The organism is Kitasatospora sp. NPDC051164 (assembly GCF_044455625.1).
Lineage (GTDB): Bacteria > Actinomycetota > Actinomycetes > Streptomycetales > Streptomycetaceae > Kitasatospora.
Window position 1 is genome coordinate 226,654 of the sequence record NZ_JBITFB010000001.1, and the last position, 113,344, is coordinate 339,997.

Annotated in this window: 99 protein-coding genes (2 of these 99 running past the window's edge); 41 read left to right on the top strand and 58 right to left on the bottom strand. The window is 73.5% G+C overall.

Annotation, left to right across the window (positions count from 1 at the left end; translation table 11 throughout):
• From ACIBEC_RS00980 to ACIBEC_RS01000, 5 genes are all read right to left on the bottom strand, one after another.
• Positions 1 to 10, bottom strand: the 5' end (the start) of a protein-coding gene (locus tag ACIBEC_RS00980) for a hypothetical protein (RefSeq protein ID WP_360490057.1). It extends 137 nt beyond the left edge of the window; 10 of the gene's 147 nt are visible here — the first part of the coding sequence; it begins with the start codon at positions 8 to 10; its stop codon lies beyond the left edge, outside the window.
• Between the two features lie 285 nt (positions 11 to 295).
• Positions 296 to 946 carry a GTP-binding protein gene (locus tag ACIBEC_RS00985; RefSeq protein WP_396287654.1) on the bottom strand — a complete coding sequence of 217 codons (651 nt, stop codon included), beginning with the start codon at positions 944 to 946 and terminating at the stop codon, positions 296 to 298.
• Positions 927 to 1,358 (bottom strand): DUF742 domain-containing protein, encoded by a 432-nt coding sequence (locus tag ACIBEC_RS00990; RefSeq protein ID WP_396287675.1) that lies wholly within the window; start codon positions 1,356 to 1,358, stop codon positions 927 to 929. Before ACIBEC_RS00990 ends, ACIBEC_RS00985 begins: the two co-directional genes overlap by 20 nt.
• A gap of 194 nt (positions 1,359 to 1,552) precedes the next feature.
• Positions 1,553 to 1,972, bottom strand: a complete 420-nt coding sequence (locus ACIBEC_RS00995) for a roadblock/LC7 domain-containing protein (protein WP_360490059.1) — start codon at positions 1,970 to 1,972, stop codon at positions 1,553 to 1,555.
• On the bottom strand, positions 1,969 to 5,079 hold the full coding sequence (locus tag ACIBEC_RS01000) for a nitrate- and nitrite sensing domain-containing protein (RefSeq protein ID WP_360490061.1): 3,111 nt from the start codon (positions 5,077 to 5,079) through the stop codon (positions 1,969 to 1,971). Before ACIBEC_RS01000 ends, ACIBEC_RS00995 begins: the two co-directional genes overlap by 4 nt.
• Positions 5,080 to 5,598: 519 nt before the next feature.
• Between ACIBEC_RS01000 and ACIBEC_RS01005 the strand changes: the two genes are divergently transcribed.
• The 3 genes from ACIBEC_RS01005 (at position 5,599) to ACIBEC_RS01015 (ending at position 10,105) form a co-directional block, all read left to right on the top strand.
• Positions 5,599 to 7,425 carry an AMP-dependent synthetase/ligase gene (locus tag ACIBEC_RS01005; RefSeq protein WP_360490063.1) on the top strand — a complete coding sequence of 609 codons (1,827 nt, stop codon included), beginning with the start codon at positions 5,599 to 5,601 and terminating at the stop codon, positions 7,423 to 7,425.
• A gap of 207 nt (positions 7,426 to 7,632) precedes the next feature.
• Positions 7,633 to 8,787: a polysaccharide deacetylase family protein gene (locus tag ACIBEC_RS01010; protein ID WP_360490685.1), complete on the top strand. Its 1,155-nt coding sequence runs from the start codon at positions 7,633 to 7,635 to the stop codon at positions 8,785 to 8,787.
• Positions 8,788 to 9,202: 415 nt separating this feature from the next.
• Positions 9,203 to 10,105, top strand: coding sequence for a nitroreductase/quinone reductase family protein (locus ACIBEC_RS01015; RefSeq protein ID WP_360490065.1), 903 nt, complete (start codon positions 9,203 to 9,205; stop codon positions 10,103 to 10,105).
• A 177-nt stretch (positions 10,106 to 10,282) separates the two neighbouring features.
• On the opposite strand, the gene ACIBEC_RS01020 is transcribed toward ACIBEC_RS01015, so the two are convergent.
• The 3 genes from ACIBEC_RS01020 to ACIBEC_RS01030 form a co-directional block, all read right to left on the bottom strand.
• Positions 10,283 to 11,086, bottom strand: coding sequence for an SGNH/GDSL hydrolase family protein (locus ACIBEC_RS01020; protein WP_360490067.1), 804 nt, complete (start codon positions 11,084 to 11,086; stop codon positions 10,283 to 10,285).
• A gap of 535 nt (positions 11,087 to 11,621) precedes the next feature.
• Complete coding sequence (locus ACIBEC_RS01025) at positions 11,622 to 12,263, bottom strand: hypothetical protein (RefSeq protein WP_360490069.1); 642 nt, start codon at positions 12,261 to 12,263, stop codon at positions 11,622 to 11,624.
• 339 nt (positions 12,264 to 12,602) lie between these two features.
• The gene (locus ACIBEC_RS01030) at positions 12,603 to 13,781 is read right to left on the bottom strand and encodes a hypothetical protein (RefSeq protein ID WP_360490071.1); all 1,179 of its coding nucleotides are present in this window, start codon (positions 13,779 to 13,781) and stop codon (positions 12,603 to 12,605) included.
• Positions 13,782 to 14,079: 298 nt separating this feature from the next.
• Here ACIBEC_RS01030 and ACIBEC_RS01035 point away from each other — a divergent pair, with 298 nt between their 5' ends.
• Complete coding sequence (locus ACIBEC_RS01035) at positions 14,080 to 15,249, top strand: exonuclease SbcCD subunit D (protein WP_360490073.1); 1,170 nt, start codon at positions 14,080 to 14,082, stop codon at positions 15,247 to 15,249.
• Positions 15,246 to 18,287, top strand: coding sequence for an SMC family ATPase (locus ACIBEC_RS01040; protein ID WP_360490075.1), 3,042 nt, complete (start codon positions 15,246 to 15,248; stop codon positions 18,285 to 18,287). Before ACIBEC_RS01035 ends, ACIBEC_RS01040 begins: the two co-directional genes overlap by 4 nt.
• A 27-nt stretch (positions 18,288 to 18,314) precedes the next feature.
• On the opposite strand, the gene ACIBEC_RS01045 is transcribed toward ACIBEC_RS01040, so the two are convergent.
• A complete protein-coding gene (locus ACIBEC_RS01045; protein ID WP_360490077.1) occupies positions 18,315 to 18,551 on the bottom strand; it encodes a hypothetical protein in 237 nt (78 codons plus the stop codon).
• Positions 18,552 to 18,560: 9 nt separating this feature from the next.
• Positions 18,561 to 19,694 (bottom strand): TetR/AcrR family transcriptional regulator C-terminal domain-containing protein, encoded by a 1,134-nt coding sequence (locus ACIBEC_RS01050; RefSeq protein ID WP_360490079.1) that lies wholly within the window; start codon positions 19,692 to 19,694, stop codon positions 18,561 to 18,563.
• A gap of 222 nt (positions 19,695 to 19,916) precedes the next feature.
• On the opposite strand from ACIBEC_RS01050, the gene ACIBEC_RS01055 reads away from it, so the two are divergent.
• Positions 19,917 to 21,032, top strand: coding sequence for an FAD-dependent monooxygenase (locus ACIBEC_RS01055; protein WP_360490081.1), 1,116 nt, complete (start codon positions 19,917 to 19,919; stop codon positions 21,030 to 21,032).
• Positions 21,033 to 21,267: 235 nt separating this feature from the next.
• Entirely contained in the window at positions 21,268 to 21,819 is a 552-nt protein-coding gene (locus ACIBEC_RS01060; RefSeq protein ID WP_360490083.1) for a DUF1990 domain-containing protein, read from the top strand.
• Between the two features lie 50 nt (positions 21,820 to 21,869).
• On the opposite strand, the gene ACIBEC_RS01065 is transcribed toward ACIBEC_RS01060, so the two are convergent.
• Both ACIBEC_RS01065 and ACIBEC_RS01070 read right to left on the bottom strand, forming a co-directional pair.
• A complete protein-coding gene (locus tag ACIBEC_RS01065; protein WP_360490085.1) occupies positions 21,870 to 22,316 on the bottom strand; it encodes a YjbQ family protein in 447 nt (148 codons plus the stop codon).
• A 284-nt stretch (positions 22,317 to 22,600) separates the two neighbouring features.
• Positions 22,601 to 22,867: a hypothetical protein gene (locus ACIBEC_RS01070; RefSeq protein ID WP_360490087.1), complete on the bottom strand. Its 267-nt coding sequence runs from the start codon at positions 22,865 to 22,867 to the stop codon at positions 22,601 to 22,603.
• Positions 22,868 to 23,750: 883 nt separating this feature from the next.
• Here ACIBEC_RS01070 and ACIBEC_RS01075 point away from each other — a divergent pair.
• Positions 23,751 to 25,952, top strand: a complete 2,202-nt coding sequence (locus ACIBEC_RS01075) for a bifunctional glycosyltransferase family 2 protein/CDP-glycerol:glycerophosphate glycerophosphotransferase (protein WP_360490089.1) — start codon at positions 23,751 to 23,753, stop codon at positions 25,950 to 25,952.
• Positions 25,953 to 26,085: 133 nt separating this feature from the next.
• Here the strand turns inward: ACIBEC_RS01075 and ACIBEC_RS01080 are convergent, their stop codons facing one another.
• A complete protein-coding gene (locus tag ACIBEC_RS01080; RefSeq protein WP_360490091.1) occupies positions 26,086 to 26,298 on the bottom strand; it encodes an EF-hand domain-containing protein in 213 nt (70 codons plus the stop codon).
• A 173-nt stretch (positions 26,299 to 26,471) separates the two neighbouring features.
• Between ACIBEC_RS01080 and ACIBEC_RS01085 the strand changes: the two genes are divergently transcribed.
• On the top strand, positions 26,472 to 27,140 hold the full coding sequence (locus tag ACIBEC_RS01085) for a lysophospholipid acyltransferase family protein (protein WP_360490092.1): 669 nt from the start codon (positions 26,472 to 26,474) through the stop codon (positions 27,138 to 27,140).
• A gap of 192 nt (positions 27,141 to 27,332) precedes the next feature.
• Here ACIBEC_RS01085 and ACIBEC_RS01090 read toward each other — a convergent pair whose 3' ends face one another.
• From ACIBEC_RS01090 to ACIBEC_RS01100, 3 genes are all read right to left on the bottom strand, one after another.
• Entirely contained in the window at positions 27,333 to 29,168 is a 1,836-nt protein-coding gene (locus tag ACIBEC_RS01090) for an ABC transporter ATP-binding protein (protein WP_360490094.1), read from the bottom strand.
• 187 nt (positions 29,169 to 29,355) lie between these two features.
• Positions 29,356 to 30,129, bottom strand: coding sequence for an SDR family oxidoreductase (locus tag ACIBEC_RS01095; protein WP_360490096.1), 774 nt, complete (start codon positions 30,127 to 30,129; stop codon positions 29,356 to 29,358).
• A 218-nt stretch (positions 30,130 to 30,347) separates the two neighbouring features.
• Positions 30,348 to 31,037: a LysE family translocator gene (locus ACIBEC_RS01100; protein WP_396287655.1), complete on the bottom strand. Its 690-nt coding sequence runs from the start codon at positions 31,035 to 31,037 to the stop codon at positions 30,348 to 30,350.
• A gap of 90 nt (positions 31,038 to 31,127) precedes the next feature.
• Between ACIBEC_RS01100 and ACIBEC_RS01105 the strand changes: the two genes are divergently transcribed.
• Complete coding sequence (locus ACIBEC_RS01105) at positions 31,128 to 32,447, top strand: PLP-dependent aminotransferase family protein (RefSeq protein WP_360490691.1); 1,320 nt, start codon at positions 31,128 to 31,130, stop codon at positions 32,445 to 32,447.
• An 86-nt stretch (positions 32,448 to 32,533) separates the two neighbouring features.
• On the opposite strand, the gene ACIBEC_RS01110 is transcribed toward ACIBEC_RS01105, so the two are convergent.
• Genes ACIBEC_RS01110 through ACIBEC_RS01120 form a run of 3 tightly spaced genes read right to left on the bottom strand, consistent with a single transcriptional unit; the run spans position 32,534 to position 36,065 of the window.
• On the bottom strand, positions 32,534 to 33,439 hold the full coding sequence (locus tag ACIBEC_RS01110; RefSeq protein WP_360490098.1) for an SDR family oxidoreductase: 906 nt from the start codon (positions 33,437 to 33,439) through the stop codon (positions 32,534 to 32,536).
• Positions 33,436 to 34,503 (bottom strand): alpha/beta hydrolase, encoded by a 1,068-nt coding sequence (locus tag ACIBEC_RS01115; protein ID WP_360490100.1) that lies wholly within the window; start codon positions 34,501 to 34,503, stop codon positions 33,436 to 33,438. Before ACIBEC_RS01115 ends, ACIBEC_RS01110 begins: the two co-directional genes overlap by 4 nt.
• Positions 34,500 to 36,065 carry an NAD(P)/FAD-dependent oxidoreductase gene (locus tag ACIBEC_RS01120; RefSeq protein ID WP_360490102.1) on the bottom strand — a complete coding sequence of 522 codons (1,566 nt, stop codon included), beginning with the start codon at positions 36,063 to 36,065 and terminating at the stop codon, positions 34,500 to 34,502. The genes ACIBEC_RS01115 and ACIBEC_RS01120 overlap by 4 nt, the downstream gene beginning before the upstream one ends.
• Positions 36,066 to 36,280: 215 nt before the next feature.
• Here ACIBEC_RS01120 and ACIBEC_RS01125 point away from each other — a divergent pair, with 215 nt between their 5' ends.
• The gene (locus ACIBEC_RS01125; protein WP_396287656.1) at positions 36,281 to 37,069 is read left to right on the top strand and encodes a MerR family transcriptional regulator; all 789 of its coding nucleotides are present in this window, start codon (positions 36,281 to 36,283) and stop codon (positions 37,067 to 37,069) included.
• A gap of 76 nt (positions 37,070 to 37,145) precedes the next feature.
• The gene (locus tag ACIBEC_RS01130; protein WP_360490106.1) at positions 37,146 to 38,138 is read left to right on the top strand and encodes an iron-siderophore ABC transporter substrate-binding protein; all 993 of its coding nucleotides are present in this window, start codon (positions 37,146 to 37,148) and stop codon (positions 38,136 to 38,138) included.
• Positions 38,139 to 38,294: 156 nt separating this feature from the next.
• On the opposite strand, the gene ACIBEC_RS01135 is transcribed toward ACIBEC_RS01130, so the two are convergent.
• The gene (locus ACIBEC_RS01135; protein WP_360490108.1) at positions 38,295 to 38,963 is read right to left on the bottom strand and encodes an NAD(P)-binding domain-containing protein; all 669 of its coding nucleotides are present in this window, start codon (positions 38,961 to 38,963) and stop codon (positions 38,295 to 38,297) included.
• Between the two features lie 114 nt (positions 38,964 to 39,077).
• Here ACIBEC_RS01135 and ACIBEC_RS01140 point away from each other — a divergent pair, with 114 nt between their 5' ends.
• Entirely contained in the window at positions 39,078 to 39,500 is a 423-nt protein-coding gene (locus ACIBEC_RS01140; RefSeq protein WP_360490110.1) for a helix-turn-helix domain-containing protein, read from the top strand.
• 162 nt (positions 39,501 to 39,662) lie between these two features.
• Here the strand turns inward: ACIBEC_RS01140 and ACIBEC_RS01145 are convergent, their stop codons facing one another.
• From ACIBEC_RS01145 to ACIBEC_RS01160, 4 genes are all read right to left on the bottom strand, one after another.
• Complete coding sequence (locus ACIBEC_RS01145) at positions 39,663 to 41,306, bottom strand: M4 family metallopeptidase (RefSeq protein WP_360490112.1); 1,644 nt, start codon at positions 41,304 to 41,306, stop codon at positions 39,663 to 39,665.
• A gap of 494 nt (positions 41,307 to 41,800) precedes the next feature.
• Positions 41,801 to 43,930 (bottom strand): protein kinase, encoded by a 2,130-nt coding sequence (locus ACIBEC_RS01150; RefSeq protein WP_360490114.1) that lies wholly within the window; start codon positions 43,928 to 43,930, stop codon positions 41,801 to 41,803.
• A gap of 124 nt (positions 43,931 to 44,054) precedes the next feature.
• Entirely contained in the window at positions 44,055 to 45,044 is a 990-nt protein-coding gene (locus ACIBEC_RS01155) for an alpha/beta hydrolase (RefSeq protein WP_360490694.1), read from the bottom strand.
• Positions 45,045 to 45,328: 284 nt separating this feature from the next.
• On the bottom strand, positions 45,329 to 46,087 hold the full coding sequence (locus ACIBEC_RS01160; RefSeq protein WP_360490116.1) for a dienelactone hydrolase family protein: 759 nt from the start codon (positions 46,085 to 46,087) through the stop codon (positions 45,329 to 45,331).
• A 108-nt stretch (positions 46,088 to 46,195) separates the two neighbouring features.
• Between ACIBEC_RS01160 and ACIBEC_RS01165 the strand changes: the two genes are divergently transcribed.
• A complete protein-coding gene (locus ACIBEC_RS01165) occupies positions 46,196 to 46,531 on the top strand; it encodes a DUF6191 domain-containing protein (protein ID WP_360490118.1) in 336 nt (111 codons plus the stop codon).
• A 14-nt stretch (positions 46,532 to 46,545) separates the two neighbouring features.
• Here ACIBEC_RS01165 and ACIBEC_RS01170 read toward each other — a convergent pair whose 3' ends face one another.
• Both ACIBEC_RS01170 and ACIBEC_RS01175 read right to left on the bottom strand, forming a co-directional pair.
• Positions 46,546 to 46,947, bottom strand: a complete 402-nt coding sequence (locus ACIBEC_RS01170) for a VOC family protein (protein WP_360490120.1) — start codon at positions 46,945 to 46,947, stop codon at positions 46,546 to 46,548.
• A gap of 95 nt (positions 46,948 to 47,042) precedes the next feature.
• Positions 47,043 to 47,915 carry a (2Fe-2S)-binding protein gene (locus ACIBEC_RS01175; protein WP_360490122.1) on the bottom strand — a complete coding sequence of 291 codons (873 nt, stop codon included), beginning with the start codon at positions 47,913 to 47,915 and terminating at the stop codon, positions 47,043 to 47,045.
• A gap of 299 nt (positions 47,916 to 48,214) precedes the next feature.
• Between ACIBEC_RS01175 and ACIBEC_RS01180 the strand changes: the two genes are divergently transcribed.
• From ACIBEC_RS01180 to ACIBEC_RS01225, 10 genes are all read left to right on the top strand, one after another.
• Complete coding sequence (locus ACIBEC_RS01180; protein WP_360490697.1) at positions 48,215 to 49,180, top strand: iron ABC transporter permease; 966 nt, start codon at positions 48,215 to 48,217, stop codon at positions 49,178 to 49,180.
• Positions 49,177 to 50,211: a FecCD family ABC transporter permease gene (locus ACIBEC_RS01185; RefSeq protein WP_396287657.1), complete on the top strand. Its 1,035-nt coding sequence runs from the start codon at positions 49,177 to 49,179 to the stop codon at positions 50,209 to 50,211. The genes ACIBEC_RS01180 and ACIBEC_RS01185 overlap by 4 nt, the downstream gene beginning before the upstream one ends.
• A complete protein-coding gene (locus ACIBEC_RS01190) occupies positions 50,211 to 51,254 on the top strand; it encodes an ABC transporter ATP-binding protein (RefSeq protein ID WP_396287658.1) in 1,044 nt (347 codons plus the stop codon). Before ACIBEC_RS01185 ends, ACIBEC_RS01190 begins: the two co-directional genes overlap by 1 nt.
• A gap of 45 nt (positions 51,255 to 51,299) precedes the next feature.
• Positions 51,300 to 52,295 carry an iron-siderophore ABC transporter substrate-binding protein gene (locus ACIBEC_RS01195; RefSeq protein WP_360490124.1) on the top strand — a complete coding sequence of 332 codons (996 nt, stop codon included), beginning with the start codon at positions 51,300 to 51,302 and terminating at the stop codon, positions 52,293 to 52,295.
• Between the two features lie 147 nt (positions 52,296 to 52,442).
• Positions 52,443 to 53,669, top strand: coding sequence for an ATP-grasp domain-containing protein (locus ACIBEC_RS01200; protein WP_360490126.1), 1,227 nt, complete (start codon positions 52,443 to 52,445; stop codon positions 53,667 to 53,669).
• A 92-nt stretch (positions 53,670 to 53,761) separates the two neighbouring features.
• Positions 53,762 to 55,609 carry an IucA/IucC family protein gene (locus ACIBEC_RS01205; RefSeq protein WP_360490706.1) on the top strand — a complete coding sequence of 616 codons (1,848 nt, stop codon included), beginning with the start codon at positions 53,762 to 53,764 and terminating at the stop codon, positions 55,607 to 55,609.
• Positions 55,606 to 56,829: an MFS transporter gene (locus ACIBEC_RS01210; RefSeq protein ID WP_360490128.1), complete on the top strand. Its 1,224-nt coding sequence runs from the start codon at positions 55,606 to 55,608 to the stop codon at positions 56,827 to 56,829. The genes ACIBEC_RS01205 and ACIBEC_RS01210 overlap by 4 nt, the downstream gene beginning before the upstream one ends.
• 11 nt (positions 56,830 to 56,840) lie before the next feature.
• A complete protein-coding gene (locus ACIBEC_RS01215) occupies positions 56,841 to 58,670 on the top strand; it encodes an IucA/IucC family protein (RefSeq protein ID WP_396287676.1) in 1,830 nt (609 codons plus the stop codon).
• Complete coding sequence (locus tag ACIBEC_RS01220; protein WP_360490132.1) at positions 58,667 to 59,923, top strand: type III PLP-dependent enzyme; 1,257 nt, start codon at positions 58,667 to 58,669, stop codon at positions 59,921 to 59,923. The genes ACIBEC_RS01215 and ACIBEC_RS01220 overlap by 4 nt, the downstream gene beginning before the upstream one ends.
• A 152-nt stretch (positions 59,924 to 60,075) precedes the next feature.
• Positions 60,076 to 60,873 (top strand): inositol monophosphatase family protein, encoded by a 798-nt coding sequence (locus ACIBEC_RS01225; RefSeq protein ID WP_360490708.1) that lies wholly within the window; start codon positions 60,076 to 60,078, stop codon positions 60,871 to 60,873.
• Between the two features lie 27 nt (positions 60,874 to 60,900).
• Here ACIBEC_RS01225 and ACIBEC_RS01230 read toward each other — a convergent pair whose 3' ends face one another.
• From ACIBEC_RS01230 to ACIBEC_RS01255, 6 genes are all read right to left on the bottom strand, one after another.
• Entirely contained in the window at positions 60,901 to 62,103 is a 1,203-nt protein-coding gene (locus tag ACIBEC_RS01230; protein ID WP_360490134.1) for a cytochrome P450, read from the bottom strand.
• A gap of 53 nt (positions 62,104 to 62,156) precedes the next feature.
• A complete protein-coding gene (locus ACIBEC_RS01235; protein WP_360490136.1) occupies positions 62,157 to 62,978 on the bottom strand; it encodes a tRNA-dependent cyclodipeptide synthase in 822 nt (273 codons plus the stop codon).
• Between the two features lie 517 nt (positions 62,979 to 63,495).
• Positions 63,496 to 65,010, bottom strand: coding sequence for a pyridoxal-dependent decarboxylase (locus ACIBEC_RS01240; RefSeq protein ID WP_360490138.1), 1,515 nt, complete (start codon positions 65,008 to 65,010; stop codon positions 63,496 to 63,498).
• A complete protein-coding gene (locus tag ACIBEC_RS01245) occupies positions 65,007 to 66,485 on the bottom strand; it encodes a diaminobutyrate--2-oxoglutarate transaminase (RefSeq protein WP_396287659.1) in 1,479 nt (492 codons plus the stop codon). The genes ACIBEC_RS01240 and ACIBEC_RS01245 overlap by 4 nt, the downstream gene beginning before the upstream one ends.
• Positions 66,486 to 66,689: 204 nt before the next feature.
• A complete protein-coding gene (locus ACIBEC_RS01250; RefSeq protein WP_360490140.1) occupies positions 66,690 to 67,415 on the bottom strand; it encodes a response regulator in 726 nt (241 codons plus the stop codon).
• Positions 67,412 to 69,355, bottom strand: a complete 1,944-nt coding sequence (locus ACIBEC_RS01255) for a sensor histidine kinase (protein ID WP_360490142.1) — start codon at positions 69,353 to 69,355, stop codon at positions 67,412 to 67,414. Before ACIBEC_RS01255 ends, ACIBEC_RS01250 begins: the two co-directional genes overlap by 4 nt.
• 174 nt (positions 69,356 to 69,529) lie before the next feature.
• Here ACIBEC_RS01255 and ACIBEC_RS01260 point away from each other — a divergent pair, with 174 nt between their 5' ends.
• On the top strand, positions 69,530 to 70,939 hold the full coding sequence (locus ACIBEC_RS01260) for a cation:dicarboxylate symporter family transporter (RefSeq protein WP_360490144.1): 1,410 nt from the start codon (positions 69,530 to 69,532) through the stop codon (positions 70,937 to 70,939).
• Positions 70,940 to 71,051: 112 nt separating this feature from the next.
• On the opposite strand, the gene ACIBEC_RS01265 is transcribed toward ACIBEC_RS01260, so the two are convergent.
• Both ACIBEC_RS01265 and ACIBEC_RS01270 read right to left on the bottom strand, forming a co-directional pair.
• Entirely contained in the window at positions 71,052 to 72,029 is a 978-nt protein-coding gene (locus ACIBEC_RS01265; RefSeq protein ID WP_360490146.1) for a hypothetical protein, read from the bottom strand.
• Between the two features lie 44 nt (positions 72,030 to 72,073).
• Complete coding sequence (locus ACIBEC_RS01270; RefSeq protein WP_360490148.1) at positions 72,074 to 72,790, bottom strand: RNA polymerase sigma factor; 717 nt, start codon at positions 72,788 to 72,790, stop codon at positions 72,074 to 72,076.
• Positions 72,791 to 73,018: 228 nt separating this feature from the next.
• Between ACIBEC_RS01270 and ACIBEC_RS01275 the strand changes: the two genes are divergently transcribed.
• On the top strand, positions 73,019 to 73,390 hold the full coding sequence (locus ACIBEC_RS01275; protein WP_360490150.1) for a hypothetical protein: 372 nt from the start codon (positions 73,019 to 73,021) through the stop codon (positions 73,388 to 73,390).
• Between the two features lie 203 nt (positions 73,391 to 73,593).
• On the opposite strand, the gene ACIBEC_RS01280 is transcribed toward ACIBEC_RS01275, so the two are convergent.
• The 7 genes from ACIBEC_RS01280 to ACIBEC_RS01310 form a co-directional block, all read right to left on the bottom strand.
• Positions 73,594 to 74,196: an ATP/GTP-binding protein gene (locus tag ACIBEC_RS01280; RefSeq protein ID WP_360490152.1), complete on the bottom strand. Its 603-nt coding sequence runs from the start codon at positions 74,194 to 74,196 to the stop codon at positions 73,594 to 73,596.
• 91 nt (positions 74,197 to 74,287) lie between these two features.
• A complete protein-coding gene (locus ACIBEC_RS01285) occupies positions 74,288 to 74,635 on the bottom strand; it encodes a DUF742 domain-containing protein (protein ID WP_360490714.1) in 348 nt (115 codons plus the stop codon).
• 155 nt (positions 74,636 to 74,790) lie between these two features.
• Positions 74,791 to 75,201: a roadblock/LC7 domain-containing protein gene (locus tag ACIBEC_RS01290; protein WP_360490154.1), complete on the bottom strand. Its 411-nt coding sequence runs from the start codon at positions 75,199 to 75,201 to the stop codon at positions 74,791 to 74,793.
• Positions 75,198 to 78,020 (bottom strand): nitrate- and nitrite sensing domain-containing protein, encoded by a 2,823-nt coding sequence (locus ACIBEC_RS01295; RefSeq protein ID WP_360490156.1) that lies wholly within the window; start codon positions 78,018 to 78,020, stop codon positions 75,198 to 75,200. The genes ACIBEC_RS01290 and ACIBEC_RS01295 overlap by 4 nt, the downstream gene beginning before the upstream one ends.
• 130 nt (positions 78,021 to 78,150) lie before the next feature.
• Complete coding sequence (locus ACIBEC_RS01300) at positions 78,151 to 79,014, bottom strand: MHYT domain-containing protein (protein ID WP_360490157.1); 864 nt, start codon at positions 79,012 to 79,014, stop codon at positions 78,151 to 78,153.
• 361 nt (positions 79,015 to 79,375) lie between these two features.
• On the bottom strand, positions 79,376 to 80,737 hold the full coding sequence (locus ACIBEC_RS01305; RefSeq protein ID WP_360490159.1) for a cytochrome P450: 1,362 nt from the start codon (positions 80,735 to 80,737) through the stop codon (positions 79,376 to 79,378).
• A gap of 153 nt (positions 80,738 to 80,890) precedes the next feature.
• Positions 80,891 to 81,958 (bottom strand): RNA ligase (ATP), encoded by a 1,068-nt coding sequence (locus tag ACIBEC_RS01310; protein WP_360490161.1) that lies wholly within the window; start codon positions 81,956 to 81,958, stop codon positions 80,891 to 80,893.
• Between the two features lie 451 nt (positions 81,959 to 82,409).
• Here ACIBEC_RS01310 and modA point away from each other — a divergent pair, with 451 nt between their 5' ends.
• From modA to ACIBEC_RS01325, 3 genes are all read left to right on the top strand, one after another.
• Entirely contained in the window at positions 82,410 to 83,264 is an 855-nt protein-coding gene (modA, locus tag ACIBEC_RS01315) for a molybdate ABC transporter substrate-binding protein (RefSeq protein ID WP_360490163.1), read from the top strand.
• Positions 83,265 to 83,362: 98 nt separating this feature from the next.
• Positions 83,363 to 84,169: an ABC transporter permease gene (locus ACIBEC_RS01320; RefSeq protein ID WP_360490717.1), complete on the top strand. Its 807-nt coding sequence runs from the start codon at positions 83,363 to 83,365 to the stop codon at positions 84,167 to 84,169.
• 109 nt (positions 84,170 to 84,278) lie between these two features.
• A complete protein-coding gene (locus ACIBEC_RS01325) occupies positions 84,279 to 85,373 on the top strand; it encodes an ABC transporter ATP-binding protein (protein ID WP_360490165.1) in 1,095 nt (364 codons plus the stop codon).
• A 97-nt stretch (positions 85,374 to 85,470) separates the two neighbouring features.
• On the opposite strand, the gene ACIBEC_RS01330 is transcribed toward ACIBEC_RS01325, so the two are convergent.
• Both ACIBEC_RS01330 and ACIBEC_RS01335 read right to left on the bottom strand, forming a co-directional pair.
• The gene (locus tag ACIBEC_RS01330; protein WP_360490167.1) at positions 85,471 to 86,151 is read right to left on the bottom strand and encodes a response regulator transcription factor; all 681 of its coding nucleotides are present in this window, start codon (positions 86,149 to 86,151) and stop codon (positions 85,471 to 85,473) included.
• A gap of 85 nt (positions 86,152 to 86,236) precedes the next feature.
• Positions 86,237 to 87,508: a histidine kinase gene (locus ACIBEC_RS01335; RefSeq protein WP_360490169.1), complete on the bottom strand. Its 1,272-nt coding sequence runs from the start codon at positions 87,506 to 87,508 to the stop codon at positions 86,237 to 86,239.
• A 209-nt stretch (positions 87,509 to 87,717) separates the two neighbouring features.
• On the opposite strand from ACIBEC_RS01335, the gene ACIBEC_RS01340 reads away from it, so the two are divergent.
• From ACIBEC_RS01340 to ACIBEC_RS01350, 3 genes are read left to right on the top strand one after another with little or no spacing between them, the layout of a single operon-like run.
• Complete coding sequence (locus ACIBEC_RS01340) at positions 87,718 to 88,635, top strand: ABC transporter ATP-binding protein (protein WP_360490171.1); 918 nt, start codon at positions 87,718 to 87,720, stop codon at positions 88,633 to 88,635.
• On the top strand, positions 88,632 to 89,378 hold the full coding sequence (locus tag ACIBEC_RS01345) for a hypothetical protein (protein WP_360490173.1): 747 nt from the start codon (positions 88,632 to 88,634) through the stop codon (positions 89,376 to 89,378). The genes ACIBEC_RS01340 and ACIBEC_RS01345 overlap by 4 nt, the downstream gene beginning before the upstream one ends.
• 29 nt (positions 89,379 to 89,407) lie before the next feature.
• On the top strand, positions 89,408 to 90,157 hold the full coding sequence (locus ACIBEC_RS01350) for a hypothetical protein (protein ID WP_360490175.1): 750 nt from the start codon (positions 89,408 to 89,410) through the stop codon (positions 90,155 to 90,157).
• 184 nt (positions 90,158 to 90,341) lie between these two features.
• On the opposite strand, the gene ACIBEC_RS01355 is transcribed toward ACIBEC_RS01350, so the two are convergent.
• Positions 90,342 to 91,481: a helix-turn-helix domain-containing protein gene (locus ACIBEC_RS01355; protein ID WP_360490177.1), complete on the bottom strand. Its 1,140-nt coding sequence runs from the start codon at positions 91,479 to 91,481 to the stop codon at positions 90,342 to 90,344.
• Positions 91,482 to 91,568: 87 nt separating this feature from the next.
• Between ACIBEC_RS01355 and ACIBEC_RS01360 the strand changes: the two genes are divergently transcribed.
• Complete coding sequence (locus ACIBEC_RS01360) at positions 91,569 to 92,624, top strand: ferredoxin reductase (RefSeq protein ID WP_360490179.1); 1,056 nt, start codon at positions 91,569 to 91,571, stop codon at positions 92,622 to 92,624.
• 7 nt (positions 92,625 to 92,631) lie between these two features.
• On the top strand, positions 92,632 to 93,750 hold the full coding sequence (locus ACIBEC_RS01365) for an acyl-CoA desaturase (protein WP_360490181.1): 1,119 nt from the start codon (positions 92,632 to 92,634) through the stop codon (positions 93,748 to 93,750).
• 33 nt (positions 93,751 to 93,783) lie between these two features.
• On the opposite strand, the gene ACIBEC_RS01370 is transcribed toward ACIBEC_RS01365, so the two are convergent.
• The 3 genes from ACIBEC_RS01370 to ACIBEC_RS01380 form a co-directional block, all read right to left on the bottom strand.
• Positions 93,784 to 94,593 (bottom strand): aminoacyl-tRNA hydrolase, encoded by an 810-nt coding sequence (locus tag ACIBEC_RS01370; RefSeq protein ID WP_360490183.1) that lies wholly within the window; start codon positions 94,591 to 94,593, stop codon positions 93,784 to 93,786.
• 90 nt (positions 94,594 to 94,683) lie between these two features.
• Entirely contained in the window at positions 94,684 to 95,208 is a 525-nt protein-coding gene (locus ACIBEC_RS01375) for a hypothetical protein (RefSeq protein WP_360490185.1), read from the bottom strand.
• 98 nt (positions 95,209 to 95,306) lie between these two features.
• Positions 95,307 to 96,236, bottom strand: coding sequence for a hypothetical protein (locus tag ACIBEC_RS01380; protein ID WP_360490188.1), 930 nt, complete (start codon positions 96,234 to 96,236; stop codon positions 95,307 to 95,309).
• A gap of 124 nt (positions 96,237 to 96,360) precedes the next feature.
• Here ACIBEC_RS01380 and ACIBEC_RS01385 point away from each other — a divergent pair, with 124 nt between their 5' ends.
• Positions 96,361 to 96,732, top strand: coding sequence for a YbjQ family protein (locus ACIBEC_RS01385; protein ID WP_360490190.1), 372 nt, complete (start codon positions 96,361 to 96,363; stop codon positions 96,730 to 96,732).
• Between the two features lie 109 nt (positions 96,733 to 96,841).
• Entirely contained in the window at positions 96,842 to 98,011 is a 1,170-nt protein-coding gene (locus ACIBEC_RS01390) for an NAD(P)-binding domain-containing protein (protein WP_360490192.1), read from the top strand.
• Positions 98,012 to 98,083: 72 nt separating this feature from the next.
• Here ACIBEC_RS01390 and paaE read toward each other — a convergent pair whose 3' ends face one another.
• From paaE to ACIBEC_RS01430, 8 genes are all read right to left on the bottom strand, one after another.
• The gene (paaE, locus tag ACIBEC_RS01395; protein ID WP_360490194.1) at positions 98,084 to 99,226 is read right to left on the bottom strand and encodes a 1,2-phenylacetyl-CoA epoxidase subunit PaaE; all 1,143 of its coding nucleotides are present in this window, start codon (positions 99,224 to 99,226) and stop codon (positions 98,084 to 98,086) included.
• A complete protein-coding gene (locus ACIBEC_RS01400; RefSeq protein WP_396287677.1) occupies positions 99,227 to 99,775 on the bottom strand; it encodes an iron-sulfur cluster assembly protein in 549 nt (182 codons plus the stop codon). It abuts the gene before it with no gap.
• Between the two features lie 176 nt (positions 99,776 to 99,951).
• Positions 99,952 to 100,878 (bottom strand): 1,2-phenylacetyl-CoA epoxidase subunit PaaC, encoded by a 927-nt coding sequence (paaC, locus tag ACIBEC_RS01405; RefSeq protein ID WP_360490196.1) that lies wholly within the window; start codon positions 100,876 to 100,878, stop codon positions 99,952 to 99,954.
• Between the two features lie 13 nt (positions 100,879 to 100,891).
• On the bottom strand, positions 100,892 to 101,221 hold the full coding sequence (gene paaB, locus ACIBEC_RS01410; protein WP_360490198.1) for a 1,2-phenylacetyl-CoA epoxidase subunit PaaB: 330 nt from the start codon (positions 101,219 to 101,221) through the stop codon (positions 100,892 to 100,894).
• A complete protein-coding gene (gene paaA, locus ACIBEC_RS01415; protein WP_360490200.1) occupies positions 101,218 to 102,234 on the bottom strand; it encodes a 1,2-phenylacetyl-CoA epoxidase subunit PaaA in 1,017 nt (338 codons plus the stop codon). Before paaA ends, paaB begins: the two co-directional genes overlap by 4 nt.
• A 298-nt stretch (positions 102,235 to 102,532) precedes the next feature.
• A complete protein-coding gene (locus ACIBEC_RS01420) occupies positions 102,533 to 103,957 on the bottom strand; it encodes a M20 family metallopeptidase (protein ID WP_360490202.1) in 1,425 nt (474 codons plus the stop codon).
• Between the two features lie 756 nt (positions 103,958 to 104,713).
• On the bottom strand, positions 104,714 to 105,373 hold the full coding sequence (locus tag ACIBEC_RS01425; protein WP_360490204.1) for a response regulator transcription factor: 660 nt from the start codon (positions 105,371 to 105,373) through the stop codon (positions 104,714 to 104,716).
• Complete coding sequence (locus ACIBEC_RS01430) at positions 105,370 to 106,692, bottom strand: histidine kinase (protein WP_360490206.1); 1,323 nt, start codon at positions 106,690 to 106,692, stop codon at positions 105,370 to 105,372. The genes ACIBEC_RS01425 and ACIBEC_RS01430 overlap by 4 nt, the downstream gene beginning before the upstream one ends.
• Positions 106,693 to 106,948: 256 nt before the next feature.
• Here ACIBEC_RS01430 and ACIBEC_RS01435 point away from each other — a divergent pair, with 256 nt between their 5' ends.
• The 4 genes from ACIBEC_RS01435 (at position 106,949) to ACIBEC_RS01450 (ending at position 110,624) form a co-directional block, all read left to right on the top strand.
• Positions 106,949 to 107,779 carry a hypothetical protein gene (locus ACIBEC_RS01435; RefSeq protein WP_360490208.1) on the top strand — a complete coding sequence of 277 codons (831 nt, stop codon included), beginning with the start codon at positions 106,949 to 106,951 and terminating at the stop codon, positions 107,777 to 107,779.
• 118 nt (positions 107,780 to 107,897) lie between these two features.
• A complete protein-coding gene (locus ACIBEC_RS01440) occupies positions 107,898 to 108,911 on the top strand; it encodes an aldo/keto reductase (RefSeq protein WP_360490210.1) in 1,014 nt (337 codons plus the stop codon).
• 93 nt (positions 108,912 to 109,004) lie between these two features.
• Positions 109,005 to 109,592: a TetR family transcriptional regulator gene (locus ACIBEC_RS01445; RefSeq protein WP_360490212.1), complete on the top strand. Its 588-nt coding sequence runs from the start codon at positions 109,005 to 109,007 to the stop codon at positions 109,590 to 109,592.
• Positions 109,593 to 109,703: 111 nt separating this feature from the next.
• Positions 109,704 to 110,624, top strand: coding sequence for an ADP-ribosylglycohydrolase family protein (locus ACIBEC_RS01450; RefSeq protein WP_360490214.1), 921 nt, complete (start codon positions 109,704 to 109,706; stop codon positions 110,622 to 110,624).
• 65 nt (positions 110,625 to 110,689) lie between these two features.
• On the opposite strand, the gene ACIBEC_RS01455 is transcribed toward ACIBEC_RS01450, so the two are convergent.
• Together ACIBEC_RS01455 and ACIBEC_RS01460 are read right to left on the bottom strand one after the other, a co-directional pair.
• Positions 110,690 to 110,956, bottom strand: a complete 267-nt coding sequence (locus ACIBEC_RS01455) for a GlsB/YeaQ/YmgE family stress response membrane protein (protein WP_360490216.1) — start codon at positions 110,954 to 110,956, stop codon at positions 110,690 to 110,692.
• Positions 110,957 to 111,134: 178 nt separating this feature from the next.
• On the bottom strand, positions 111,135 to 111,401 hold the full coding sequence (locus ACIBEC_RS01460; RefSeq protein WP_360490218.1) for a GlsB/YeaQ/YmgE family stress response membrane protein: 267 nt from the start codon (positions 111,399 to 111,401) through the stop codon (positions 111,135 to 111,137).
• Between the two features lie 199 nt (positions 111,402 to 111,600).
• Between ACIBEC_RS01460 and ACIBEC_RS01465 the strand changes: the two genes are divergently transcribed.
• The gene (locus tag ACIBEC_RS01465; protein ID WP_360490220.1) at positions 111,601 to 112,842 is read left to right on the top strand and encodes a glycosyltransferase; all 1,242 of its coding nucleotides are present in this window, start codon (positions 111,601 to 111,603) and stop codon (positions 112,840 to 112,842) included.
• A 146-nt stretch (positions 112,843 to 112,988) separates the two neighbouring features.
• On the opposite strand, the gene ACIBEC_RS01470 is transcribed toward ACIBEC_RS01465, so the two are convergent.
• On the bottom strand, positions 112,989 to 113,344 hold the 3' end of the coding sequence (locus tag ACIBEC_RS01470) for an NCS1 family nucleobase:cation symporter-1 (protein ID WP_360490222.1). It continues 1,192 nt past the right edge of the window; the window shows 356 of its 1,548 coding nt (coding positions 1,193–1,548); the start codon falls outside the window, past its right edge; it ends in the stop codon at positions 112,989 to 112,991.

Here is a 113,344-nt window from a genome sequence, read left to right on the forward strand (position 1 = left end):
CGGTCGTCATTCTGCTGCCCTCCCCCTCGTTCTGTGCGCGGCGGTGCACCGCTGCCGGTGCGCGCCGGCGGTGCCTCGCCGGATCGTCGAAGGCCGTCCGCCGGTCGGCAACGCCCGTGTGAACGGGGCGTTTCCGAGGCTCCCGACGGCATGGCCGGGCGGCCTTCGTCCACTGAGCCTTCCACGGCTTGGCCGGTCTAGGCAACCTTCCGCGCGCCGACCGTCCGGGATGCGGACATCCGAATGAGACGTCGGCCGGTAGGGGACGCCGGCGCCGCCGTCACCCGAGGTTCCCTCAGGCCCGGGCGGCAGCGCGGTGGCGGCGCGCTGCGGCGTGCTCGACCAGCGCGACGAGCAGGTCCTTCCCGTCCTCCCGCAGCCGGGCGTCGCAGAGCAACACCGGGATGTCCGGGTCGAGGTCGAGCGCGTCCCGCACCTCGTCCGGCGTGAACCGCTCGGTGCCCTCGAAGCAGTTCACCGCGACCACGAACGGGATGCCGCGCTGCTCGAAGAAGTCGACCGAGGGGAAGCAGTCGGCCAGCCGCCGGGTGTCGGCGAGCACCACGGCGCCGAGCGCGCCGCGCGCCAACTCGTCCCAGACGAACCAGAACCGGTCCTGCCCGGGCGTGCCGAACAGGTAGAGGGCGAGGCCGGGCCGCAGGTCGATCCGGCCGAAGTCCATCGCCACCGTGGTGGTGCGCTTCGCCTCGACGCCCGAGGTGTCGTCCAGTGGACGCCCCAGCTCGCTGAGTTCCTCCTCGGTGCGCAGCGGCCGGATCTCGCTGACCGAGCCGACCAGGGTGGTCTTCCCCGCGCCGAAGCCGCCCGCGACCAGGATCTTCACCGCGGCGGCCGGACCGCCGCGCCACCGCGGGTCGTTGGCGTTCGCCGGGTCGGACGCGGCACCGTCCGGGCGGAGGTGGTGGTCAGAGCGCACGGAGTCCATTGATCACGTCTCGCAGCAGGCGCTCGTCCGGCAGCTCGGCGAGCGGAACGGGTCGGGTGACGCTGATCAGGTCGGCGTCGTAGAGGTCGCCGAGCAGCACCCGCACCACGCTGACCGGCAGGTCGGTGAAGGAGCCGAGTTCGGCGACGGAGAGCGGCTCGCGGCGGCACAGCGCCAGCAGCGTCTGGTGTTCCGGGTCGAGGACGTGCGCGGGCACGGCCCCCGCGTCCGGCCCGGGCTCGACAGCGGTGACCAGCGAGATCAGGTCGAACAGGCCCTCCTCGACCGGCCGGGTGCGGCCGCGGGTCATCGAGTAGAGCCGCACGACCGGGCCGGCCTCGTCGTCGAACCAGCGGTCGTCGACCGGGGTGCGCGGACGGAACAGGTCGACCTCGGGTCCGTCCGGGTCGATCTGATCCGCGTCCGCCGGAGTGTCCACACCCTGAGATGCGGCCACACCGTCCGGCGCGTTCACGCCGGCCGGGGCGTCCACCTCCGCCGATGTGTCCGCACCAGGCGACGCCCCCGCACCGGTCGGCCCGTCCGTGCCCACCGGCACCTCCGGGCCGTCCGGCACGTCCGCCTTCGGATCCGCCATCGGCCCGCTCATCTCCCCGGCGGGGCGGTTTCGGTGCGCGGCTCGGCGGCCATGTGCTCGCCGACCCGCTTGACCAGCAGGGCCATCTCGTAGGCGATCTGGCCGATGTCGGCCTCGGCGTCACTCAGCACGGCCAGGCAGCTGCCGTCGCCGGCGGCCGTGATGAACAGGAACGCCTCGTCCAGCTCGACCATGGTCTGCCGGACGCCGCCGACCTTGAAGTGCCCGCCGGCCCCCTTGGCCAGGCTGTGGAACCCGGCCGCGACGGCGGCCAGGTGCTCGGCGTCCTCGCGGTCGAGGTCGCGGGAGGCGCCGGTGGCCAGGCCGTCGCTGGAAAGGATCACCGCGTGCCGGAGGGCCGCTACGCGCCCCACCAGGTCGTCCAGGAGCCAGTTGAGGTCCCCGGACGGCTGCGTCGAAGTGGTCATGAATCAGTTCCTTCCGCTGGAGCGGGTGGTGCAGGTGATGCCGATGATGCGGGTGATGTGGGCCGCACGGGTGGTGCGGGTCGTGCGAGTGGTGCCGGTCGTGCTGATGAATCAGGTACAACGGGTGACACCGGTGGTACGGGCGATCCCGGGCCCGGACTGCGACGGACCGGCGGTCCGGGCGGCAGCCGACGGGCGAGCGGGGCCCGCCCGGTGTCCGAGGGGGCGGGCAGCGCCGCCGGGGCGGGCGCCGGGCCGATCGCCCGGCGGGACGCGCCCGGCGGCTGCCAGACCGGTACGGCTGCGAAGCGATCGCGCGGCGATCCCTCGCGGGCCGTCGGGGCGCTCTCTGCGCCCTCTGGCGCGCCGTCGCGGTCCTTTGACGATCCGTCGCCGCTTCTTGACGATCCGTCACGGCCTGTCGGCGAACCGTCGCGATCCTTGGTGGCATCCGCACGGTCCACCGGGGCGGAGGCACCGCGTCCCCGGGTGAAGCCGCGCTGGAACGAGGCGAAGGTCGCCCGGGCCTCCTCGGGCGAGCGCTCCCGTGCCTCCCGAGCGTCGGGAGCGGACCCCGCGTCCCCGGTCGTGTGCCCCGACCCGCCCGCGCTGCGGAATCGTTCCTTCACTTGCTCCGTGAGCTGTTCCCTGAGCTGCGGCGCCAGGTTCGCCTGCCGGACCCGACGCGGCAGACCGCCCACCGTCCGGGGCGCGGCGTCCACCGGCGGAACCTCGGCAACCCCTGCAGCCCCAGCGATCACGGCAGCCTCGGCGACAGCGGCAGCCTCGGCGGTCGCAGCAGCCGCGAAGGCCTCCGCAGCCGCGGCCACCACCATGTCCTCCCGCCGGTGCCGACCCGTGCCCGACCCATCCCCGGTGTCCCCGGTGTCCGCTCCGGGCGCGGGGACCAGGACCGGTCCGCCCTTGGGCCGCGAGGCCCGACGCGGCAGACCGCCCGCCGTACGCCCCGCCTCGGGCACGGAGGGCCGCGGTCCGCCCGTCCCCCGGTGCCGACCGCCCTCACCGGCGCCGGACGAGGAGCCCGGCGACGCGCTGGACAGGGAACCGGACGAGGAGCCTGTCCCGGGGTCGGTTCCGCCCGCAGCCCCCGGCCCGGGGACCGGCCCCGGGACCGCGACCAGGTCCCGCTGCCCGCGCCGACCGGCGCCCACCGACCGCCGACCGGCCGCGGCCGGCTCCGCCAGCCCGTCCGGCGCCTCGGCGAGCAGCTCGCGCGGGATCAGCACCACCGCCGTCGTCCCGCCGTACGGGGACGGCCTCAGGTGCACCCGGATGCCGTGCCGCCGGGCCAGCCGGCTGACCACGAAGAGGCCGAGCCGGTCGGTGTCGGCCAGGTCGAACTCCTGCTCCACGGCGAGGCGTTCGTTGATCTCGGCGAGCAGCTGCTCGCTCAGCCCGAGCCCGCGGTCGTCGATCTCCAGCGCGAAGCCGTGCGCCACCACCTCGCCCTGGACGGTGACCTGGGTGCTCGGCGGGGAGAACACCGCGGCGTTCTCGACGAGTTCGGCGACCAGGTGGGTGATGTCCGCGACGGCGCTGCCGAGCAGGCCGGTGCCGGGGAACGGCCGGACGGTCACCCGGGCGTAGTCCTCGACCTCGCCGACCGCCGCCCGGACCACGTCGACCATCCGGACCGGCTTGCGCCAGGCACGCCCGGGCGAGCCGCCGGCCAGGATGATCAGGCCCTCGGCGTGCCGGCGCATGCGGGTGGTGAGGTGGTCGACCTTGAAGAGGTCCGCGAGCTCCGTCGGGTCCTCGGTGCGGCGTTCCATGGTATCGAGCAGGGTGAGCTGACGGTGCAGCAGCACCTGGCTGCGCCGGGCCAGGTTGACGAACACGGCCGAGACGCCGCGCCGCAGCTCGGCCTGTTCGACGGCGGCCTCGACGGCGGCCCGCTGCACCGCGTTGAAGGCCTGGCCGACCTGCCCGATCTCGGCGTCGCCGAAGTTCAGTCCGGGCGCCTCGGTGGCCACGTCGACCGGCTCGCCGCGGCGCAGCCGCAGCATGACGGAGGGCAGTCGGGTGCCGGCGAGTTCGTTGGCCGCGTTGCGCAGGCCGATCAGCTCGCGGGCCAGGCCGCGACCGATCCGGAACGAGATCATGATCGACAGCACGACCGCGACCAGGCCGATCGCACCGGCGATACCGCCGCGCCAGAGCATGCCGATCGCCGCGGACCGCGCGCGCTCGTCGAGCCCGGCGGCGATCCGGCTGTTGATCGAGTTGAGGTCGCCGAGTGCCCGGTCGGCGGTCTCCCGCCAGGAGTCGCTGTTGAGTGCCTGGACCACCCGGTCGGGGCCGCCGGCGCCGACGAAGTCCGCCTCGGCGCGGGCCAGCGCGCCCCAGGCCTCGCCGCCGCGCAGGGCGATGTAGTCGGACTGGTCGGCGGGTTCGAGCTCGGCGACGTAGACGGTGAACAGCGCCTGCTGGTTGTGCAGGGCGTCCAGCGCGACCTGGTACTGCTCGGCGGTGGGCTTGGCGGCGCCGGTGCGCAGGCCCTCCATCGCCGCGTCCTCCTGCGACAGGTACTCGCGGGCGCGCACCAGCTCGATCAGGATGGTTCCCTGGCGCGGGAGTTGGCCGGTCTGCCGGGCGACGTAGGCGGAGCGGAAGCCGAACACGGGCTTGACCAGGTCGCTGTACTGGTCCAGCGCGAACTCCCAGTTCAGCGCGGCCCGGCCGACCTGGGAGCGCAGCGGGCCGATCTGGTCGGCGGAGGCGATGATCTGTACGAAGCGGCCGCGCTGGGGGGTGGAGAGCTTGCTGCCCGCGCTGTCCTTCTTCTGCCGCAGCACGGCGAGGCTGCGGTCGGTGTTGGCCTTGGCGTGCTCGTAGGCGTCCCGGGCGACGGGCGAGCGGGGGTCGGCCAGGCTCTGGACGGCAGCGCGGCGCTCGTTCTGCAGGTCGGTGGCGTACTGGTCGACCGGGCCGGCGAACTCCTTGTACGTACGGCTGATCCTCAGCTGGTTCCAGACGTCACCGGTGGTGGCGAAGGTCGCGAAGACCCACAGGGCGGTGAGCGCCACGATGGGCACCAGGAGCAGCGCGATGATCTTCGCGCGGATCGAGCTGCGGCGCAGACGCATGGAGTCCTCGGTCGGGAAGTGCCAGGCGCGGACGGGGAGGGTGGGGGCCGTGGAAGCGGGGGGCGCGGCGGGAGGGGTGGGGCAGGGTGGGACAGGGGCAGGAACGGTGAGGAGGGATACGGAGGGGGCTCCCGGCCACGGGTCTGCGCGACTCTACTACGCCCTGACCACTCGTTCGAGGGCCGAACCAATCCGCCTCCCCACCTTGCCCCGCACACGTCAGAAACCGGTCTCCCAGGCCCTCGTTTCACGACGGAATCGTCCACCGATGCCCGGAATGCCCGACCTGCACGCCACCCTCACCCCTCTCCCGCATCCTCTCCTACGCCTTCACGGGTGCGGCACCATGCGGGCGGACCGGTGCCGATCTCGTCGCGTCACCGTCACAACCCTGGGAAGTGACGGGACGATCCGATAGTTTCGCTCCACCCGCGCAACCGGCGCCGGCGCCCCGGCGGCCGGAGGGCGCGCCGGGCCGGCCCGGCAACAGGCGCCGGGAGACGCGAACTGGGGAGGACTGTGCGCGAGTTCACCACCCCCGCCCCGGACGCTCCCGAGGCCGCCGGAGGACTCGCCGACTCCCTGTACGACACCGCCGAGCGCACCCCCGACCTGGTCCAGTTGTCCCGGCGGACCGGCGGCGGACGCTGGCAGGACGTCACCGCCCGGCAGTTCCGGGACCAGGTGCTCGCCCTGGCCAAAGGACTGCTGACACACGGCGTGCACTACGGCGACCGGGTCGCCCTGATGTCCCGCACCCGCTACGAGTGGACCCTCTTCGACTACGCGCTCTGGTCGATCGGCGCGATCACCGTCCCGGTCTACCCCACCGCCGCCCCCGAGCAGGTCCGCTGGATCCTCGCCGAGACCCAGGCCGTGGCCTGCCTGGTCGAGGACGAGGACGCCGCCATGACCGTCGGCGCGGTCTGCGACGCACTGCCCGACCTCACCGGCATCTGGCAACTGGACCGCGACTGCGTCGCCGCGATCACCGAGGACGGCCACGGCGTGCCCGACTCCCTGGTGCACCGCCAGCGCCTCGGCGTCGCCGCCGAGAACGTCGCCACCGTCGTCTACACCTCCGGCACCACCGGCCGGCCCAAGGGCTGCCTGCTCACCCACGCCAACCTGGCCGCCGAGGCTGACGCGCTGCTCGCCGGCTGGGGCGACGTCCTGCGTGACACCGGCGGCGGCCAACCCGGCACCCTGCTGTTCCTGCCACTCGCCCACGTCTACGGGCGGGCCGTGCAGATCGCGGCTATCCGCGGCGGCTTCCGGGTCGGCCACGTCCCCGAGGTCTCCACCGACGCGCTGCTGCCCGCGCTGGAGACCTTCCGGCCGACCTTCCTGCACGCCGTCCCGTACGTGTTCGAGAAGATCTTCCAGCAGGCCCGGCGCGCCGCCGAGAGCTCCGGACGCGGCGAACTCTTCGAGCAGGCCCGACAGGTGGCCGTCGACTGGGCCGCCGCCCGGGAGCAGAAGGCCTTCGGACGCGGCCCCGGACCAGGCGCCGCACTGCGACTGCGCCACCTCGCCTACGAGCGGACCGTCTACCCGAGACTGCGCGCGGCGCTCGGCGGCCGGGTGCGCAGCGTGATGTGCGGCGGCTCCTCGCTGCGGCGCGAACTGGGCCTGTTCTTCACCGGCGCCGGGCTGCAGCTGTACGAGGGGTACGGGCTGACCGAGACCTCCGCCGCGATCACCGCCAATCCGACCGGGCGGCAGAAGCTCGGCACCGTCGGGCAGCCGGTGCCGGGCGCCTCGGTGGCGATCGCCGACGACGGCGAGGTGTGGGTGCGCGGCGACTCGGTCTTCGGCGGCTACCTCAACCACCCGCGGTGCACCGCCGAGTCGCTGGTCGACGGCTGGTTCGCGACGGGCGACCTGGGCCGGCTGGACGAGGACGGCTACCTCACCATCACCGGCCGCAAGAAGGACCTGATCGTCACCAGCAGCGGCAAGAACCTCGCCCCGGCCGGCCTGGAGGAGCGGGTCGAGGCGCACCCCCTGGTCTCCCAGTGCCTGGTGGTCGGCGACGACCGCCCGTACGTGGCCGCACTGATCACGCTCGACCCGGCGGCGCTGGCGCACTGGCTGAAGACCCGCGGGCGGGAACAGCTCGACGCATGGGCGGTGCTCGCGGACGAGGACCTGCACGTCGAGGTCCAGCGCGCGGTGGCGGCGGCGAACACGGCGGTGTCGCGAGCCGAGTCGATCCGCGCGTTCCGGCTGCTCCCAAGGGAGTTCAGCGAGGAGCAAGGTCTGCTGACGCCCTCACTCAAGCTGCGGCGAGGGGCCATCGCGGAGTACTACGCGGAGGACATCGAGGAGCTGTACCTCCCCTGATCGGGATGTCCGGTAGGTGTTTTGACTGGCCGTCTTGTCCCTTGTGGCACAGGTCCGGTGGCCGCCCGGTTCATCTGCCGTTCCCTTGACGGACCGATTGGTCCAGTCCATTGTTTCTCTTCGGTCCGAGTGCGGCGCACCACCACCCCTTTCGTTCGCGCCCTCCCCACGGGCGTCTCCCCCACACGCTGGAGTCCTCACGTGTCGATGTCCACGCGGCTGTCCGCGCTGGCCGCCTCCGTCGCGCTGCTCACCGCCTTCGCCGTACCGGCGGCCTCCGCCGACGGCGCCCAGGCCGCCCCTGCCACCCCGGCCGCCGAGGCCGCCGAGGCCGCCCCGACCGTCAACCTGGCGACCAACCCCGGGTTCGAGCTGCCCGCCCCGAGCCTCGCCGACTGGGGCAGTATCCCCGGTTGGAACTGCACCGGCGGCCCGGCCGAGGCGGCCGTCACCCCCACCGCCCCGCACGCCGGCGCCTCCGCGCTGACCGTCACCCCGGCGAACGCCGACTCCACCGGCGAGTGCGCCCAGACCGTCGCCGTCCGCCCCGGCACCACCTACACCGCCTCCGCCTGGGTGCGCGGCAGCTTCGTCTACCTGGGCGCCACAGGCACCGGCAAGGACGTCCCGCCCGCCTGGACCGAAAGCACCGGCGGCAGCTGGCAGCGACTGACCACCCGGTTCACCACCGGCCCCGACGCGCACAGCGTCCGACTGTACGTGCACGGCTGGTACCAGCAGGGCCCGTTCTCGGTGGACGACGTCCGGGTGGACGGGCCCGCACCCGCTCCGGCGGTGGGGGCGAGCTCGATCCCGACCACCGACAGGGTCGTCTTCTTCACCGTGGACGACGGCTGGCAGCGCACCCCCGAGGCGGAACAGTTCATCGCCGACCACCGCCTGCCGATCACCGCCTTCCCGCTGCCGATGCCGGCCAGCACCGACCCGGCCTTCTTCCAGCGGGTCACCGCTGTGCCCGGCTCCTCGATCCAGGACCACACGGTCTCCCACTCCGACCTCAGCAAACTCCCGGCGGACCAGCAGCAGGTCGAGATCTGCGACGCCCGCGATGCCCTGACCCGCCTCTTCGGCACCGCGCCCGTGGTCTTCCGTCCGCCGTACTTCGCCTGGAACGCCGACACCCTGCAGGCCGCCGCCAACTGCGGCATCCGCACCGTGCTCACCGCCGACGCCGACTTCAGCTGGGGTGCCGCCAACATCTGGCACCCGGGCCTGCTGCAGCCGGGCGACGTCGTCCTCATGCACTGGACCGACACCCTGGCCACCGACCTGCAGCGTGCCCTGGCCGCCGCCGACGCAGCCGGCCTCAAGCCGACCGGCCTGGTCGACTACCTGCGCTGACGCACCGCGACACCGACCGTCGCTGACGTGCCGTCATATCGACCGTCGCAGAAGCACCGCCATACCGGCCGTCGCAGACCCGACGCGCCGCCGCCTCCAGGGGGAGCGGCGGCGCGTCGCCGTACCGCGCGGTGCTTCGCCGCCCCCGGTGGTGGGTGATCCCGCTCGTTGACAGTGCGACCGCGGCGCGGATCTAATGGGGGCGTGCAGCGCGGCGCCGGCCACAGAGCAGTGGGCCGGCCGGTGGCCGAGCGAGCACCCTTCCGAAGGGACGACGTGCGATGAGCACTCTCTCCGCTTCCCTGATCTGACGCCACGCGGTCACCCGCGGTGTCCGCATGCGCGATGCGCCACCCCTGACTGTCACCGCGTGTGGCCGCGACTCCCCTTTCCCTGGAGACCCCACCACACACGCATGCCTATGTCTTTCCAACTGAATGTCATCAAGGAGTTCCGCGCCAACGGCGGGCGGGTCGGCGGCCCGTTCGAGGGCGGCGACCTGCTGTTGCTGACCACCACCGGCGCCCGGTCCGGGCGGCCGCACACCGTGCCGCTCGGGTACGTCCGGGCGGAGGGTCTGCTGCTGGTCGTCGCCTCGGCCGCCGGGGCGCCGGAGCACCCACAGTGGTACCGCAACCTGCTGGTCCACCCGGTAGCCCGGGGCGAACTCGGCACCGACACCTTCGACGTGATCGCCGTACCCGCCGAAGGCGCCCGCCGGGAACGGCTGTTCGCGGCCGTCGCCCGGAAGGCGCCGGGGTACGGCGACTACCAGGCGCACACCGAACGCGAGTTGCCGGTCGTCGTACTGGAACGGGAGCGGCCCGGGGCCGGACCCGGCGGCGAGGAGCCGGTGGTACGCACCCTCGCCGACAAGCTGCTGGAGGCGCACACCTGGCTGCGCGCACAGCTGCGCCACGTCCGGGAGGAGGCGCACACCCACGTCCCCGGCCGCCCGGCCGGGCTCGGGCTGCAGCTACGGCAGCACTGCCTGGCGTTCTGCGACGGGCTGACCCATCACCACACCGGCGAGGCCGCCGCGATCTTCCCCGCGCTCGCGCGCAGCCACCCGGAGCTGGCCGACGTGCTCGCACGGCTCGACGAGCAGCACCGGGCGATCGGGCGGATCAAGGACGAACTGGTGGCGCTGCTGGCCGGGATCGAGGTCACCGAGCCGGAGCGGCTCCGCACCGAACTGGACCGGATGTCGGCCCAGCTGGAGGCGCACCTCGAGCACGAGGAGGCGGAGTTGTTGCCGGTCCTGTCCGGCATCCCCTTCCCGCCGACCGGGCCTGCGCCGACCGGGCCGGGGGCCTGACCCGCCCCGGTCGGGACCGCCCCGACCGGAGCCGTCCCGACCGAAGCCGTCTTGACCGAGGCTGCCCCTACCGGTAGCTGAAACGGCGTTGCCGCCGTCCCCTCCCCGTGCCTCGGGAAGGGGCGGCGGCAGCCGTGGTGCGACGGCCGCGGCGGTGTCGGAATCCGACCGGGTCCGTCAGGACTGCGAGAAGACCGGCAGGTAGCCACCGGCCTGGCCGGAGGCCTTCGGGTGGTAGCTCTCGTCGATCGGCAGGGTGGTGCTGTTCAGCCAGGTGGTCAGGCTGCCGCAGATCTCGTGCTCGGTGAAGATGCTGCGGACGTCGCCGAAGTTGAAGCCGGCGTTGGCGGCGCGCTTGGCGAGGACGCCGTCCAGGGTGTCGGCGGCACTGTTGATGGCGGCACGCTTGGTGTCGCCGATGCCGAAGACGCAGCCACCGCCCACCTTGTACATGTGCGGGTAGCCCATCACCACGACGTGGGCGTTCGGCGACTTGGACTTGATGGCGGAGTACACCTGGTCCAGCTGGGCGGGCAGGGTGTTGAGGGCGTAGTTCTTCGCCGTGCTGACAGCGCTGAGGCAGGCGCTGTCGGAGCCCAGGACACAGGTCTGCATGGTGTCGGCGAAGCCGGCGTCATTGCCGCCGACCGAGATGCTGACCAGCGTGGTGCCGGAGTCCAGGGCGGAGATCTGGTTGTTCAGGATGTCCCCGGTCCTCGCGCCCGAACAGGCGACGAACTTGAAGGAGGACGGCGAGTGCGCGTTCTTCCACAGGTAGGCGTACGCGTTGGTGCTGCGCTTGCAGCTGCCACTGTCGCTCAGGTAGCTGCCGGCGCCGACACCGGCGGAGTACGAGTCGCCGAGGGCCACGTAGTTGGCACCGGCCGCGTTGGCGGACGAGGCAGCGAAGAGCGTCGTCATGGCGAGGCCTGCCGCTATCGCGGCGATGGACAGGGCACGGGCGGGGCGGGGGTGGATCATGACACCTCCAGGGTGGGGGGTGGGGGCGTGGGGGCGTGGCGTGGGTCACAGAAGTGATACCAGGCGGTAGCCGAACCTGGAAGCGCTCATGCCAAAGATATTGACGGACCGTCTGATAGCAGAGAGGTGAACTGCCGCCCACAGCACGTGAGTTCACGCTGGTCAGCCCGGGTGCTTTTTGACGCGCGTAGCACTGCGCGCGTAGACCGGCAACTTGTGGATGTTCAGCGCGGGGTAAGTCTGGAGTCGACGTCCGACCATCGTTGAGTCAATTTCGACGCGGGTCAGCGGCCGGGGGGGGCAAGAGCGCGGCAGCGGGCGCGAGGGGACCGGGGCGGGTGCGACCCGGCGCGGGCGGGTGCCGGTGTGAACCACCTTCAGGACCGGACGCCGAAGCGCCGAGCGTCGACGCGCTCAATGTCGACGTGCTGAACGTCGAGACACCGAGCCTCGAGACACCGATCCCCGAGACACTGAACGTCAAGACAATGAGCGTCGCTCAGGCCCGGGGCGGGCCAGTCGACTCCCGACCGGGTCAGCCCCGCCCGCCCAGGTGGCCGCCACCCGGGTACGCGGCACCCGGGGAGACCGTGCAGCCTCCGACGGGCAGCTCCTCGATCGTCTCGTTCGCGGCTGCGGGCACGCCGAGCCAGCGGACGGCGGTGGCAACCGCCGCCCGCGCCTGGCGCAGCCCGGGCTCGCCCCAGCCCAGCAGCTCGACGGCGAGCCCGGGCGCGACCAGCAGCCGCCGGTAGTGCCGGCCCGAGGCCGGGTCGGCCGCGCTCGGCCCGACCGCCCGCAGCGACGCCGCCATCCGGACCCGCGCGCACTCGTGCCCGCCGTTCGCCGAGCCGACCCGGTCGTAGAGGTAGCCGAGGTAGTACGGCCGACCGATCACCGCCTGCGCCTCCTCGGCGGCCTCCCGGGCCAGGGCGGCCGCCGGGTCCCCGGCGTCCTCCGGCTCCAAGGAGCCGCCGGGCAGCGAGCAGATCCCGTCCCTGGGGTTCACCAGGGTCAGCACCCGCCCGTCCGGGGCGAACAGCCACCCCCAGGACTGCTTGACCGGCAGTCCGTCCGGCACCTGCTCGCCCGGCCGCCACGGCCAGCCCGCCGTGGGGCGACGCCGCACCTTGCCGAGCAGCTCGGCGATCTCCGCGCTGTACTCGATCGGGCTCATGCTCTCGCCTCGCGGCGCTCGGCCGGGGCACCGCACGGCCAAGCGGAGACATCGGCGAACGAACCGGTGGAGACCTCGGCCGTGGTGTCCGCCTGCGCGCACCCCCCGGCACCGAGCTCGCTCCGCGCGCTCATGCGTCCCCCTCTCGCTGTCGGGCTCGCCGGACCGGCGGTGCGCGGAAGGGACCTGCAGGGCGCGGTACGGAGCGGAGCGGCCGGAGCGGCGGCGTGGGGTACCGCGCGCTCCTGCTGTTGATCTTCTCCGAATCTTCCCCGAACAGGCGGTCGATGAACAGTCCCCAGCGCCGCATGGTGGATGCGGAGGCGGTGACCGCCCTGATCACCCCAGCGGCCCACCCCCGCCCCGGGGGCCGGGGAAACCGGGCGGCGGGAAGCCCGGCGCCGGGACGCCGAGCGACGGGAACCCGGGCAACGGGAACCCGGGCCGCGGGTCCACGCCCGGCGGGAACGGCAGCCCGCGGGCGGCGTCGTCGGCGAGCTCGTCGAACACCTCATGCGCGGTCATCGGTCGCAGCCGCCCGCCGGCCAGCGCCCAACCGCGCACCGGCGGCCGGGCCGGGCCGTCGCCGCCGGGGGGACCCCCCGAGCCACCGGGCGGCGGGTCTGCCCGGCCGCTCAGCGACGGATCGCCGTGCAGCAGCAGCGCCCCCTCACCTCCGGAGGCCACACCCGCCGCGAGCGTGACGCAGAACGCCTCGGTGTCCCGCCCGGCGGGGTACAGCCGCCCCTGCTCCACGCAGACGTCCACCGCCGAGGTGAGCTCCTCACCGTCCTCGGGTCCGTGGCAGCGCAGCGTCAGCAGGTGGCAGCCCTCCCCGGCGCCTTCGGCCAGCGCCAGGTACACCGACGTCACGTACCGCATCACCGCCGCCATCCGGCGCTGCCCGGCCGGGTCGTCGCCGACGGCGTCCAACAGGGCCGCGCAGGCCACGGACATCCGTACCCGCGCCCGGTGGTCGTCCATCAGCACCGGCAGCAGCTCGGCCAGCCGCTCCCCGGCGTAGACGAACGGCTCCCCGGCCAGCTCGGGATCGCCCGCGTAGGCGACCCGGGCCGCGGGCATCCGCGGATCGAGGCCGAGCGCCTCGCAGTAGTCCTCGAAGTCGTTCGCGTCCAGGACCCGCAGGTGCACCTCCAGGCCCTGCCGGTACAGGGCCGTCAGCTGCTCCTCGGCCCGCCGCAGGTAGTCCTGGTGGCCGAGCCCGCCGAACAGCCCGTACCGCGCGAGCCCGGCGAAGTCCCCGGCCTCGACGGCCAGGGCCACCGCGACCGGCTGCGGCGGCGCACCCCGGGCCCGTTCGCTCCGCCGCGCCCGCGCACCACCTCCTCCCGCACGCCCGCCCGGCGGCCGTCCACCCCCGGGCGGCACCGCCCCACCGGACCCACCGCCCGGCCCCCCACCGGCACCCCCTTGCTTCGACCCGGCCAGCACCAGCACCCGCCGGCGCCGCCCCGCGACACCCGCCACCTCGCGCACCAGCTCCCGCACAGCAGCCATGGCTCCTCCTGTTCCTCGATCCGTTCCTCGATCACCCGACACCCGACAGCGCCGGCCACCCCGAACGGCGGAGCTGCCGACATCGAGGAACATACACAGAGCCACTGACAATCCACTCCGAGTAATCGAACAGCGTGCCTCGGAAGGAAGGGGCGCGGGAGAGGCGAGAGAGATCGTGTCGACTTGACCGGCAATCCGATGGGGCGAAAGCACCCCGACCGACCCCCGGTACCCGTGAGACGCATGCCTCCACGGATCCGGGTGGGATTGTCAGTGGTGCGGGTTAGGGTCGGGGACCATGCGACTGCTGCATACCTCCGACTGGCATCTCGGGCGTTCGTTCCACCGGGAGAGCCTGCATGACGCCCAGCGGGCCTTCCTGGACCACCTGGTGGATGTGGTCCGGGCCGAGGGCGTGGACGCCGTGCTGGTCGCGGGGGACGTGTACGACCGGGCACTGCCGGGGCTGGAAGCGGTCTCGATGTTCGACGACGTGCTGCACCGGCTGGCGGATCTCGGCGTGCCGACGGTGTTCATCAGCGGCAACCACGACTCGGCCCGCCGACTGGGGGTCGGCGCGGGACTGATCGGGAGGGCCGGGATCCACCTGCGGACGGATCCCGGCCAGTGCGCCACTCCCGTGCTGCTCGCGGACGAGCACGGGCCGGTGGCCGTGTACGGGCTGCCGTACCTGGAGCCGACGCTGGTGCGCGAGCGGTTCGGCCTGGCGAGGGGCGGGCACGCGGCGGTGCTCGGGGCCGCGATGGACGAGGTGCGGGCCGATCTGGCAGCGCGCCCGGCCGGGACCCGGGCGGTGGTGCTGGCGCACGCCTTCGTCACCGGCGGCGCGCCGAGCGACAGCGAGCGGGACATCGCGGTCGGCGGCGTCGCCGCGGTGCCCGCCTCGGTGTTCGACGGGGTGCACTACGTCGCGCTCGGCCACCTGCACGGCTGCCAGACGCTCGCCCCGCACCTGCGCTACAGCGGCTCCCCGCTCGCCTACTCCTTCTCCGAGGCGAAGCAGCGCAAGAGCATGTGGCTGGTCGACCTCGCGGCCGACGGCTCGGTGGCCGCCGAGCGCGTCCCCTGCCCCGAGCCGCGCCGCCTCGCCACCCTGCGCGACAGCCTGGAGGCGCTGCTCACCGACGAGGAGTACGTCGAGCACGAGCAGTCCTGGGTGCAGGCCACGCTCACCGACGCGGCCCGGCCGAGCGAGCCGATGGAGAAGCTGCGCCGCCGCTTCCCGCACACCCTGCAACTGCTCTTCGAGCCCGAGGAGACCGAGGCCGAGTCCTCGTCCTCGTACGCGGCACGGGTGAGCGGCCGGGGCGACCTGGAGATCGCCGAGGGCTTCCTGCGGCACGTCCGTCCCGGAGCCGAGCCGGCGCCGGACGAGCTCGGCTGGCTGCGCGAGGGCTTCGAGCGCGTCCGGGAGACCACCGACCGGAAGGCGGACCTGCCCCGATGAGGCTGCACCGGCTCACCGTCACCGCCTTCGGCCCGTTCGCGGGCTCCGAGACGGTGGACTTCGACGCACTCGCCGCCGGCGGGCTGTTCCTGCTGCGCGGCGCGACGGGCGCGGGCAAGAGCAGTGTGCTGGACGCGGTCTGCTTCGCCCTGTACGGCGAGACGCCGGGCGCCCGCCGCGCCAACCGGCTGCGCAGCGACCACGCCGACCCCAAGCGGCTGACCGAGGTCCGGCTGGAGCTGACCCTCGGCGGGCGGCGGCTGCAGATCACCCGCCTGCCGGAGCAGCGCCGGCCGAAGAAGGTCGGCACCGGCACCACCGTCGAGCGGGCGCAGACCCTGCTGCGCGAGTGGGTCGCCGACACGGGCGACGGCACGGCGGGCTGGCGGGGGCTCAGCAAGTCGCACCAGGAGGTCGGGGAGGAGATCCTCCGGCTGATCGGCATGAACCGGGAGCAGTTCTGCCAGGTGGTGCTGCTGCCGCAGGGCGACTTCGCCCGCTTCCTCAAGGCCGATTCGGAGGAGCGGGGCAAGCTGCTGCGGCGGCTGTTCGACACCGAGCGGTACCGGTTCGTCGAGGACTGGCTGGCCGAGCAGCGGCGCGCCCAGGAGGCCGAGGTCCAGGCCGGCCGGCGCCGGCTGCGCGACCTCGCCAGCAAGGCCGAGCAGGCGGCCGGTCCCGGCGCCGAGCCCGTCGAGGGCTGGGCCCCGGCCGAGGACGGTGACGCCGGGCCGACCTCCGGGGTGCTCGGCTGGGCGGCGATCCTGCGCGGCGGCGCGGCCGAGCAACTCGCCGTCGCGGAGTCGGCGCTCGCGGGCGCCAGGGAGGCGCAGCGCGCGGCCCAGCGGCACCGAGAGGCCGCCGAGGAGCTGGCCGGGCGGCAGCGCCGACACCGGGAGGCGCTGGACCGGGCCGAGCGGCTGGCCGGGTTCGAGCCGGACGCGGCGCGGGACCGGCAGCGGCTGGCCGCCGCTCAGGAGGCCGTCGGGGTGGAGTCCGCGCTGCGGCTGCGGGAGAGCGCGGCCGAGGCGCTCCGGCGCGCCCAGGCGGCGGAGCGCCGACACCGCGAGACGCTGGCCGCCGCCCCCGGCGAGGGCGGCCGGTCGCTCGACGGGGCCGGCGCCGCCGAGCTGGCCGAGGCCGAGCTGCGGCTGCGGGCCGAGGTGGTCCGGCTGGAGGCGGCCCGGGCGGAGGAGCGGCACTGCGCCGAACTCGCCCGCGAACAGCGCTCCTTGACGGCGGAGCGAACTGCCGCCGAGGCACTGGCGGAGGAGGCCGAGGACTGGCTGGCCGAGTTCGAGGGCGAGCTGAACCGGCTGGAGGAGGAACACTCCGCGGCCCGGGCGGCAACCGCCAAGGTCGAGCAACTGGACGGGCAGCGCGCCGAGTCGGCCGCCCGCCTGGACGCGGCCCGGGAGCGCGACGGCCTGCGCACCGAGATCGCGGCGGCCGAACCGCGGGTCGCCGAGCTGCGCACCGCCGCGCTGGACGCCCGCGAGCACAGCCTGGACCTGCGGGACCGGCGCCTGACGGGCATGGCCGCCGAACTGGCCGAACAGCTGCGCTCGGGCGAGGCCTGCCGGGTCTGCGGCTCGCCCGATCACCCGGCACCCGCCGAAGCGGCGCCCGGCAGCCGGGTCGGCGCCCAGGACGAGGAGCGGGCCCGCCGCGCCCAGGCCCACGCCGAACAGGTGTGGACGGCGGCCGACCAGGCACTGACCGCCCTGCGGGTGCGCGAGGCCGCCGCCGCCGGGGCGGCCGGACCGGACGGTGCGGACGCTCTCGCGCGGGTCCTCGCCGCCTTGGAGCGCGAACACCGCGAGGCCCGGCACACGGCGGAGGCGCTCGGCCGCGTCGAGCAGGAGATCGCCCGGCTGTCCCGGGACCGCACCCGCCGTGGCGACGAGCTGCACGAGGCCAAGGAACGCGCCGCCGTCCTCACCGACCGGCTGCTGAAGCTCGACACCGAGCGGGAGGCGCTGACCGCCCGGGTGACGGCTGCCCGGGGTGAGGCGGCCTCGGTCGCCGACCGGGCCGCGGCCCTGACCCGGCTCACCGAACAGGTCGCCACCGTGGCGGCGGCGGCCCGGACCAGTGCGGAGGCGGCCGCCCGGCTCGACGAGGCCGAGGGCGAGCTGGGCAAGGCCGCCGCCGTGGCGGGCTTCCCGGACGCCGAGGCGGCACTGGCGGTGCTGCTGCCGCGCGAGGAGCGCGAGCGGCTGGAAGCCCGGCTGGAGCGGCACCGCGGGGAGACCGCCGCCGTCCGGCGTGAGCTCGACCTCCCGGAGCTGGCCGAGGCCGCGGCCCGTCCCCCGGTCGACCTGCCCGCCGCCGCAGCCGCCCTCCGCACCGCCACCGACCGGCTCGGACAGGCACACGCCGCTCAGGCGGCGGCCCGCGAGCGGTGCGAGGCACTGGCCACGATCGGACGGCAGCTGGCCGGGCTCGCCGCCGAACTGGCTCCGGCGCTGGACCGGTACGGGCGGATCAACCGGCTCGCCACCGTGGCCGCCGGCACCTCCGCCGAGAACCGGCTGCGGATGCGCCTGGAGTCGTACGTCCTGGCGGCCCGGCTGGAGCAGGTCGCGGCGGCCGCCAGCGACCGGTTGGTCCGGATGTCCGGCGGCCGCTACACCCTGGTGCACAGCGACGACCGGGGCAACGGCACCAGGCGCTCGGGCCTGGCCCTGCGGGTGGTGGATGCCTGGACGGGCACCGAGCGGGACACCGCGACCCTCTCCGGCGGCGAGAGCTTCTTCGCCTCGCTCTCACTCGCCCTGGGCCTGGCCGACGTGGTCACCGACGAGGCGGGCGGCATGCCGCTGGACACCCTGTTCATCGACGAGGGCTTCGGCACCCTCGACGAGCAGTCCCTGGAGGAGGTGATGGACGTCCTTGACGGCCTGCGCGAACGGGACCGGGCGGTCGGAATCGTCAGCCACGTCGCCGACCTGCGCAGCCGCATCCCGGCCCAGCTGATGGTCCGCAAGGGGCGGCGCGGCTCGACCCTGGCCCTGGCCGGGCGGGAGGACGCGTAACGCCGCCGACTCAACCGGGGACCGGCATCAGCCCGAGCAGGCGATCCGCTGCGCCTGCTGCCAGGCACACACCGGGCAGAGCGTGCTGCCCGGCTGATCGGCGGGCAGCTCGGTCGGCTCGCCGCACAGCACACAGTCGGCGCGCGGCACACAGTCGGCGCGCGGCCCGGTCGCCGCCGGGTCGTGCCGCAGCGCCGCCTCGGCGCCGCCCTCGGGGGCGAGCTCGCAGACCGCCGTGGACTCGTCCGTCACGCTGTCGCTCATGCCGCTTTCCTACTCCGCCACTTCGCCCCGCCGCAAGACGGCCCCGATCCCGGCCTCGCTTCCCTGCCGCTCCCGCGACCGGATTGCCTCACCGCTCCCACTCCCACTCCCACTCCCACTCCCACTCCCGGCCGACTCGATCATGGCGGCGACGCCGTCCAGCAGCGGCTTCAGCCCGAAGGCGAACAACGCGTCCAGGTCGAGGTCGTAGCCGTTGCCGAGGCTGCCGGTCGTACGCGCGAACACGGGATGGCGTTCGCCGGTGACGATCGCGGTCAGGGCCGGACCCTGATGGTCCATCCACTGGTCCTCGGTGAGGCCGGTGGTGGCCTCGGCCTGGGCCTCCCGTTCCAGGTGGACGGCGATCCCCTGGACGTAGCTGTAGAGCAGGACGTGCAGGTCGAGCATGGTCGTGGCGTCGAGCCCGTGACCGTCGAGCGCGGTGAGCGCCCATTCGGCGTGGTCCAGCAGGGCGGGCAGCATCAGCGGGCGGGTGAGCGCGCCGACCTGGGCGAGCCACGGGTGGCGCCGGTAGATCCGCCACAGTGTGTGCGCGCCGATCTCGAGCCGCACCCGCCACGCCGCCGGTGGTTCTGCCGGGTACGACTCCTCTCCGAACGCCGCGTCCGCCATCAGCAGCACCAGGTCGTCCTTGCTCGGGACGTAGCGGTAGGGGGACATCGCGGCGACGCCGAGCCGGGCCGCGATGCTGCGCATGGAGAGCGCCGCGAGCCCTTCACGGTCGGCGATCTCCATCGCGGCCCGGACGATCCGCTCCGTGGTCAGCTCGACGGACGGCCCCGAGGCCGACGGTGCGGCGGACATCGACGCGGGCGCGGCGGCAACGGGTCCGGCGGGCACGGAAGCAGCGGGCCTGGACGCACCGGGCACGGAAGCAGCGGGCCCGGGCGCAGCGGTGGCGGCCACCACGGTGCCCACCCTGGGCCGGGTCTCGACCAGCCCCTCCAGCCGCAGTGTGGTCAGCACCTTGGTGGCCGTGGCCAGCGCGACGTGCCACTCACGGGCGATCCGCCGCGTCGACGGCACCTGCTCGCCCGGCGCGAGCGTGCCGTCGGCGATCCGCCCCGCGATCTCGTCGGCGATGCGCCGGTACGGCGGGGTGGACTCGGATCCGGCGGTCATGCGGCCCACTCTCTCGTGTGACGCGGATCTCATTCCGCGACGGCCCGAACTGTACTAGTTCAGACGCTACCAGGAGCGTCGCTACGGATCAGCTCGCTGCACTAGATCAGAGGCGGTGAAACAGCACTTGGAAGGCCTACGCGTACGCCGTACATTCAACCCGCGTACAGCGTACGAGCCGACGCGCGACACCGCGCGCGGACGGACAGCGAGGAGCGACCAATGAAGACCGTGCTCATCTCCGGCAGTGGCATCGCCGGTACCGCGCTCGCCGCACTGCTGAGCCGCCGGGGCTTCGCCCCCACGGTGGTGGAGCGCGCTCCCGGGCCGCGCGGCGGCGGGCAGGCCGTGGACATCCGGGGTGTCGCGCTGGAGGTGGTCGAACGACTGGGCGTGCTGGAACAGGTCCGCGCCCGGCGCACCCGGATGCGGGGCATGTCCGTCCTGGACGGCGACGGCCGCGAGGTCCACCGCTCCACCGAGCACACGATCAGCAGCGGGCGGCTCGACAACGACGACCTCGAGCTGCTGCGAGACGACCTCGTCCGGATCCTGCACGAGCGTGCCACCGAGGAAGGGGCAAGCCGGTTCGTGTTCGGGGACAACGTGACCGCGCTCGACCAGGACGAGGAAGGCGTCCGGGTCTCCTTCGAGCACGGCGAGCCGCGCCGGTACGACCTGGTCGTGGGCGCCGACGGACTGCACTCGGCCGTGCGCCGACTGGCCTTCGGGCCCGAGGAGCGCTTCGCCCGCCACCTCGGGATGCACCTGGCGATCTTCAGCGCGGACAACTTCCTCGGTCTGGAGGACTGGCAGCTGTGGCTGCGCGACGGCGAGGCCGGGTACGGCGTCTACCCGGTGCGCGACAACACCGAGCTGCGGATCACCTTCGGCTTCGCCGGTGAGCCGTTTCCGGAGGGCCGGCGCAGTCCGGAGGCGCAGCGGGCGGTCGTCGCCGAGCGGATGTCGGCGCTGCGCTGGGAGAGCCCGAGGCTGCTGAAGGCGCTGGCCGAGGCGCCCGACCTCTACTGCGACACGATGACGCAGATCCGGATGGACCGCTGGTCGCACGGCCGGATCGCCCTGCTCGGGGACGCGGGCTACTGTGCCTCCCCGCTGTCGGGCCAGGGCACCAGCCTCGCCCTGGTCGGCGCCCACGTCCTCGCCGACGCACTCGCCCGATCCGCCGGCGACCACCGCACCGCCCTCGCCTCGTACGAGGAGCGGCTGCGCCCGTTCGTCGAACTCAACCAGGCTCTGGCGACGGAGAACCCGGGCGGAGCGGCCGCCGAGGAATCCGTGGAGCGGGCCAAGGACGCGATCTCGCTGGACGACTGACCGAAGCGGACGGGGCAAGGGCGACGGCGTTGAGGGAACAGATGACAGCAGACAGATGACAGCGAACAGATTTCAGAAGACGTTCGCTGATATCTGTTGACTGAAAGCTGTCCGCCGAACGCCGTCCGCCGCAGCCCGTTCGCAGCCCGCCCGTCCGCCATGGCCCGTCCGCCGTCCGTCGGCAGCCGTCGGCCCGCCGACCGGGCGGGCCTGGCCGACGGCTACCGTGACCGGCATGGCTACCGATCTCCACCAGCGCCTGCTCGCCGCCCGCGCCACCGCCCCGTCGTACGCCGAGGTGGGGGCCACCCGGGGCGGGCGGCTGCCGGACGGCTACGCACACCTGCGGCGGCGGGTGCACCTCGGGCACGGGCCGGAGGTACTGCAGCGGGCCGGGCGGTACGTCCTCGGCTGGGGCACCCAGTTGGGCACCGGCTTCGCGGTCCACCCCGGCGGGCCGGCCCGGGACGGGGACACGGTCCTGCTGCGGCTGAGCCTGCCGGGGAGTCGGTGGCCGCGTCTGGTGATCCCCTGCCGGGTGGTGTGGACCGTGGACGAGCCGGACCGGGTCGGGTTCGCGTACGGGACGCTCCCCGGGCACCCGGAGTGCGGCGAGGAGGCCTTCCTGGTGTCCATGGACGCCGACGGCGAGGTGTGGTTCGAGGTCACCGCGTTCTCCCGGCTCTCCGCCTGGTACGCGCGCCTCGGCCGCCCGGTCGCGCTGCTCTGCCAGCACCTGGCGATCGAGCGCTACCTCACGGCCGTGGCCGCGCACGTCGGCCGGTAGCCACCGGACATGGCAATCGGCCTGATCGGGGCGGGCCGGCCCGACGGGAGTCAGCCCAGGAAGGACAGCCGGACGGTACGGCGCGGATTGTCCCCGTTGGTGTCGACCAGCACCACCGACTGCCAGACGCCGAGCGCGAGTTGGCCACCGAGCACGGGCAGGGTGGCGTGCGGGGCGACCAGTCCGGGCACCACGTGGTCCCGGCCGTGGCCGGGGCTGCCGTGCCGGTGGCTCCAGCGGTCGTCGGCCGGGAGCAGTGCGCGCAGGGTGGCGAGGAAGTCGTCGTCGCTGCCGGAGCCGGTTTCCAGGACGGCGATCCCGGCGGTGGCATGCGGGACGAAGACGTTGAGCAGGCCGTCGCGCCCGGCGGCCCGCTCGTCGAGGAACGCGGCGCAGCGGTCGGTGATGTCGAGGGCGACCTCGTGGCTGCCCGTGGTGATCTCGAAGGTGGTGGTCTGGAACAGACCGGCCGGGGTGGAGTTCTTGTTGTCCGCCATGGCGCCATCCTGACCCAGGTCAGGGGGCTCGGCGTACTGCCTCGCCGACTCGGCTTGCCAGGGAGGCAAACTCGCATAGGGTGAAAGGTTCAGACCACAGCCCGGGCCTCGACCAGCCCCGCCCGGCTCGGGACAGCCCCCGCCCGGCTCGGGACAGCGGCCGCCCGCCCGGCTCCCCGACGGCAGCTGCCCGGATACGCCAATGACCCGGCGGACCGGATGGTCCACCGGGCCTGCTCCCGACCAGGACGGGACAACGACTGACGCCGACCGGGGACGAACCCCTAGCCGCGCCCGCCGAAGAGGCTCCGCCGCAGCCGACGCAGCGGTGTCAGCAGCGAGATCCTGGTGTGGCGACGACGGGTCGCCGGGGCTTCGCCGCCGCGCGGCGTCAGCTCCCTTATCAACCCGAGCGCCTCGGCGGTGTCCACCGCCGGGAGCGCGGGCGCGCCGAGCACGGCCAGGTGTCGTTCGATCCGGCGGCCGGTCGTGCCGACACCGCACTGGATCGCCGGCACACGGGGCCGAGTCCGCACTTGCATGTGTTCCATCAGTTTTCCCACCCCTACGAGGCGCCAGGGCCGTGAGGCGAAGACTATCCGTGACAGACGGCCTTCGCGCAACCGTCCTTGGTGTTGTGCCACCGTATCGTGTGGCGTCAACTGACGGTGCACCAGGGGCCACCCGGCCGATCACGACTAGGCATCAATGATGGTGCACGACCGGCCATCCGTCAGCAGGGCCAGGAGGTGCGGGCCCGGCGCCCGTGTGCGCGGTACGCGCCCGGCGCACGGGGGCGCTGTGGCGGGACGCGGCTCGGCACCGGGTGGGGCGCCCGCGCACACCCGCGGGGACTCCGCATGTGGACACCGCATATAGGGGACAGCCGCCAGATCGACAAAGTGATCTTCGGGGTCATCACTCACCGTTGCCCACCGTCGTCCGTCACCGCCCGCCACTACCCGTCTCCGCCCGTGTCCGCCCGTCTCCGCCGCCCGCCAGCTCCCACCCGCTCCCGGCTCCGCCGAATTCATGAAGTGAACACATTCGAGGGATTGACTCCCGCCGAACCTCCAAGCAATATCTGATGCACGCGCCGGTGCCCGCACCGCACCCAGGTGCGTGTTCGAGTGATGAAGAACTCCGGCTCCCGCGAGCCACTGCCCGGCCGCCTCGACGCTGCGGTGGCCAGGCTCGCGCGGTGCCCGGACCGGCGGTCGGCCGTAGAGGGTCGGCCGGGCCGCCACCTGACTGCCGGTGCCGCCCCGTGAGGGGCCCGGCACCGGCGGTTCCGGGTCACCCCCCGCGGATCACACCGACCGGCCGCCACGGCTGCCACCGGCTGCCACCGGCAAAACCCGCGGATCCCCGGCAGGACCTCCGCACCGGACGTCCACGCAGGTCGCGCCCGGTGGATCGGTAGACTCGGCCACCGTGTCCCTCCTCCTCAGCATCGTGCTCCCGGTCCACGGCGTGGAGCGGTACCTGCCGCGCTGCCTCGATTCGATCCTCGGCGACACCCCCGCCCTGGAGTCCCGCTTCGAGGTCATCGCGGTCGACGACCTCTCCCCCGACGGCTCCGGCGCGATCCTGGACGCCTACGCGGCCCGCGACCCCCGGCTGCGGGTGCTGCACCTCACCGAGAACCAGGGCCTCGGCGGGGCCCGCACCGCCGCCCTGCCGCACGCGCGCGGCGAGTACGTCTGGTTCCTGGACAGCGACGACTGGGTGCCCGAGCGGACCGTCAGCGTGATCCTCGACGAGCTGACGCAGGAGCGCCGCCGCGAGACCCCGGCCGACGTGCTGATCACCGACTTCACCCACGTCTACCCGGACGGCGGGACGGAGTCCAACCCCTGGCGCCACGTGCTGACCGGCTCCCCGCTGGTCGAGGGCTGCACCCTGGCCGAGCACCCGGCGCTGTTCCAGACCGTGATGTCGGTGTGGAACAAGGTGTTCCGGCGCGAGTTCCTCGACGGCCTCGGCGTCTCCTTCGGCCGTGGCTACTACGAGGACATCTCGGTCACCTACCCCGCGCTGCTGGCCGCCGAGCGGCTGCGCTACCTCGACCGCCCCTGCTACAACTACCGGCGCGGCCGGGACGGCGCGATCACCGCCACCGCCTCCCCCAAGCACGCCGACGTCTTCGCCCAGTACGACGCGATCTTCGCCTTCCTGGACCGCGCGGACCGCCCCGGCCCGACCGTCCCGGACTCGCTGCGCACCCTGGTCTTCGACCGGACCGTCCGCCAGGCGCTCAACGTCTACGACACCCCCGGGCTGGTCCCCGTCGGCCTGCGCAAGGAGTTCTTCCAGCGGATCGCCCGGCACTTCGATCGCCACCGCCCTGCGGGCTACCGCTTCCCCGGCGGGGTGCGCGGTGTGCAGTACCGGCTGGCCTCGCGCGGCGCCCGGATCGCGTACGCCGAGCTGCGCCGCACCGGCCGGCTGCCGCGCGAACTCAAGCGCGGGGCGCGGGCGATGGCGCCCGCGGTGAAGAAGGGGGTGCGCAGCGGCGCCCGGTTCACCGCGTACAACGCCTTCCGCCGGCTGCCGCTGGACGAGAACCTGGCGGTCTACGCCGCGTACTGGCACCGGGGTTACGCGTGCAGTCCGGCGGCGATCTACGAGAAGGCGAAGGAGCTCGCGCCGCGGATCCGGGGCGTGTGGGTGGTGGAGAACCGCCGGCAGGCCGCCACGCTGCCGCCCGGGGTACCGTACGTGATCGTCAACACCCCCGCCTACCTCAAGGTGATGGCGACCGCCAAGTACTTCGTCAACAACGTCAACTTCCCGCGCACGATGGTCAAGCGGCCGGACTCGGTGCACGTGCAGACCCAGCACGGCACCCCGCTCAAGGCCATGGGCATGGACCTGCGCGACCGCCCCTCCGCGGCGGAGGGGATGGACTTCGACCTGCTCCAGGAGGCCATCGACCGCTGGGACTTCCTGGTCTCCCCCAACCCGCACACCAGCGAGCACTTCGCCCGCGCCTTCCCCGGCCGGTACGAGATGCTGGAAACCGGCTACCCGCGCAACGACCGGCTGGCCGACGCCGCCCCGGACGAGGTGCGCGCGGTGCGCGAGCGGCTGGGGCTGCGGCCGGGCACCCGGGCCGTGCTGTACGCGCCGACCCACCGCGGCGGCAAGGGCGGCTACCTGCCGCTGCTGGACGTGGCCGAGCTGGCCCGGCGGCTGGGCCCGGACTTCACGCTGCTGGTGCGCACGCACTACTTCCACACCGGCGGGCCGGGCGACCTGACGGCCGAGGGGAAAGCGGCGGAGATCGTGGACGTCTCGGCGCACCCGGTCGTCGAGGACCTCTACCTCGCGGCGGACGTGCTGGTGACGGACTACTCGTCGATGATGTTCGACTATGCGGTGCTGGACCGGCCGATGGTGATCTTCGCCCCGGACTGGGAGGAGTACCAGCGGGAGCGCGGCGTCTACTTCGACCTGTTCACGGAGCCGCCGGGCGCGGTCACGGAGACCGCGGACGAGCTGACGTGGGCGCTGCTGGCGGGCGATCCGGCGCCGGGGGCACGGGCGCGGTTCCGCGCGAAGTTCTGCGTCTGGGACGACGGCGGGGCGGCGGAACGGGTGGTGCGCCGGGTGTTCCCGGTGGACAAGCGGTAGGACCAGGACCCCGGAGCGCGGGGGCGGTTGGGCCCGGAGCACAAGCGGTGGAGTCTCCGGACGAAGCCTCCTGACGGGACCTCCGGACGGGGCCGGCGCCGCCGGTACGGCGACCGGCCCCGTCGGCGCGGGCTCAGCGCCGGCGGGCAGCCAGGAACTCCTCGAAGGTCAGGACGCCGTCGTGGTTGGTGTCCATGCTGTGGATCAGCGCCTCGGCCATCGAGATGGTGACGTCGTGGTCGCCCATCTCGTTCGCGGCCAGGGCGTACTCGGCCGGAGTGATCTTGCCGTCGCCGTCCTGGTCGAAGCGGTCGAAAAAGGCCTTGATCGCCTCGGTGGTCTCCATCGTGCCCTCCTGGGTACTGCGGGGTCGTGCTCGGTACGGACGGCCGTACCCTACCCGGCCGTGGTGTTCGCCACGGCGGCCGGGAGTGGACGGGCGCGGGGGTGGGTGTCGTAGTCTGCGGATCTGATGCAGGCCCGGGACCTCCCGGGCGGTCGTTCGTCCAGGGAGGGAACATGCTCGATCTCGCCACCAGGCTGGTGCTGAAACCCGTTTCGCGGGGTATCTGGCGGCCGGTCATCGAGGGTGCCGAGAACGTGCCGCGCAAGGGCGGGGTGATCCTGGCCAGCAACCACCTGTCATTCATCGACAGCGTGGTGATCCCGCTGACCGCCCCGCGCCGGGTGCACTTCCTCGCCAAGGCCGAGTACTGGACCGCGCCCGGACTCAAGGGCAAGCTCTCCAAGGGCTTCTTCGAGGCGATCGGCGCGGTGCCGGTCGAGCGCGGCACCTACCGTTCCGCTCAGGCCTCACTGGAGTCGGCGCTGGAGATCCTGGAGGACGGCAAGGCCTTCGGCATCTACCCCGAGGGCACCCGCTCGCTGGACGGCCGCCTCTACCGGGGCAAGACGGGCGTCGCCTGGCTCGCGCTGACCGCGGGCGTGCCGGTGGTGCCGGTGGCGCTGGAGGGGCCGGAGGAGATCCTGCCGGTGGGCAAGCGCGTGCCGCGGCTCAAGAAGGTGACGGTCCGCTTCGGCGAGCCGCTGCACTTCGACGAGCTGCACGGGCAGGCCCGCTCGCTGAAGGCCCGTCGGCAGGTGACCGACGAGGTGATGGCCGCGATCCAGCGGCTCTCCGGCCAGGAGGTCGCAGAGAGCTACAACGAGGTACCGAAGGCCGCCTGACCGCCGACGGGTTCGCCCCAGGCTCCGAGCGGCGGGTCCGACTCCCGGGCCCAACCCCCGGGCCCAACCCCCGGGCCCGACTCCCGGGTCCGACTTCGGGTCCGACTTCGGGTCCGACTCCCGGACCCAACCCCCGGCTACGACTTGCGGGTCCGAACGGGCAGGCCCAACCCCTGGGTCCGACCGGCGGGTTCAGGCGTGATCGAGGACGGGTTCCGGCAGGGCGGCCGCCTCCGGCGCTTCCCGGCGCAGCAGGGCCGCGTACCGGCCATCCAGCTCCACCAGCTGGTCGTGGGTGCCGAGTTCGACCACCTGGCCGTGGTCCAGGACGGCGATCTGGTCGGCGGCGCGGACGGTGGAGAGCCGGTGCGCGATGGTGATGGTGGTGCGGCCGGCGGCCAGCGTGTCGACGGCCTGCTGGACGGCGCGCTCGGTCCGGTTGTCGAGCGCGCTGGTGGCCTCGTCGAGGATGAGCACCGGCGGGTTGCGCAGGATCGTCCGGGCGAGCGCGAGGCGCTGCTTCTCGCCGCCGGAGAAGCGGTAGCCGCGCTCGCCGACCAGGGTGTCGTAGCCGTCCGGCAGGGCAGCGATGGTGTCGTGGACCTGTGCGGCCCGGGCGGCCTCGACCAGTTCGGCGTCGGTGGCGTCGGGCTTGGCGAAGCGCAGGTTCTCGGCGACGGAGGCGTGGAAGAGGTAGGTCTCTTGGGAGACGACGCCGACCGCGCGGGCCAGGGTGTCGAAGGAGAGTTCGCGCACGTCGACGCCGTCCAGGGTGACCCGGCCACCGGTGACGTCGTACAGCCGCGGGACGAGGTAGCTGAGGGTGGTCTTGCCCGAGCCGGTCTCGCCGACCACGGCCAGTGAACTCCCGGCGGGGACCTTGAGGTCGAGGCCGGCGAGGGTCGGGCGCTCCTGCGCGGGGTCGTATCGGAAGTCGACGTACTCGAAGCGGACCTCGCCGCGGAGGTCGGTCAGCGTGACCGGGTCGGCCGGTTCGGCGATCTCCACCGGCAGGTCGAGGTACTCGAAGATGCGCTGGAAGAGCGCGAGCGAGGTCTGTACGTCCACGCCGGTGGACAGCAGGCTCACGGTGGGGCGGAAGAGGCCCTGCTGGAGGGTGACGAAGGCGATCAGGGTGCCGACCGAGACGATCGGCGCGCCGGCGGCGGAGGTCAGCCCGGCCGCCCAGTAGATCAGCGCGGGCATCGCGGCCATCACGATCTGGATGGTGTTCATCCGCCAGCGCCCGGCCATGCTGGCCCGGACCTCCAGGTCGGCGAGCTGGTCGGACTGCCCGGTGAACTCGCGGGCGAGCGAGTCGGAGCGGCCCATCGTGCGGCCGAGCAGGATGCCGCTGACCGAGAGCGACTCCTGGACCGCCGAGCTCATCGCGGCCAGCTGCTTCTGCCGCTCGGTGGTGATCTTCTTGCGTTCCTGGCCGACCCGGCGGCTGATCCAGACGAACAGCGGGAGCAGGACCAGGGAGACGACGGTGAGCCGCCAGTCGAGGGCGACCATGGCCACAACGGAGGCGACCACCGCGGTGAGGTTGGAGACCAGACTGGTCGCGGTGGAGGTCACCGTGGACTGCATGCCGCCGATGTCGTTGGCGATCCGGGACTGCACCTCGCCGGTGCGGGTGCGGGTGAAGAAGGCCAGCGACTGCCGCTGCAGGTGCCCGTAGACGGCGGTGCGCAGGTCGTGCATCACGCGCTGGCCGACGGTGGTGGAGATCAACGTCTGCAGGACGTTGAAGATGCTGTTCACCACGGCGGTGAGGATCATCCCGAGCGCGAGCAGGCTGAGCAGCCCGGTGCGGCCCTGCGGGATGGCGGTGTCCAGGACGGCCTTCAGCAGGAACGGCGAGACCACCGAGACCACGGCGGATGCGGCGACCAGCAGCCCGACGGTGGTCAGGCGGCCTCGGTACGGGCGGAAGAGCGCGAGGATGCGCCGCCACTGGGCCGGCGGGCGGGGCTCGCCCTCGGCGCGCTCGGGCGGGGTCCATCTGATGGTGGCTGGCCTCAAGGGCGGGCCTCTCTGGGTCGGCGGGTCGGACGGGGATCAATATAGGGAGGATAGCTCATAGTTAGACAAGCTAATAGTGAGATTCGCTCTATTCCCGCCCGACCGCTCCGGCAGTCTTGGCAGCCGACCGCCCCGCCCGACCGCCCCGCCTGACCCGACCGACCGACTCCTCGGACAGCTGCGGCCGTCAGTCGGTGCGGTAGGTGCGCGCCGCCTTCGAGGAGAGGCCGCCGAGCCCGCCGGACGGCAGCATCCGGGCGATCGCCACCGCGACCTTGTACCGCTTGCCCGGCACGGACAACGACCGGCCGCGGGCCAGGTCGCGCATAGCCTCGTCCACCACCCGCCCGGCGGAGAGCCAGGACCAGGACGGGATGTTGCCGGTGCCCATGCCGGCCCGGTCGTGGAACTCCGTCCGGGTGAAGCCCGGGCACAGCGCCATCATCCGCACGCCCGTGCCGCCCAGGTCACGCAGCACGCCCTGGGTGAAGCTGACCACCCAGGCCTTGCTGGCCCCGTACGTGCCGCGCGGCAGGAAGGCCGCCACCGAGGCGACGTTGACGATCGCGCCCCGCCGGCGCTCACGCATGCCGGGCAGCGCCGCCGTGGTCAGCCGCAGGATCGCCTCGATGTGCACCTTCAGCATGTCCAGCTCGTCCTGCAGCGGGACGGCCCCGAACGCGCCCTTGTTGCCGAAGCCGGCGTTGTTGATCAGAAGGTCCACCGGGCGGGCGGAGTCGGCGAGCCGGGCCTCGACGGCGCCGATGCCCGCGTCGGTCGCGAGGTCGGCGGTCAGCACCTCCGCCTCGACGCCGTACGTGCCGTGCAGGTCGGCGGCGGCGCGCTCCAGGCGCTCGGTGTCCCGCGCCACCAGGACGAGCTGGTAGCCGCTACGGGCGAGCCGGCGGGCGAACGCGGCTCCGATGCCGGCGGTCGCGCCGGTGATCATGGCTGTGGTCATACCCCCGACCGTACCGACTCGCCGCAACCGAGCCCACACCGAGCGCAACGCCCCTGCTCAGGGGGGTGCGGATGCAGACGATCGATCGTGCCCGGACGGTTCATCCAGGCCGGGTTCGAGATGCTGCGAACCGCCTGTCGCCAGTCCCCGCCGTAAGGCTTGACCGTAACTCCCGGCCGTGACTCCCGGCCGCGCCTGGCCGTACGGCCCCGCCAGTCCTAGGCCACGACTGCCGTGGCGCGGTCGGCGGCGATGTGCACGGCGAGGCCGGCGAGGACGGTGCCCATCACGTAGCGCTGGATGCGCAGCCAGGCCGGGCGGCGGTTGAGGAAGGCGGCGATGCTGCCCGCGCTCATCGCGATCAGGCCGTTGACAGTGATCGCGATCGCGATCTGGGTCAGGCCCAGCAGGAGGCTCTGCAGGGCGGCGTGGCCGCGCTCCGGTGCCACGAACTGGGGCAGCAGCGAGATGTACATGATCGCGATCTTGGGGTTGAGCAGGCAGGTCAGGAAGCCCATCGCGAAGAGGCGGCGCGGCGGGTCCGGCGGCAGCTCCTGCGGGGCGAAGACCGCCGTACCGCCCGGCTTGACCGCCTTCCAGGCCAGCCAGAGCAGGTAGCCGGCGCCGGCCAGCTTGATCGCGGTGTAGAGGGCGGGCACCACCGAGAACACCGCGGCCACCCCCGCCGTCACGGCGACGAGGTAGACCAGGAAGCCGGTCGCGACCCCGAGCAGCGAGATCAGCCCGGCGCGGCGGCCCTGCGCGATCGAGCGCGAGACCAGGTAGATCATGTTGGGTCCCGGCGACAGCACCATGCCCAGTGCCACGGCAGCGATGCCGAGCACGGCGTGGCCGTCCACGGCGGATGTCAACGCGTCCATGTGATCCAGGTGATCCAGGTGGTCCATGCGAGGAGGCTAGGACGGGTGGACAGCTCAATGCAATGATGACTTTGCACTCGGTGCAATGATGGTCAGGGCATGAGGGGATCGACGCCGATGGACGACTACCGCCTGATCGCCGACCTGGTCGCCGCCGACATTGCGGACGGACGGCTGCGGCCCGGCCAGCAGCTGCCCACCCAGCGCGCGTTCGCCCGCAGCCGGGGCATCGCCAACTCGACGGCGGGGCGGGTCTACCGGGAACTGGCCCGACGCGGCCTGACCGTCGGAGAGGTCGGGCGCGGGACCTTCGTCCGGGCCGGGCGCGGTGCGGACGGCGGCCTCGTCGCGCTCGCCGAGCCCACCGCCGCGCCCGTGGACCTGGAGCTCAACTACCCGGTCGTCCCCGGGCAGTCCGAACTGCTGGCGGGTGGACTGGCACCGCTGCTGCGCGCGGACGCGCTCGGGGAGGCGCTGCGGCCGATCGGCGCGGCCGGGACGGGTGCGGCGCGGCGGGCCTTCGCGGGTCTCCTGTCGACCGGTTCCCGGGAGTTCGACGCCGCGGACCTGCTGTTCGCGGGGAACGGGCGACAGGCGGTCGCGGGGGCGCTCTCCGCACTGGTGCCGCCCGGGCAGCGGCTCGGGGTGGAGGCGCTGACCTATCCGGTGGTCAAGGCGGTGGCGGAACGGCTGGGCATCAGGCTGGTGCCGCTGGCGGTGGACGAGGACGGGCTGCTGCCGGACGCCGTTGCGGCCGCCCACCGGGCGGCGCCGCTGCGTGCCGTGTACCTGCAGCCCCGGCTGCAGAACCCGCTCGGAGTGAGCCTGCCGCGCGAGCGGGCGGTGGCGCTCGCGGAGGAGCTGCGACGGCTCGACCTGCCGGTGGTCGAGGACGCCATCTGGTCCTTCCTGCGGCCCGAGCTGACACCCCTGGCCGCGCTGGCACCGGAGCGCACCGTCCTGGTGGACAGCCTCTCCAAGCGGCTGGCCCCCGGGCTGACCACCGGGTTCGCGGTCGTGCCGGCCGCGCTGCGCGATCCGGTGGCGGGCGCGCTGCGGTCGGCCGGGTGGACGCCGAGCGGGTTCGCGCTGGAGGCCGCGGTGCGCTGGATCGGGGACGGCACGCTGGCCGCGGTCGAGGCGGCGAAGCGGGCCGACGCGGCGGCCCGGCAGCTGCTGGCGCGCGAGGTGCTGGCGGGGCAGCGGCTGCGGGCCGACCCGTGCTCGTACTACCTGTGGTGGGAGCTGCCGGGGGCGTGGCGGGCGGAGACCTTCGTCGCGGCAGCCGCACGGGCCGGGGTCTCGGTCACGCCCGCGACGGCGTTCGCGGTGGATCCGCGGCGCTCGCCGTCCGCCGTCCGGGTCGGGCTCGCGTCGCCGCCGTTGCCGGTGCTGGCGCGGGCGCTGGAGACGCTGGCGCGGATTGCGAACAGCTGACAGATGACAGCTGACGGATTTCGAAATCTGTCAGCTGTCATCTGTCGACTGCCGTCCGCCGGCTGCCCTCTGTGACCCGTCCGGGGTCAGCTGCCCGAGCCGCTGTGGCTCCCCCGGGCTGCCGTGTCCGCCGCACCTCCGGCGCCGACGGCGCGCAGGCGGCTCGCGGCGGTGGCCGCGAGCTGGGGGGCGAGCCGGGCGACGTCCCGGGAGCCGACCACCGCGATCAGGCTCGGCAGCACCCAGCGGACCGGCTGCATGCCGCGCAGCCAGGCCTGGGCGTAGACGTGGGCGGACCGGCGGGCGATCCCCGCGACGATCCGGTCCACCGCGGGCTCCAGCGGGTACGTCTTGTTCGCCGGCCACGGCAGCCGGGACCGCATCTGCTTCAGCACGGTGTCCTCGTCGGCGCCGCGCACCATGTCGGTGTCGGTCCAGCTCAGGTATCCGACGCCGACCTTCACCCCCTGGTGGGCGACCTCGGCGCGGATCGAGTGGGCGAAGGCCTCCACCCCGGCCTTGCTGGCGCAGTACGCGCTCATCAGCGGCGCCGGCGTCAGCGCGGCGAGCGAGGCGATCTGCAGCAGGTAGCCGCGGCTCTCGGTGAGCGCCGGCAGGAAGGCCCGCGCGGTGGCGACGCTGCCGAGCAGGTTCACCTCGATGACCCGGCTGAAGGCCCGGTGGTCGCTGTCCGTCAGCGGTCCGCCGATGGCGATCCCGGCGTTGGCGACGACCGTGTCGATCCGCCCGTAGTGCTCCTTGATCCGGCGGGCGGTGTCGTCGAGCGCGTCGAGGTCGGTGACGTCCACCTCCCAGCTGGTCGCGTCGGGCCCGCACTGGGTGGCGACGGCCTTCAGCTCCTCCGGCTCGAGCCCCAGCAGGGCGACCTTGGCTCCACACCGGGCGAGCTTGCGGGCCAGCGACGCGCCGACCCCGCGGGCGGCCCCGGTGACGACGACGACCTGCGCGGACAACGGCGGGATGGCGTTCATGCGACGGCGGTCCTTTCGTCGGTGGAGTCGCTGGTGGACTCCACAGTGGAGTGGGCAAGGGCGGAGTGGGCGAGGGAGACGGCGGTGTCCCCGGCGGGTTCTGCAGTGGAGTCGGCGGCTGCGGCCGGGACGGGACCAGCGCCGGCGGGCGCACCGACCAGGTGCTCGGCGGCCATCCGGTGGATCTCGGCGGCGACCTCCGACGGCCGCTCCAGCGGCGACATGTGCCCGACCCCGGGCAGCAGCAACAGCCCCTGCGGATCCTGGAGTTCGGCGACCATCCGGTGTGCGTGCACCGGCGGGGTCAGCCGGTCGTTGGTGCCGACCACCACCGCCGTGGGCGCGGTGAGCCGGGCCAGCCCCGCGTGGACGTCCAGCCGGTCGAGCACCGCGGCCCAGTTGGCGCGGACGGCGGTCGGGCAGGCGTGCACGATCCGGGCCGTCGCCTCGACCTGACCGGCGGGCGAACTCGGCCCCATGGTCGCGTACTTGAGCGCCACGCGGCTGAGCGGCGAGACCGGTCCGAGCGGCATCCGGGAGCGCAGCAGCTGCCGGTGCAGGAAGCGGCGCAGGCCCGGGGAGCGAACGCCCGGGGGCAGGACGGTGAGCTCGGCCACCAACTCGCTCGGCCCGGTGGAGATCAGGACGGCGGCGGCGGTGCGCTCGGCGACGTCGGGGCGGCCACCGGCGGCCATGATGGTCATTCCGCCCATGCTGTGCCCGGCCAGGACTGCCCGCTCCCCCGCCGGGACGGTCCGGGCGAGCACGGCGGACAGGTCCTCGGCGAGCGCCCGGGTCGAGTAGCGGGCCCGGCTCGGCGGGATCTCGCTGTGTCCGTGGCCGCGCTGGTCGTAGACCACCACCCGGTAGCGGTCGGAGAGTTCGCGGATCACCGGGGCCCAGAAGGCGGTCGAACAGGTCCAGCCGTGCGCCAGCACCACGGTGGGAGCGCCGGGTTGGCCGTGCACCTCGACGTGCAGCCGGATGCCGTCCGCCGAGCGGACGCTCAACTCCTCGACGGGAACGGGCGGTTCGTACTCGGCAGGCAGATGGACGGAACTCACGCGGTGACCTCCTGGACGGTGCGGGCGGCGGTCGGCACCGCCCGCATGATCAGCTCGTACTCGCCGAGGTCCACCTTGCGGGTGGCGCGGCGGAACGAGGTGGTGGAGCCGGGCCAGAGCACCGTGTTCTTGCCGCTCGGGTCGAGGTACCAGCTGCGGCAGCCGCCGGTGGTCCAGACGGTGCGGTCCATCCGGTGCTGCAGTTCGAGGTTCCACTGCCGCTGGGCGCGCGCGGTCGGCTGCATGGCGGCGGCGCCGATCGAGCCGAGCGTGGTCAACGCGTCGATCATGTAGTTCAGTTGGGATTCGATCATGAGGATCATCGAGCTGTTGCCGAGGCCGGTGTTGGGCCCGATGACGAAGAAGAGGTTCGGGAAGCCGCGCACGGTCGAGCCGCGCAGCGCCTCCATGCCGTCCCTCCACTCCTCGGCCAGGCTGGTGCCGTCGACGCCGAACACCCGGTCCCCGATGGGCATGTCGGTGACGTGGAAGCCGGTGCCGAAGACGATGGCGTCCACCTCGTGCTCGCTGCCGTCGGCCGCGACCAGCGTGGAGCCGCGCAGTTCGCGCAGGCCGGAGGATACGACCTCGGTATTGGCCGCAGCGAGCGCCGGGTAGTAGGTGTTGCTGAGCAGGATCCGCTTGCAGCCGATCCGGTAGTCCGGGGTGAGCTTGGCGCGCAGCGCCGGGTCCTGGATGCCCTGGGCGATGTGGCGTTCGGCGAGCTGCTGGACCAGGCGCAGCATTCCGGGGCGGCGGACGAAGGCGTCGACCTGGAGCTCGCGGAGGGCGAACAGGGTGCCGCGGCGGATCGCCGCGGTGATCGGCAGGCGGCCGTGCAGCCACTTCTCCAGCTGGGTGATCTCGCGGTCGCGGCGCGGCAGGACCCAGGCCGGGGTGCGCTGGAAGACGGTCAGCTTGCCGACCTTGGGCTGGATCGACGGGATGATCTGGGCGGCGGAGGCGCCGGTGCCGACCATGGCGACGCGCTTGCCGGTCAGGTCGAAGTCGTGCTCCCAGCGCGAGGAGTGGAACACCTTGCCGGTGAAGCCGCTCAGCCCGGGCAGGTCGGGGATCTGCGGGTCGGCGAGCGGTCCGGCGGCGGAGACGACAGCGTCGGCGGTCCACTGACCGGCCGAGGTGGTGATCCGCCAGCGGGTCTCGTCGCTCTCCCAACGCGCCTCCAGCACCTCGGTGTTGAACCGCAGGTGGGGGCGGAGACCGAAGACGGTGGCGACCTTCTCCAGGTAGGCGCGGATGTCCGGCTGGCCGGAGAAGCTGCGCGGCCAGTCGGGGTTGGGAGCGAAGGAGAAGGAGTAGAGGTGCGAGGGCACGTCGCAGGCGCAGCCGGGGTAGCTGTTGTCGCGCCAGGTGCCGCCGACGGAGTCCGCGCGTTCCAGGACCACGAAGTCGGTGATCCCGGCGCGGCGCAGCCGGACCGCGGCGCCTAGGCCGCCGAAGCCGGAGCCGATCACCGCCACCCGGACGTGCGGTACGGCCTGGTCCGGCACCGCGGACGTCTCGGACGCGCCGGATCGGGGGCGCTTGCTGCTGGATGCCATGCGGCCTCCTCCTGAGGGTGGGGCGGTGATCGTCGCGCTCTCCGGGGGGCTTGCTCCGGAACCCTGCCAATCGCGCCAGTAATCACTGGCATGGTTGGCAGGGTAGCCCTTGCTGACACCGGATGGAAGAAGCGCGACAGCCCCGGTTCCGGGAGTCTTCCGGGTTCCGGGAGCTTCCCTTCCGCGTTCCGGGAGCCTTTCCGGCCGACGGACCTATGCTGATCGCCGTGGACAAGGTCAGAGCTGCTGCGGGCGACAGAAAACGCGAGTACCGGGTGGAGGAACTGGCCGAAGCGGCCGGCATCACCACCCGCACCCTGCGCTTCTACCGCGAGCGCAAACTGCTCCAACCGCCCCGCAAGGAGGGCCGGATCGCCTGGTACGGCGAGGAGCACCTGGCCCGGCTGCGGATGATCGGCGAGTTGCTGGAACGCGGCCACACCCTCGGCGGCATCGCCGAACTGATCGGCGCCGGCGAGAGCGGCCGGGACGTCGCGGACCTCATCGGACTGGAGGCGGCGATCGTCGCACCCTGGTCGGACGAGGCCCCGGTACGCCTGGACTGGGAGGAACTGAAGGCCGCCTTCGGAGACCAGCTCAGCGAGGAGAACACCGCCGAATCGATCGCCCAGGGCTACATCACCGTCGAGGAGGACGGGATCACCCACGTCAGCCGCCGCCTGATGGACGCCACCACGGAGCTGGTGGCGGAGGGCGTGCCGCTCTCGGCGGTGCTGGACGCCAGCCGGCGCACCCGGGAACACGTGGACGCCATCGCCGAGATCTTCATCGAGGTCGTCAGCGAGCACCTGCTCAGCGCACTGTCCGCCGACACCCCGCTGCCACCCGGCGAGGCGGCCCGGCTCACCGAACGCATCCTGCGGGTGCGGCCACTCGCCCGGACCGTTGCCGACGCCCAGTTCGCCCTCGCCATGGACCGCCGGGTGCACGCCGAGTACGACGAACTGCTGCGCCAGCGACGGGAGAACGGCTCCGAGGCGTAGCGGGCCGGCGCGGTTCCGAGGCGTACCCGGGCTGCAATGCGGGCAGGGATTCCCGCGCCCTGCCCGTACGTCGGAGGTGCCGTCGCTGCCCAGACCCCTCAGCCGCCGCACCGTACTCGGCCTCGTCGCCGGGCTCCCCCCGGGCCTGACGCTCGCCGCCTGCACCTCCGACTCACCTGCCCCGACAGCCGGTTCGTCCGGCAGCGGCGGCACCAGGACCGTCCGGCACGCACGCGGCGAGAGCACCGTACCGGCGCGGGCGGCTCGGGTGGTGGCGCTGGACACCGACGCCCTGGACTCGGTGGTCACCCTCGGTCTCGCCCCGGTCGGCGCCACCACTGTCAGCGCCGGCGCGCCCTTCCCGACCTACCTCCCCGCCGACCGGCTGACCGGGACGAAGGCCGTCGGCGCCATCGGCCAGCCCAGCCTGGAGGCGATCGCGGCGCTGCGGCCGGACCTGATCCTGAGCAACCAGGTCCGCGACGACAAGCGGTACGACGAGCTGTCCAAGATCGCACCGACCGTGCTCTCCAAGACCACCGGACCGACCTGGAAGGAGAACGTCCGGCTGCACGCGGAGGCGCTGGGCCGCCAAGTCGAGGCCGAGGCTGCGGACACCGCGTACCGGACGAAGCTGCGGGACCTGGTCACCGCACTCGGCGGACCGGCCAAGGCCGCCGCCACCCGGGTCGAGATGGCCCGCTTCCTGGCGGGCGCGCCGACCAGGCTGTACCTCAACGACACCTTCGTCGGCTCACTGTTCAAGGACCTCGGGCTCGGCCGGCCCGCCAACCAGGACAAGCCCGGCTTCTCGATCGAGATCAGCCCGGAGCAGGTCGACCAGGCGGCGGCCGACGTCATCTTCTACTCGGCGTACGGGGACGCGGACAAGTCCGACGTGGGCAGGGTCACCGCAGGCGCGCTGTGGAAGAACCTGGATGCCGTCCGGAACGGCCGGGTGTTTCAGGTGGTCGACAGCCTGTGGATGCTCGGCATCGGCTACACCGGCGTGGGGCTGATCCTGGACGGGATCCGCGCGGGCCTCACCCAGGGCTCGGCGAACAGGTGACGGCGGACAGACGACACATAACAGACAACAGCGGACAGCGGACAGCGGACAGCTATTGAAATCTGTCCGCTGTCAGCTGTCATCCCGCCGCCCTCCGCCCCCGGCCGTACCGCGACGGCCGCAGCTTCTGGGGGCCACGGCGGCCTGCCGACCCTGCTAGCCCTCGTCGTCGGTCGCTCCCGGTGCCAGGGCCGGCGACGGGAAGACCCGGCGCGCCTCGCCGCCCGACCACCAGACGCCGACCGCGAAGACGGCCGTCGCCTCCAGCAGTCCGGCCCGGTCGAGCCCGCCGCAGTGCACCGGCAGGCAGCCCATGGAAGCCACCAGGGCGGCGACCAGCACGGCGGCCACCGGGTCGTCCGCGCAGTACGGGACGCCGAGCGGAGTGCCGCCCTCGAAAGCGGGCCGCGGCAGGGTCCAGATGCTCTCGTGGCAGATGCCGAACACCTTGGCCACCCGGGCCGCCGGAGCCGTCGAGGCGAGCCGCGCGGCGATGGAGTCGGCGGTTCCCGTCGTGGTCAGGTGCGGGCCGTCCGCGCCCGGGGCCATCGGCACGGTGCAGTCCAGGAGGGTCCGCCCGGCCAGTTCGGCCGCCAGCGGGGCGACCACCGCCACCGCCACCGCGGCCGGTACCGCGACCAGTACGGCCTCCCCGAACCTCGCTGCCTGCGCCGGGTCGCCGCCGTCCACCGCGCCCATCGCTGCGGCCAGTTGCTTCGCCGCCTCCGGGTCGCGGCCGCCCACCAGTACCTCGTGCCCGGCCCGCACCCAGGCCCCGCCGAGGGCCGCCGCCATGGCACCCGTCCCCAGAATGCCGATCCGCATGTCCACTCCTCGCCATCGGTGCCCGACCGCAGTCGGTGCGAACTTCCGTACCCGGCATGCTAGGCGGGCCGATGCACACCGCCCGGTACGCATCGGTTCGGGCAGTATGGCCGCATGCACACCACGAGCCGCTGCGGCGAGATCGAGAAGGGGGACGGCGAGGAGGCCGACGACCTGGGCGGCGGCGCCTTCGCGGCCGACTGCCGCGCCCGGCTGGCCTTCGAGGTGATCGCCAACCGCTGGGACAGCGTTGTCGTCTACGTCCTCGGCGAGCGGGGACCGATGCGCCCGCGGGCGCTGCTCGACCGGATCGGCGGGATCAGCCCGAAGGTCCTCAACGAGGCGCTACGGCGACTGGAGTACAACGGCCTGGTGGAGCACCGCCGTTACGCCGAGGCCCCGCCACGGGTCGACTACGCCCTCACCGAAGCGGGCACGGCCCTGCTCGGCCCGATCCGCGCACTCGGCTCCTGGGCCGTCGAGCACGGCGACGCCGTGCTCGCCGCGCAGGAGCTGCACGACATCGGCCTGTCCTGACGTATCGTCAAACGACAAGAAGCGGCGGGGGCGACGGTGGTCCGCACCCCGTCGCCCCCGCCGCCCATGGCCCTTCCGGCCGGCACCCACGGCCCGGCAGGGCCTCGGTTTCGCCCGAGTCAGGTCAACCCGACTCGATCAGTCCGACCCGGTCGCCCCACCTCAGTTGACGTTGACCGCCGTCCAGGTGGCGGCGACGGCGTTGTACTCCGTGCTGCCCGAGCCGTACAGGTCGGTCGCCGCGCTGAGGGTGGCCGCACGGGCCGCCGCGTAGTCGGTGGTGGACGTGAAGTACGTGGTCAGCGCCTTGTACCAGATCTGCGCGGCCTTGTCCCGGCCGATGCCGGCGAGCGTCGAGTTGTCGTACGTCGGGCTGTTGTAGTTGAACCCGTTGATGCTCTTCGCGCCGCTGCCCTCGGACAGCAGGTAGAAGAAGTGGTTGGCCACGCCGGACGAGTAGTGGACGTCCAGGTTGCCGACGTTGGCGTCCCAGTAGTCGGCGGACTGGCCGTCCCTGCTCGGCTGGTCCATGTAGCGCAGCGGGCTGCCGTCGCCGTTCAGGTTGATCAGTTCGCCGACCCAGTAGTTCGGCGGGTTGGAGGGCAGGTTGGCGTAGAACTCGACCATCGTGCCCATGATGTCGGAGGTGGCCTCGTTGAGGCCGCCGGACTCGCCCGCGTAGTTGAGGTTGGCGGTCGCGGCGGTCACGCCGTGGGTCATCTCGTGGCCGGCCACGTCGAGTTCGGTGAGCGGGGCGGCGTCGCCGCTGCCGTCGCCGTACGACATGCAGAAGCAGTCGTCGCTCCAGAACGCGTTGACGTAGTTGGAGCCGTAGTGCACCCGGCTGAGGGCGCCGACGCCGTCGTTGCGGATGCCGTTGCGGCTGAAGGTGTTCTTGTAGAAGTCCCAGGTGGTGGCGGCGCCGAACTGGGCGTCCACGGCGGCGGATTCGCGGTTGGCGGCGGTGCCGTCACCGAAGGTGTCGGTGGTGTTGGCGAACAGCGAGCCGCTGCCCGAGGTGCCGTTGCTCATGTCGGTGGTGGACTGGCCGCCACGGGTGCCGTCCTTGAGCTGGTACTGCCCGCCGCTCTCCGCGGTGGTCAGCGCGACCTGGCCGACGAAGACGCCCTTGCCGGTGCCGGCGGCGGTCTGCACCTTCTCGTGGGTGGACAGCACCTGGCCGCTCGCCGCGTCGGTGACCAGGACCTGGCTGCTCGGGGTGCCGTCGGCGCGCACGCCTTCGACGGTGGTGCGGTAGGCGAGGCGGGGGTTGCCGTCGGTGGCCCAGACCACCAGTTGGGCCTTGCCGGTCTGGTGGACGTCGGCCAGCGGCGACTGGTCGGCGTCGAGGGTCGCCCCGACGGTGGCCTTGACCGCGCCGGTGGCCTGTGCGGCGGCCTGGTCGGCCGGGACCTTCGGGGTGACGCTCGGCAGGTCGATCCGCGCGGAGACCGCCTTGGAGACCGACTTCACGGCGCCATCGGCCTTCTGGTGGACGACCAGGTCGCCGCCGATCACCGGCAGGCCGGCGTAGGTGCGCTCGAAGCGCAGGTGCCGGGTGCCGTCCTTGTCCACCACGGCGTCCTTGGCGACCAGTTGCTCCTTGTCGCCGAGGCCGAGCGCCTTGGCGAGCGGGCCGGCCTGGCCGCTCGCCACCGCGAGTACGGTCGCGTGCTGCTGGGCGGCCTGGGCCTGCGGCGAGGGCGAGGAGGCGGGGGCGGCCTGGGCGGCGGTGCTCACCTGGATGACACCGGTCAGCAGGGCGGTGGCCGAGAGTACGGCGACAGCCGCGAGCTTTCGCTTCACGTGGGAGTCCTTCCGGGAAACCGCGTCTGGGCGCGGTCGCGCCACGTCCCGGGGGCCGGGTCGGCACCTGTGGGGCGGAACGGGCGCTGACGTGCTGAAATCCCGTGCAGTCGAGCGGCTCGCCACCAAGGGTGGGGGTGGGGGCTACCGCTGGGGATGACCACAAGCATGACAATCCAACAGATGAAATGACAGGTCTACCTCAAGGGTTGGCCAGGTCCCGCCACGGGGTAAAGGGTGTTCAAGTGGCAGGCGAATCGGGGCGATTCACCGCATCCTGCGATTCGTTTCCACTCGAACCATGTCCGACCGCCTGCGCGGCAGCCCTTCGCCCGCCGAACGACCGTCCGGCGGGCGGATTCGATCGACCTGCGATCGACTTTTACATCTGTGTAGAACTTTCCACACGGTCCCTTGACACCCGGGTGGCGAGGGTCCGCCACCCCGCACCCTTGTCCGCGCGCCTGACGACTGCTAGGACTCCTCGGAGGCCTTCACTGGAGCCGCCACTCCTGGGCCGTATTGCCGGGGGTACAGGTCACCATGGTGACCGCGTTGCCCGGACCGTTGTTGGTCATGCAGACCGAGTTCATGTAGTCGGCCAGCGTGTACGAGCCCGCGGTGGAGCCGTTGCGGACGGTCCAGTTGGTGAGGTAGCTGAACCCGTTGCTCAACGCGACCTTCCCGTCCGTGGTCTGGACGAGCTGCGGGCCGCCGTTGTTGCAGGCGTTGAAGAGGATCCACGAGCCGGGGTTGGTCGACCGCACCCAGCCGTACTGCGCGGCGCCGCCGAGCACGATCGGGTTGTCGCCGTTCAGGTTGTCGTCGCGCATCCCGATCGAACGGCCGTCCTTGACGCTGACGATGGTGCTCCAGCTGTTGCCGCCGCAGGACGGGGGCCGGCTCGGGCTCTGCGGGGCCGCGGTGGTGCCGCCGCCCGTGGTCTGGGCCGGCGGCTGCGGGTTCTGGTTGGCAGGCGGGGCGGGCGGGTTGGCACCGCCGCCGGGCTGGTTCGCCTGGCCGCCACCGGACCCGTTGCCGGACGTGCCACCGGACCCGTTGCCACCGGACCCGTTGCCGGAGGTACCACCGCCGGAGGCCGTGCCCGCACCGCCGGTCCGGCTCCCGCCCGAGGCGCCGCCGGCGTTTCCGGCCTGGCCCGGAACCGGGACGGGGGCCTGCTGCTGGTTCGGGGTGCCGGGCGCCGGCTGGTCGGGGGTCGGGGTGGCTGCCGGGGTGTCGGTCGGCGGCAGGGTGGCGGGCCCGGTGGTGGTCGCGGCGGCCGGGCTGCCGGTGACCGGGTTCGCGGAGACGGTGACCACGACCGTCGGCTGGGCGGCGGGCGGCACGGCCGCACCGGAGTCGCCGGGGCTGCGGTCGACCAACAGGGCAGTGGCGGTGCCCATCGAGATGACGACGGGGATGATCACGGGCACCAGCAGGGCGCGCCGGGACCGGCGCTTGCCGGGCTCGGTCTGCGCCTGCGACTGCACCTTCGCGACCTCGTCCGGCGAAGGGGTGGCACGCATGGCGGGAGCGACCACGGCGGCGCCGGCCTTCGCCGACCCGCCCTTGGCCGGGTCGCCCTTGTCCTGCTCGCCCTTGTCCGACGCGCCCTCGGCCGGCTCACCCTTGTCCGACCCGCCCTTGTCCGGCTCGCCCGCGGGCGTCTCTCGCTCGGCTCCTTCCTTGGCTGCCGCCTCGGCTTCTCGCTTGGCCTCCCCCTCGGCCGCCGAGCCGGTGCCGGGCCGGAGGGCGATCGTCCGGCTATTGCCCGTGGCGCTCCCGGATCCGACGCCGCCGAGCGCCGCGCGGGCCGCGGCCGCCATCGCGGCGGCGTCCGCGAACCGCTCCTCGGGCTTCTTGGCCAACGCCCTGGCGACCAGCACCCGGACCGCCGCAGGGAAGGCCTCCGGCAGCTCCGGCACCGGCTGGTTGACGTGCTTGAGCGCGATCTGCAGCGGCCCGTCACCGGAGTACGGCGGCTTGCCCACCAGCAGTTCGTAGCAGACCACGCCGATCGAGTAGAGGTCGGTGGCCGGCCCGAGGGACAATCCCTCGGCCTGCTCCGGGGACATGTAGAGCGCGGTGCCGATGATCGCGAACGGGGCGGTGAGCTTGGTGCTGGCGATCGCCCGGGCGATGCCGAAGTCGGTGACGGCCACCCGGCCGTCGGTGCGCACCATCAGGTTGGACGGCTTGATGTCCCGGTGCACGATGTCCCGCCTGTGCGCGGCGTGCAGCGCGTCCAGGGCGCCGGCCACCAGGCCGAGGGCGCGCTTCACGGTCATCGGGCCGGTGTCCTCGAGCACCTGGTCCAGCGGACGGCCGTCGATCAGCTCCATGACGATGTAGGCGCAGCGCTCGTCGCCGTCCGCACCGCTCTCGCCGTAGTCGTGGACGTGCACGACGCCCGGGTGGTCGATCGCGGCGACCAGCTGGGCCTCCCGGCGGAAGCGCTGGGCGGCGGTGCCGTCCTCGAACAGCTCCGAGCGGAGGATCTTGACCGCCACCTGTCGCGCCAGCACGGTGTCCTCGGCCCGCCAGACCGAGCCCATCGCGCCGCCGCCGATCTTCTCGACCAGCCTGTACCGCCCGCCGAGCACGGTGCCCGCCCCGCTCATGCCCCTGTCCCCCCGTGTGTCGTGACCCTCCCCGACGGGTCGTCGGCACACAGTGTGCCAGAGCGTGTCGTGTCCTCAGCCGCTCGGATGTGCAAAGGAATTGAGCACAACTGCCAGAGCCTTGTCAGACCTTCCGGATGTATCGGGCGTGGTCGGACACCTCCAGCGCGGCCGCGATGACCGCCCTGGGCCGGTCGGCGTGGACGGCATGACCGGCGCCGCGCACCACGATGTGCGTTCCCCTGATGGCACCGGACGCGATCTGCGACTGCAGGGCGGTCCACCGGGAGCGCAGCACCCCGGGCAGCCCCTCGGTCGCGCTGAGCACGGCCACCGGCACCTCGGGCAGCCGCGCCGTGGAGCGGCGGCGCCGGATCTCGGGGGCGGCGACGGTCGTCAGCCGGTTCTCGGCGAGGACGGTCCACCGCTGGTGGTGGTGCGCGACCACGGCCGCTTCGGCCCGGGCGATCGGATCCGCCGCTCCGGGCGAGGAGGGCGCCAGCGCCGCACGGAGCAGCCACATCCGGTTCAGCGCGGCTTCGGCGACGCGGATGGCCGGCGGCTGGAACTCCTCGTGCGCCGGGTCCACCAGGACCAGGCCGGCCACCAGCTCCGGCCGCTGCCAGGCGAGGAGTTGGGCCAGTTGGCCGCCCCAGCTGTGGCCGACCAGGACCGCCGGCCCTGCGTCCAGGTGCCGCACCAGGGCGGCGAGGTCCTCGAGCTGACCGTCCAGGGTCGGAGCTGCGGCCCGGGCCACGGCCAGGCCGGTGGCGCGCCCTGTGGCGCCACCTGTCGCACCGCCTGTCGCGCGGCCTGTCGCACGGCGGGGCTCGCTGGCGCCGAGTCCGGCCCGGTCGTACGCCACCACCCGCCCGTGCCGGGCGAGTTCGGGCAGGACGGGCGTCCAGGTGAGCGACGGGGTGCCGCAGCCTGCGATCAGGACCACCGGCGCGCCGCCGCCCTGCCCGGCCTCGACCCAGCGCAACGCCCTTCCGTCGCGGTCGAGTTCGCCCGACCGCACCCCGCCGGGAGTGCACTCGGCGAATGCCCGCGCGATGGTGTCCTGGACACTCCGCAGGCCCGGCCCGCTCCGCGTCCCCCGCTTGCCTTGCATGATGTGCACGTACGGCCCCCTGGATCCGTCGCTCGGTCCCGTTCCCCCGATGCCCGCGGTCGTTACCCCGATGCCCAGCGCGACGCGACCCGACTCCTCGTCAGGCACCCGACGTTGCCCGCCGGTCCGCTCCGACGCCCGAACTCCGTCGGTCCGGGCAATGAACCGGAGGCCAACAGATCGGGCGCGGACCGTGCCGGCGGGGCCGGACGCGGCCGGGGCGGGCAGGCGAGCCGGCGGGCAGGTCGGCGGAAACCGGACGTGGGCGGACCCGCGGACGGGCCTCAGGCCGGCAGGACGCGCTTCAGCAGGCCGAGCAGCGCCTCCCAGTGCCGTTCGTCGGCGGCCGCGTCGTAGCGGATGGTGTCGGCCTGGGTGTATCCGTGCAGGGCGCCGGTGTACACCTCGGCCCGGTACCGGACGCCGGCGGCGGTGAGGGCCTCGGCGAGCCGGTCGATCTGCTCGGGCGGCAGCGACTCGTCCTGGTCGGCGTGGCCGAAGTACAGCTCGGCGGTGATCCGGTGGGCGCCCAGGTGCGGGCTGTCAGGGCGCTCAGTGGCGAGGTTGCCGCCGTGGAAGCCGGCCGCCACAGCGATCCGGTCCGGGTGGCTGGCGGCGGTGCGCAGGGCGAGGAGGGCGCCGCGGCAGTAGCCGGTGAGGCCGACCGGGCCGTCCTGGACCAGCGGGGACTCGGCGAACCAGCGCAGGTAGGCGTCCGCGTCGCGCTCGGTCACGTCGGGGGTGAGGGTGGCGAGCAGCGGGATGAGCCGGCCGAAGAGCCTGTCGTCGCGCTCCGGGTCGATGAACTCGGGCAGTTCGACGACCGGCGCGCGGCCGTTCCGGTAGTAGGCGTTGGGGACGAGCACGGTGTACCCGGCCGCGGCCAGGCGGTCGGCCGTGCTCTTCAGATGCGGCCGGAGCCCGAAGGCGTCCATGTAGAGGAGGACGCCCGGGTGGGCCCGATCGTCGTCGGGGTGGGCGAGGTAGGCGTCGGCAGTGCCGTCCGCCGTCCGGATGTTCACGAGGGTTCCACGCACGGTCATGGTGAGGGCGCTCCTTCCGTTCGTGCGGCAGCGTAACCGGTCGGCGCGGCACCCGATCCGAACGGGCCTTCGGGGAACGCCCCTGCCCCGGTGCGGCGTTGAGCGGACATGGGGTTGATCGTGGGTGTGGTGGCGGCAGTGGCGGCAGTGCTGGGACTGGCCGTGCTGGCGGCGTGGCAGATCCGGGACGAGGCGTCACCGCGTCAACGGCAGCGCGGGCCCGGGGTGGGCTTCGGCATCGGCGGGATGGACGAGTTGCACGCGCTGTTCAGCCCGGGAAAGCGGATACAGGTCGAGCAGAAGAAGGAGCAACTGGCGCTGCGGGACGACGCGCAGGCCGGATCACCGCCGCACTTCGGCGTGGACCTGGACCGGGGCGTGGCGGTGCTGCCCGGCGGGACCGGAGACCCTGCGCCCGGCCCGGCGCCGCGCGACGGGAGCTGAACGGGCCCGACCGGTCAACTCCCCCAGGTGCGGGAGCAGAGCACCAGCCGGTAGCCGTCCGGGTCGGCTATCGTCACGCCGAACTCGTCCCAGTACGGGTTGTGGGCCTTGACCCGGGTGCCGCCGGCCGCCTCCAGCCGGGCGACCAGGGCCTCGTCCACCGGCGTGCCGAGGTAGACGACGAACAGGTCGTCCGGCGTCGGGGTGGGCTCCAGCGGCCGCTCCGGGTCGTGGGTGAGTTCGAAGTGCCAGGAGCCGCCGGGCGGGCCGACCATGAGCAGGTCGTGCTCGCCGGACACCCGCTCGGTGGTGCGCCACAGCACGTCGAGACCGAGGCCGCCGACATGGAACCGCTCGGCCGCCGCGAGGTCGCGCGAGGGGCGGGCGATCCGGACCCGCATGGTGGAATCGATCATGCCGGTGACCATAGCCGATGCCACTGACAACGAACCCCGGTGCGCAGCACGGTTACGGACGGGCCGTCAGGGCCGCCATGGATACGGCCGGGCCGTCAGAGCCGTTGCAGCCGTTCCTCGTCGGTCGTGCGCGGGCAGGTCAGGCAGGCGACGGCCTCGGGCTTGACCGCGTAGTAGAGGCAGCAGCCGAGCCGGGTGCGGGTGTGGTGGGCCCGCCCGTCGGGGGTGCGCAGGCGGCGGAAGTCGGCGGCGCCCGGGAGCGGCTGGGTGCCGCCGGGCAGGACGGCCTCGGCGGCGGCGACGGCGGCGTCCTCCGCGGCAGCTTCCTTCGAGGCAGTGTCCTTCGAGGCGGCGCTGTCCGCCTCGCCGAGCATCCGGCCGAGGTACCAGATGGCGGAGGCGAGATCGTCCGTCACCATGCCCCAGAGCGCCCGGTCGCGGCGCCGGGTGGGCCCGGCGAGCGCCGCGAGCACCGGCTCGACGTGCGCGACCACGGCGGCCCGCAGTTCGGCACGGAGCTCGTCGTCGCCGGGGAGGGTCACGTGACCGCGTGGACGCAGCGCGAGCGTGCCGGTGGGGGCGTGCAGCCAGAGGTCGGCGGGGTCGACGACGGGGACCCGCCGGGCGAGGTGCCAGGGGCCGGCGACGATCAGGCAGGTCGACCAGACGTAGTGGTGCAGCAGCCGGGAGGCGGTGACATGCGGTCGCGGGGCGCGGCCGTGCTCGGCGGCGATGCGGGCCTCCTCGCCGGCCAGGACGGCGGCCAGCGCCCGTTCTTCGGTGGCGAGTTCGGCTCCGGAGTACCAGCCGTCGGCGGCGCGCGGGGCGGGCTCGGCGGCATCGAGCAGGCGCAGCTCCAGCACCGGGCACAGCTCCAGCAGCCGCCGGTAGTCGCCGACGAGCGCGGTGGACGCCGCGAGCGGCAGGGCGCCGCGAGGCACGACGGGCAGGGGTGTTCCGGGAACCATCGACACTCCCGAGATCGATTCCGCGTGATCGATTAAGGTGAGGCTCACCTTACAATGCCTCATGTCGCTCGGCGACCACGCAGGACCTCGCCGATCGACACATTGATCCGGCACGCCGGACCCGTCGGGGATCGGTCCGGGGGGCAGTCGGGGGGTCAATCGGGACCGGTCGGGGGCAAACCAACCCCGCCTTGACGAACTTAGGTAACCCTAACCTAAGATATCGCCTCGTGCTGAGAACCGAACCGTCGGCCTCCACAGCCCCGGCGACGCCTCGTGCCTCGGCGGTCCGGCAGCCCTTGCTGCTGGCCGCCGGCGTGTGCGCGCTCGTGCTGTGTGCGGCCCTGAGCCTGGCCCTGGGCTCCCGATCCATTCCGCTGTCCGCCGTTGTCGACGCCCTCACCGGCGCCGCCCACGGCGGTGACGCCGATGTGGTGACGGGCCTTCGGGTCCCGCGCACGCTCATCGGGCTGGCCGTCGGGGCCGCGCTCGGCGTCGCCGGGGCGGTCGCCCAGGGCGTCACCCGCAACCCGCTGGCCTCCCCGGTCACCCTCGGCATCAACGCGGGCGCGAGCCTCGCCGTGGTCGCCGCGATCTACGTGCTGGACCTCTCCCGCCCGGTCGAGTACGTCTGGTTCGCCTTCGCCGGAGCGGCTGTCGCCGCCGTCGCCGCGTACGCGATGTCCCGGCGCGGCGGGGACCTGGACCCGGTCCGGCTCGCGCTCGGCGGCACCGTACTCACCGTGGTGCTCACCTCCTGGACCTCGGCGCTGATGCTGGCCAGTCACCGCACCCTGGACGAGGCCCGGTTCTGGCTGGTCGGCTCGATCGCCGGGCGGCACCTGGACACCCTCACCCCCGTCCTGCCCTTCCTCGCGCTCGGACTGGTCGGCGCCCTCGCCATCTCGCCCGCGCTCAACGCGCTGGCCCTCGGCGACGAGACCGCGCAGTCGCTGGGCGTGCCGGTGGCCCGGATCCGGGTGGCCGGGGGGCTCGCCGTCGTTTTGCTCGCGGGCAGTGCGGTGGCCGTCGCCGGGCCGGTGGCGTTCATCGGACTGGCCGCCCCGCACCTGGTCCGCCCGCTGCTCGGCAACGACCACCGCTGGCTACTGCCCGGCTGTCTGATCGCCGGTCCGCTGCTGCTGCTCACCGCCGACGTGCTCGGCCGACTGGTGGTCCGCCCGTCCGAGATCGAGGTCGGCATCGTCACCGCCTTCCTCGGCGCACCGCTGCTCGCGGTGCTGGCCCGGAAGGTGGCCCGGTGACCGCGCTCCTCCTCCCCGCCCGGGCCCTCGCCCGCCGCCGGACCCGTACCGCCGTCTGGTCGCTGGTCGCCGCCGCGCTGCTGGTGCTGCTGACCGGGGTCGCGCTCGGCACCGGGCAGGTCGGCATCCCCGTCTGGGACGCGCTGCGCGCGCTCGTCGGACAGGGCGATCCCGGCAACGTCCTGGTGGTGCAGCAGTTCCGCGCGCCCCGCGTCGTCTCCGCCCTGATCGCGGGCGCCGGACTGGCGATGGCCGGCTCGATGCTGCAGCGGCTGTTCCGCAACCCGCTGGCCGCCCCCGACACCATCGGCATCACCGGCGGCGCCTCCTTCGGCGCGGTGCTGATGCTCGCCACCGGCGCCTCCCAGCAGCTGATCCCGCTGGCCGCGGTCGGCGGCGGGCTGCTCGCGGCGCTGCTGCTCGGCGGCTTCGCCTGGCGCTCGAAGATGGCCGTCACCCGGCTGGTGCTGGTCGGCCTGGCGGTGCAGCAGGGCCTGGCCGCCGCCGTGAACCTGATGATCGTACGGTTCCCGGCCGAGCTGGCCTCCTCGGCGCTGCAGTGGACCACCGGCTCGCTCTACGGCCGCAACTGGACCGAGGTGTGGATCGGCGGCTCCGCCATCGCGCTGACCGCCGTCGGCGCCCTGCTCTGCCAGCGACGGATCGCCGTGCTCGACCTCGGCGACGACTCCGCCGGCGGCCTCGGCCTCAACCCGGCCCGCGACCGGCTCTGGCTGCTGCTGCTCACCATCACCCTCGCCTCGCTGGCCGCCGCCCTCACCGGACCGGTCGCCTTCGTCGCGCTCGCCGTCCCGCACCTCGTCCGGCTGCTCGCCGGGCCGCCCACCCTCGGCACGCTCGGCCTCACCGCGTTCACCGGCGCCGTGCTGCTGCTCTCCGCCGACCTCCTGGTGCTCCACGTGATCCCCGTCCACGGCCTGCCGGTCGGTGCCGTCACCGCCACCCTCGGCGCGCCCTGGCTCCTGGTGCTGATGATCCGCCAGGGCCGGCTTCCCCAGAGGAGCAGCTGATGACCTCCGTCGAGACCTCCACCGCGGCCATCGCCGTGCCCGCCGCCGCAACGTCCCCGGAGACCTCCGCCGTGCCCGCTGCCGGGACCTCCCCCGCGACCTCCCCCGCGACCTCCACTGTGGCCGCCGCCGTGCCCGCCGCTGTGCCCGCGAACCGGCTGGCCGCCCGGGGCCTCGGCCTGCGCTACGGCGACCGCACCATCGTCGAGGGGCTCGACCTCGAACTGCCCGGCAACGCCGTCACCGCGATCGTCGGACCGAACGCCTGCGGCAAGTCGACGCTGCTGCGCGGGCTCGTCCGACTGCTCGACCCGGCCGCCGGCACCGTCACCCTGGACGGCGCGGACATCCACCGGATGCCCGCCCGGGCGCTCGCCAAGCGGATGGGCCTGCTTCCTCAGCAACCGGTCACACCGGAGGCGGTCACCGTCGAGGCGCTGGTACGGCTCGGACGGTACCCGCACCAGCGGCTGCTCAGCCCGTGGTCCAAGGCCGACCAGGCCGCCGTCGAGGAGGCGCTGGAGCGCACCGGCACGGCCGAACTGCGCGACCGGCAGGTCGACCGGCTCTCCGGCGGGCAGCGTCAGCGGGTCTGGATCGCGCTCGCGCTCGCCCAGGAGACCGACCTGCTGCTGCTCGACGAGCCGACCACCTTCCTGGACCTGCGTCACCAGCTCGACGTGCTCGACCTGGTCGCCGACCTGCACGCCGAGGCCGGACGCACCGTCGTCATGGTGCTGCACGACCTCGGGCAGGCCGCCCGGTACGCCGACCACCTGGTGGTGCTCAAGGACGGGCGGCTCGCGGCCGCCGGTCCGCCGTCGGAGGTGCTGACGGCCGAGCTGGTGGAGACCGTCTTCCAGGTGCCGTGCCGGATCGTGCCCGACCCGGAGACCGGCACGCCGCTGGTCGTCCCGCGGGCGCGGAATCGGGCACGGAATCGGGCACGGTGCTCCGGTGCCGCCCCCGCTGCCTCCACCGGCTCCACTTCCTCCGCTGCTTCGACTGCTTCCGCTGCGTCCGCTGACTCCGTGGCGCACTGAACTTCCCTCCCCCGTCCCCCGTTCGACCCGATCCAAGGAACCCCGATGAACCGCCGACTCCCCGTCGCCGCCCTCGCCGTCGCCCTCTCGACCACCCTGCTCGCCGCCTGCGGCAGCAGCGGGGACGGTGCCAAGTCCGGCGGCGACTCCGCGGCCTCCGCCTCGGCCGGCACCGCCGCCGGGTTCCCGCGCAGCGTCAAGCACGCCGCCGGCACCGCCGAGCTCAAGAGCCGGCCCAAGCGCGTCGTCGTCCTGGACAGCGGCGAGCTGGACGACGTCACCCTGCTCGGCATCACGCCGGTCGGCGCGGTGTCCCCGCACATGAAGACCGAGGGCGGGTTCCCCAACTACCTCAAGGACAAGATCAAGGACACCAAGGACGTCGGCCCGATGAACGAGCCGAACCTGGAGCTGATCGCCTCCCTCAAGCCCGACCTGATCCTCTCCTCCAAGGTCCGCCACGCCAAGGTGTACTCCCAGCTGAACGCGATCGCCCCGACCGTGCTGGCCGAGACCACCGGGTTCCCGTGGAAGGAGAACCTGGCGCTGTACGCCCAGGCGCTCGGCAAGGAGGACGAGGCCAAGAAAGCGCTCGCGGACTACGAGGCGCGGGCGAAGAAGCTCGGCGAGGAGATCAAGGCCAAGTTCAACGGGACCGTGCCGACCGCGTCGGTGGTCCGCTTCGTGGCCGGGCCCACCCGCCTGTACGCCAAGTCCTCCTACAGCGGCGTGGTGCTCAAGGACGTCGGCCTGGCCCGCCCGGCCTCGCAGGAGGTGGACCAGAACATCGTCGAGGTCAGCGCCGAGCAGATCAACCAGGCCGACGCCGACCTGGTGTTCGTCACCACCGCCGACGACCCGACCAAGACCAAGGAGAGCGAGGTCCAGCAGACCCCGGTCTGGCAGGGCCTGAACGCCGTCAAGAACAACAAGGTGTTCAACGTCCCGGACGAGACCTGGATGTCCGGCATCGGCGTCCAGGCCGCCGACGCGATGCTCGTCGACATCGCCAAGGCCGCGGGTGTGGACGCGCCCCAGTAGTCGTCCCGCGAACGCCGGCGAACGGATGACAGCTGACAACCGACAGCTGACCGACAACAGCTGGCAGATGACATGTAACAGATTTCGAAAGTTGTCAGCTGTCATCCGTTCGCCCACCCTCCTCCGCCATCCCTCCGAGGACTCTCCATGCGGCTCTACCTGCTCGCCCTGAACCCCACCGACTCGGTCACCACCGGCTTCCTGCCCGCCGCCGCCCAGCTCGGGCTCGACGTCACCGTCCTGACCGACTGCGCCGAACCCCACCGGCAGGCCTACGCCGCGCTCCCCTTCGCGGCGCCCGAAGTCCTGGAGTGCGACGTGCGCGACTTCCGCGCCGTCGTCAGCCTGGTCTCCCGCCGTGCCCTGGCCTCCCCCGACCACGCGCCCGACGCGGTGTTCAGCAACAGCGACCACCTGCAGACCCAGACCGCCCTGGCCGCCGAGTACTTCGGCCTCCCAGCCAAGGACTGGAAGGCCGCGCTGCGCGCCAAGGACAAGGGCCAGCTGCGCCGCCACCTCGCGCTGACCGGCCAGGACACCGTCTGGTCCGCCGAGTTGGCCCCCGGGCAGGACCCGGCCGAGCTGGACCCGCCGTTCCCCTGCGTGGTCAAACCGCGCGAAGGGGTGGCCAGCGAGGACGTCACCCTGGTCGCCGACGCCGCCGAACTCGCCCAGCGCTGCCAGGAGATCCAGCACCGCAGGGCCGGAGCGACCCTGGTGGTCGAGGAGTTCCTGGATGGGCAGCTGTACACCCTGGAGACCCTCGGCGACGGCCGCCGCCGACACGTCCTCGGCGGCTTCCGCACCCGGCTCTCCCCTCCGCCGGACTTCATCGAGGAGGTGCTCACCTTCGTCCCGGCGCACCCTCAGCCGGTGGTCGACCAGGTGTTCGCCCAACTCGACGCGCTCGGTGTGGGACTCGGCGCCTGCCACACCGAGTTCGTCCTCCAGCCGGACGGCCGCGCCCGCATCATCGAGGTCAACTACCGCGCCATCGGCGACCAGTGCGACCTGATGCTCGCCGAGATCCTCGACATACCCCTGTTCGAGCTCATCCTCGGCGTCCACCTGGGCCGCGAACTGCCCGCCGACCTGGCCGAGCGGTGCGCCGCCACCCCCCGCCGGGCCCGTAACGAGGCGGTGTGCGCCGACCGCGCCGGCGTCCTGACCGCCGCCCCCGGTCCGTCCGACGAGGTGCGCGACGGCGTCCGGCTCGCATACTGCCCGCTGCGCGCGCTCGGCGAACGCCACGAGCACTACCGCACCAACCGCGACTACCTGGGCGTCATCTGGGCCGTCGGCGCCGACCAGGGCGCGGTGGACGCCGCCGTCGCCCGTTTCCTCGCCGCCAACCGCTGGGAGATCACCCCGTGACCGCCGGAGACCGGCCCGCAGCCGCCGAGGCCCGCCCCACCTGCGACGCCCGCCCGATGAGCGACGTCCACCCCACCAGCGACGCCCGCCCGATGAGCGACGTCCACCCCACGAGCCAGGGCCGTCCCACCACCGCCGCCGAGCAGCTCACCCTGCGGGTGCTCTCCGCCCTGCTCCGCGAGGACGTCCTCGGCCTGCGAACCAGCGGCGCCGTCGAGGAGCGTCCGGACGGCCCCTGGCTGACCGTCGCCGAGCTGCGACTCGCCCTGCCGGTGGCCCCGGAGGGCTTCCAGTGCGAGTACGCCGCCCGACTGCCGCTGCTGGAGCTCGACGGGCACCGGATCACCGGCCCGGACAGCGTCGTGGCGGCCCTCGCCGGGCTGGCCGAGGCCGAGGACCGGCCCGGCTGGGCGGACTTTGCCGAGGAGTGCCGGCAGACCCTGACCACCATGGAGCTGCACGAGCGGGCCCGCGCCGAGGTGCACGACCGGCTGACCGACCTGTACGGCGCCGACCCGACCGACTGGACCGGCCTCGCCGCCGCCCTCGGCTACGACACCCTGGCCGCCTACCTCGATCACCCGGTCTACCCGACCGCGCGCGGCCGCTCCGGCCTCACCGGTCCCCAACTGCGTGCCTACGCACCCGAGTTCCATTCGGCTTTCGAACTGCGCTGGCTGGCCGTGCCAACCGACGCGCTGACCGTCCACGGCGAGCGGCCGCTGCCCGGCTGGTGGCCCACCCCGGCCTGGCTCGGCCTCGCCGACCAGTGCCCGGGCGACGGCTGGACCACCCTGCCGATCCACCCGCTCACCGTCGGCGCGCCGCTGGACGAGGCACTGGCGGCCACCGGCCTGGCCGACCGCGCGGTGCTCGCCGAACGGCCGTACCTGACCGTCGTCCCGACCCTGTCCATGCGCACCGTCGCCGTCGCCGACGACCCCGCCTGCCACCTCAAACTCCCGCTCGCCACCGCCACCCTGGGCCGCCTCAACCGCCGCACGATCAAGCCCGGCACACTGGTCGACGGCGCGGCCGGCCAGCGGCTGTTCGAGGCCGTCCTGGAGCGCGAGCCTCGGTTCGCCGGCCGGATCCTGCACGCCGACGAGCAGACCTGGGCGCACGCCGGGCACGAGCTGCTGGCCGTCCTGCTGCGCCGCTACCCGGCCGGACTGGAGGGGGCGTCGACCCTCCCGCTGGCCGCCTTGTCGGCCCCCGCACCGGACGGCCGCCTGGTCATCGACCACCTCGCCGACCGCTACCACGGCGGCGACGTCCTGGCCTGCTACGACGCCCTGCTGGAGCTGCTGCTGGACTGGCAGACCACGCTGTTCGGCTACGGCATCGCCCTGGAGTCGCACCAGCAGAACACCTCGCTGGTGCTCGACCGGGACGGCCTGCGGCTGCTCTACAAGGACGACGACGGCCCGCGCGTGCACACCTCCCGGATGACCGCGGCCCTCGGTGAACTCGCCCCTTCCGTCGCCGAGTTCGACGACCCGCGGATCTTCGGCGACGACGACCGGGCGCTCACCGACCTGTTCGCCACCATCACCGGCCACCTCTGCACCGGCTCGCTCGCCTTCGGCCTCGCCGACCACGGCCGAGCCGAACTCCCGGACGCCCTTGCCCTGTTGCGCAAGCGCACGGCGGAGGCCATCAAACGGCTCGGGCCGGTGGGCGAGCCGCTGCGAACGGTCCTGCTGGACGCCGAGCGTCTGCCGGTCAAGGCCATGGTCACCGCCGGCACGCTGCTCAGCAAGCAGCGTTCGGGCGCCGCCGACATCAACAAGCACTACACCAGCGGCCCCAACTACCTGCGCGACCAGCCGGGCGACCATCTGCGCGACGCCGCACGCGACCCCGCGAGGGGTGCCGTACGCGACCCGGCACAGGGCGCCGTAGGCGACGCCGCGCACGCCGACGGGACCACCCGATGACCGTGGAGACCCTGCCGCGGCAGTCGAAGCCCTCGGCCGCGCAGTCCGGCGGCCTCGGCCGACGCCAGGTGCACGCCGTCGCGGCCTGCTATTTCGTCGCCTCCTTCGCCGCGCTCGGCCTGCCGCCGTACCTGACCGCGATCCTGCCCGGACTCGGCGACCCCCAGGCCCGCTGGGCCGGCGTGCTGTACATCGTGCCGACGGTGTTCAGTGGGATCGGCGCGCCGCTGTGGGGCCGGCTGGCCGACCGCTTCGGCCGCAAGCGGCTGCTGCTGCGCGCCCAACTCGGGCTCACCGTCTCCTTCCTGCTGGCCGGAGCCGCCGACAGCCTGCCCGCCTTCGCGCTCGCGCTGGTCCTCCAGGGCTTCCTCGGCGGCACCTTCGCCGCCACCAACGGCTACCTGGCCGCCGCACTCGACGGGAGTCGCCTCTCCCGCGCGCTCACCCTCATGCAGGGCAGCGCGCGGGCGGCCCTGGTGGCCGCGCCGATCCTGGTCGGGGCACTCTCCCCGTGGATCGACCCGCACCGCCAGTACCTGGTGATGGGCGTGCTCCCGCTCACGGCTGCGGTGTTCCTCTCGCTGCTGCCCGAACCGGAGTGCCCCGAGGCCCCGGAGGCCACCGCGGGCCGGGCGCCCGAGAAGACCGTCACGGCATCGCTCCTGACGCTCTACGTCTTCGAGTTCGCCTTCGTCTTCGCGACGGTCATCTCCTTCCCGTACCTCATCGCCCTTGCCGAACAGCGCCTGCCCGGTGTGGACGGCATCACCACCGGCGTGCTCTTCGCCCTGCCGCACCTGTGCTACCTGGTGTTCGCCGCCCGCACCCACACGGTGTTCGACTCCCGTCCGCACACCGGCATCGCGCTCGGCTTCGGCTTCGTCGCGCTCGGCCTGGCCGGACACGCCGTCGCGTGCTCGCTGCCCGTGTTCATCGCCGTCCGACTGCTGCTCGGGGCCGGGCTCACCCTGGGCCTCGTGTGCCTCGCCGTGCTCGCCGCCGGGGCCGCCAAGGGGCGCGCGCCCGGCCGGATGTTCGGCACCCTCGAACTCGTCTCCAAGGGTGGCGCCGTCGCCGCCGGCGCCGTCGCCGCGCTGGTCAACGGGCGATTCGGCGCCGCCGCCCCCGTGGTGGCCGGAACCGCCGCCGCCCTGCTGGCCGCCGTCGCGGCCACCGCACTCACCCTCCCGTCCCTCCGCCAGCGCTGGAGTCGCCGATGACCGCCGAGCAGATGACCGACGAGCCGACGGCCCACGAGCCGACCGCCCCCGCGCCGATCACCGACGCACCGATCACCCACGCACCGATCACCCACGCGCACCGCATCGGTGCGGGCCCGAGCACCGGAGAACTGCCCACCGCCGACGAGGTGGTGGCCCACACCCTGCTGAACTGCCTGCTGCGCGAGGTCTCCGCGCCCGAGCACCAGACCGCCGCCGACGACGGCCGTCTGCTGCTGCGGCTGCCCCGCCGCGGCGCCCTGCTGCGAGTCGCCCTGCGCCGTACCTCGCTGCTCGGTGCACACCGCTTCACCGGGCCGGTCGAGGTCGAACGGGATGGCGACTGGGCCGAGCTGGGTTGGCAGGAGCTGGCCGGGTACGTCCAGGACGAGCTGGAGCTGCGCACCGGCACGGTCAACGAGGAGTTCCTCGACCAGGTGGCGTCCAGCCACGACGGGGTCCGCCAGGGCCTCGCCCGCCGTCCGGCCGCCGGCGCCGACCGCTACCTGGAGTCCGAGCAGGCCCTGCTGTTCGGACACCGCTTCCACCCGGCCCCCAAGTCCCGCTCCGCTGCCCGCGGCGACTGGCGCCGGTACGCCCCGGAGTCCCGCGCGGACTTTCCCCTGCGCCACCTCGCCGTCCGCCCCGAACTGCTGGCCGAGGAGTCGCTGGACGGGAGCGTCAGCGCGCTGCTGGACGGCCTCGGCGAGGTGCCGGACGGCTACCGACTGCTGCCCGTCCATCCCTGGCAGTACCAACTCATCGGCGACCACCCGCTGTTGCGCGACGCCATGGCCCGAGGCGATGTCCTCGACCTCGGCCCGCGCGGCGAGCGGTTCACCGCCACCGCATCCGTGCGAACCCTGCACGGTGCCGACGCCTTCCTGAAGTTCAGCCTCAACGTCCGCATCACCAACTGCCTGCGCAAGAACGCCGCTTACGAGCTCACCGGCGCCGTCGCGCTCACCCGGCTGCTCGCCCCGGCGCTCGCCGACCTCGCCCGGCGCTTCCCCGACGCGGCGATGCTCCGCGAGCCGGCCTTCCGCACCCTCGCCCTGCCCGGCGCCGACGGCCACCCCGACCGGGCGCTGTACGAGGGCTTCGGCCTGATCGTCCGCGAGGGCTTCGGCGGCGTACTGCGCCCCGACGTCACCCCACTGCTCGCGGCCGCCGTCGCCGACGAGCACCCGACCAGCTCCGCGCACATCTCCCGGCTGCTGGGCGGCAGTTCGGACATGGTTCCGGACGGCGCGGCGGCGCTGGAATGGTGGCGCGCCTACCTGCGGCTGCTCCTCCCGCCGGTCCTGGCCGCCTACTTCGACCACGGCGTGGTGCTGGAGCCGCACCTGCAGAACGTGCTCATCGGCGTGGACGCCACCGGGCACCCGGTCCAGGTGCTCCTCCGCGACCTGGAAGGCACCAAGCTCGTCCCCGAGCACAACGCCGACATCCTCGCCGCCCTCCCGCCCGAGGTGGCCGGACCGATGACGTACGACGCCGAGCGCGGCTGGGACCGGGTGGTCTACTGCCTGCTCGTCAACCACGTTTCCGAGCTCCTCGCCGCCCTCGCCGACCGGCACCCCGAGCTGGAATGCGCGCTCTGGCAGGCCGTCCGGGACACCCTGGAGGAGTACGGCACCGCCCACGGCTGCCCGCCCCGGCTGCGCGCCCTGCTCGCCGGCGTCCCACTGCCCGCCAAGGCCAACCTGCTGACCCGCTGGGAGCGCAAGGCCGACCGCGAGGCCGACTACGTCCGGATGCCCTCGCCGCTGGCCGGCTCCGTCCTCGCCGAGGCCGCCCGCATGCCCGTCCGCCTTCCCGCCAGGAGCATCGCCCGATGACCGAGACCGTCCGCGCCGGCGAAACCGTCCGCGCCACCGAGACCGACCGCGCCACCGAGACCGTCCGCAGCCACGTCGCCGCCCTCGTGCCCGACGAACTGCCCGCCTACGTCTACGACCTGGCCGCACTGCGCGAGCACGCCGCCGCCCTCCGGGCCGCACTGCCCGAACGGGTCGAGCTGTACTACGCCGCCAAGGCCAACCCGGAGGCGCCGCTGCTCATCGCGCTGCGCGACGCGGTCGACGGCTACGAGGTCTCCAGCGGCGGCGAGTTGGCGCACGTGCGGGCCGCCGTGCCGGACGCTCCACTGGCCTTCGGCGGACCGGGCAAGACCCCGGCCGAGATCGCCGCCGCGGTGGCGGCCGGGGTGCACCGCTGGCACATCGAGAGCGAGCAGGAACTGCACCGCCTCGCCGCCGCGCTCGCGGACCGGCCGGAAACGGTCGTGGACGTACTGCTGCGGGTCAACCTGGCCGTCACCACGGACGCGCTCGACGCCGTGCCGCTGGCGATGGGCGGACGGCCGACACCGTTCGGCCTGGACCCGGAGCAGGCCGAGCGGTGCGTCCGGCTGCTCACCGACGGCAGCCCGTCGGCGCGACAGCTGCGCCTGCGCGGCGTGCACGCCCACCTGGCGAGCGGGCTCGCGGCGGCGGAACAGCTGTCGGTCGCGTCGCAGATCGTCGCCTGGTCGGCCGCGCTCGCCGAGCGGCACGGCTTCCCGCTCGAGGAGGTCAACATCGGCGGCGGGATGGCCGTGGACTACCAGGACCCGGCGGCGCGCTTCGACTGGACGGCCTTCGGAGAGGGCCTGGCCAAGCTGCTCGACGATCACCCCGGCCTCACCCTGCGGATCGAACCGGGCCGGGCGCTCACCGCCTACTGCGGCTGGTACGCGACCGAGGTGCTGGACGTGAAGCAGAGCCACGGCGAGGACTTCGCGGTGGTCCGCGGCGGCACCCACCACCTGCGCACCCCGGCAACCCGGGGGCACTCCCAGCCCTTCGAGGTGCTTGCGGTGGACGCCTGGCCGCACCCGTGGCTACGCCCCGCCGTCACCACCGGCCGCGCCACCCTGGCCGGGCAGCTCTGCACCCCGAAGGACGTCCTCGCCCAGGCGGCCGACGGCGCGGAGGGGCTGCGGGCGGCGGACCGGGTGCTGTTCGCCATGGCGGGCGCCTACGCGTGGAACATCTCGCACCACGAGTTCCTGATGCACCCGCGCCCGGGCTTCCACTACCTGGGCGGGTGAGGGCGAACGGGCGACGGCTGTCGGCTGACAGATAACAGATTTCAACATCTGTCATCCGTCAGCTGTCAGCTGTTCGCCGCCCCCGTCCGCCGCAGCCCCCTCCGCACACTCGTGCGACAGTGGTAAGCAGCGAAGGGAGCGCGAACGTGCTGATGGACAAGGTGGCGGAGATACTCGCCGAGGCATCGGCCGAGGCGGTGGAACCGCGCTTCCGGGCGCTGGCCGCCGGCGAGGTGATGGAGAAGGCACCCGGCGAGGTCGTGACGATCGCCGACCGTGAGGCCGAGGCCATCATCGCCCGCCGCCTGTACGAGCTGCTGCCGGTGCCCGTGGTCGGTGAGGAGGCCGTCGCCGCCGACCCCTCGCTCGCCCGCGCCCTCCACGACGAGCCCGCCGCCTGGCTGGTCGACCCGGTCGACGGCACCTCCAACTTCGTCGCCGGCCGCCCCGATTACGCCGTGATGTGCTCCCTCGTCCGCGCCGGCCAGACCGTGGCCTCCTGGATCTGGCAGCCCGCGACCGCCACCGCCTACCGCGCCGAACTGGGCGCCGGAGCCTGGCGCGACGGCGGGCGCCTCACCCGCCCGCCGGCACCGGCCGACCCCGCCAAGGTGACCGGCGTCCTGAAGAGCCGCTTCCTCGAACCGGACCACCGCCACCGCCTCGAAGCCAACTGCTCCGTGTTCGGCGAGATCCGCCCCGGCCGGAACGCCGCCGGGGTCGAGTACCCGGACATCGCCGAGGGCCGGTTCGACTTCATCCTGTACTGGCGCACCCTCCCCTGGGACCACGCCCCCGGCTCCCTGCTCGTCACCGAGGCCGGCGGCGTGTCCGCCAGGCTGGACGGCAGCCCCTACCGCCCCGAGGCCCCCGGCTGCGAGGACGGCCTCCTCGTCGCCGCCGACCCGGCCACCTGGGAGCTGGCCCGCGACGTCCTCATGGGCGCCTGACCCCGCGCAGCCACCGGCAGCACCGCGTCACCACACCACCGGCAGCCGCTCCGGCATGCGCTTGATGAACCCCGGCCGCCAGGCCAGCTGCTCGACGGGCAGGGCGAGCCGCAGCTTCGGCAGCCGCTCGACCAGGGCGGTAACGGCGATCTCGGCGTGCGTACGGCCGAGCGCCGAGGCCGGGCAGAAGTGGCGGCCGGCCCCGAAGGCGAGGTGCGGGTTCTCCGTCCGGTCGAAGTCGATCCGCTCCGGGTCCGGGAAGACCGCCGGGTCGTGGTTGGCACCCTCGACCAGGACGAGCACCAACTCGCCCTCCTGCACCAGGACATCGCCCACCTGGACGTCCGCGAGCGCCAGCCGCGCCAGCGCGTCGCCGATCGACAGGTTGACCCGCAGCAGCTCGTCCACCGCGCGGCCGATCAGCGCGGGCTCCCGCCGCAACCGCTCGGCGAGTTCGGGCTGTTCACACAGGTAGATGACGGCGTTCAGCAGGAAGGCCGAGGTGGACACCGCGCCCGCGCCGAACAGCGACAGGGCGACGGTGGCGAGCAGTTCGTCGCTCACCCGGTCCGAGACGTCCGGGGAGCGGCGCAGCCCGGCGAACCGCCCGAGCAGCCCGTCCACCGGCTCCGGATCGGCGTTGAGCTTCCCCAGCATGTAGCCGAGATCCCTGTACCAGTTGGGCGTTGACCCCTCAAAGGGCACCGGGCTGGTCAGGAAGGCCACGTCGATTCCGGACATCAGCCGCCGCCAGTCGTCGGACGGGATGCCGAGCAGTCGGCAATGCAGCGCGGCCGAGTACGGCTCGGTGAAGCCGTCGCGCAGTTCGCCGGGCGCGCCCTGCATTTCCAATGCGTCGATCAGGCGGTGGGCTTCGGCCTGCAGCCAGCCGTCGAGTTCCTTGTCGGCACGCGGGGAGAGCGTCTTCATGACGGCGTTGCGCAGCCCGGCGCTGTTGATGTTGCCCATGTTGTTGACCACCTCCGGCGGGATGGTCAGCGCGTACTGGCGCGGGACACCGGGGTTGGCGGTGTCCTTGAGGCTGAACCGTTCGTCCTCCAACACCTGCTTGGCCAGCTCGTAGCTGCTGACCAGCCAGGCGGGGTCGCCGGTCATGGTGCGGACCCGTGCGATCGGTTGCTGCTCGCGCAGCCGGTTGGCCTCCTCGGGAAGCACGTCGCCCCGCCTGGAGAGCGGGAAGGTCAGGTCGGTCGTCAGCAGTTCCGTCACGTGTGGCTCCTTGGGTGAAGCGGCGGTAAGCCCGGAAAGGGACAGGGAGTTGGCTACGCGGCCCGGGCGGGACCGGCTCCGACCGGCGCGGCTCCGGTCACGACCGGTTCGCGCCCCGCCGCCGGCAGCTCGGACGCGAGGACGGCCGGAACCGAGGGCACGTGGGCCGGCCGGACCACCGCGTAGGCCTGGCCCGCCGCCGCCCGCATCCCCTCGTCCCGCCCGAACAGGACGGGCGTGAGCGGCAGCTGCAGGTGGTAGCAGCTGACCGAGGACGACACCCCGAGTAGCGCCGGGGTGTCCAGGAAGAACGGCAGCTCGGCCGTGATGTAGCGCAGTCCGGCGGCGAGTTGGGGCTCATTGGGAGCCAGTCCCTCGTCCAGCCGGGCGGTCAGGAAGCCGCGCGCCATGCCCTCCGCAGCGGCCCGGTACACCGGGTCGGTCCGCAGGCCGTCGACGGCCTGGCGATGCAGCCGCCGGTAGGCGTCGTCGGCGGTGAAGTCGGACAGGGCGTGCACCCGTACGGCACTCTGGGAGCCGGAATCCGCCACGCCCCGCTCGATCCGGCGGGCGGTGGCCTTTACCTCCTTGGCAGCCCGCCGCTGCGCGTGCTCGGGGGTGTGGCCGAAGGCCTCGAACTGGGTCGCGACATGGAGGTCGGCGTACACGATGTCGATGCCGTCGAAGAACTCCAGCCCCCACCCGATGAGTTCGGCGATCCGGCGGTGACTGAAATAGCTGTTCCCCGGACTGACACCGATGAGCAGGTGCTCGCCCCGCTGCCAGATCTCCCGGCACCGACGGGAGTACGGGAGGGCCTCGTACAGGCCCGCCGGGGTGGTTATCGGCTCGTCGTCCGGGATGGTTTCGCGCATGCCTTGCCTCCGCTTCACAGCATGGTCACAGGACGGGGGTTCACGTGGATTTACCGGGGTTCACAGAAATGCACGGCGGATAGGCGGAGTTCACCCGGATGCCAGGGAGTGATCACCGCGCCTGGGCGACGAGTGCCTGATCAGGCGGCCTACCCGGGGGTGCCGTGTGCGCATGGTGGGGCTGCGGCCACATGAAGTTACCGCCGCTCGTCGGGATCTCCGCAAGCCCTACCCGGGGGTTGGCGGAATGTGATCACCGGGCGGCCGGAAACAGCCTGTACACCCTCGCGAAGATATGTCCACGGACATTGTCGGGGCACGGTCCGATATCCCCGAACAGCCTCCCACGCCAGTGTCACTTCCTCCAACACCGCTCCGGAAAGAGGCTTCTGATTTGGAAACAGAAGAAAGGGCGCCACACGAACCGTGTGACGCCCGAGCCGCGATACGTGAACCACGACGCCCGAACCGCGACGCTTGAAGCACGACGCCTGGAGCACTGCGCCTGGAGGAGCCGCTACCCCGCCCGTTCGCCCGCCACCTTGCGACCCGCGCCCACCACCTCCCGCAGCAGCGTCCCGACCTCCCCGGCTGTCGTGTGCGGGTTGAGCAGCGTCAGCTTCAACCGCACTCGGCCCGGCCCCGCCCCCGGCAGTTCCGTGCGCCCGACCACCGCCCGCCCGCTGCGCAGCAACAGCCGCCGCAACCGGCCGTTCAGCTCGTCGAGTGCTTCCCCGTCCGTCACACCCTGCGGGCGGTAGCGGAAGAGGACGGCGGTGAGGACAGGGTCGGCGTGCAGTTCGAGGGAGGGGTCGGCGCGGATGGCGTCGGCGGCGACGTGGGCGAGGTCGTGGCAGGTGTCGACAAGGCGGCCGAGGCCCTCTCGCCCGAGGGTGCGCAGGGTGACGGCGAGTTTGAAGGCGTCGGCGCGGCGGGTGGTGCGCAGGGAGCGGCCGAGCAGGCTGGGGTAGCCGGCCTGTTCGTCGTCGACGGGGTTGAGGTATTCGGCGCGGCGGGCGAGTGAGACGTACGTTTCGGCGCGGCGGACCAGGAAGATCCCGGCGGCGGCCGGTTGCCAGCCGAGCTTGTGCCAGTCGAGGGAGACCGAGTCGGCGCGGGCGATGCCGTCGAGCAGCGGGGCGAGCCGGTCGGAGAGCAGCGCCCCGCCGCCGTACGCGGCGTCGACGTGCAGCCAGGCGCCGTACCGTCCGGCGAGGTCGGCGGCGGCGGCCAGCGGGTCGACGGCTCCGGTGTCGGTGGTGCCGGCGGTGGCGACGACGGCGATCGGGGTCCGTCCCGCCCAGCCGGCCTCGGCCAGCGCCCGCTCCAACTCATCTTCCCGCATCCGGAGTTGACGGTCGACGGGGACGGGTACGACGGCCCGTTCGCCGAGTCCGAGGAGTGCGGCGGCGCGCTGGACGGAGAAGTGCGCGGCTTCGGAGGCGAGGATGCACGGTCGGGCGCCCGCCGGGATCCCGTCCAGCTCCACGATGCCGTCGAGCTTCTGGTCGCGCGCGAGCATGAGCCCCATCAGGTTGGACTCGGTGCCGCCGGAGGTGAGGACCCCGGTGGAGCGCCGGGGGTCGTAGCCGACCAGCTCGGCGAGTTCCGCGAGCAGCGCGGTCTCGAGCGCCGTGGCGGCGGGGGCCTGGTCCCAGGAGTCCTGTGACGGGTTGAGGGCGCTCACGGCAAGGTCGGCCGCGGCGGCGACGGCGAGCGGCGGGCAGTGCAGGTGGGCGGCGCAGGCGGGGTCGGCGGGGTCGGCGGCGCCGTAGGCGAGAAGTTCGGTGAGGCGGGCGAGCGCGTCGCGGCCGCGGGCGGCGGCCAGGGCGTCGCCGACCAGCGCGGCGATCTCGGCGGGGCTGCCGGCCGGCAGTGGTCCGGAGCGCATGGCGGTGCCGGTGTCCAGGGCGTCGAGGACGGTGGCCAGCAGTGGCCCGAGCGCACCGGGCCCGGCCGCACCGCCGGACAGGGCGTCCGGCGCGACCTCGCCCCCCGGCAGCCCGACTGGTCCGGTTCCGGACCCGCTCACCGCTCGGCCTTCCACGCACCACGCGCCGACGGCGACGCCGCCCCAGCCCCAGCCCCAGCCCCAGCCCCAGCCCCAGGAGCCTCCGCCAAAGAAGAAGCCGCCGCGATCGCGTCCGCGAGCCGCTCCAGTACCGCCGCCACCTGCTCGTCCGTGATGGTGAGCGGCGGGAGCAGCCGCAGTACCGCGTCGTGGCGCCCGCCGAGTTCGACGATCAGCCCCCGCGCCAGGCACGCCTCCCGCACCCGGACGGCGAGCGCCGGGTCCGCCGGGTGGGCCCCGCAGGCGTCGGCCTCGGCCGTCGGGTCGACCAGTTCGACCCCCAGCATCAGCCCCCGCCCGCGCACGTCGCCGATCACCGGCAGTTCGCCCGCGAGTTCGCGCAGCCGGGCCGTCATCCGCTCGCCGACGACGGCCGCCCGTTCGGCCAGGCCGTGCGCCGCGACGTACCGCAGGGTCGCGGCTCCGGCGGCCATGGCGAGGGTGTTGCCGCGGAAGGTGCCGGTGTGGGCGCCGGGCCGCCAGCCGTCGTAGTCCTCTCGGTAGACGACGACGGCGAGCGGCAGGCTGCCGCCGATGGCCTTGGAGAGCACCATCGCGTCCGGGACGATTCCGCTGTGCTCGACCGCCCACATCGCGCCGGTCCGGCCGACGCCGGTCTGCACCTCGTCCACGATCAGCGGGATGCCGCGCTCGGTGGTGATCCGGCGCATCTCGCGCAGCCAGCCGTCGGGGGCGGGAACGACGCCGCCCTCGCCCTGGACGGCCTCCAGGATCATCGCGGCGGGCGGCACCACACCACCCGCCGGGTCGTCCAGCAGCCGCTCGACGTACGTCGCGCCGAGGTCGGCGCCCGCTTCGCCGCCGACCCCGAACGGGCAGCGGTAGCCGTACGGGTAAGGCAGCCGGACGACCTCGCCACCGCTCGGCAGCGGCTCCTTGACGGCGACGTTGCCGGTGAGCGCGAGGGCGCCGGCGGTCATGCCGTGGTACGCGCCGGTGAAGGCGAGCGCGCCGGGGCGGCCGGTGGCGGTCTGCATCAGCTTGAGCGCGGCCTCGACGGCGTCCGTCCCGGCCGGGCCGCAGAAGTGCACCCGGGCGCGGGTGGCGAACTCGGCGGGCAGGCTCTCGAACAGGGCGCTGGTGAAGTCGTCCTTCTCGGCGGTGGCGAGGTCGAGCAGGTGCAGCGGGGCGCCGCTGTCGAGGGTGCGGCGGATGGCTTCCAGCACCACCGGGTGGTTGTGGCCGAGGGCGAGCGTGCCGGCGCCGGAGAGGCAGTCCAGGTAGCGCCGCCCGTCGGCGCCCTCGACGGTCATGCCGTTGGCGCGGACCGGGACGATCGGGAAGGAGCGGGCGTACGTTCTGGCGGCGGATTCGCGGACGCGCTGACGGCGCAGGATGGCCTCACCGGGGGCCGGGGGCGGGGCCAGCGCCGGGGCTCCGGAGGCGGCCTGGGCAGGTACGGCAGCGAGCGACACGACAACCCCCAGAAGAAGTTAGGTAAGCCTAACTTTATCGCTCCTGACCTGGCGGAATGCCCGCGGGTCACCCAGAACCACCCGAGCGGGTGAACCTCCCCCGGTTCCGCCCCACGCCCTCCTCCGACTCCCCCTGCCGTTCTCAACGACCGCCGCACCGAAAGGTCACGCCCCACCCGGCCCGCCCGGCCTCGCGTCCTGCCCTCAGGGCTTCGCCTTCCACCGATAGCAGAGTTCCGGCCGCCCGACGTTGCCGTACTGCGGCTCCCGCACCGCCCGCCCGGTGTCCACCAGGTGCTCCAGGTAGCGCCGCGCGGTGATCCGCGAGACCCCGGCGGCGGCGCCCGCGGCCGCCGCCGACAGCCCGGTCGCGGCCTCCCGCAGCACCGAGGCGACGGTGTCCAGGGTGGGCGCGCTCAGCCCCTTCGGCAGGGTGCTGCGCTCGGGGGTGCGGAGCAGGGCGAACGCCTGGTCGACCTCGTCCTGGCCGGTGGCCTCGCCGGTGCGCCCCAGACTGTCGCGGTAGCGGGCGTAACGCTCCAGCCGGTCGTGCAGGGCGGCGGCACTGAACGGCTTCAGCAGGTACTGCACGACCCCGGCCGAGACCGCCTGCCGGACCATCGCGAGGTCGCGCGCCGAGGTCACCGCGATGACGTCGGTACTGTGGCCGGCGGCGCGCAGCGTACGGCACAGCTGCAGCCCGTGGCCGTCCGGCAGGTAGAGGTCGAGCAGGGTGAGGTCGACGGGAGTCCCGGCGGCGCGGGCCCGGTCCAGGAAGCGCAGCGCGTCCGCGCAGCTGTGGACGGTGCCGGCGGCGTGGAAACCGGGCTCGCGCTCGACGTACAGGGTGTGCGCGGCGGCCGCCACCGGGTCGTCCTCGACGACCAGGACGGAGATCCCCGGCGGCTCGGTTTCGTGGCGCGAGGTCATGCCCGAACCCCTTCCGGCTCGCGTCCTTGCCGCTCCCGCCCCTCCGGCTCACGCCCTCTCGGCCCTCCCGACCCCTGCGGCCCCCCCGACATCTCCGACTCCCCCGACTCCCCCGGGTCCCCCGGTCGGCCGGCCAGTGGCAGCCGGACCGTCAGCACCGCGCCGCGCTCGCGCCCGACCTCGACGGTGCCGCCGTTGCGCCGAGCGGCCTGGGCGACCAGCGCCAGCCCGAGGCCGTGCCCGCGGCCGTCCTGCTTGGTGCTCCAGCCGCGCCGGAACACGTCCTCGACGGCCGAGGGGTCGATGCCCGCGCCGGTGTCGGCGACCCGCAGCAGCAGGCAGTCGCCGTCCATGCCCTCGCCACCAGCGCTGTCCGAGGAGCCGCCGTCCTCCGAGGAGCCATCGCCGTCCGCGGGGCCACCGCCCGAGAACCCACCGCCGTCGACCCGCGCCGTGACGGTGACCTCCGGCGGGACGGGGCTCTGCGCGGCTCCGGCGATGGCGGCGTCCACGGCGTTGTCGATCAGGTTGCCGAGGACGGTGATCAGGTCCCGGGCGGATAGCCCGGGCGGGAGCACCCCGTCGTCGATCCTGCTGTCCTCGGTGAGAGTCAACTCCACGCCCCGCTCGGCGGCTTGGGCGGCCTTGCCGAGCAGCAGCGCAGCGAGCACCGGCTCGCTCACCGCGGCGACCACCCGGTCGGTGAGCTGCTGGGCGAGCTCGAGTTCGGCGGTGGCGAACTCCACCGCCTGTTCGTGGCGGCCGAGTTCGATCAGCGAGACGACCGCGTGCAACCGGTTGGCGGCCTCGTGCGCCTGGGCACCGAGCGCCTCGGTGAAGCCGCGGACGGAGTCCAACTCGCCGCTGAGCGCCTGCAGTTCGGTGTGGTCCCGGAGGGTGACCACCCGGCCGAGGCCGGTGCCGATGGTGGAGGTGTTGAGCACCACGACCCGCTCGGCGGTCAGGTGCACCTCGTCCCGGACCGGCTCTTCGCCCAGGACGGCCGCCACCAGCGCCTCCGGCAGGTCCAGTTCCGCCACCGGTCGCCCGTCCACGTCGCCTGCCAGGCCGAGCAGTTCGCGGGCGGCGTCGTTGCACAGTACGACCCGGTGCGAGCGGTCCAGCAGGACCAGTCCCTCGCGCACCGAGCGCAGCGTGGCCTGGTGGTACTCGTAGAGGTGGCTGAGCTCGTCCGGCCCCATGCCGTGAGTGTGCCGCCGCAGCCGGGAGTTGGCGAGATAGGTGCCGACTCCGCCGAGCGCGAGCGCGGCCACCGCCACCCCGACCAGGGCCATCAGCGGGCCGCTGAGCTGCGCGGAGATCGACTCGACGGTGCGGCCCGCGCTGACCAGCGCGATCACCCGGTGCCGGTCGTCCCATACCGGCGTGACCACCCGGACGGACGGGCCGAGCGTGCCGGTGTACGTCTCGCTGCGGGTCTGCCCGGCGAGCGCCCAGTCGATGTGCCCGAGGTAGCGCTTGCCGATCTGCTCGGGCAGCGGGTGGGTCCAGCGCACGCCGTCGGTGTCCATGACGGTGATAAAGGAGACCCCGGTGTCCGTCCGCACCTGCTCGACGTACGGCTGGAGCACCGTGGTCGGGTCCGGGCCGGTGACCGCGGCCCGGACGGACGGCGAGTCGGCGACGGCGTGGGCGACCGCGGTGACCTGGCGGCGGGCCGCGTCCTCGTTCCGGTCGGCGGTGAAGAGGTACGCGAGCACCGCACCGCCCGCGACCACGGCGGCGACGATCACCACCTGGACGACGAACAGCTGCCCGGCCAGGCTGCGGACCAGCCGACGGGGAAGGCGCCGGGGCAACCTGCGGGGCACACCCGACGGACGGGGCAACCTCGACGGACGGAGCAGGCGGGACGGACGGAGCAGGCGGAGCAGGGAGAGCCGTCGGCGCGGGGCGGTGGGGGCGGTGCGCTCGGACATGCCAGCCAGTGTGCACCACGGGCGGCTCGGCCGACCCAGCTGCACCGGTGCCGACCCTGCTGCACCGATCGTGAACTCTATGAACGCAAACGTGACCTCCGTCACGCCTCGGCCCATAGTTCGGAGCGGCCCACCACCCGGGGCCGCCAGGACTGCAGGGCGAAGGAGCCGCAGATGTCGATCGCTGGAGCCGCAACGGCGGGGGGACCCAGACACAAGGACCGGACCCACTACCTCTACCTCGCCGTGATCGCCGCGGTGATCGCGGGCGTGGTGGTCGGGCTGGCCGCCCCCGGCTTCGCCGTGGAGCTGAAGCCGGTCGGCACCGGGTTCGTCAATCTGATCAAGATGATGATCAGCCCGGTGATCTTCTGCACCATCGTGCTGGGCATCGGCTCGGTGACCAAGGCGGCGAAGGTCGGCAAGGTCGGCGGCCTGGCCCTCGGCTACTTCCTCGTCATGTCGACCGTCGCACTGGCCATCGGCCTGGTCGTCGGCAACCTGCTGGAGCCCGGCGGCGGCCTGCACCTGACCGCCGCGCTGGCCAAGTCCGGCCACGCCCAGGCGGCGGCCGGCGGAGCCCAGTCGACTGCCGACTTCCTGCTCGGGATGATCCCCGACACCATGTTCTCGGCCCTCACCCAGGGCAAGGTGCTGCAGACCCTGCTGGTCGCCCTGCTCACCGGCTTCGCCCTGCAGGCGATGGGCCCGGTCGGCGCCCCGGTGCTGCGCGGGATCGAGCACGTGCAGCGGCTGGTCTTCCGCGTCATGGCGATGATCATGTGGGTCGCGCCGATCGGCGCCTTCGGGGCGATGGCCGCCGTGGTCGGCGCCACCGGCACGGCCGCGCTGAAGAGCCTCGCGGTCATCATGATCGGCTTCTACCTGACCTGCGCGCTGTTCGTCGTCGTGGTGCTGGGCACGCTGCTGCGCCTGGTCGCCGGGGTCAATGTGTTCGCGCTGCTGAAGTACCTCGGCCGCGAGTTCCTGCTCATCCTCTCGACCTCCTCCTCCGAGAGCGCGCTGCCGCGCCTGATCGCCAAGATGGAGCACCTGGGCGTCAGCCGCCCGGTCGTCGGCATCACCGTGCCGACCGGCTACAGCTTCAACCTCGACGGCACCGCGATCTACCTCACCATGTCCTCGATCTTCATCTCCGAGGCCATGGACAAGCCGATGTCGATCGGCGAGCAGCTCTCGCTGCTGGTGTTCATGGTGATCGCGAGCAAGGGCGCGGCCGGGGTCACCGGCGCCGGCCTGGCCACCCTCGCGGGCGGGCTGCAGTCGCACAAGCCCGCGCTGGTGGACGGGGTCGGCCTGATCGTCGGCATCGACCGCTTCATGTCCGAGGCCCGCGCGCTCACCAACTTCGCGGGCAATGCCGTCGCCACCGTGCTGATCGGGCACTGGACCGGTGAGCTCGACACCGAGCGCGCCCACCGGGTGCTGGCCGGCGAGGTGCCGTTCGACGAGCTGACCCTGGTCGACGGCCACGACACCGACGGCCACGGCGAAGGCAGCCCGGCGCCGGAGGAGGAGCCCGAGACCGCCCCCGCCCGGGGCGCCGCGCCCGCCGCCGCCTGAGCGACCGCGCGTCCCCTTCACTCCCCCGGTCCGGCGCCTCCCCCCATCCCCCGGAAACGGCGCCGGGCCGGGGGCCCTTCCGTCCCCCGGCCCCGACGCCATGGGCCGCCCGTCACAGCTCCTGCGAGCCGCTGACCGCCCAGGCCACCCCACTGGCCGGATCCTCCAGCGCGACGTGCAGGTGGTGCAACCCGGCCGCTGGCTCGTGCCAGGTGAAGCAGCGCATCCGGGCCACCAGCGCGTTCACCTCACCCGGCACCGGCCCGTCCGCCCCGGCCATCGCCGCCAGCGCCCGCCACAGCCCCAGCCGCCCGTGCGCGCAGCCCTGCGCCCGTCCGACGGCGGCGGCCCGTACCAGCGCCGGGTAGGCGAGCGCGAACGGCAGGTACCCGCCGACCACCCGTCGGCCACGGGCCAGCAGCGCGGCCGCCAGCGGGGCCTGGCCGCGGACACAGACCACCTCCGCCCACGGCGCCAGCGCGCCCAGCTCGGCCAGCGCCCGGGTGACCCGCTGCCCGACCGGCCGGCCGTCGGCCCGCGCCACCGGCGCCGGCAGCTCCACCGTGCCCAGGCCCTCCCGGCTGGCCGGCAGGGTCAGCAGCGCGCTCCGCGCGCCTCCGCCGGGCAGGTACTCCCGCACCCGCGCCGGCTCCTCCCACCCCGCCGCCTCCCACGGCTCCAGCCGCAGCGGCACACCCTCCGGATCGGGCTCGGCCCCGTACGAGAGGTCCTCGCCGAGCAGCACCCGGGTGTGCGCGACCAGCCGGCGCACCGGGGCCGGGCCGAGCAGCGGCGCCAGCCGCAGCCAGGAGTGCCGGGTCGCGAGCACCTCCCACAGCGGGCCGGCGTCGTGGTCGGCCACCCCGGCGACCGTCCCCTCGCCGCCATCCCGGTCGAACAACCGGACGGCCAGCTCGGGCGGCGCCGCGTAGGCGATCAGATGGCCGAGCGGCGCGGTCAGGGCCGCCGCGGTCTCCTCCCCCGCTTCGACCACGGCGGCCGCCCGGCCCTGCCGGTAGGCGGCGAGCAGCTCGTGCCAGCGGCCGTCCTCGGCCAGGGCACGCAAGCGGCGGTCCTCGTACGTGATCACGATTTGAGCGTACGGGCCGGGGCGGCGCATCAGCTGACTTGCCGTCAGCTCGGTGCGTCGGGCCGCCGCACGGCGGGCGGCGGACGACCGCAGTCCGCACCCCGCTCGCCCTCCCGCTCGCCCTCCCGCCCACGCTCCCGTTCGCCCTCCCGCCCACGCTCCCGTTCGCGCTCCCGTTCGCGCTCCCGTTCGAGGACGGCGCGCAGCCGCCCGTGGGCCCGGCGGCGGGTGACGGCCAGGGTGCTGCGGTGCAGCCCGAGCAGTTCAGCGGCCTCGTCGACGCTGTAGCCGTCGAGGTCGACCAGCGCCACCGCGCGGGCCTGCTTGGCGGTCAGGAAGCCCAGCAGCCGGACCACCTCCCAGCGCGCCTGCAGCTCGGCCATCCCACCCGCCCGGGGATCGGGCATCGCGCGGCCCCGCCCGGCCCGTTCGCCCGCCTCCCGCACCTCGGACATCGGGACCCTCCGGCGCTCCCGGCGCCACTGGTCGCGCAGGATGTTCACCATCGCGGTGAACGCGTAGGCGTACGGCTGCGGATGGCCGAGGAAGCGCTCCGGCCGGCGGGCGATCCGCAGGTAGACGTCGTGGACGACGTCCCCGGCGGCGAGCGGACTTCCGGTGAGCGAGGCGGCCGCCTGCTGGAGGCGGGGCAGCAGATCGGTGAACAGCCGGTTGAAATCGGCCGGTTGACCGCCGCTCTCACACGGGCCGAAACCCTTTTCCGGCCCGCCACCCACTCGTCGACCGCCGCAATCCGCCATGCCGCTCTCCCCGGGAATCGGCACCCCGAACGCCCGATCGGGCCTGGTCGCAGCCCAATCGGAACCGTTGTGACACAGGTCACATCATAGTTTGTCGTCTCACTTTCCGCAGTCATTCGTATGCAATACGTCACCGGCCGTACGGGGAGCGGGAATTCGTCCCCGCCCACGCATCCGGACGGCCGGGGCGCTCCACCCATTGAGAACCGTCCAGCAAGGAGAAGCACCATGCGAGGCTGCATCGCCAGGAAGATCGCCACGTTCGGGATGGCCGCCGCGGCCACCCTCGGCGTGCTCGGGACCACCACCCTGCCGGCGGCGGCGGCGCCCGCCCCGGACCAGAGCATCACCCCCGGGTCCATCGCGGCGTCGAACACCGTCGCCGCCGCGCCCTACCACTGCGTCATCACCGCGAACTACGGCTGGCGCTGGGAGGGCTACTGCAACATCTACTCCGGCTGGCTGCGCACCATCACCTACTGTGCCAACGGCACGCACACCACCGGCCTGTGGATCGGCGCGCGGCCGGAGGCCTGGGACGTCTGGGGCAACTGCCCGGGCTCCGCCTGGACGAAGATCGTCTTCCAGTGGCACAGCTGAACGTGCCCCGGCGGCCTGGCGACCCCGGCGCGGACGGCGGCCGACGGTCGGCGGGGTGAGGGGCGACAGGTAACAGGTACCAACTGACAGCTGACAGATTTCGAAATCTGTCAGCTGTCAGTTGTCGGCTGAACTCTGTCAGCTGAACGCTGTTATCTGAAAGCTGTCATCTGACCGCCGACGGCCGTCACACCGACACCACCTCACCCGAACCCCGCCGGCGCGGCGTCCGCGAGCAGCCGGGCGGCGCGCACCCGGCCGGCGTGCTCGACCAGGTTGATCAGCACCTCCTTCCCCGACGACCGGTGGCGCGCGTCGCAGAGCAGCACGGGCGTGCCGGTGTCCAGGTCCAGCGCGCGGGCGACCTCGTCCGGGCCGAACTCCCCGGCCCCGGCGAACCGGTTGACCGCGACCACGAACGGGATGCCCCGGTGCTCGAAGAAGTCGACGGCCGGGAAGCAGTCCGTCAGGCGGCGGGTGTCGGCGAGCACCACGGCACCCAGCGCGCCCTGGGCCAACTCGTCCCAGAGGAACCAGAAGCGGTCCTGCCCCGGAGTGCCGAAGAGGTAGACCGCCAGGCCCTCCCGGATGGTGATCCGCCCGAAGTCCATCGCCACCGTCGTGGTGCTCTTGCGCTCCACACCGTCGAGGTCGTCCACCCCGCGCCCGACCTCGGTCAGCCGCTCCTCGGTGCGCAGCGGGCGGATCTCGCTGACCGCGCCGACCAGCGTCGTCTTGCCGACCCCGAAGCCCCCCGCCACCAGGATCTTGAGCGCGAGCACGGTGCCGTCGGGGTCCTCCGCCACCGACGCTCCGGAAGACCCGGAAGCCCCGGACGGGTCGGACGGGTCGGACGAGTGAGACCAGCGGGACGGATCGGACGGAGCGGATCGGTGGTCAGAGCGCGCGGAGTCCATGGATGACCTCCTGGAGGATGCGCTCGTCGGGGAGCAGGGCGGGCGGGACGGGGCGGTTGACCCGGATGAGTCCGGCCGCCAGCAGGTCGCCGAGCAGCACCCGTACGACGCCCACCGGCAGGTCGAGGTCGGCGGCGAGCTCGGCCACGGACAGCGGGGTGCCCCGGCACAGCGCGTGGATGCGCGCCTGTTCGGGACCGACCGGCGGCTCGGGCGTGTCCGGGACGAGCGCCGGGTCGGGCAGGACGCTGAGGACGACGGCGATCAGGTCGAGCTGTTGCCCGCCGGCCCCGGTGCGCCCCCGCGTCATGGCGTACGGGCGGACCAGCGGGCCGGCCTCCTCGTCGTACCAGCGGGCCCGGTGGGCGGCGGCGAGCGGGTTGCGGGGGTGTCGCCCGGCCTCGGCCGGCGGGTGTTCCGGATGTCGCTCGGCGGACCACCCCTCGCGGGACGGCCGCTCGGCGGACGGGCGGGGCACCGGGCTCACCAGCCGTCCACCGCGCGCGCCGGGGTGCTCAGGTGCTCCCCGACCCGGCGGACCAGTCTGGCCATCTCGTAGGCGATCAGACCGAGGTCGGCCCGGGCGGTGGCGAACACGGCCAGGCAGGTGCCCTCCCCGGCGGCCGCGACCAACAGGTAGCCGCCCTCCAACTCGACCATGGTCTGCCGGACTTCGCCCGCGCCGAAGTGGCGTCCGGCGCCCTTGGCCAGGCTGTGGAAGCCGGATGCGATGGCGGCCAGGTGCTCGCCGTCCTCGCGCGGCAGGCCGGCCGAGGCGCCCGTGGCCAGTCCGTCGGCGGAGAGCATCACGGCGAAGCGGACCTCGGGGGCGCGCCGGACCAGCTCGTCGAGGAGCCAGTTCAGTTTTCCTGCGCGGTGGGTGGTGCCGATCACGGGCGCTCTCCTTCGGGTCGGGGCGGGAACAGGGGACCGCGCGGGCCCTGCGGCGGTGGGAGGTCGGCGGGCTGCTGAGCGGTGGGTCGGCCGGCGGGCCGGTCCGCGAGACGGTCGTACCGTCCGCCCTCGGGGCGCAGGCCGCGCGCCCACCCTTCCTGGAAGGCCGCCATCGCCGCACGCGCCGCCTCGGGGCTGCGGCCCTCATGACCGCCACCCTCGTGGGCGCGACGTTCGGGGCCCGTCCCCGGCGCCGTGGGCGGTCCGGCGGTGGCGGCGGTCATACGGCGGGGGCGGGGGCCCGGTCCGGCCGGGGCCTCGCGCAGCTGCGGAACGAGGCTCGCCTGACGGATCCGACGCGGCAACTCCTGGCGCCCTGCATCGAGTTGACGATCGGCGGGCACTTGATCCGGCTGCGGATCCGACTCCGACTCCAGGCCCCTTCGGTACGGCTGCGGCGGCCCGGACTGCGGACGGACGGCGGCACCCGGGCCTCCGTCCGCAGCCGGGCCGACCACCCGGGCACTCGAGGCCCGGATGGGGGTGCGGCGCACCGGCCCGGGGTCGCTCCCCCGGACGCCGAACGGCGGCAGTGCCCCACCCTCCGGCGGTGGCCCACCCACCGCCGGAAGTCCCTCACTCCCCGCATCGCGCAGGCTGTCCCCGCCCGTCGGGCCGAACTCCCGCTCGACCCAACCCGGGTACGCGCGCCCGACCGGGACCGGCGCGGCAGGATCGACCGGTGCGACGCCCGACTCCGGCACCGGATCGTACGGTTGATGCAGCCCGTCCGCCGCCCCGTCGGTCAGCAGCGCGGTGGGCAGCAGGACCACCGCGGTGGTGCCGCCGTACGCGGAGGTCACCAGCGAGACCTTGACGTCCTGCCGCCGGGCGAGCCGGCTGACCACGAACAGGCCGAGCCGGTCGCTGTCGAAGAGGTCGGTCTGCTCGGCCGTGGCGATCCGGCGGTTGGCGGCGACCAGGGCCTCCGGGCCCATGCCGAGGCCGCGGTCCTCGATCTCCAACGCGTAGCCGGTGCCGACCTGTTCGCCCCGGATGTGCACCCGGGTGCGCGGCGGGGAGAAGCCGGTGGCGTTCTCGACCAGCTCGGCGACCAGGTGGGTGAGGTCCGCGACGGCGTGCCCGGCGACGGCGGCGCGCGGCAGCGGGTGCACCTCGACCCGGGCGTACTCCTCGACCTCCGAGACGGCCGCGCGCACCACGTCCACCAGCGGGACGGGCCTGCGCCAGGCCCGGCCGGGGGCGGCGCCGGAGAGGATGATCAGGCCCTCGGCGTGGCGGCGCATGCGGGTGGTGAGGTGGTCGAGCCGGAACAGGTCGGCCAGCTCGGACGGGTCCTCGGTGCGGCGCTCCATCGCGTCCAGCAGGGTGAGTTGGCGGTGCACCAGGACCTGGCTGCGCCGCGCGAGGTTGACGAACACCCCGGATACCCCGGACAACACCTCGGCCCGCTCGACCGCCGACGCGACGGCCGCCCGCAGGACGGTGCCGAGCGCCCGGTGCACCTGGCCGATCTCGTCACCCCCGCCCACCGGCCCCGGCGCCTCGGCCTCGATGTCCACCTCCTCGCCCGCCCTCAACTTCCGGATGGTGGCGGGCAGTTTGCGACCGGCCAGCTCAAGTGCCGTATTGCGCAGGCCGATCAGGTCGGTCACCAGTCCGCGCCCGATCTGCACCGAGATCACCAGCGAGGCGACCACGCCGACCAGACCGAGCAGAACGGCCATCCCGGCTGGGGTGAACAGGCCCAGGGCGTAAGGATTCTGGCGCTCGGAGGCAACCCGTCCGGCCTGGTCCTCGATGGCGCGCAGGCCGCTCACGACATTCCCGGCGACCATCGCCCACCGGTCCGCCGGCACCGCGGCGACGACCGTCCGACCGTCGGCGGCGGCACGGACCCTCTCCTCGTACCCGACCAGCTCGCGATGATCCTGGCCGCCGGTGACGGCGAGCAGCGCCGCCCGGTCGGCGGAGCGCAGGTCGGCGGCGGAGCTCCGCTCGAACTCCCGCCGGGCGAAGGCCGTGCCGGAGAACTCGCGCAGCTGGTCGTCGCCGAGCGCGCCGGTGAGCTGGGCGACTCGCAGCAGCGCGTCCTCGCGGGCCAGCAGTTCGCGGGAGCGGGCCAGCTCCAGCAGCGCCCTCGTGTCGGCGGCGGCCGGATGGTCCTGCAGCAGGGTGACGGCGCCGGCCGCGGCAAGCGCCCGGTCCACCGCCTCGCCGTACGCGGCATACACCTCGGGCCAGCCGACGCTCCTGGCCAGCACGCGCCCGCGCAGCTCGGGCAGGGCCGCGAGGGCGGCGCCGAGGGCGTCCAGGCGGGCGGCGGCGTCACCACCGAGGCCCTGGGCGTCGGCGCGGTTGTAGCCCTGGTCGGGGTGCCGGGGATCGGGGTACAGCGGGGTGATCGCGCGGTCGGTGGTGGCCGAGGCCTCGCGCAGGGCGCTCTCCCGGGCCTCGGTGGGGGCGGTCGCCGGGGCGGCCAGCAGCTGACCGGCTGCGGCGCGTTCGGCCTGCAGCCCGACGATGGTCCCGGCGACGGGGGTGAGCACGGTGCGCTGGGCGTCGCGCTGGCGCAGCAGGTCCCAGACGCCCTGGGCGGTGGTGACGGTGGCGAACCCCCACAGGGCGATGATCGAGACGACCGGGACCATCAGCAGGGCGATGATCCGGGCCCGGACGGTCCGGGGGCGCAGCCCGTGCAGCCCGTGCAGCCATGCGCCGGGCCGCGGTGGACGGGCGGGCGGCCCGGCATGGGCACCCCGACGGGCACCGGGGGCGGTACCGCGGTCTTCTCGCATGGGTGAGGAGCCTTTCGGGCGGGGCGGGGCGGAGACGGAGCGGAGGCGGAGGCGGAGTGGTCGGGAGCCGCACGAGGCCTGACGCGCCCGGGCACGCAGTGTCCAGGTGGCCGCGCTCAGGTTGCCGCGCTCAGGCGGCGCGGTCGTGGTGCTCCGCGTCGTGGCGCTCGGCTCCGGGGAGACCGGGCTCGGGCGGTTCGGGCGCGGGGTGCGCGGCAGTGGCGGGGTACTCCTCGATGGCCAGCTCGCCCGCCTCCCGGTAGCCGGCCCGCTCCTGGGCGGTCGGCGAGAGCGCGACGAAGGCCGAGGCGAGGAAGAGGAACGAGCCGAGGCCGACGGCCAGCGGGAAGACGAACTCCATCGCGCCGGCCCCGCCGAGGCCGCCCCGGCCCGGCTCCAACCGGACGTGCACGGCGGCCATGCCGGTGTAGTGCATGCAGCTGACGGCGAGGCCCATGGCCAGCGCGGCGGCCCCGGCCGCGTAGACGTTGCGGATGGTCACGGCGGCCCAGAGCGCGGCCGTGGCGGCGCCGACCGCGACCAGTACGGACAGCGCGACCGTCCCGGCGTCGTAGCTCAGACCGCCGTGCATCCGTACGGCGGCCATGCCCAGGTAGTGCATCGCGGCGACGCCGAGGCCGGCGGTGACACCGCCCGCCAGTAGGGAGAGGCCGCGGTGCGCGCCGCAGCAGACCACGGTCAGACCGAGGCCGGTGACCAGCACCGCGACCACGAGGCTGAGGACGGTCAGCGGGACGTTGTAGCGCAGCTCGGTGCCGTCGACGGCGAACCCGAACATGGCGACGAAGTGCATGGTCCAGATGCCGGAGCCGATCGCGGCGGCGGCCGTGACCAGCCAGTTCCGCCGGGCGGCACCGCTCGCGGCCAGACCGCGCAGCGTGCAGCGCAGCCCGAGGGCGGCACCGGCGCAGGCCATCAGATACGAGAGGGCGGGGGTCAGCCAGCCGAGACTGAGGGGGTTGAGGGTGCCCATGGGACCTCCGGTCGACCGGTCGGGCCCGGGGCGGTACGCGGTGCGCCCGGGCTCCCCGGGCCGGGCGGACTCCATGCGATCGGCGGCGAGGCGCTGTCAGATCCGTGGGGACCCGGTCTCGTCATATGCCATTCGCATGTGCGGTTTCGGCCTGGGGTGCGTGGGACGCTATCGAGGGGCCGGAAACCGCCACCCGAAGATCTGAAAAGCTGCCCGCGAGCGACGGGCGGTGTGTTCGAATGACCCGGTCGTATGCCCGGACGGCAGGCGGCAAACAACAAACAGCGGACGGATAACAGAGTTTGACATCTGTCATCTGTCCGCTGAAAGTTGACCGCCGACCGCCGACCGCCGAACCAGCTCAGCCCGCGGCCGCCACCCGGATCCGCATCGGGCTCGCCGCCCGCAGCGTGATCCCCTGGGCGAGCGCGACCCGCCGGTCCACCGCCTCCACCTCGAAGTCCCGCAGCAGCACCGCCAGGCTCAGCACCGACTCCAGCATCGAGAAGTGCTGCCCGATGCACGCCCGCGGCCCACCGCCGAACGGGAACCAGGCGTAGCGGTGCCGGGCCTTCTCCTCCTCCGGCAGGAAGCGGTCCGGGTCGAAGCGCTCCGGGTCCGCCCAGTGGTCGGGGTGCCGGTGGGTGACCAGCGGCGCGACGACGACCTGGGCCCCCGCCGGGATGACGTACCCGTCGATGACGGTCTCGTCGACCGCCCTCCGGCCGACCAGCGACGCCGCCGGGTAGAGCCGCATCGCCTCCTTCAGCACCCGGGTGATGTAGGGCAGTGCCTCCAGGTCCGCCGCCTTCGGCGCCCGCCCGGCCAGGACGGTCCGCGCCTCCTCCTGGGCGAGCTTCCGGTGCTCCGGATGCTTGGCCAGCAGGTGCAGCGCAAAGGCCAGCGAGGTGGCCGTGGTCTCGTGCCCGGCGATCAGGAACACCAGGACCTGGTCGCGGAGTTCGTCCGGGTCCAGCCGTTCCCCGTCCTCGCCGCGCGCCCGCCCCAGCAGCGTGAGCAGGTCGTCCGCGTCCTCGTTGTCCCCGCGCGCGGCGCGCTCCGCGATGATCCGGTCACAGACCTCGTACAGCGCCCGCTGGGCGCCGAGGCCGCGCCGGTTGCCCGGGGTCGGCCAGGTGCGCGGGACCCGGACCGGGGCGAAACCGCGCTCCTTGACGTACTCGCCGAGCAGCGGGAAGTTGTGGTGGACCACCTCGACCGCTTCCTCCACGTCCGCGCCGAAGAGGATCCGTGCGACCGCCCGCATCGCGAACCGCGACATCTCCTCCGCCGCGTCCACCACCCCGTCCGGCACCGCGCGCCAGCGCTCGGTGAGCGACTGCGCCTCCCGCGCGATCACGTCCGCGTAGCCGTCCACCCGGCGGTGGGTGAACAGCGGCTGGATCAGTCGGCGCTGACGCTGGTAGCCCTCGTCCTGGCTGGTCAGCAGGCCATTGCCGACGCTGGTCCGCAGCTCGTCGTAGAAGGCGCTCTCCTTGCGGAAGTTGGCCGCCTCCCCGCCCAGCACCTTCTGGACCCCGTCCGGGGAGAACACCGCGTAGAACTCGACCCGCAGTCCGGGCGGGCCGGCCTGCAGCCGCACCACGTCGCCGTGGTCGCGGCGGGCCGCGAGGTAGGTGCGCAGCGGCCGACGGGTGAGGTCGAACAGCGACCCGACCAGCGGATTGCCGACCGGTCCGGGTATGACGGTTTCGGTGGCCATGGGTGACTCCTTCTGCACAGGGATGCGCACCGACAACTCTACTGACGGGTAGTCAATGCCGGAAGGATCGTGCAACCAGTGCCGCCAGGACAGCCGGCGCGGCCAGCGCGGCGACGGGACAGCCAAGGCAGCCGGTCCCGTCGGCCTCTCGGCCTACTCGTACTCGGTGCCGCCCTTGCGCGTCAGGTAGGCGTCGCTGACCACCTTGGCGATCGCCCGCCCGCCGAGCTTCATGCTCCAGCGCTCGGTCACCGGCCGCACCACCACGCCCTCGCGCAGGTGGAGTTCACGCCCGGAGCAGGTCTCCCTGCCGTGGGCGTGCGCCAGCACGGTCTCCGGGTCGAACGGCCCGCGCCACAGCTCGGGCACCAACGGCAGCTCACCGTCCAGCAGTTCGGGCGCGGACAGCCAGGTCAGCCGCCCGTCCACCACGGCCGACACGTCGAACGCCGCGTACCCGGGCCGCCCGGCGCGCGCGGAGACCCCGTAGGCCAGGTCCTGCACGCCCTCGCCGAAGACCTCGCCGAAGATACCGACCCGCTCGGCGCCGAGCCGCTCCGCCAGCCGGGCCGCCACCGCCGGGATGTCGTACGCGCGCACCGCCCGCCAGTAGAGGTTGCGCTCGTCCTCGGCCAGCGCCAGCCCCTTCGCACCGATCCCCTTGGACGACACCTGCACCTCGCCGGTCTCGGCGGTGTACGTGACCAGGCAGCAGCTGCCGTGCAGCTTCTCGGTCAGCACCACCGGCTCGCCGGGCTCGAAGACGTCGGGGTAGCGCTTGAGGTTCTCGATGTCCACCCAGGGCAGCAGGTCCGGAGCGCTGACCACGTCGCCGCTCATCGAGGTCGGCACCGGCGGCTGCCACTTGACCACGCCGAGCAGCTCGGCGAAGTCCGCGCCCTGCTCGGCCGCGGCCGCCAGGTCGGTGTCGGCGAGCACGGCGGGCCGGCAGACGATGCCCTGGGACAGCTCACCGCGCAGCCGTACCGCCCTCACCCGGTTTGCCCGGGAGCCGGCCAGCTTGCCGGTCAGGCCGAGCTCCGCGATCAACTCCTCGGGGAGGACGGACTGTTCGGGGATGTAGACGGCATGGTCTCCGGTCCGGTACGCGCCCCTCGCGACCACCGCCCGGTAGAGGCCGACCTGTGCGAGCTCCAGAGCATCGGCGTTCGGGTGCTCCAGGATGGTCAGCTTCTCGGCGGTGACGCGCAGCGTGGACATGGACGGACTCCTCCCCTTGGTCCGACCGTGGCGGCGCGCTTCCGCGGCCGTGGTGGCTCGCACGCGCAGCTCGGTCGTGTGTACGGACGGCGACCACTCTGACCGCTCGACCGCCTTGGCGCGACGCATTTTCCGCACGCCCCGACCTCACCCCACGCCGCCCCACGCCCCCGACATCACCGCGCCGCCCCGCCGCCCACGCCCCGCGCCATCCCGCCAACCACCCTGTCGACCACCGCCAACCACCCTGTGGACCACCCCGTCTGCCACCCCCCACCGCGCCCGTTTGAGCCATCCCACAGCAGGCCCGCGCCCCCCACCCGTCCCCGCCTGTGCGAAGCAACAGAGGATTTATCGCTCGCATTTGCGGCACTATGATCGCTGTAATGGCCGCAGCTGCGGCCAGTCCCTCGCGCCCCCTTCCGGCGCGCACCCCGGAGGGGAATCACCGATGAGCACCCGTACGACCGGCACCACCCGCAGACTCGCCGTCGCCGCCGCAGCGGCCCTCGCCCTCAGCCTCGGGGTCACCGCCTGCGGCAGCGACGGCGGCAAGTCCTCCGGCTCCGCGGCGTCGACCGCCTCCTCCTCCGGGTCCTCCGCCGCCGCGGGTGGCGGTGTGCCGAAGGCCGGCGGCGCCATCACCGTCTTCGCCGCCGCCTCGCTCAAGGAGAGCTTCACCGAGCTGGGCAAGAAGTTCGAGGCAGCCAACCCCGGCAGCAAGGTCACCTTCAACTTCGGCGGCAGCTCCAGCCTCGCGACCAGCATCAACTCCGGTGCCCCGGCGGACGTGTTCGCCGCCGCCAGCCCGGCCACCATGAAGACCGTGACCGACGCGGGCGGCGCGAGCGGCCAGCCGGCGACCTTCGTCAAGAACACGCTCACCATCGCCGTCCCCAAGGGCAACCCCAAGCACATCGCGGGCCTCAAGAACCTCACCGGCTCCGGTGTGAAGGTCGCGCTGTGCGCAAAGGAGGTGCCCTGCGGCGCCGCCGCGCAGACCGCGCTCAAGGCCGCCGGCGTCGACCTCACCCCGGTCACCCTGGAGCAGGACGTCAAGGGCGCGCTCACCAAGGTCGAACTGGGCGAGGTCGACGCCTCGCTGGTGTACAAGACCGATGTGCAGGCCGATGCTGCGAAGATCGACGGTGTGGACTTCCCCGAGGCCGACAAGGCCGTGAACGACTACCCGATCGCCACGCTCGCCAAGGCGCCGAACAAGGACGGCGCCGCCGCCTTCGTCGCGTACATCCAGTCGCCCGAGGCCAAGCAGGTGCTGACCGCGGCGGGCTTCCAGGCGCCGTGAGCGACCGCACCACCGGCCCCGGGAAGCAGCGCGCGAGCCGCGACCCCCAGGACCGCCGGGACCGGACCGCCGGCGACGCGGCAGGACCCGCGCAGGTCCTGCCGCGCCGCCGGCGCCGGTCGCGCACGCACCGCGTCCCGGTCACCCTGCTGCTCCCGGCGCTGCTCGGGCTGGCGTTCCTGATCCTCCCGCTGGTCGGCCTGCTGGTCCGGGCGCCGTGGAGCGCCCTGTCCGAGCAGCTCACCAGCCCCGCCGTCTGGGACGCGCTGCGCCTGTCGCTGATCAGCGCGACGGCGGCGACCGCCGTGTCGCTGGTCCTCGGGGTCCCGCTGGCCTGGCTGCTCGCCCGCACCAAGCTGCCGGGCCGACGGGTGATCCGGGCGCTGGTCACCCTGCCGCTGGTACTGCCTCCGGTGGTCGGCGGTGTGGCGCTGCTGCTGGTGCTCGGGCGGCGCGGCATCGTCGGCTCCTGGCTGGACTCGGCCTTCGGTGTCACGCTGCCGTTCACCACCACCGGGGTCGTGATCGCCGAGGCGTTCGTGGCGATGCCGTTCCTGGTGATCAGCGTCGAGGGCGCACTGCGGGCCGCCGACCCCCGTTACGAGGAGGCCGCCGCGACCCTGGGCGCCTCCCGGCTGACCGCGTTCCGGCGGGTCACCCTGCCGATGATCGCACCGGGGATCGCCGCCGGGGCCGTGCTGGCCTGGGCCCGGGCGCTCGGCGAGTTCGGCGCGACGATCACCTTCGCGGGCAACTTCCCGGGACGCACCCAGACCATGCCGCTGGCCGTCTACCTGGCCATGGAGTCCGACCCACAGGCCGCGATCGCGTTGTCATTGGTACTGCTGGTGGTCTCCGTCGCCGTCCTGGTCGGCCTGCGTGACCGCTGGCTGTCGACCCCGTGACACCGCCCGCACCCGCCCGCGCCTCCTCGGACGCCCCCGTGAACGCCCGGACACCGACCCGAGACACCCGAGACGCCCGAAACGCCCGAGACGCCTGGACGCCGACCCGATGAGCACCTCGAACCCCGCACACACCGAACGCCTCCCGAGCGCCGCCCTCGACGCCCGGCTGCGGGTCGACCGCGCCGCGTTCACCCTCGACCTCGCCCTCACCGCCGCCCCCGGCGAGGTGATCGCGCTGCTCGGCCCGAACGGCGCCGGCAAGTCCACCGCGCTGCGCGCCCTCGCCGGCCTGCTCCCGCTCTCCGGTGGCCACCTGCGCCTGGACGGCGACACCCTGGAGGACCCGGCCGGGCGCGTGCACACCCCCGCCGAGGAGCGGCCGGTCGGCGTGGTGTTCCAGGACTACCTGCTCTTCCCGCACCTCAGCGCGCTCGACAACATCGCGTTCGGCCCGCGCTGCCAGGGCCGCCCCAAGCGGGCCGCCCGGGCCGAGGCCGCTGCCTGGCTGGAGCGGATGGGCCTGGCCGACCACGCCTCGGTCCGCCCCGGCCGGCTCTCCGGCGGTCAGGCGCAGCGGGTGGCGCTGGCCCGGGCGCTCGCCGTCCGCCCCCGACTGCTCCTGCTGGACGAGCCGCTGGCCGCCCTGGACGCCCGCACCCGCCTCGACGTACGGTCTCAACTTCGGCGCCACCTGGCCGAGTTCGACGCGGTGGCGGTGCTGGTGACACACGACCCGCTGGACGCGATGGTGCTGGCCGACCGGCTGGTGGTGATCGAGCACGGGCACGAGGTGCAGTCCGGCAGCCCGGCCGAGGTGGCCCGGCGGCCGCGCACCGACTACATCGCCCGCCTGGTCGGGCTGAACCTGTACCAGGGCCGGGCCGAGGGGACGCATGTCACGCTCCCGGACGGCACCGTCCTGGCCACCGCCGAGGAACTGGACGGCCCGGCGTTCGTCGCCTTCCCGCCGTCCGCGGTGACCCTCTACCGGGAGCGGCCGCGGTCCAGCGCGCGCAACCTGTGGCAGGTCGAGGTCACCGGCCTGGACCTGCACGGCGACCGGGTCCGCGCGGACCTGGCCGGCGACCTGCCGATGGCCGCCGACCTCACCCCGGCTGCCGTCGCGGAGCTGGACCTGGCGCCGGGGGTCACGGTCTGGGCCTCGGTCAAGGCCACCCAGACCCACGCCTACCCGGCCTGAGCCACCACCCGCCGCCCGCCACCCCCTGCCGGGGCCTACGGAGGCCACGGGGCCCCGAAGACCATGGGGGCTACGGGTGCTACGGGGGCTACGGGGACTACTCCGACGGCTCGACGAACCCCGACTCGTACGCGGCGATCACCGCCTGGGTGCGGTCGCGCGCACCCAGCTTCGCCAGCACGCTGCTGACGTGCGTCTTCACCGTCTGCACACCGAGGAACAGCTGCTCGGCGATCTCCCCGTTGCTGAGGCCCCGGGCGACCAGCCGCAGCACCTCCGCCTCCCGCTCGGTCAGCGCTGCCCGCTCCATGGCGGCGCGGGCGGTCGGGTTGCCGTGCCCGGCGGCCAGGCGGCGGATCGCGGCCGGGAACAGCAGCGACTCACCCGCCGCCGCCAGCCGCACCGCGTGGGCGATCTCGGCCGCGCGGGAGCGCTTGAGGAGGAAGCCGTCGGCGCCCGCACGCAGCGCCTGGTAGACGTAGTCGTCGTTCTCGAAGGTGGTCACGACCAGAATCCGCGGCGGCCGCTCCCCCGGGGCGACGGGGCGCAGCAGCTCACGGGTGGCCGCCAGTCCGTCCATCACGGGCATCCGGACATCCATCAGCACGACGTGCGGGCGCAGTTCACGCGCCAGGGCGACCGCCTCCGCGCCGTCGGCCGCCTCACCGACGACCCGCAGGTCGCCCTGCGCCTCCAGGACGGCCCGCATGCCGGCCCGGACCAGCTCCTCGTCGTCGGCGAGCAGGATGTCCGTCGTCCCCGTAGCGCCCCCGGCCATCCCCCGCGCACCCCCGGTCATCCCGCGCACATCTCCGGCCATCCCCGCGCACCCCCGCTCGGGCTGTCCGCCACAAGATCGTTCGTCACGAGCCCAAGCGTAGGGGCAGCCGGACGGTCAGCACCCACTCCCCGCTCCCGTCCTCCGCCGCCCCAGCCGTCGACTCCCCGCCGAGCAGCGTGGCGCGCTCGCGGATGCCGCGCAGGCCCTTGCCGCCCTTGCGCGCCCCGCCTGCCGCCGTCCGCACCCCGCCCACCGAGGGCCTCGCCCCGCCGCCGGGCAGCCGGCTGGCGCAGCGCAGCTCCAACTGCCCGGCCCGTACGGCGATCCGGACGTCGACCGGTTCGCCGGGCGCGTACTTGAGCGCATTGGTGACCCCTTCCTGGACGATCCGGTACGACTCGCGGGAGAGCACCCCGGGCAGCGCGCCCACTGGCACGTCGATCCGCGCCTCGACCGGGCTGCCGGCCGCGCGGGCGGTGTCGAAGAGTGCGGGCAGCTGGTCGATGCCGGGCTGTTCGGTGGCCACGCCGTTCGCCCCGGCCGGGGTTTCGCGCAGCAGGACGAGGGTGCGTTCGAGGTCCTCCATGGCCTGGCGCCCGGTCTCCTCGATGACTTCGAGCGCCCTGGCGACGAAGGCCGGGTCCCCGACCTCGCGCGCCGCGCCGGCCTGAAGGACCGTCACCGTCAGTGCGTGGCCGATCGAATCGTGCAGTTCGCGCGCCAACCGGTTGCGTTCCAGCAGTCGTTCGGCCCGCAGCTCCGCCTCCGCCAGCCGCTCCGCCGGGGACGGGCCCAGCAGTCTTACCGCCAGGGCGAGTTGGAGTCGGCCTGCGTACACCAGGAACCAGCCGAAGCCGAGCACCAGCAGCGGGAGGAGCGGGAGGTACCGGAGCGCGTCCGGGCCGGTCAGCCGACCGTAGGCCGCGGCCAGGCCGAGGGCCATCGCGAACCCGACCACCGAACCGAGCGCGACCCGCCCGACCAGCCAGCCGGCCGTCCGCCGCCGGTCGGCCCAGCTGCGGGAGGGGTCGATGGCGATGTCCTCCTCGCGGTCGGGCACCAGCAGCAGCCGGGCCTGCACCCCCTCGGCGCGCCGCGCCGCCGGCACGAGGGCGACCACCACCAGCAGCACGGTGTCCGACGTGACACTCGCCATCAGGATCTCGCCGAGGCCCTTGTGGTACGTCCCCGGATAGATCATCAGCACGACGCCCGCGAAGATCCACCCGACCAGCAGGTGCACCAGCCGCGCGTACGTGGCGCCGGCCAGCAGCGGCGCGAGAAACCTGGGTACGGCCGTCATGGACACACCGTTCCCGGGCGCGCGGGCCTTGAGCGCTGCGATCTTGGGCATCCGGCCATCCTGTCAGGTCAACCATGCCGCCGGGCTCCCGCACCGGTCGCCCGTGATCTCCCTCCGAGGAGGGAGGCGGATCCCCGCCCCGGCGGGATCCGCCGCACCCGCCCCCTCCGGTCGAATGGAACCACCGCCGGGGATCGCCGACGGACACCACCGCCGGACACGACCGGCGCAGACCGCAGCCCGAGGAGGGGAAGGCGACCGTGATCGAGGTCCAGGGCCTGACCAAGGAGTACGACGGCCGACGCGTCGTCGACGAGCTGACCTTCGAGGTCCGACCCGGCGTGGTGACCGGCTTCCTCGGCCCGAACGGCGCCGGCAAGAGCACCACCATGCGCCTGGTCCTCGGCCTCGACCGCCCCACCGCCGGCCGCGCCCTGATCGACGGCCGCCCGTACACCGAACTCGCCGACCCGCTGCGCCGGGTGGGCGCGCTGCTGGACGCCCAGGCCCTGCACGGCGGGCGGACCGCCCGGGGCCACCTGCGCTGGCTCGCCGCGAGCAACGGGCTGCCGGAGCGCCGGGTCGGCGAGGTGCTCGCCCAGGTCGGCCTGGCGGACGCGGCCGGGCGCCGGATCCGGAGCTTCTCGCTCGGCATGCGCCAGCGCCTCGGCGTGGCCGCCGCACTGCTCGGCGACCCGCCGGTCCTGATGCTGGACGAGCCGGTCAACGGCCTCGACCCCGAAGGCATCCGCTGGATCCGCACCCTGCTGCGCGACCTGGCCGCCGAGGGCCGGGCGGTACTGGTCTCCTCCCACCTGATGACCGAAATGGCCCTCACCGCCGACCACTTGGTGGTGATCGGCCGCGGCCGGCTGCTCGCCGACGCCGCGACCTCCGACTTCATCGACCGCCACGGACGCACCCGGATCCGGGTGCGGGCCGTCGACCCGACCAAGCTGGCCGCCCTGCTCGGCGGCACCGGCCATGACCTCGACGCCACCGAAGTCGACGGCGGCGCCTGGGAGGTGAGCGGCGCCGAGCCCGAGCGGATCGCCGCGCTCGCCGCGGCCGACGGCGTGGTGCTGTACGAGATCGCCGTCCAACAGGACTCACTGGAGGAGGCGTTCATGCGGATGACCGCGGACAGCGTCGAGTACCGGGCGGAGGCCGCCCTATGAGGTCGGCCGCCTTCGGCGCCTTCCGCGCCGAACGGGTCAAGCTCTCCACCCTCCGCTCACTCTGGGTCACCCCGCTGCTCGCCCTCATGCTCACCGCCGGGGTCACCACTGCCGTCGGCGCGGCCCTCGGCGGCAGGGACCGCAACATCACCGACGACCCGAGCATCGGCGTCTTCTACGGGCTCAACTTCGGTCAGGCGGCGCTGGCTTGCTTCGGCATCCTGCTGATCGGCCAGGAGTTCAACACCCGGATGATCGACGTTTCGCTCACCGCCGTGCCCCGACGCGGCCGACTGTACGGCGCCAAGCTGGCGCTGGGCGGGCTGGTCGGCCTGGTCGTCGGCGCCGCCGGGACGGCGGGCGCGTTCGCGGGGTACGCGGCCATCGTCCCCGGCGCCTGGGACGGCCCGCCCCTCGTCCGCAGCGCCGTCGCCGGCGTGCTCTACCAGGCGCTACTGGTGGTGTTCTGCCTCGGAGTGACCACCGCGCTCGGCAACCTCACCGCCGCCATGGGGCTGCTGGTCCCGACCGTCTTCCTGCTCTCGCCGCTGCTCAGCGGCGTGCCCGGGATCCGCCGGGTGGTCCGGTTCCTGCCCGACCGGGCCGGCCAGTACGCGCTGCGGTACGTCGACGACCCGCAGGTCGGGTACGGCCACTGGACCGGACTGCTGATCATGGCGCTCTGGACGGCCCTGGCGGCGTACGGCGGCCTGCGGGCGATGCGCCGTAGCCCCACCAAGTAACCCCGGATGAACGGGAGATGGGAGAGACCGTGAGCACGCTTTCCGGCGCCCTGCGCGCCGAACGGATCAAGTTCACCACCCTGCCCTCGCAGTGGGCGGCCCCGCTGGTCGCACTGGCGCTGACCGTCGGCATCACGGCGGCGGTCAACGCCGCCTACGGGGCGAAGGACCACACCCCCGGAGAAGACCCCGCCGGCGGGATCTTCTACGGGCTGCTGTTCGGCCACGTCGCCGTGGCCTGCTTCGGAATCCTGCTGATCGGGCCGGAGTTCAACACCCGCATGATCGGCAGCGCGCTCACCGCCGTCCCGCGACGCGGTCGGCTCTACGGCGCCAAGCTCGCGCTCGGCGCCGGGCTGGGCCTGCTGCTCGGGTTGGTCTCCACGGCGGGATCGTTCCTGGCCGTCGACGCCACCGCCGGCCTGGACTTCTCCACCCCGGGCCTGACCCGAAGCTTCCTCGCCGGTGTCCTGTACCACCCGATGATGGTGTTGATCTGCCTCGGGCTGACCACCATGCTGGGCAACTTCAGCGCCGCACTCGGCCTGCTCACCCCGATGGTCTTCCTCGGCACCACCTGGCTGGCCGCCATCCCCGGCGTCCGCGAGGTCGGCCAGTTCCTGCCCGACCGGGCCGGCCTGTACGCAATGCGCACCCAGCCGGAGCCGGGCGTCCACTACGGGCACTGGACCGGGTTGCTGATCATGGCGCTCTGGACGGCGCTGGCGGTCCTCGGCGGCCTGCGGGCGATGCGCCGGTACGAGGCGTCGGGCGGGTAACGGCAGGCAGCGAACAGATGACAGGGTTCAGCTTTCAGATTTCGAAATCTGTCATCTGTCTGCTGTCTGCTGTTCGCTGCCATCTGCCAGCCGCCGCAGCGCCGGGTGCCGCGATCACCGTGCAGCCGCCCGGGGCGATCTCCCTGTACGGGGGTCCTTGCTGGTCGCACAAGAGATCAAGGGCCTAACTGACCCGAAGGCCCACCGCCAGGGTCAGTTCAAGGACCCGGTGCGGCGATGCGAGATCCGGAAACAGCTCCCGCAGCTGCGACATCCGGTACCGGACTGTCTGGGGATGGACGAACAACGCCGCCGCCACCTCGTCCCGCCTGCCCTGGTGCAGCAGCCACGCCCGCAACGTCTCCTCCAGCCGCCGTGCGGTCGCGGCAGGCAAGGTCCGCAACGGTGCGAGGGCTCGGGCACGCAGGTCTGCGAACGCGTCCACGTCGGCGCTCAGCACCAGCTCGGGAAGGTGGTCCTCGGTGTCGCGAATATCAGAGGAGAGGGAGCGCGCGCGTGCGGCTCGTGCGTACGAGGCGGACGCACGAGTCCATGGCCGTGCCGGACCGACCACGGCGGTGCGGTCGGTCAGCTGCCGCAAGAGGTGTGATCGGTCGGCATCGGGGACGAGCAGCACACCGGTGGCGTCCGGCAGATCGTCGAGGACGAGAGTGCTCGGGTCGAGCGCGCGGTAGGCGGGCCGGGCCTGGGCGGCGGGCAGCAGGACGGCGGTCAGCGAAACCGGGGGCTGCCACCCGGCCCGTTGAGCAGAGGCCAGCAACACGTCCGGGCTCGCGCCGGCGAGGAGGTCGCGGGCCAGGTGTTCCAGGTGGCGCTCGTGGGCCCTGCCCCGGGCGGCCAGTTCGTCGGCATGGCCCGCGGCGCTCGCGGCGGAGAGCTCGTCGATGTAGGCGAAGGTCAGCTCGGCGAACTTGGCGACCTCGGCGGCGGGCAGACCTGCGGGTACGGCACCCGCTGCCAGGCATCGCCAGGCCACGCGGGCGCCGACGCGGTAGGCACTGAGCAGGGCGTCCATCGAACGGCCGTCGCGCACCTCGCCGCGGCCCAGCTCGTAGGCTGCGTCACCGGCGTCGCCACCCGTGGCGTTCCCGCTCGCGAGGTCCAGGTAGTGCCCCAGGGCGGTGCGGACGGCTCGGCGGATGGTGCCGCCCATGCGGCCCGAAAGGGCGTTGGCATAGGGAGGGACCTCGTCGATGATCGCCTCGACGACCTCGTCGGCGGTGGCCGTCAGCACAGCCCGAAGCGCGGTGACCGTCGTCTCATCCAGGACCAGCTCGCTGGCCCTCAGGATTGCATGGCTCACGTTTTTGTTCCCTGCGAACAATTCAGCTGACCAGATTTACGTCCTATGGTCAGGACTTTACGCCCTGAGGCGCAGCAAGCTGGAGTCATGACGAGTGCAGCCCTCCGCAGCAGGGCGTGGAAACTGCTGGAGATGGTCACGACGCCGCTGCTGCCGTCGGACTACCTCGACCTGGTCAGCCCGCTGCGTGCGGGCGCGGACCTGCGTGGGCGCATCGAGGCCGTGCACCCCGAGACGGGTGACGCCGCGACCATCGTGATCAGGCCGGGACGGGGCTGGCGCGGCCACACGGCCGGTCAGTACGTGCGGATCGGGGTCGACGTCGACGGGAGGCGCCTGTGGCGTGCCTACTCCATCACCTCGCCGACAAACCGCCAGGACGGCCGCATCACGATCACCGTGAAGGCGATCCCGGACGGCAAGGTCAGCAACCACCTGGTCCGCAGGGCGACACCGGGCACGCTGATCCAGCTCGACCAGCCGACCGGTGACTTCGTGCTGCCGCAGGCCACGCCCGCCAAGGTGCTCTACCTGACGGCCGGCAGCGGCATCACGCCCGTGATGGGCATGCTGCGCGACATCGAGTTGGACGACGTCGTCATGGTCCACTGCGCGCCGCAGCCGCAAGACATGATCTTCCGCGGCGAACTGCACAGCCTGGTCGCGGACAAGAAGCTGCGCCTCACCGAGGTGCACACCAACCAAGACGGCAGGCTCGACATCGCCCGTCTCGGCGAACTCGTGCCCGACTGGGCCGAGCGCGAGACCTGGGCCTGCGGGCCCGCGGGCCTGCTCGACACCGCAGAGGAGCACTGGACCGAGCACGGCGTCCGAGAGCGTCTGCACACCGAACGGTTCCGCCCCCGCATCGTCGTCACCGGCGACGGCGGCGAGGTCACGTTCAGCGCCACCGGCAAGACCGTCGACGCGGACGGCGCCACGCCGTTGCTGGACATCGGCGAGGAAGCCGGCGTGCTGATGCCATCCGGGTGCCGCATGGGCATCTGCTTCGGCTGCGTCACGCCGCTCAAGGCGGGCGCCGTCCGCGACCTGCGCACCGGCGAGATCACCGAGGCCGAGCCGGGCGTCCTCATCCAGACCTGCGTGTCCGCCGCGGCGGGCCCCTGCGACATCGAACGGTAGAGGCACCTTGACCGCCATCGACCCCACCGCCCACCTGACCGCGGAGCAGATCGAGGAGCTCGGCCGCGAGCTGGACGCGATCCGCGACGAGGTGCTCGCCGATCGCGGCGAGAAGGACGCCGCCTACATCCGCAAGGTCATCTCGGCGCAGCGCAAGCTCGAGCTGGCCAGCAGGGGCGTGCTGCTGTTCTCGATCTTCCCGCCCGCGTGGCTGCTCGGCACCGCCGGTCTGTCCGTGGCGAAGATCATGGACAACATGGAGATCGGCCACAACATCCTGCACGGCCAGTGGGACTGGATGCGGGACCCGAAGATCCACTCCACCACCTGGGAGTGGGATCACGTCTCGCCGTCCGAGCAGTGGAAGCACTCGCACAACGAGCTGCACCACACGTACACCAACGTGATCGGCAAGGACAACGACCTCGGCTACGGCATCATGCGCGTCGACGAGGACCAGAGGTGGCACCCGTTCCACCTCGGCCAGCCGCTGTGGAACCTCGTCAACGCCTGCTTCTTCGAGTACGGCATTGCGGCGTACGACCTGGAGCTCGGCAAGAACCTGCACAAGCGCCGCCGCAGGAACCCGGAGTTCCGCGCGCGGGCCAAGGCCGTGGGCCGCAAGATCCGCAAGCAGGTGCTCAAGGACTACGTGATCCACCCGCTGCTGTCGGGCCCGTCGTTCCTCACCACGCTGGCCGCCACGTTCACCGCGAACCTGGTCCGCAACATCTGGACCCACTCGGTGATCATGTGCGGGCACTTCCCCGAGGGTGTCCAGGTCTTCGAGCGCCGGTCGATCACGGGCGAGACGCGCGGCCAGTGGTACCTGCGCCAGATGATGGGCTCGGCGAACATCAGCGGCAGCAGGGCCATGCACTTCATGACCGGCAACCTGTCGCACCAGATCGAGCACCACCTGTTCCCGGACCTGCCGAGCAACCGGTACGCCGAGGTCGCGGTGAAGGTGCGCGCGCTGTTCGAGAAGTACGAGCTGGAGTACGTCACCGGACCGTTGCCGAAGCAGGTGTTCTCGGCGTGGCGCAAGGTCTTCCGGCTCTCTCTGCCGAACAAGAAGCCCAAGGTCACGACGCCGGACCGGGAGCAGGAACTCGTCGCGGCCTGATCCCCGGTACCGGTTTTCCGGGTGACGACGCGTTCACGAACGCCGAAGGCGCGGGGTGGGGCAGTAGCGCTCGCCTCCTTCGACTGCAACAGTCGGCCCGGGGGCGATCTCGGTGAAGCCCGCGTCCCGGACCACCGGCAGCCCGCTGCGGAGGAGTTCCTCCCACGCCTCGGGCTCGGCCGTCCGCACCGCCAGCGCGAAGCCGGACTCCGCCCACTCCTTGCGCTGCGTCTCGTCCAGCTCCCACCACGCGAGCTGGGCGGCGTGTCCGGTCTGGGCCATGGTCTTGCCCGCGCTCATCTCCAGCTCCGGGTTGAGCCACAGCACCGGCAGCCCCGGCTCGGGCGCGCCGACCTCGGTGGTCTCCTCCAGGTCCGTCCCGGAGACCTGCAACTTGGCGAGTTCCTTCGGCCAGCCGTCCAGCGGGATCGGCGGGAACACCCGCACCTCCGCCTCCCGCCCCCGCACCGTGATGCCCGGCAGTTCCCCGGCCCGGCGCCACTCCCCGCCACGGGCCCGCCGGACCACCTTGCGGATCCGGGCGTCCTCCCAGGCCGCGACCCGCTCGGCCCACTCGCCGTCCGCCTCGGTCACCCGCGGGTCGGCCAGCAGGGTGAGCACCGCCCGGGCCGAGGTCTCCAGCGCGTCCGTCCGCCCCGGCGGGGTGGCCCGCTCCAGCCGGACGAGCAGCGGCAGCACGTACTGCGGCCGCGCGTCACGACCCTCGGGGGCCGGGGATTCGCCGGAGCCCGCGTCAGTTGCGGAAGGCGAGGCAGGTGAGGCAGGTGAGGCAGGCGAGGAAACCGGGGGAACGGAAGCCGGGGCATCGAACGGAGAAGTCACCCGTCCAGCATGCCAGCCCCACCCGGCCCGGCTCGGCCCACCCCGTCCGGCCCGCTTTCGGCCCCCTCTCGGCCCCGGTTCAGCCCCCGTTCAGCGCAGCCGCTGCCGCAGCTCGTCCACGGCCGCCCGGATGCCCGCGCTGTAGGCGTCCTCGGGCAGCGCGTCCAGGCTGCGCACGGCCTGATCCAACTGTTCGCGCGCGAGGTCTGGCTCGCCGAGCTTGAGGTGGTCGGAGGCCAGGTTGAGGTGCAGCGAGGGGTAGAAGGCGCGTACTTGGAGGGCCGGTTCGTAGGTCCGGGCGCGCTCGGCGGTCAGTGAGTCGGCGGCGGCCAGCGCCCGCCGGTCCCATTCCAGCTCGGCCCGCGGGTCGTCCTGAAGATCGGCCAGATAGTGCGCCAGCACGCAGCGGTGGAAGACGTCCTGGTCCCCGAGCTCCTCCCAGAGCGCCTCGAAGCCGGCCCGCGCCTCGGCCGTCTGCCCGCGCTGGGCCGCCCGTACGCCGTCCAGCCCGAGCGCGATCCGGTCCAGTGCCCGATCGTCGCCACCGGCCAGGGGGTCGCCGGCCCGGCCGGAACCAGTCGAGGACACCTCACGCATATCAGGCACATCGGACATGCCCGCAGCCTAGCCGCCCGTCCGGCGACCCGCCCCACCCGACCACAGACCCGCCCCACCCGTCCGGCGCCCAGCCCCGGCCGTCCCATCCGCTCCGGTCAGCGCCGGTAGCCGCGCTGCGGGTCTCGCTCCTCCGCGTCCTCGTACATCAGGAACCAGCCCTCCGGGTGCGTGGCCGCCAGCAGCGCCTCCGTCCGCTGTTCCGCACCGAGCTCGGGGTCACCGTCGTCGGGCCCGTAGACGCCGAACAGCTCGTCGTTGCAGCCGTCCCAGTCGTAGTCGTAGAGATCGGCCGGGAGGTCACCCATCATGTCGGCCACCGACTCGGGCTGCGCACCGAGCAGTGCCCGGGCGTCCACCAGCGCCATCCGCAGCCCGATCTCCTCCGCCAGGCAGCGCGGCAGCGGCCATTCGCCGAGCGCGAGGTCGTCGGCCAGGTCGTCGAAGGCCCGGGCGATCGCCCGGCGCCAGGCCACGTGCATCCGCCAGGTGCGCTGGGGCAGGCGGGCGAAGACCGTCCAGTCGATGTCCTCGCCGTCAGCGACCGCCTCGTCCCCGTGCTCGTCGAGGTCGTCGTAGGCGGCGTCGGCCAGGCCGAGCAGCTGGGCGTGGAGCAGGCAGGCGGTGCGCGGGGTGAGCGTCCAGTCCGCGCCCGCGCCGCCGTCCTCGTCGTCGCTCTCCAGCGGGAAGAGTTCGGCGAAGTCCGGCGTGAAGTCCTCGGTCACGCTGATCTCCAGCGTGCCGCCGATCGCCTCGACCCCGGGGATGGCGGCCACCAACCGGTCCGGGTGCAGCAGCGCGCCGAGCGCCGCGTTGGCGTCCTCGGCGACCTCGCGCAGCAGTTCACGGCGCTGGCCGGCCGGGTCGATGCCCCCGAAGTCCAGCTCCTCGACGACCCTGATCGCGGCCGCGCGCAGGGCCGGCCAGTCGGTGATCCGCAGGCCCAGCACCACCGTCGCCTCGATCTCCTGCGCACCGGAGTCCTCCGCCGCGCCCGGCCCCTGTGGATGATCGCTTCGCTCGCCCATGGGGCTACGGTACGGCTTTTCGGCCGCCCGATCACCGGTCCGGCCCAGCTTCCGGCAGCCTTCTCGGCCACCGCCCGGCCCAGCCTCGGTCACTCGGACGCATGACATTGGCAGGATGCGTCCCATGGCTGACATCAATGAGTACGGCGGCGGGCAGGGCCCGAACGCCGATGTCCTGGTCGTGACCACCAATGACATCCCCGGCTTCCGGGTCGATCACGTGATCGGCGAGGTCTTCGGGCTGACCGTCCGCAGCCGCCACGTCGGCAGCCAGATCGGTGCCGGTCTGAAGTCGCTGATCGGCGGCGAGCTGCGCGGTCTGACGAAGACCCTGGTCGAGAGCCGCAACGAGGCGATGCAGCGGCTGGTGGAGCAGACCAGGGCGCGCGGCGGCAACGCCGTCCTGATGATGCGCTTCGACGTGACGGAGGCGGCGGACGTCGGCACCGAGGTCTGCGCCTACGGCACCGCCGCGGTGATCTCCCCGATCGGCTGAAACCCGGTCCCGCCCCGCCGACGGGAGCAGCGGGAAGAAGCACGAACGGCGGGAACAGTCGCCGGGCCCCCGATGTTTCACGGGCGTGACTGTTTACGGTGCAACAACCTTGGGCGCGACGGACGCCGCGCCGCAGCGCGTGGACGTCCTGGTGGTGGGCGCCGGGCAGGCGGGCCTGTCCGCCGCCTACCACCTGCGCCGCCGCGGCTTCGCCCCCCACCGGGCGGGCGGCGACGGCGGCTTCGTCGTGCTCGACGCCGACGCCGAGCCCGGCGGCGCCTGGACGCACCGCTCACCGTCCCTGCGGATGGCCACTGTGCACGGCTTCCACGACCTCCCGGACGCCGAACTCCCGCCGGCCGACCCCGAGGCCTCCGCACGCGAGGTGGTGCCGGGGTACTTCGCGGCGTACGAGGCCCGGCACGCGCTCCCGGTCGTACGCCCGGTCGCGGTGCGCGCCGTACGCGCCGAGTCCGAGCGCCCCGACTCCCGGCTGCTGGTGGAGACCGACCGCGGCGCCTGGTCCACCCGCGCGCTGATCAACGCCACCGGCACCTGGACCCGACCCTTCCTCCCGCACTACCCGGGCCGCTTCGCCGGGCGCCGGCTGCACTACGCCGACTACCGCGGCCCCGAGGAGTTCACGGGCAAGCGCGTCCTGGTGGTGGGCGGCGGCGCCTCGGCGATCCAGGTGCTGTCCGAGGTGGCGGCGGTCGGCGAGACGGTCTGGGTCACCCGCTCCGAACCCGTCTACCACGAAGGGCCGTTCACTCCTGAGTACGGGCGCGCGGTGGTCGCCAAGGTCGAGGAGCGGGTCCGGCAGGGGCTGCCGGTGCGCAGCGTGGTGAGCGTGACCGGGCTGGGCCCGTCCGTCGCCTACCGGCGCGCCGAGGCGCTGGGCGCGCTGCACCGCAGGCCGATGTTCGACCGCCTCACCGAGCGCGGAGTCGCGTGGGGTGACGAGGAGCTGGCGGTGGACGCGATCGTCTGGGCCACCGGCTTCCGCCCCGAGGTCGGTCACCTCGCCCCGCTCGGGCTGCGCTCCCCCGGCGGCGGCATCGCGCTCACCGGCACCCGCGCCACCGCCGATCCGCGCGTCCACCTGGTCGGCTACGGCCCCTCCGCCAGCACCGTCGGCGCCAACCGGGCCGGGCGCGCGGCCGTCAACGACCTGGTCAAGCTGCTCGGCGACCCGGCGGAACAGCCCGAGCCTGCGGAGCAGCCCGACCCGGCGATGCAGCCCGACCCGGTGGAGCAGCCCGTCCCGGCGGCGGTCTGACCGTCCCCCGGAGCGTCGTCTGACCGCGCTTGACCACCCGGCCGCCGCCGGGTCACCCCCCGACCGCGGAGCTCAGCGGTCGTAGTCCACCGTCACCCGGTCGGTGAGCGGGCGGGCCTGGCAGGTGAGGACGTAACCGGCGGCCAGTTCCTTCTCCTCCAGGGCGAAGTTGCGGCGCATCTCCACCTCGCCCTCGGTGACCAGGGCGCGGCAGGTGCCGCAGACCCCGCCCTTGCAGGCGAACGGCAGGTCGGGGCGGGAGCGCTGGGCGCCGTCCAGGATCGAGCGGTCGCGCGGGAGGGAGAGGGCGCTGCCCCGGCCGTCGAGGACGAGGGTGACCTCGCTGTGCTCACCGGGCCCGCCGGCGGACGAGGCGTCCGTGCGGTCCCAGTCCTCGTCGCGCTCCGGGAGCGGCTCGTCCTCGGCGTGGAACAGCTCCTGGTGCACTCGCTCGCCCGGGACGTCCAGCTCGGCGAGCAACTCCTTCGCCCCGGTGACCATGCCGAACGGGCCGCACAGCCACCAGTGCCCGACGCTCCCGACATCCACCAGCGCCGCCAGCAGCGCCCGCACCCGCTCCGGGTCCAGGCGTCCGCTGAGCAGCTCGGCGTCCCTGGTCTCCCGGGAGAGCACGTGGACCAGCTGGAAGCGGCCGAGGTAGCGGTCCTTCAGGTCGGCGAGCTCGTCCGCGAACATCACCGTGTCGCTGCGCCGGTTGCCGTAGAGCAGGGTGACGGTGGAGCGGCGGTCGGCGGCCAGCACCGAGCCGGCGATCGACAGCATTGGGGTGATGCCGGAGCCGGCCGCGAGCAGCACGTGGTCGGCGGGGACGCCGAGTTCGGGGGTGAAGAGGCCCGACGGCGTCAGGACCTCCACCTCCTCGCCGGACCGGGCCTCGCGCACCAGCCAGCGCGAGAACAGCCCGCCCGGCACCTCCCGGACGGCGATCCGCAGCGGGCCGCCGACGGGGGCGCAGATGGAGTACGAGCGGCGCTCGTCCGCGCCGTCCACCAGCTTGCGCAGCGTCAGGGTCTGCCCGGGGCGGAAGGCGAACGCCTCCGTCAGCTCGTCCGGCACCTCGAAGGTCACCGCCACGGCGTCCTCGCAGAGCCGCTCCACCCGGTCGATCCGCAGCCGGTGGAAGGTGGGGCGGCGGGCCGGGCGGATGCCGGTCGCCGGGGTGTCGGCGGAGGCGGGCGAGACGGCGGCGGGCATTCAGATCTCCTTGACGCGTTCGAAGGGCTCCCGGCAGGCGCGGCAGCGCCAGAGCGCCTTACAGGCGGTGGAGCCGAAGCGGGACAGCTCCTCCGTCTCCGTCGCACCGCAGAGCGGGCACGGCACGGGGGCCGCGGCAACGGCTGCGGTACGGGTCGCGACTGCGGTACCGGTCGCGGCGATGGCGGCTCCGGCGAGGGTCTCGGCTCCGGTACGGGTCTCGGCTCCGGCGCGGGTCGGGCCGAGGGCGAGCAGGACCGGTCCGGCCGCGCGGACGGCGGAGGTCGGACGCGGCGGGGCGATGCCTGCCTCGGCGAGTTTGCGGCGGCCCTCGGCGGTGATCAGGTCGGTGGACCACGGCGGGTCCAGCCGCAGCCGCACCCGGACCTCCCGGTACCCGGCGGCGCGCAGCCGGCGGTCCACGTCGGCGGCCATCTCGGCGACGGCGGGGCAACCCGAGTAGGTCGGGGTCAGCCAGGCGGTGACCGCACCGGTGCCACCGTCCACCTCGACGTCGGCCAGGACGCCGAGGTCGGCCAGGGTGAGCATGGGCAGCTCCGGGTCCGGGACGGCCGCGGCGACCGCCCAGGCCGGGTCGCGGGTGGTGCCCACGGTCGTCAGACCGACGGGTTCCACCACCGCGTCCTCCGTCGCCGCGTCGTCCACCAGCGCGTCGCCCACCAGCGCGTCGTCCACCAGCGCGTGTTCCGTCGCCACGTCGTCCGTCACCACGTCGCCCCCGGGTGTGCGCGGGCCAGCACCTGCAGCTCGGCGAGCAGCGGGCCGAGGGCCTCGGTGTGGACGCCGTCCCGGCCGGCCAGGCCGAGGACGGTGGCCAACGGCGGCACGTCCGGCACGGTCAGCCCGGCCTCGGCGAGGACGGCGGCGAGCGAGCGCAGCACGGGTTCGCGCAGGGTCGCCGGGTCGACGCCCACCCGCAGCTCCACCGGGTGGGCCGTGAACAGCTCCTCCAGCAGCGGCCAGACGGCGTCCAGCCCGGCCTGCATCCGCTCGGCGGAGTACGGCGTGCCGTCGCCCAGGCGCAGGGTCCACGCGATGGCGTACTCGCGGTGGTACGCCAGCTCCTTGACGCCCCGGGCCGCGACCGCCGCCAGCACCGGGTCGGGGTGCGCGCTCAGCGCCTCGTACAGGGCGCCTCGCGCGGTGGCGAACAGCAGCAGCCGGGCGATCGAGTACGCGAAGTCGCCGTTCGGCGTCTCCACCAGCCGGACGTTGCGGAACTCGCGGTCCTCGCGCCAGTACGCGAGGTCGTCCTCGGTGCGGCCGGAACCGTCCGCCTGGCCGGCCCGGGTCAGCAGCAGGCGGGACTGGCCGAGCAGGTCGAGGCCCAGGTTGGCGAGCGCGACCTCCTCCTCCAGCTCGGGCGCCCGGGTGCACCACTCGATCAGCCGCTGGGAGAGGACCAGGGCGTCGTCGCCGAGCATCTGGCAGTAGGCGGCCAGGTCCGTGCCGTCCATCCCGGCGGGCAGGGTGGTGTCCACGCCGAGCAGCGGGTCGGCGAAGCCCGTCCCGTACGCCCAGCGGCCCTCGCCCTCGGGGCCGGGGGCGGCCTCGGTGAGGCTGAGGTAGACGTGGTCGTCGTGGTCGGCGCCGGTGGCGGCGTGTCCCTGCGTGGCGGTGTGGTCCTGCATGGCGGTTCCCCCGTCAGATGTGCGGGACATCCTCGGGGATGTCGTAGAAGGTCGGGTGGCGGTAGACCTTGTCGCCGCTGGGCTCGAAGAACGGGTCGCGCTCGTCCGGGGTGGAGGCGGTTATCGCGTCCGAGCGGACCACCCACAGGCTGACGCCCTCGTTGCGGCGGGTGTAGAGGTCGCGGGCGGCGAGCAGGGCCATCCGGTCGTCGGCCGCGTGCAGCGAGCCGACGTGGACGTGGTTCAGCCCGCGCCGGGGGCGCACGAACACCTCGTACAGCGGCCAGCCGGCCTTGGGCGCGGCCGTGGGCGCGGCCGTGGAGTCGGCCTTGGGCTCGGTCACTTTCCGTTCTCCTGTTCGGTGGCGTGCTGTTCGGCGTGCTGCTCGGCGGTGCGGGCGGACTGCTCCGCGGCGCGCTTGGCGGCGTAGGCGACGGCCGCTTCGCGGACCCAGGCGCCGTCCTCGTGGGCGGCGCGGCGGCGGTCGATCCGCTGGGCGTTGCAGGGGCCCTGGCCGCGGATGACCCGGTTCAGCTCGGACCAGTCCGGCTCGCCGAAGTCCCAGCCACCGCGCTCCTCGTTCCAGCTCAGCTCGGGGTCGGGGAGGGTGACGCCCAGGTGCTCGGCCTGCGGGACGGTCATGTCGACGAAGCGCTGCCGCAGCTCGTCGTTGCTGTGCCGCTTGATCCGCCAGGCCATCGAGCGGGCGGTGTTCGGCGAGTCCGCGTCCGAGGGGCCGAACATCATCAGCGACGGCCACCACCAGCGGTCCACGGCGTCCTGGACCATCCGGCGCTGGGCCTCGGTGCCGCGCATCAGCGTCATCAGGAGCTCGTAGCCCTGGCGCTGGTGGAAGGACTCCTCCTTGCAGATCCGCACCATCGCGCGGGCGTACGGGCCGTAGCTGCAGCGGCAGAGCGGGACCTGGTTGCAGATCGCCGCGCCGTCCACCAGCCAGCCGATCACGCCGACGTCGGCGAACGTGAGGGTCGGGTAGTTGAAGATCGAGGAGTACTTCTGGCGGCCGGAGATCAGCTTCTCGGTGAGCTCGGCGCGGTCGATGCCGAGGGTCTCGGCGGCGGCGTAGAGGTAGAGGCCGTGGCCGGCCTCGTCCTGGGCCTTGGCGAGCAGGATGGCCTTGCGGCGCAGCGAGGGGGCCCGGGTGAGCCAGTTGCCCTCGGGCTGCATGCCGATGATCTCGGAGTGGGCGTGCTGGGCGATCTGCCGGATCAGGGTGGCCCGGTAGGCGTCGGGCATCCAGTCCCTGGGCTCGATCCGTTGCTCGGCGGCAATGACCGCCTCGAACCGGTCCTCCGGCGTCTGCGCGGGGACCGCCTCGGCCACCTCTGCTGTCACCACAGTCCCCTCTCGTGTCCTGCGCTGTCGGTCTGCCCGGGCTCGGGCGCCAACCGACTGACCGTTCGGTCGGTACCATTCTGCGCGGCAGGGCAGAGGGATGGCAAGGTGCGAAACAGATAACAGCTGACAGATTTCGAAATCTGTCAGCTGTTATCTGTCTTCCGTCATCTGTGATCTGTTCGCCGCCAGCCGCCGACCGCCGGCTGCCGACCGCCCGCTGCCGACAGTCAGCCGTCAGCGGCTACCTGTTCGCAGTCGGCCGCGACTCGTCCGCCGTCAGCGGCCCACCGTCCGCTCACCCCTCCGCGCGGTCGCGCAGTCGCGGCAGCGGTACGGCCAGGAGCGCCGCCAGCAGGGCGATCCGGGGGGCGAGCTGGTCCAGCCGGATGTGCTCGTGCCGGGCATGGGCCCCGGCGCCCACCGCGCCGAAGCCATCCAGGGTCGGAAGCCCCCGCGAGCCCGGCAGGTTGGTGTCCCCCGCCCCGCCCGCCGGGGCGCCGTCCACCTGCTGCCCGAGCACCGCGGCGAGCGAACGCACGTGCCGCAACAGTGGGTTGCCCGTCCGCTCAGGCCACGCCGGACGGCTGGACAGCACCTCGGTCCGCACCCGGGCACCCGGGCGCAGCGCGGTGAGCCGGGCGAGGTGGTCGAGCGTACGGCGCTGCGCCTCGGCGGTGGAGAACCGCAGGCCGAGTTCGGCCTCGGCTCGTCCCGCTATCACGTTGGCCCGCGAACCACCGCTGATCCGACCGGCGTTGAGCTCCGTACCGGGCTGGCCCGCGAGGCCGCGGACGGCCACAAGCTGGTCCACCAGCTCGTCGACCGCCGACACCCCGTCGTGGGCGTCGTTGCCCGCGTGCGCCTCGCGCCCGGTCACGGTGAGCCGGACCCGCGTGCTGCCGCGCCGCGCGGTCTTCAGCCGGCCGTCGGGGTGCGGCGGCTCCAGCCCCAGCACTGCGGCGGCGCCGCGCAGTTGGCGCTCGACCAGGCGCCGCCCGTCCGGGCTGCCGACCTCCTCGTCGGAGACCACGACCAGGCGCACGGCCCGGTGCGGCCGCTCCCCCAGGTCCGCGAGCAGCGCCAACGCGCCTTCCAGGATGGCGAGTCCGCCCTTCATGTCGACCACGCCGGGGCCGGTCAGCAGGCCGTCCTGCTCGGCGACCGGCCAGTCCACCAGGGTGCCGACCGGCCAGACGGTGTCATGGTGGCCGACGATCAGCAGGTGCGGCAGGGACTCGTCCCGCCCCTCCCACTCCAGAACGAGGTGGTCACCGGCCGGACCGGGTTCGCGGCGGGCCTTGGCACCGGTGGCGCGGAAGCCGGCGGCCAACTCCTCGGCGAGGGCGTCGAGTCGGGGGGCGTCCCCGCTGGGTGACTCGATCCGGGCCAGGTCGGCGCAGCGGCGTCGGACGGCGCCGGCGAGGGTACGGGCGCGGGCGCTGAGTGCCTGCGGCAGACCGGGCAGCGCCGCGGTGACCGGGGCGTTCGCGGCGGCGGCGGTGGCAGCGGTGACAGCGGCAACGGCGGTGCCAACGGCGGCAGGCGCGGGGTTCGCGGTGGCGGCCGGCGTCGGGGCTGCGGTGGTGGTGGCTGCCGCGGTGGTGGTGACGGCTGCGGCGAGGGCTTCGCCGTCGGCGGCGGCGGGGACGGAGGCCTGGGTTCTGTCGGGTTCCGCGGCGGCATCCGGCGCGGCGGGCGAGCCGACGATCTGGGGACTCAACGCTCGCCTCCGCGGCCGCCGCCGGTATTCAGCGGCCGGGCCGGCCGACCGCTCCCACCCGGGTACCGGCCCCGGCCGGACCGCGCCGTGCGGCCGGGATGATCGACGGCCCGCCGGAACGGCCCGTCTGGCCCAAGTGTGGTGGAACGGCTGGGCGGCATGCTTGGCATTGCGTTCTCCTCGCTCGATCCGGTGGCCCCGGTCCGCCCGGAGCCCCGTGGACGGCGGCCTCCTGACGGCGGGCGCAGTGACCCGACCACCGCAGGGAAGCCGAGATGTGAGCCTAGAAGAACCGTTCGGCTTCCTGCGAGGTGGCCCTGCTCCCAGCGTGCCGGTACCGGGCCCAGCCTGGAACACCCGTCGGGGAACGGCGGCGGGCGCGCGGCACGCGGGCCTGGATCGGCGCGCGGGCGCGGTCGCCGGATCGCGCCCATCTCCACCATGGACCCGCCGCCCGGGTTCGGCAGCGCAAACCGCCAAGGCACGGCATTTCCACGCCGGATGGGTGACAGCGGCTCAGCCCGCGGTACGAACCGGGAGCACACGACGGCTCAGGGAAGCCCGCTCCGACAGCCGCCCTGACTCCGGGGGAACATCCGGGGAATACCCGTGTGAACACCGGTCGATGTCATGCCCCGACGAGCCCTGCCGTGCGCCGTCCGCGACCGCTCCGTCGCCGCTGGGCCGCCGAAGGGCCGCCCGCACCGCCAAGGGACCGCCGGTGCGCCGCCGCTGGGGGCGGCACGGCCACCGCCCTCAGGCGCCGTCCCCGACCAGCCCGGCATCGCGTGCCAGCAGCGCGGCCTGGACCCGGTTGCCGACGCCGAGCCCGGTCAGGATCCGGCTGACGTGCGCCTTGACGGTGCTCTCCCGCATCCCCAGGACGCCCGCTATCTCGGCGTTGGAGAGCCCGTCGGCGAGTTCGCGCAGCACGTCGGTCTCGCGCGGAGTGAGCCCGGCGACCCGGCCGCGGGCGGCCACCGACCGGGGAGCGCCGACGCGGTGGTAGCGGTCGATCAGGCGTCGCGCGGCCGCCGGGTGCAGCATCCCCTGGCCGCCCGCGACGACGTGCACGGCCCGGGCGATCTCGGCGGGCGGGGTGTCCTTGAGCAGGAAGCCGTCGGCCCCGGCGGCGAGCGCTTGGTACACGTACTCGTCCAGGTCGAAGGTCGTGAGCGCGATCACCCGCGGGGCGTCGGGCAGTTCGCGCAGGCGGCGGGTGGCGGCGATGCCGTCGAGCCGGGGCATCCGGATGTCCATCAGCGCGACGTCGATCCGCCGGCTCCCGGCGAGTTCGACGGCCTGGAGCCCGTCGGCGGCCTCGGCGACCACGGTGAGCACCGGGTCCTGGGCGAGCAGGTCGACCAGACCGAGGCGAACCAGCGGGTCGTCGTCGACCACCATCGTACGGATCATGCGCTCTCTTTCGGCTGCTGCGTCGGTTGCGGTGTCGGCTGCGGTGTCGGCTGCGGTGTCGGCTGATCGGGCCGCTGCGGCTGGATCGGTTGCTGCCGCTGGACCGGCTGCGACGAGCGGACCGGCCCGGGTAACCGGGCGGAGAGCCGGAAGCCGCCGCTGCCGTCCGGGCCCGCGTCGAAGTGACCGCCGAGCGCGCCGACCCGTTCGCTCAACCCCACGAGGCCGTACCCGCCGCCCGTGCCCGGACCGTCCGGCGGCGCCTCACCCGGGCCGTTGCGGACCTCGACGGTGGTCGCCGGCTCCCCGTAGCCGACCCGGACGGTGACCGGCGCGGCGGGCGCGTACTTGCGGGCGTTGGTCAGCGCCTCCTGGACCAGGCGGTGCACGGCCAGCCGGTGGGTGGTCGGGACGGTCTCCGGGTCGCCGGCGGTGGCCAGTTCGACCTGCTGCCCGGCCTGGACCGCCTCGCCGACGAGCTCGGTGAGGTCGCGTAGGGCGGGCCCCGCGACGGGCCCGGCCCCGCTCGGCCGGGACGGCTCGCCCTTGCCCTCGCCCTGGGCGTCGGGTCTGGTCGGCGGCTCGGCGCACAGCGCTCCCAGGACGTCCCGCAGGTCGTCGAGCGAGCCGGCGGCGGTGGTGCGCAGCAGTTCGAGCCGGTGGGTGAGCCGGTCCTGGTCGGCGGCGACGGTACCCGCCCGGGCCTGGTCGCGCAGCACGCCGGCGTGCAGCACCAGCAAGCTGAGGCGGTGGGCCAGCACGTCGTGCATCTCCCGTGCGATCCGGGCGCGTTCGGTGGCCCGGGCCTGTTCGGCGCGCAACTCGCGCTCGCGGCGCAGCGCGTCGACCTGCTCGTGCAGGGTGCGGATCAGCACCCGTCTGCCATGCAGCCACAGGCCGACCGACAAGGTGGCTGCCTGGACAAGGAGTTGGGAGCCGGTGGTGCCGGCCCAGCCGACCAGCGACTGTGCGCCGGACGCGCTGACCACCGCGATGACCGTGCCTCCGGCCGCCGCCGGGCCGGTCCGGCCGAGGTAGGCGAGGTGGAAGACGCTGAACAGACCGGGGAAGGCCCGGTTGAACAGCCCGGCGGTGAGCACCGGCAGTACGGCGGAGGCGACCGGGGAACGGCGGGCGAAGAGCAGCGAGAGCGAGGCGAGCGCGGCCACGACCGTACGCGGCACGCGCAGCGGGCCGTCCGCGTGGAGCCACTGGACCAGGGACTCCTCGGCGGCGAGGGCGAGCAGGCCGAACAGCAGCAACGTGTCGGTCCAGGGCCGGCGGTCCGGGCCGTACCAGCCGAGCAGGCTCCTGCGCATCGGGCTCCTCCTCTCCTCGTTCCGCGGTTCGTTCGCCGTTCCCTCCGCCCTCCGCCTCCGCCTTCCGCCCTGCGGTCCGTCGGGCACAAGCGCGGACGCGGACGCGTACACGGACACGGACACGGGCTCGATGCTAGGGGCGCTCGGCTCCGGGCCGCCTCTGTCTTCCGGCCAACCGCACCCTCGACTTTCGTCGGGGGTGCGCGCCGCTGACCGGCCGATTCGCGGCGCTCCCGCCCTTCCTAACGTCGACGACATGACGGACGACCAGCTCCACCGACGCACCAACTCTGCTCCCCCGGACCACGGTTCACCGTCCGGTCGGGACCACCTGCTGTTCCTCGCCGAGGCCCTGCGCACGTTCCACGACATCGGCGCCCTGGCCCCGAGCGGCCCGGAGCTGGTGAGCGCGCTGGTGGTGCCGGTCACCAGCCGCCCCGACCGGCCGATCTCGGTGCTCGAGGTCGGCGCCGGCACCGGCGTGGTGACCCGCCGGCTGGTCCAAGTGCTGCGCCCGGGCGACCGGTTGCACGTCGTCGAGGCGAACCCGCGGTTCGCCGACCGGCTGCGGGAGGACCCGGTGCTGGCCGCCCGCCGCCCCGGAGTAGGGCTGCGACTCTCGGCCTGCCGGGTCGAGGAGCTGCAGCGCCCCCGCCCCTCGGCGCCGACAGGGGCCCGACCGACGGAGGCCGCACCAACGGAGGCCGCACCGACGGGGTCCGGACCGGCGGAGCACGGGGAGCGGTACGACGCGATCGTGTCCGGGCTGCCGTTCACCAACTTCCACCCCGCGCAGGTCCGCGAGATCCTCGGCCTCTACCTGCGGCTGCTGGCGCCCGGCGGCGAGCTGACGTACTTCGGGTACCTCGGCACCACGACGGCGCGCACCCTCACCTCGGGAGCCCGCCGGGGCGCCCACCACCGCGCGGTGGTGCGACTGCTGCGCCAGTTCGAGGCGACGTACGGGCTGGGCGAGCGCACGGTGTGGCGCAACCTGCCACCCGCCCGGGCCCACCTCCTCCGCTCCCCGGGCGGGCGTGAGGACTGGGCGACCCGGTCGGGGCGTTCCGCAATCCCTAACAGATGACAATCGACAGATTTCAACTTTCAGATAACAGACGACAGCGAACAGATTTTGAAATCTGTTCGCTGTCGTGCCATAGTGGGACTCGGGCCACCCCGCCCCCGCCTCCCCTGGAGTACCCATGTCCTCGACCCCCCGCCCCGCGCAGCGCCCCCTCGGCACCGCCGGGCCCGTCACCTCGGCCCTCGGCCTCGGCTGCATGGGCATGTCCGACATGTACGGCCCGGCCGACGAGGCCGAGAGCATCGCCACCATCCACGCCGCCCTCGACGCCGGGCTCACCCTCCTCGACACCGGCGACTTCTACGGCATGGGCCACAACGAGCTGCTGATCCACGAGGCCCTGCGCGGCCGCGACCGCGAGAGCGTGCAGATCAGCGTGAAGTTCGGCGCCCAGCGCGGCCCGGACGGCCAGTGGCTCGGCTACAACACGAGCCCCGCCGCCACCAAGACCGCGCTCACCTACACCCTGCGCCGCCTGCGCACCGACCACGTCGACATCTACCGACCGGCCCGCCTCGACCCGACGATCCCGATCGAGGAGACCATCGGCGCCATCGCCGACCTGGTGAAGGGCGGCTACGTCCGCCACATCGGCCTCTCCGAGATCGGCGCCGACACCCTGCGCCGGGCCGCCGCCGTCCACCCGATCAGCGACCTGCAGATCGAGTACTCCCTGCTCACCCGCTCGATCGAGACCGCCATCCTCCCCGCCGCCCGCGAGCTCGGCATCGGCATCACCGCGTACGGCGTGCTCTCCCGCGGCCTGCTCAGCGGCCACTGGAACCAGGAGCGCGCCCTCGCCGGCACCGACTTCCGCAGCCACAGCCCGCGCTTCCAGGGCGAGAACCTGACCCACAACCTCGCGCTGGTCGAGGCGCTGCGCGCGATCGCCGCCGCGAAGGGAGCGAGCGTCGCCCAGGTCGCCATCGCCTGGGTGGCCTCGCGCGGGCAGGACATCGTCCCGCTGGTCGGCGCCCGCCGCCGGGAGCGTCTGACCGAGGCCCTCGGCTCCCTCGACGTCACCCTGACCGAGGCCGACCTCGCCGCCATTGAGGCGGCCGTCCCCGCCGGCTCCGCCGCAGGTGACCGGTACGCTGCGGCGCAGATGGCCCACCTGGACAGCGAGCACTGACCAGCCCCGGGCCGCGACACCCGCAGCACCGACACCGCGGGCCGGAGCACCCCGGCACCGACCGATCGCACGACCCTAAGGACGGACCTCCCCGTGACCACGGACACCACACTCACCGCCGAGCAGATCCTGATCGCGGCGGAGGACGTCCTCCGGCGGTTCGGCCCGGCCAAGGCCACCGTCGTGGACGTCGCCCGCATCCTCGGCGTCAGCCACAGCAGCGTCTACCGCCACTTTCCGAGCAAGGCGGCGCTGCGCGAGGCGGTCACCCAGCGCTGGCTCGACCAGGCGCACTACCAGCTCGCCACCATCTCCACCGAGGGCGGCCCCGCCGCCGAGCGGCTGCACCGCTGGCTGACGACACTGTTCGCGGCCAAGCGGAAGAAGGCACTCGACGACCCGGAGCTGTTCGCCACCTACATGGTGCTGGTCGAGGAGACCAGCGGCACCGTCGACGCGCACATCGACACCCTGGTCAAGCAGATCGCGCAGATCTTCCAGGACGGTGTGGACAGCAAGGAGTTCAAGCTCGGCCACATCCTGAACACCGCCCGCGCCGTCTTCGACGCCACCGCCCCGTTCCACGACCCGGCCTACGCGCCCACCTGGTCCGCCCCGGGCGCCGACGACCGTTTCGAGGCCGTGTGGAAGCTCGTTCTCGGCGGCCTGAAGGCCAAGTGACGCTTCACGCACAGGTGATCGAGGCGCCGACGCCCGGAGGGAAATCCGGTCGCCGGCGCCTCGGCCGTCCGGCAGACTGCCGCACACGGTTGATCTCACCTGGAGGATGACATGCGTACGGCCGGTCCGGTCCTGGACAGCCTGCGGGGGCTCGCCCTCGGCGACGCCTTCGGCGACCGCTGGTTCTCGGTCCCGGTGGACGAGGCGCCCGCGGCGCTGGCCGCGCGCCTGACCCGTCCCGCGCCCTGGCACTGGACCGACGACACCGCGATGGCACTCGTGCTGGTCCGCCACCTGACCACCCACGGCGAGGTCCGTCAGGACGCGCTGGCCGGGGAGTTCGCCGCCGAGTACGCACGCGAGTACGGGCGCAAGTACGGTCCGTCGATGCACCGGGTACTGCGCGGGATCAGGGCGGGCGGGGACTGGCGGACCATCACCGCGGGCCAGTTCGAGGGCCAGGGCTCGTACGGGAACGGTGCCGCGATGCGGGTCGCCCCGCTGGGCGCCTGGTTCGCCGACGACCTGGACGCGGTGGCCCGGCAGGCCGAACTGCAGGCGCTCACCACGCACTTCCACCCGGAGGCGGTCGTCGGCGCGGTGGCGGTCGCCCTCGCGGCGGCCTTCGCCGTCCGGAGCCGGGGCGAAACCCCGCCCGGCCGGGCCGAGTTGCTGACCGAGATCGCCGGACGACTGCCCGACAGTGACGTCCGCTCCGGCCTGCGGATCGCCGCCCGGCTGCCCGAGCACACAAGCGTCCGGCACGCCGCCACCGTGCTCGGCTCCGGGGCCCTGATCTCCGCCCCGGACACCGTCCCGTTCGCCCTCTGGTCCGCCGCCGGGCACCTGGACTCACTGACCGAGGCCGTCTGGCGCACCCTGGAGGGCTGGGGCGACCAGGACACCACCTGCGCGATCGCCGCCGGGGTGGTCGCCGCCCGCACCGGGCTCGCCGAGGTCCCGGCCGCCTGGCTGCACGCCCGCGAGGAACTGCCGGGCTGGGTCGCCGAGGTGTCCGCGGACGCCGACTGACGGCCGGACCGACCGGGCGTTCGGGGTGATCGGAGCGATCAGGGCGATCGGGGTGATTCGGCCGATCAGCGCCGGACGACTCGCAGGAACACCCCGTAGCCGAACAGCAGCACCACCGCGCCGCCGATCGCCGACACCCAGGTCGTCAGGTCGAGGAAACCCACCTTCACCGACCCGTGCATCCAGTGCGAGACGATCCAGGTGCCGACGTAGGAGCCGGCGATGCCGATCAGGGTGGTCCCGATCAGACCGCGCTCACCCTTCCCCGGCATCGCCATCCTGGCCAGGGTGCCCGACACCAGGCCCAGTACGATCCACGCCATCCAGCTCATCAGTCGCCCCTCGCGTCATCGGCGTGACGGCCCCGTCGAGACAGCGGGTCCGGTCCGAAGGACGCCGGAGGGCGCCGCTTGGTTTCCGGTACCCGCGACGGCCGACTCGAATCGGCCACCCGCACGACCCGGACGACCCGCGACCCGCTCCGAACAGCCGACGACTGCACCAGCCGTCCTAGCGACGCGAGTTGCCGAACAGCAGCCGGTAGACGATCAGCAGCACCAGGGCGCCGCCGATCGCCGACACCCAGGTCGCTCCGTCGAAGAAGTGCGCGTTGATCGACCGGTGCAGGAAGTGCGACGCGATCCAGCCGCCGACGAAGGAGCCGGCGATGCCGATCAGGGTGGTCACGATCAAGCCGCCCGGGTCCTTGCCCGGCAGCAGCAGCTTGGCCAGCCCTCCCGCCAGCAGGCCCAGCACGATCCACGCCACGATGCCCATCCGTCATCCTCCTGTCCCGGCGCGACGGCCCCGTTCCGTCCGCTCTGCCCCCAAGGACGCCACCGCACGCCGCCCGGTTCCGATGCCGCGGGGTACAGCGCCCGAATCCGGCCACCGCCCATCGCCGTCCGCTGCCCTCCCCCGCCCCGCCGCGCGTGGCGTCCTTCCTGCGGCCCGGCCGCGCCGCAATACTGCGGCCATGCGCATCCTGATCGCCACCGCCGGGTCCCGCGGCGACGTGGCCCCCTTCACCGGGCTCGGGGTCCGCCTGCGGGCGGCCGGCCACCAGGTCGCCGTCGCCACCCACACCACCTTCGCCGAGACCGTACGGGCGGCCGGATTGGAGTTCCGCCCGCTGCCGGTCGACCCGCGCGCCGAACTCGCCTCCGAGCAGGGCCGGCGACTTCTCAAGGCCGGCAGCGGACCGGCCGTCGTCCTCCAACTCCTCCGACTTGGCCGGAAGTTCATGCCCGCGCTCGGCGACGGCATCGTCGGGGCCGTCGCACTCGGCACCGACCTCCTGCTGACCACCAGCACCACCAGCGCGCTCGGCCAGGCCGCCGCCGAAGCCGCCGGCATCCCCACCATCGGGCTGTTCCTCCAACCCATCGCCCCCACCCGCGAGTTCGCGCCCGTCGTCACGGGCACCCGATCGCTCTCCCGGCCCGGCAACCTACTCGCCGGACACGCCGTCCAGGCCGCGACCGACCAGCTGTTCGTCCCGGCCGTCCGCGGGCTGCGCCGCCGGCTCGGCCTGCCGCCGCTCGGCATCGCCCGGGCCCGGCGCAACCACCCCGTCCTGCACGGTTTCTCGCCGACGGTCGTTCCCCGGCCGGCCGACTGGCACCCCCGACTGGACGTGGCGGGCTACTGGTGGCCGGTCGCACAGCCGCACTGGCGACCTCCGGCCCGGCTCGTCGACTTCCTCGCCGCCGGTCCACCACCGGTCTTCGTCGGCTTCGGCAGCCTGGTCGTCCCGGACCCCGAGCGGCTCACCGCCACCGTCCTCGCGGCCGCCCGCGCCGCCCGGGTGCGCCTCCTCCTGCAGGCGGGCTGGAGCGGTCTGGCCGCCGAGGACTCGGACACCGTCCTGACCATCGGCGACACCCCGCACGACTGGCTGTTCCCCCGCACGGCCGCCGTGGTCCACCACGCCGGCGCCGGCACCACGGCTGCCGCCCTCCGTTCCGGGACCCCGACCATCCCCGTGCCCGCCCAACTGGACGCCCCCTTCTGGTCGGCCCGGCTCGCCGCCCTCGGCGTCTCCCCCGGCCCCGTCCCCCTCCGGGCCCTCACCCCCACCCGCCTCGCCACCGCCCTCCGCCGCACCCTGGACACCCCCTGTTACCGCACTCGCGCCCAGGCCATCGCCACCACCCTCGCCGCCGAGGACGGCGCCGCGAAGGTCCTCGCCGCCGTCGAGCGGGCGGCGGCCGGGTGACAGGCGGAGCACGACGCGTGGAGCACGACGGGTCACGGGTTGCAGCAGACAGCAGACAACGAACAGCAGACAGCTGACAGATTTCGAAATCTGTCAGCTGTCTGCTGTTGCCTGTCACCCACTGTCGTCTGTCATCCGCCCTGCCGCTACCCCTCCCCGGCCTCCAGCCCCCGGCGGAGGTTGAGGAGGACGTAGAGGATCACCGCCGCCGCGAGGCCGACGGCCCAGCCGTAGTCGGCGAGTGGCTTGAGGAAGGGAATGAGGCCGTCCGCCGGGAACGGGCCCTGCTTGGCGCCGTGGGCGTCGACGGTGGAGTACGAACCGCCGACCGCCAGCAGGCCGCCCACCAGCAGAGCCGTGACGGCCCGCCAGTTCCAGCCACCCGTGTACCAGTACGCCCCGCCCGGACGGTACAGCTCGGCGAGCCGGAGGTGGGTCCGGCGCAGCAGCCAGTAGTCCGCGATCAGGACCCCGGCGACCGTGCCGAGCAGGCCGCCGACCA

Coding starts and splice junctions, on each gene's coding strand:
- ACIBEC_RS00985 (WP_396287654.1), bottom strand. CDS start 946: ATGGACTCCGTGCGCTCTGACCACCACCTCCGCCCGGACGGTGCCGCG.
- ACIBEC_RS00995 (WP_360490059.1), bottom strand. CDS start 1,972: ATGACCACTTCGACGCAGCCGTCCGGGGACCTCAACTGGCTCCTGGAC.
- ACIBEC_RS01000 (WP_360490061.1), bottom strand. CDS start 5,079: ATGCGTCTGCGCCGCAGCTCGATCCGCGCGAAGATCATCGCGCTGCTC.
- ACIBEC_RS01010 (WP_360490685.1), top strand. CDS start 7,633: ATGTCCACGCGGCTGTCCGCGCTGGCCGCCTCCGTCGCGCTGCTCACC.
- ACIBEC_RS01015 (WP_360490065.1), top strand. CDS start 9,203: ATGCCTATGTCTTTCCAACTGAATGTCATCAAGGAGTTCCGCGCCAAC.
- ACIBEC_RS01020 (WP_360490067.1), bottom strand. CDS start 11,086: ATGATCCACCCCCGCCCCGCCCGTGCCCTGTCCATCGCCGCGATAGCG.
- ACIBEC_RS01025 (WP_360490069.1), bottom strand. CDS start 12,263: ATGAGCCCGATCGAGTACAGCGCGGAGATCGCCGAGCTGCTCGGCAAG.
- ACIBEC_RS01030 (WP_360490071.1), bottom strand. CDS start 13,781: ATGGCTGCTGTGCGGGAGCTGGTGCGCGAGGTGGCGGGTGTCGCGGGG.
- ACIBEC_RS01035 (WP_360490073.1), top strand. CDS start 14,080: ATGCGACTGCTGCATACCTCCGACTGGCATCTCGGGCGTTCGTTCCAC.
- ACIBEC_RS01040 (WP_360490075.1), top strand. CDS start 15,246: ATGAGGCTGCACCGGCTCACCGTCACCGCCTTCGGCCCGTTCGCGGGC.
- ACIBEC_RS01045 (WP_360490077.1), bottom strand. CDS start 18,551: ATGAGCGACAGCGTGACGGACGAGTCCACGGCGGTCTGCGAGCTCGCC.
- ACIBEC_RS01050 (WP_360490079.1), bottom strand. CDS start 19,694: ATGACCGCCGGATCCGAGTCCACCCCGCCGTACCGGCGCATCGCCGAC.
- ACIBEC_RS01055 (WP_360490081.1), top strand. CDS start 19,917: ATGAAGACCGTGCTCATCTCCGGCAGTGGCATCGCCGGTACCGCGCTC.
- ACIBEC_RS01060 (WP_360490083.1), top strand. CDS start 21,268: ATGGCTACCGATCTCCACCAGCGCCTGCTCGCCGCCCGCGCCACCGCC.
- ACIBEC_RS01065 (WP_360490085.1), bottom strand. CDS start 22,316: ATGGCGGACAACAAGAACTCCACCCCGGCCGGTCTGTTCCAGACCACC.
- ACIBEC_RS01070 (WP_360490087.1), bottom strand. CDS start 22,867: ATGGAACACATGCAAGTGCGGACTCGGCCCCGTGTGCCGGCGATCCAG.
- ACIBEC_RS01080 (WP_360490091.1), bottom strand. CDS start 26,298: ATGGAGACCACCGAGGCGATCAAGGCCTTTTTCGACCGCTTCGACCAG.
- ACIBEC_RS01085 (WP_360490092.1), top strand. CDS start 26,472: ATGCTCGATCTCGCCACCAGGCTGGTGCTGAAACCCGTTTCGCGGGGT.
- ACIBEC_RS01095 (WP_360490096.1), bottom strand. CDS start 30,129: ATGACCACAGCCATGATCACCGGCGCGACCGCCGGCATCGGAGCCGCG.
- ACIBEC_RS01100 (WP_396287655.1), bottom strand. CDS start 31,037: ATGGACCACCTGGATCACCTGGATCACATGGACGCGTTGACATCCGCC.
- ACIBEC_RS01105 (WP_360490691.1), top strand. CDS start 31,128: ATGGACGACTACCGCCTGATCGCCGACCTGGTCGCCGCCGACATTGCG.
- ACIBEC_RS01110 (WP_360490098.1), bottom strand. CDS start 33,439: ATGAACGCCATCCCGCCGTTGTCCGCGCAGGTCGTCGTCGTCACCGGG.
- ACIBEC_RS01120 (WP_360490102.1), bottom strand. CDS start 36,065: ATGGCATCCAGCAGCAAGCGCCCCCGATCCGGCGCGTCCGAGACGTCC.
- ACIBEC_RS01125 (WP_396287656.1), top strand. CDS start 36,281: ATGCTGATCGCCGTGGACAAGGTCAGAGCTGCTGCGGGCGACAGAAAA.
- ACIBEC_RS01135 (WP_360490108.1), bottom strand. CDS start 38,963: ATGCGGATCGGCATTCTGGGGACGGGTGCCATGGCGGCGGCCCTCGGC.
- ACIBEC_RS01140 (WP_360490110.1), top strand. CDS start 39,078: ATGCACACCACGAGCCGCTGCGGCGAGATCGAGAAGGGGGACGGCGAG.
- ACIBEC_RS01150 (WP_360490114.1), bottom strand. CDS start 43,930: ATGAGCGGGGCGGGCACCGTGCTCGGCGGGCGGTACAGGCTGGTCGAG.
- ACIBEC_RS01155 (WP_360490694.1), bottom strand. CDS start 45,044: ATGCAAGGCAAGCGGGGGACGCGGAGCGGGCCGGGCCTGCGGAGTGTC.
- ACIBEC_RS01160 (WP_360490116.1), bottom strand. CDS start 46,087: ATGACCGTGCGTGGAACCCTCGTGAACATCCGGACGGCGGACGGCACT.
- ACIBEC_RS01165 (WP_360490118.1), top strand. CDS start 46,196: ATGGGGTTGATCGTGGGTGTGGTGGCGGCAGTGGCGGCAGTGCTGGGA.
- ACIBEC_RS01170 (WP_360490120.1), bottom strand. CDS start 46,947: ATGATCGATTCCACCATGCGGGTCCGGATCGCCCGCCCCTCGCGCGAC.
- ACIBEC_RS01175 (WP_360490122.1), bottom strand. CDS start 47,915: ATGGTTCCCGGAACACCCCTGCCCGTCGTGCCTCGCGGCGCCCTGCCG.
- ACIBEC_RS01190 (WP_396287658.1), top strand. CDS start 50,211: ATGACCTCCGTCGAGACCTCCACCGCGGCCATCGCCGTGCCCGCCGCC.
- ACIBEC_RS01195 (WP_360490124.1), top strand. CDS start 51,300: ATGAACCGCCGACTCCCCGTCGCCGCCCTCGCCGTCGCCCTCTCGACC.
- ACIBEC_RS01200 (WP_360490126.1), top strand. CDS start 52,443: ATGCGGCTCTACCTGCTCGCCCTGAACCCCACCGACTCGGTCACCACC.
- ACIBEC_RS01205 (WP_360490706.1), top strand. CDS start 53,762: ATGAGCGACGTCCACCCCACGAGCCAGGGCCGTCCCACCACCGCCGCC.
- ACIBEC_RS01210 (WP_360490128.1), top strand. CDS start 55,606: ATGACCGTGGAGACCCTGCCGCGGCAGTCGAAGCCCTCGGCCGCGCAG.
- ACIBEC_RS01215 (WP_396287676.1), top strand. CDS start 56,841: ATGACCGACGAGCCGACGGCCCACGAGCCGACCGCCCCCGCGCCGATC.
- ACIBEC_RS01220 (WP_360490132.1), top strand. CDS start 58,667: ATGACCGAGACCGTCCGCGCCGGCGAAACCGTCCGCGCCACCGAGACC.
- ACIBEC_RS01225 (WP_360490708.1), top strand. CDS start 60,076: ATGGACAAGGTGGCGGAGATACTCGCCGAGGCATCGGCCGAGGCGGTG.
- ACIBEC_RS01235 (WP_360490136.1), bottom strand. CDS start 62,978: ATGCGCGAAACCATCCCGGACGACGAGCCGATAACCACCCCGGCGGGC.
- ACIBEC_RS01250 (WP_360490140.1), bottom strand. CDS start 67,415: ATGACCTCGCGCCACGAAACCGAGCCGCCGGGGATCTCCGTCCTGGTC.
- ACIBEC_RS01255 (WP_360490142.1), bottom strand. CDS start 69,355: ATGTCCGAGCGCACCGCCCCCACCGCCCCGCGCCGACGGCTCTCCCTG.
- ACIBEC_RS01260 (WP_360490144.1), top strand. CDS start 69,530: ATGTCGATCGCTGGAGCCGCAACGGCGGGGGGACCCAGACACAAGGAC.
- ACIBEC_RS01270 (WP_360490148.1), bottom strand. CDS start 72,790: ATGGCGGATTGCGGCGGTCGACGAGTGGGTGGCGGGCCGGAAAAGGGT.
- ACIBEC_RS01275 (WP_360490150.1), top strand. CDS start 73,019: ATGCGAGGCTGCATCGCCAGGAAGATCGCCACGTTCGGGATGGCCGCC.
- ACIBEC_RS01295 (WP_360490156.1), bottom strand. CDS start 78,020: ATGCGAGAAGACCGCGGTACCGCCCCCGGTGCCCGTCGGGGTGCCCAT.
- ACIBEC_RS01300 (WP_360490157.1), bottom strand. CDS start 79,014: ATGGGCACCCTCAACCCCCTCAGTCTCGGCTGGCTGACCCCCGCCCTC.
- ACIBEC_RS01305 (WP_360490159.1), bottom strand. CDS start 80,737: ATGGCCACCGAAACCGTCATACCCGGACCGGTCGGCAATCCGCTGGTC.
- ACIBEC_RS01310 (WP_360490161.1), bottom strand. CDS start 81,958: ATGTCCACGCTGCGCGTCACCGCCGAGAAGCTGACCATCCTGGAGCAC.
- modA (WP_360490163.1), top strand. CDS start 82,410: ATGAGCACCCGTACGACCGGCACCACCCGCAGACTCGCCGTCGCCGCC.
- ACIBEC_RS01325 (WP_360490165.1), top strand. CDS start 84,279: ATGAGCACCTCGAACCCCGCACACACCGAACGCCTCCCGAGCGCCGCC.
- ACIBEC_RS01330 (WP_360490167.1), bottom strand. CDS start 86,151: ATGGCCGGGGGCGCTACGGGGACGACGGACATCCTGCTCGCCGACGAC.
- ACIBEC_RS01335 (WP_360490169.1), bottom strand. CDS start 87,508: ATGCCCAAGATCGCAGCGCTCAAGGCCCGCGCGCCCGGGAACGGTGTG.
- ACIBEC_RS01345 (WP_360490173.1), top strand. CDS start 88,632: ATGAGGTCGGCCGCCTTCGGCGCCTTCCGCGCCGAACGGGTCAAGCTC.
- ACIBEC_RS01360 (WP_360490179.1), top strand. CDS start 91,569: ATGACGAGTGCAGCCCTCCGCAGCAGGGCGTGGAAACTGCTGGAGATG.
- ACIBEC_RS01375 (WP_360490185.1), bottom strand. CDS start 95,208: ATGTCCGATGTGCCTGATATGCGTGAGGTGTCCTCGACTGGTTCCGGC.
- ACIBEC_RS01380 (WP_360490188.1), bottom strand. CDS start 96,236: ATGGGCGAGCGAAGCGATCATCCACAGGGGCCGGGCGCGGCGGAGGAC.
- ACIBEC_RS01385 (WP_360490190.1), top strand. CDS start 96,361: ATGGCTGACATCAATGAGTACGGCGGCGGGCAGGGCCCGAACGCCGAT.
- paaE (WP_360490194.1), bottom strand. CDS start 99,226: ATGCCCGCCGCCGTCTCGCCCGCCTCCGCCGACACCCCGGCGACCGGC.
- ACIBEC_RS01400 (WP_396287677.1), bottom strand. CDS start 99,775: ATGCTCACCCTGGCCGACCTCGGCGTCCTGGCCGACGTCGAGGTGGAC.
- paaC (WP_360490196.1), bottom strand. CDS start 100,878: ATGCAGGACCACACCGCCACGCAGGGACACGCCGCCACCGGCGCCGAC.
- ACIBEC_RS01425 (WP_360490204.1), bottom strand. CDS start 105,373: ATGATCCGTACGATGGTGGTCGACGACGACCCGCTGGTTCGCCTCGGT.
- ACIBEC_RS01430 (WP_360490206.1), bottom strand. CDS start 106,692: ATGCGCAGGAGCCTGCTCGGCTGGTACGGCCCGGACCGCCGGCCCTGG.
- ACIBEC_RS01435 (WP_360490208.1), top strand. CDS start 106,949: ATGACGGACGACCAGCTCCACCGACGCACCAACTCTGCTCCCCCGGAC.
- ACIBEC_RS01440 (WP_360490210.1), top strand. CDS start 107,898: ATGTCCTCGACCCCCCGCCCCGCGCAGCGCCCCCTCGGCACCGCCGGG.
- ACIBEC_RS01450 (WP_360490214.1), top strand. CDS start 109,704: ATGCGTACGGCCGGTCCGGTCCTGGACAGCCTGCGGGGGCTCGCCCTC.
- ACIBEC_RS01455 (WP_360490216.1), bottom strand. CDS start 110,956: ATGAGCTGGATGGCGTGGATCGTACTGGGCCTGGTGTCGGGCACCCTG.
- ACIBEC_RS01460 (WP_360490218.1), bottom strand. CDS start 111,401: ATGGGCATCGTGGCGTGGATCGTGCTGGGCCTGCTGGCGGGAGGGCTG.
- ACIBEC_RS01465 (WP_360490220.1), top strand. CDS start 111,601: ATGCGCATCCTGATCGCCACCGCCGGGTCCCGCGGCGACGTGGCCCCC.